We start from the raw sequence: 115,343 nt of genomic DNA, 5'->3' as shown, positions 1-115,343 counted from the left end.
AGCTGATCGGCAAGGGCGACGGGCTGTTCCTGCCGATGGGCGCGAGCAAGCCGACCCGTATGCAGGGCGCGTTCGTGACCGAGGCCGAGGTCGCCGCCGTCGTCCAGCACTGCAAGGACCAGATGGCGCCCGTCTTCCGGGACGACGTCACTGTGGGCACCAAGCAGAAGAAGGAGATCGACGAGGACATCGGCGACGACCTCGACCTGCTGTGCCAGGCGGCCGAGCTGGTGGTCTCCACCCAGTTCGGGTCGACGTCCATGCTCCAGCGCAAGCTGCGCGTCGGCTTCGCCAAGGCGGGCCGGCTGATGGACCTCATGGAGTCCCGCAACATCGTCGGACCCAGCGAGGGCTCGAAGGCGCGTGACGTCCTCGTGAAGCCTGACGAGCTGGACGGCGTGCTCGCGGTGATCCGCGGGGAGTCCGACGGCTAGCAGGCGGGGACTGGGCCGGTTGCCCGCCCGGCGTGCGGAACCCGGCGTGTCGGGTTACGCCGGCTGGCGGCACGACCGTGATCCACCCGTTAGAGAGCGGCGGGCAACCGTTTCCCTTTGCCGTACGTCAAGTTGAGCGAAAGGACAGCTACCGACCCCGATACGGGGTAGGTGTCTGTCCCCGCCGTCGGAATGACCGGCCTTTCCGATTGGCGTACAAGTAGCACCGCCCGGTTGCCCCACCCTTTCGCTCCCGCCCTAGACTGATCCTCCAGCACAGGTGGCTCACACGCTCGAAAGGCGCCCCCGTGTCCATCGGCAACTCCCCTGAAGACGAGCGTCCGTTCCCAGACATGTCCGAGGAAACCCATACCTCCGTCGGGCGCGCCCTGCAGCAGGCGCGCATCGCGGCCGGGCTCACCGTCGACGCTGTCAGCAGCGCCACCCGTGTCCGTATCGCCATCGTGCACGCCATCGAGGCGGACGACTTCGCCCCCTGCGGCGGTGACGTCTACGCGCGCGGGCACATCCGCACGCTGGCCAGGGCCGTGCACCTCGACCCCGCACCACTGATCGCGCGGTTCGACGCCGAGCACGGCGGACGGCCCGCGCCGACCCCGGCGGCCCCCCTCTTCGAGGCGGAACGTATCCGCCCCGAGCGCAGGGGCCCGAACTGGACCGCGGCCATGGTCGCCGCGATCGTCGCCGTCGTCGGTTTCGTCGGGTTCACCGCCTTCAAGGGCGGCGGCGACGGGAACGACGCCAAGTCCCAGGTCGCCGAGGGCGCCACCACCACGCCCGGCAAGACCGCCTCGCCCACCCCCAAGAAGGGCAAGCCCGCCGACCCGACCCCGGAGGCGTCCGACAGCGCCATCGCGGCGGCCCCGCAGGACAAGGTCACCGTCCAGGTCAGCGCGCCGGGCGGGCGCAGCTGGATCTCCGCCAAGGACCACAACGGCCGGATGCTCTTCGACGGGCTGCTGAAGAAGGGCGAGTCCAAGACCTTCCAGGACAACTCCAAGATCAACCTGATCCTCGGCGACGCCGGCGCGATCCAGCTGTACGTCAACGGCAAGAAGATCGAGGACAACTTCCGGCCCGGCGCCGTGGAGCGCCTCACGTACACCAAGGGCGACCCCGAGGCCGGATGAGGGCCCGCGGGCGGAGCGGATGTGACGGGGTTGGCCGGGATCGGCCAACCCCGTCGACGTGGGTCGTCAGTGAGACAAAGTAGTCTTGAGCCCATGCCTGAACGCCGTACCGTCGCACTAGTCACTCTCGGCTGCGCCCGTAACGAGGTGGACTCGGAGGAGCTCGCAGGCCGTTTGGAGGCGGACGGCTGGCAGCTCGTCGAGGACGCCGCGGACGCCGATGTCGCCGTGGTCAACACCTGTGGCTTCGTCGAAGCCGCCAAGAAGGACTCCGTCGACGCCCTGCTGGAGGCCAACGACCTCAAGGACCATGGCAGAACCCAGGCCGTCGTGGCGGTGGGCTGCATGGCCGAGCGGTACGGCAAGGAACTGGCCGAGGCGCTGCCCGAGGCCGACGGCGTGCTCGGCTTCGACGACTACGCCGACATCTCCGACCGCCTGCAGACCATCCTGTCGGGCGGCATCCACGCCGCCCACACCCCGCGCGACCGCCGCAAGCTGCTGCCGATCAGCCCGGCCGAGCGCCAGGAGTCGGCCGCCGCCGTCGCGCTGCCCGGCCACGGCCCCACCGACCTCCCGGAGGGTCTCGCGCCCGCCTCCGGCCCGCGCGCGCCCCTGCGCCGCCGGCTGGACGGCTCCCCGGTCGCCTCGGTCAAGCTCGCCTCCGGCTGCGACCGGCGCTGCTCCTTCTGCGCCATCCCGTCCTTCCGCGGCTCCTTCATCTCCCGCCGCCCCAGCGACGTGCTGAACGAGACGCGCTGGCTGGCCGAGCAGGGGGTGAAGGAGATCATGCTGGTCTCCGAGAACAACACCTCCTACGGCAAGGACCTCGGCGACATCCGCCTGCTGGAGTCCCTGCTGCCCGAGCTGGCCGAGGTCGACGGCATCGAGCGGGTGCGGGTGAGCTACCTGCAGCCGGCCGAGATGCGCCCCGGCCTGATCGACGTGCTGACCTCCACCCCGAAGGTCGCCCCCTACTTCGACCTGTCCTTCCAGCACTCCGCGCCCGACGTGCTGCGCGCGATGCGCCGCTTCGGCGACACCGACCGCTTCCTGGAGCTGCTCGACACCATCCGGAGCAAGGCCCCGGAGGCCGGCGTGCGCTCCAACTTCATCGTCGGCTTCCCCGGCGAGAGCGAGTCGGACCTGGCCGAGCTCGAGCGCTTCCTGACCGGCGCCCGCCTCGACGCCATCGGTGTCTTCGGGTACTCCGACGAGGAGGGCACGGAGGCGGCGACGTACGAGAACAAGCTCGACGAGGACGTCGTCGCCGAGCGCCTCGCCCACATCTCCCGGCTCGCCGAGGAGCTCGTCTCCCAGCGGTCCGAGGAGCGCGTCGGGCAGACCGTGAGCGTCCTCGTGGAGTCCGTGGACGACGAGGAGGGCGTGTACGGCCGTGCGGCGCACCAGGCGCCGGAGACGGACGGCCAGGTGCTGCTCACGAGCGGCGCGGGCCTGAGCGTCGGACGTATGGTCGAGGCGAAGGTGGTCGGCACGGAAGGCGTCGACCTGGTCGCCGAGCCGCTGGCGGGCTCGTTCGGGTGTAGCGAGGAGGCGGGCAGATGACCGGAGTCCCGGCATCCGCCGCGGGCGGCTCCTCCGGCGCGCAGGGCGCCCGGGGTTCCGCCGCCGCTGCCGACGGCGCCGCCTCCGGAGTCTCCGGCCCGGTTTCCGGCCCCGCGGGTCGGGCCGCGGAGTCGGAGGACACGCGGCCCGTGCGCGGCGGCAAGCTGACGGCCGCGGCCGTCAACCAGGCGAGCGTCTGGAACGTCGCCAATCTGCTGACGATGCTGCGGCTGCTGCTCGTGCCCGGATTCGTGGCGCTGATGCTGGCCGACGGCGGCTACGACCCGGCCTGGCGCTCGCTCGCGTGGGCGGCCTTCGCCATCGCCATGATCACCGACCTGTTCGACGGGCATCTGGCGCGCACCTACAACCTGGTCACCGACTTCGGGAAGATCGCCGACCCCATCGCCGACAAGGCGATCATGGGTGCGGCGCTCGTCTGCCTCTCGGCCCTGGGCGATCTGCCGTGGTGGGTCACGGCCGTCATCCTCGGCCGGGAACTCGGGATCACCCTGCTGCGTTTCCTGGTCATCCGCTACGGCGTGATCCCCGCGAGCCGGGGCGGCAAGCTCAAGACGCTCACCCAGGGCGTGGCCGTCGGGATGTACGTCCTGGCGCTGACCGGGTGGCTGGCCACCCTGAGGTTCTGGGTGATGGCCGCGGCGGTCGTCCTCACCGTCGTCACCGGCCTCGACTACGTGAGACAAGCCATTGTGCTGCGCCGGCAGGGAATCGCCGAGCGCGCGGCGGCGTTGGAGGAGAAGCAGCGTTGAGTTCACCGGCCACCGAAGTGGTGCGACTACTGACCGTGAGGGGCGAGAGCCTCGCCGTGGCGGAGTCGCTCACCGGTGGACTGGTGGCGGCGGAGATCACCACGGTCCCCGGGGCCTCCAAGATCTTCCGCGGTTCGGTCACCGCGTACGCCACCGCGCTCAAGCACGAGCTGCTGGCGGTGGACGCCACTCTCTTGGAGCAGCGGGGAGCGGTGGATCCGCAGGTCGCGGCCCAGATGGCGGCCGGGGTGCGCAAGGCCCTGGGAGCCGACTGGGGGATCGCGACGACCGGTGTCGCGGGCCCCGATCCACAGGACGGGCAGCCCGTCGGGACGGTGTTCGTGGCCGTGGACGGCCCCCCCGCGCCGGGCTCTGGTTCTGCCGGTGGCGGAAAAGTGGAGGCCCTGCGGTTGAACGGCGACCGTGCGGAAATTCGTATGGAGAGTGTACGGAGCGTACTCGCACTGCTTCTGAAGGAGCTTGCGGGCGAACAGACCGGGAATGAGCGGGCACAGGATACGGAACGGAACGGGGGGTTTTGATGTTTACAGCCCTGAGTGAACACGACATCGCTCCCCGCACGGCCGCGGCGCGAGGCGGTACGGTGGGGCGAGAAGGATGCGGCTACGCGGTCCGAGGAGGGAGCCACCGATGATTCTGCTCCGTCGCCTGCTTGGTGACGTGCTGCGTCGGCAGCGCCAACGCCAGGGCCGTACTCTGCGCGAAGTCTCCTCGTCCGCCCGAGTCTCACTCGGCTATCTCTCCGAGGTGGAGCGGGGGCAGAAGGAGGCTTCCTCCGAGCTGCTCTCCGCCATCTGCGACGCGTTGGACGTACGGATGTCGGAACTGATGCGCGAGGTGAGCGACGAACTGGCGCTCGCCGAGCTGGCCCAGTCCGCCACGGCCACCGAGTCCGTGCCCACGCCGGTCCGTCCGATGCTGGGTTCCGTGTCGGTGACCGGAGTGCCACCGGAACGGGTGACCATCAAGGCGCCCGCCGAGGCGGTGGACGTGGTCGCGGCGTGACGTCCGCCTGCGCGGCCTGACGACCCCGATACGTGCGAAGCCCCGGCCGGGCTTCCCAGGGAGACCTGGGAGGGCCCGGCCGGGGCTTTCGTGTGGTGCTCACGTGTGATCCGTGCCTCTTTTTCGTCCATTTGCCGGTATTCGGCGCGGCCGTCATGGTGGAGGGACGTGCCGGCCCCGAGCCCCCGGAGGAAACGGATGTACGTCGTGAAGAGCCCGTTGCCCGACGACGATCTGAAGACCGTGGCCGAGGCGCTGCAGGGCGCCCTGGTCGACCTCGTGGACCTCGCCCTGGTCGCCAAGCAGGTCCACTGGAACGTCGTCGGACCTCGCTTCCGCTCCATCCACCTCCAGCTCGACGAGGTCGTCGACTCCGCGCGCACCCACTCCGACACGGTGGCCGAGCGTGCCTCCGCACTCGGCGTCCCGCCCGACGGGCGTGCGGCCACGGTGTCCTCCGCCAGCGGCATCGGGAGCACCCCGGCCGGCTGGATCAAGGACACGGACGCGGTACGGGCCCTGGTGGACGCCCTCGGCGCCGTGATCGTCCGGATGCGGGCGCGGGTGAACGGGACCGGCGACGCGGACCCGGTGTCCCAGGACATATTCATCGGGATCACCGCGGACCTCGAGAAGCACCACTGGATGTTCCAGGCGGAGAACGCCTGACGGGCGGGGTCCTGCACCTGTGAGCCCTCGGTGCGCCTCCCGCACGGGTCTCGTGGCGTTCTAGCGTCCGGCTGGAGGTGACGGCCATGGTGAGGCGGGTGGCGCGCTGGGGGGCCGCACTCGGGCTGGGAGCCCTGTGGTGGTGGGCGGTGCTGCGCATCGCCCTCGGCACCGGCTCCGGTGTGATCGAGGGAGCCGTGGTGGTCGGCGGCTGGGGGCTGAGCGTGCTGCCCGTGCACTGTGTGCCCAAGCGGCAGGCGGCCGGTGCCGTCGAGAAGGGGCGCTGGGCGGCCGCCTGGCGGACGGCGGACGCTACCAGGGCATCGCCACGCCCCCGTTCGGGCGCAGGATCTGGCCCGTCATGAACGCCGACGCGTCCGACGCCAGGTACAGCACGGTGTGCGCGACGTCGTCGGGCTCGCCGACCCGGCCCAGCGGGGACATCCGCGCCATCAGGCCCTCGGTGTGGGCCTGGACCTGCCGGTCGTGGCGGGCGGTCATGGGCGTGCGGACCCAGCCCGGGGCCACCGCGTTGACCCGGATGCCGTGCCGGCCCACCTCGGTGGCCAGCGTCTTCGTCAGCTGCACCACGGCCGCCTTGGCCGCGCCGTAGCAGAGCAGCCCGGGCCCGCCGGTGTCGACGGCGCCGGATGCCATGGTGACGATGCTGCCCGGCGTGTCGTGGGCGAGCATCGAGCGGGCCGCCTCCTGGCAGGCGTACAGCACGCCCTTGAAGTTGACGTCCAGCACCCGGTCCAGGTCCTCGTCGCGGGTGTCCAGGACGGGGCTGCTGTGCATGATCCCGGCGATCGCCGCCATCACGTCCAGGCGCCCGGCGGCGCGGACCGCCGAGGCGAGCGCGGTCCGGTCGGTGACGTCCAGCACGTGGGTACGGGCCGTGCCGCCGCCCTTCCCGATCAGCTCGGCCGTGCCGTGCAGGCCGTCCGCGTCCCGGTCGGCGCAGTGCACCGCGGCGCCCGCCTCGGCGAGCAGAACGGCGCAGGCTCGGCCGATGCCGCCGGCGGCTCCGGTGACGAACGCGGTGTGTCCGGTGAGGTCGTACGCCTTGACGGGCATACCACGACCGTACGAGCGTTTCTGACGACCCGTCAATTAGTGGTCCCGCAATTGGCGGGCCGGTGAACAGGAGGGGGCGGCGGTCAGTCGGGCGGTGATCAGGGGGGCGGCGGTCAGTCGGGCGGTGATCAGGGGGGCGGCGGTCAGTGGCCGTCAGTCAGCCGGACACGGACGGGCGGCGGGGATAGCGCTCGCGGAACTTCTGCGCCTGCCCCGGTGCCGGCGCGGGGCCCGCCTGGCAGTTCGGGCACCAGTAGGTGGGGCGCTCCTGGGAGCCGTCGCCCTGGTCGGCGACCCGGACCCGCGTCCCGCAGCGCAGACAGGGACGGCCCGCCCGGCCGTAGACGAACAGGTCCTGCCGGGGCAGGCCCGTGGTCCTGCGGACCGGGCGCTCGCGGTTCGCCTCCAGCAGCTTCTTGGAGAGCGCGGTCAGCATGGTGGCGCGGTCCGTGGGCAGGGCCCCGATCGGCAGCCAGGGGGTCACGCCGAGCAGGAAGCACAGCTCGCTCTTGTACACATTGCCGATCCCGGCGAGATTGCGCTGGTCGAGCAGGGCCTCGCCGAGGGCGCGGCCCGGATCGGCGAGCAGGTTGCCGAGGGCACGCTCGGGGTCCCAGTCCGGGCCGAGCAGATCCGGGCCCAGATGACCGACCGCCCGCTCCTCCTCGCCGGTGCGCAGGAACTCCAGCACCGGGAGGCGGTAGCCGACCGCCGTGCGGTCGTCGGCGCCGAGGATCGCCCGGATCTGGTGGCCCGGGCCCCCGCGCCAGCGCTCGTCCGGGGCGTACACCTTCCAGGCGCCCTCCATGCGCAGGTGCGTGTGGAGGGTCAGGTCTCCCTCGAAGCGGGTGAGCAGGTGCTTGCCGCGCGCGATCGTGTTCAGGACCGTGCGGCCGGTGAGGTCGACCGTCGCGTACTTCGGCACCCGGAAGTCGCTGCGGTTCACCACCCGGCCCGCGAGGGCCTCGTGCAGCCGCCGCGCGGCCTGCCAGACCGTGTCACCTTCGGGCATGCGTCAAGGGTGCCACGACGGAGTGAGGCGTGACGGTCCGCCGCTGGACCGGCGGGGTCATGCCCGCAGGCGCAGACCGCGCGGGGTCGCGACGAAGCCCGCCGCCTCCAGGAGGGTGCCCATCGGGGAGGTCAGCGACTGGGCGCCGTTGACCCGCTCCACCGTGACCGTGCCGAGAGAACCCGCGCGGGCGGACGCGGCCAGGGCTTCCGCCGCGATCCGCAGACGCGGGTCGTCGGCAGCGGCGGCGTCCGGGGCGGAGGGCCAGGCCAGCAGGGTCTTGCCGCCACGCTCCATGTACAGCGCGAGCTCGCCCTCCACCAGCACCACCAGCGAGCCCGCCTTGCGGCCCGGCTTGTGCCCGGCCCCGGTCGGCGGCTCGGGCCACCCAAGGGCGGCGCCGTAGGCGTTGGCCGGGTCGGCCGCCGCGAGGACCACGGCCCGGGGATCGGGTGACGACGAGCGCGCGCCGCGGGCGCCGAAGCCGCGGCCCGCGGACGAGCCGTAGGGCGCGCCCGTGCCACCGCCCCGCGGGCCGCCGTAGCCGGGGGAGGCGAACGGGTCGGCGGCCGGCTCCTGGTCACGGGGCGAGACGTAGTCACCGGGGTGTCGCTTCTGGGCGCGGCCGAAGTCGCCCGGGGGCGCGGGGTGGTCCTCAGGGGGCAAGATGAAGTCGCCGTCGAACCCCGGGTGGGCCAGGCCGCCGTCGGCCTGCTCGAAGACGTCCGGTGCCGTGTGGCCGCCGTCCGGGAAGGGCGCCGGGGTGCCGTCGCCGCCGAAGCCGTTCGGATACGCGGGGGCGGGCGCCTGCTCGCCCCGCTCACGGGCGGTGGACACCGCGCGGAGACGGTCGACCGCGCCGTCCATCGCGAACTGGGCGGCGCCCAGGCCCTCGACCACGTAACCGCGTCTCGCCTGGCCGCTGTCCTCGAAGACGGACAGCACGCGGTACACCGCCGAGAAGCCGCCCTCGACGCCCTCCGCGCCGACGGCACCCCGGGTGACCACCCCGTGCCGGTCGAGCAGGGTGCGGGCCAGCGCGTGGGCGCGCACCGTGGCGTCCGGTTCGGCGGCGGGCAGCAGCGACCAGCGGCCTGCCACCGTGGGCGGTCCGGTGCGGGAGGCGGCCCGGGCGGCGGACGTCAGGGAGCCGTAACGGCCGCGCGGGACGGAGCGCTTGGCCCGGTGGGCCGTCGATCCCGCCGTGCGGCCCGAACCCAGCAGGGAGCGCATCGGGGCGAGGGTGTCGTTGGTCAGCCGCCCCGACCACGCCAGGTCCCACAGGGCGTCGGCGAGCTGCGGGTCGGTGGCCTCGGGGTGGGTGGTGGCCCGCACCTGGTCGGCGATCTGACGGAAGAACAGGCCGTAACCGCCCGACAGCGCGTCCAGGACCGACTGGTGCAGTGCCGTGAGCTCCAGCGGGTGCGGCGGCGGCAGCAGCAGGGGAGCGGCGTCCGCCAGGTACAGCGAGACCCAGCCGTCCTTGCCGGGCAGCGCGCCCGCCCCGGCCCACACCACCTCGCCCGCGGCCGTGAGTTCGTCCAGCATGGAGGGCGTGTAGTTCGCCACCCGGGACGGCAGGACCAGCTTCTCCAGCGCCGAGGCGGGCACCGAGGCGCCCTGCAACTGCTCGAGGGCGCGCACCAGTCCGTCGACTCCCCGCAGCCCGTGCCCCTTGCCGATGTGCTGCCACTGCGGCAGGAACTGTGCGAGCGCGGCCGGCGGCACCGGCTCCAGCTCGTGCCGCAGCGCGGCCAGGGAACGGCGGCGCAGCCGGCGCAGTACGGTCGCGTCGCACCACTCCTGGCCGATGCCCGCCGGATGGAACTCGCCCTGCACCACCCGGCCGCTCGCGGCCAGCCGCTGCAGAGTGCCCTCGGTGACCGCCACGCCCAGGCCGAAGCGGGCGGCAGCGGTGGCCGACGTGAACGGGCCGTGCGTACGCGCGTGCCGCGCGAGAAGGTCGCCCAGCGGATCCTTCACCGGCTCGGTGAAGGCCTCGGGGACACCGACCGGCAGCGCCGTGCCGAGCGCGTCGCGCAGCCGGCCCGCGTCCTCGACGGCCGCCCAGTGGTCGGCGCCGGCGATACGGACCCTGATGGCCCGGCGGGCCGCGGCCAGCTCCCGCGCCCACTGCGGGTCGGCGCCCCGCTCGGCCAGCTCCGCGTCGGTCAGCGGCCCGAGCAGCCGCAGCACGTCCGCCACCCCCTCCACGTCCTTGACCCGGCGGTCCTCGGTCAGCCACTGCAGCTCGCGCTCCAGCTCGGCCAGCACCTCCGCGTCGAGCAGCTCGCGCAGCTCCGCCTGGCCCAGCAGCTCGGCCAGCAGCCGGGAGTCCAGCGACAGCGCGGCGGCACGGCGCTCGGCGAGCGGGGAGTCACCCTCGTACAGGAACTGGGCCACGTACCCGAACAGGAGCGAGCGGGCGAACGGCGACGGCTCGGGCGTGGTCACCTCGACCAGGCGGACCTTGCGGGACTCGATGTCGCCCATCAGCTCCACGAGCCCGGGGACGTCGAAGACGTCCTGGAGACACTCGCGGACCGCCTCCAGGACGATCGGGAACGAGCCGAACTCACTGGCCACCTGGAGCAGTTGCGCCGCCCGCTGGCGCTGTTGCCACAGCGGCGTGCGCTTGCCGGGATTGCGGCGCGGCAGCAGCAGCGCGCGGGCGGCGCACTCACGGAACCGGGAGGCGAACAGGGCGGAGCTGCCCACCTGCTCGGTGACCACCTGGTCGACCTCGCCCTTGTCGAAGGCGATGTCCGCCGCGCCCACCGGGGCCTGCTCGCTGTCGTACTCGGCGCCGGACCGCACAGGCTCCTGGTCGAGCAGGTCCAGGCCCATCAGATCGGCGTCGGGCAGGCGCAGCACGATGCCGTCGTCGGCGTGCATCACCTGCGCGTCCATGCCGTACCGCTCGGACAGCCGGGCGGCGAGCGCCAGCGCCCAGGGGGCGTGGACCTGCGCGCCGAACGGGGAGTGGACGACCACCCGCCAGTCGCCCAGCTCGTCCCGGAAGCGCTCGACCACGATCGTCCGGTCGTCCGGGACATGGCCACAGGCCTCGCGCTGCTCGTCCAGATACGACAGCACGTTGTCCACCGCCCAGGCGTCCAGGCCGGCGGCGAGCAGGCGCAGCCGGGCGTCGTCCTTGGACAGCGAGCCCACCTCGCGCAGGAACGCGCCCACCGCGCGGCCCAGTTCCAGCGGACGGCCGAGCTGGTCGCCCTTCCAGAACGGCAGCCGGCCCGGGACACCCGGCGCCGGGGAGACCAGCACCCGGTCCCGGGTGATGTCCTCGATGCGCCACGAACTCGTCCCCAGGGTGAAGACGTCCCCCACCCGGGACTCGTACACCATCTCCTCGTCCAGCTCACCGACCCGGCCGCCGCCCTTCTTGGGGTCGGAACCGGCGAGGAAGACCCCGAAGAGGCCGCGGTCGGGGATGGTGCCGCCGGAGGTGACGGCGAGGCGCTGGGCGCCCGGGCGGCCGGTGATCTCGCCGGTCACCCGGTCCCACACCACGCGCGGGCGCAGTTCCGCGAACGCGTCGGACGGGTAGCGGCCCGCGAGCATGTCGAGGGTGGCCGTGAACGCCGACTCGGGCAGCGAGGCGAAGGGGGCCGCGCGGCGGACCGCGGCGAGCAGGTCGTCGAACTGCCAGGTGTCCAGCGCCGTCATGGCCACGAGCTGCTGGGCCAGCACGTCCAGCGGATTCGCGGGGATCCTCAGGGACTCGATGGCGCCCGTGCGCATCCGCTCGGTCACCACCGCCGACTGGACCAGGTCACCCCGGTACTTGGGGAAGACCACGCCGGTGGAGACGGCGCCCACCTGGTGCCCCGCGCGGCCCACGCGCTGCAGCCCGGACGCCACCGAGGGCGGCGACTCGACCTGCACGACCAGGTCCACGGCGCCCATGTCGATGCCCAGCTCCAGGCTGGACGTGGCGACCACCGCGGGCAGCCGGCCCGCCTTGAGATCCTCCTCCACCAGGGCGCGCTGCTCCTTGGAGACCGAGCCGTGGTGCGCGCGGGCGATCACCTGCGGCGCGCCCTGGGACGCGCCCGAGCCGCCCATCAGCTCGGCCGGGGAGTGGTGCTCGTCCAGCGGCTCCCCGGTCGCCCGCTCGTAGGCGATCTCGTTGAGCCGGTTGCACAGCCGCTCGGCCAGTCGCCGGGAGTTGGCGAACACGATCGTGGAGCGGTGGGACTGCACCAGGTCCGCGATGCGCTCCTCCACGTGCGGCCAGATCGACGGCCGCTCCGCGCCCTCGGCGCCGTCGGCCGCGGGGGAACCGCCCAGCTCACCCATGTCCTCGACCGGGACGACCACGGAGAGGTCGAACTCCTTGCCGGACTCCGGCTGGACGATCTCCACCTTGCGGCGCGGCGAGAGGTACCGGGCCACCTCGTCCACCGGGCGCACGGTCGCCGACAGACCGATCCGGCGGGCCGGCTTCGGCAGCAGCGCGTCCAGCCGCTCCAGGGAGAGCGCGAGGTGCGCGCCGCGCTTGGTGCCCGCGACCGCGTGCACCTCGTCGAGGATCACCGTCTCGATGCCCGTCAGCGCGTCGCGGGTGGCCGACGTCAGCATCAGGAACAGCGACTCGGGGGTGGTGATCAGGATGTCCGGCGGACGCGTGGACAGCGCGCGCCGCTCGGCGGGCGGGGTGTCACCGGAACGGATGCCCACCTTCACCTCGGGCTCGGGCAGGCCAAGGCGCACGGACTCATGGCGGATGCCCGTCAGCGGGCTGCGCAGGTTCCGCTCCACGTCGACCGCGAGGGCCTTCAGCGGGGACACGTACAGCACCCGGCAGCGCTTCTTCGGGTCGGCCGGGGGAGGCGTCGAGGCGAGCTGGTCCAGGGCGGCGAGGAACGCGGCCAGCGTCTTGCCCGAGCCGGTGGGGGCCACCACCAGCACGTCCGAGCCCGCCCCGATGGCCTGCCAGGCGCCCGCCTGGGCCGCGGTGGGCGCGGAGAACGCCCCCGTGAACCAGCCGCGGGTCGCGGGCGAGAAGCCGTCGAGGGCTCGGTGTGCGGAGCTGACCATGCCCTCCATCCTGCACCCGGGCACTGACAATCGCGCTGAGCTGGGCGAACGATCGGGCAGGCGGCTCGGCGGCCCGCCGTCGTCCCGCCGGCGTGGCGGAGAATGGACGCATGGCGGGATCAGCGGAGCGGGCACGGCACTGGCGGTACGAGCAGCTCCCGGGCGTCGACCTGCTGCGGGCCCGGTACATCCGGAAGACCTTCGTCCGGCACACCCACGAGAACTTCGTGATCGCGGCCATAGCCGACGGCGTCGAGGTCTTCCACCACCGCGGCTCCGACGTGTCGGCGGGCGCCGGGGCCCTCGCCCTGGTCAACCCGGACACACCCCACACCGGCCGGGCCGGCGTGCCCGAGGGCTGGCGGTACGGCGCGGTCTACCCGCCGCCCGAGGTGGTGGCCGAGATCGCGGCCGAGACCACCACCGTCCGCGGCACCCCCGGCTTCGTCAGCCCCGTCCTCGACGACCCCTACACCGTCCGCCTCGTCCACCAGGTGCTCCGCGCCGCCGACGAGGGCAACGCCCTGGCCGCCGACACCCTGCTACGGGTGGCCGTGACCCGGCTGCTGCGGCTCAACGGCGGACCGTTGCCGCAGCGGCGGACGCGGACGGCCGGAGAACGGATCGCCGCACGCGCGCGTGAGGTGCTGGAGGAGCGGATCGCCGAGCCACCGACCCTGGAACGCCTCGCCGCCGACCTGGGAACCAGCCCGTTCGCCCTGCTGCGGGCGTTCCGCGACACCTACGGCATGCCGCCCCACACCTGGCTGACCGACGTCCGGGTACGACGGGCACGGCTCCTGCTGGACGCGGGCACGGCACCCGCCGAGGCGGCCGTCGCCGTCGGCTTCACCGACCAGCCGCACCTCAACCGGCACTTCACCAGGATCGTCGGCGTGCCCCCGGGCGCCTACCAGCGCGAGCGCAAGAACGTACAAGACCAGGACTGACGTCCGCACGTACGGTGCGAGGCGTGGCACAACAGACAGCACCCCCGGACACGTCCGCCGAGGACATCCACAAGCCCGACTCCGCCGTCGTGCGGGACGCCCTGGGCGTCGGCGTCGCCGTCGGGCTCTCCGGGTTCGCCTTCGGGGTGACCTCGGCCGGCAGCGGACTGAGCCTCCTCCAGAGCTGTGCGCTCAGTCTGCTGGTGTTCACCGGCGCCTCTCAGTTCGCCCTGGTAGGCGCGCTCGCCGCCGGCGGCAACCCGTTCACCGCCGCCGCCGGGGCCTTCTTCCTGGGGGTGCGCAACGCGTTCTACGGACTGCGTCTGTCGCAGTTGCTGGCCCTCCCGCGCGCGGTTCGGCCGCTGGCCGCGCAGTGGGTGATCGACGAGACTACGGCGGTGACCCTGGCCCAGCCGACCCGGCGGGCCAGGCGGCTCGGCTTCACCGTCACCGGGCTCACGCTGTACCTGCTGTGGAACCTCACCACCCTGCTCGGCGCGCTGGGCGCGAAGGCCATCGGCGACACCGACGCCTGGGGTCTGGACGCGGCCGGCCCCGCCGTCTTCCTGGCCCTGCTCGCCCCGATGCTCAAGACCACCACCGAACGCGCGGTCGCGGGCCTCGCGGTGCTCCTCGGCCTCGGCCTGCTGCCCGTGCTGCCCGCCGGCGTACCGGTCCTGGTGGCGGCCCTGGCGGCTCCGCTCGCGCTGGTCGCCGAGGGGCGGCGGCGCCGTCGTGGAGCTGATGGGGCAGGCCGTTCGGACGAGCCGGACGGAACCGATGGCGCGGATGGACCGAGTGGATCGGCCGGATCGGAGGAGGGGCGTTGAACACCTGGATCGCGATCGGCGTGACCGCGCTCGGCTGCTACGTCGTCAAGCTGGCCGGCCTTCTCGTACCGGCGCAGGCGGTCGAGCGGCCGCTGGTCCGGCGGCTCGCCGCCCTGCTGCCCGTCGCCCTCCTCGCCGCGCTCACCGCCCAGCAGACGTTCGCCCACGGGCACGCGCTGGTGCTGGACGCCAGGGCCGCCGGGCTCGGGGCGGCCGCCGTGGCTCTGGTGCTGCGCGCACCGTTCCTGCTGGTCGTCGCGGCGGCCGTGGTGGTGACGGCGGGAGTACGGGCGATCGGCGGCTGACCTCGGCAGGACCGGGGCGGCCGCGCACCGGATCGGGCCCCGGTTCGGGCTCCGGCGGGCTCAGCCCACGAAGCGGCCGTGGGCCCTGAGGGTGCGCAGGGCCTCGATCGTCACCATGGGGCGTGCCTCGAAGGCCGGGACCGCTGCCCACCGGCGCCAGCGGATCGGCCAGCCGCCGTCCTCCTGCTGCTCGGCGGCGAGGAAGTCCAGCGAGCGGGCCATCTCCTCGTCCGTGAACCACCCGCGCGCGAGCGAGCGCGGGGTCCTGGCGAAGTCGTGCGGGAAGTGGTGCTCGCCGGGGGCGTAGCCGGACGCGACCGGGTAGGCGTCCAGGCGGTCCGGGTCCAGTGCCGCCAGCCGCTGCTCGCGCACCAGGCGGCCGAGCCGGTCGGCCGCCGCCTCCGCGCGCGGGCGGTCCGGGGCGGAGTCCAGGAAGGCCACGGCGGCCTCCACCTCGTAAGGGTGGGACTTGTCCAGGGACTCCACGGCCTGCCAGCAGAAGTCGGTGGCCCGGAAGAGCCAGGCGTGCCACACCTCGTTGCGGTGCAGCACGCCCACCACGGGCCCGGTGGCGAGCAGATCGCTGGGCGGGTCCTCCAGGACCGGGACGAACGGCGCCGCGGGATAGCCGCGCTGGCTGGGATGGATGGCCGGCAGGGCGCCGTCCGCCGTGGAGACGGAGGTCAGATAGCGGCACACGCGTTCCACCCGCTGCCCGCCGCACCGCCCGGTGGCGTCCAGGACGCGCAGCGCGTGCGCCGTGTGCAGAGGCTGGCTCACGGGGCCGCGCAGATCGGGTTCCAGCGCGTGGCCGTACCCGCCGTCCTCATTGCGGTAGGCGTTCAGCGCGGCCTCCACGGGATCGGCGGCGCCGTTCAGGAAGTGGTACGCGAAGAGCCGCTGCTCCAGCACGCGCGCGGTGAGCCAGACGAACTGTTCGGCGCGGAAGAGCGGGGAGCGCGCCGGGGGCGTAGGGGGGAGTGGGGAAGCTCCTGTTTCGGCCATGCGACAGACCGTAGGACGGAAAGCGGTCTCGGCAGGCGGTCACCGGCAGGGCCCACCCCCAGGGGCGGGATACTGGAGTCATGCGGTTGACGGTCTTCTGGCAGCGGATGGCGGAACACTTCGGTCCGGGGTACGCCGACACCTTCGCGCGCGATCACGTGATGACGGAGCTCGGCGGACGCACGGTGAACGAGGCGCTCGACGCGGGCTGGGAGGCCAAAGAGGTGTGGCGCGTGGTCTGCTCGGTGATGGACGTGCCCGGTGAGCGGCGCTGAACGGCCGCGAGGGTCCCGGTCCGGGGCGTGCTGTCGGTGGCGTAAGCGACACTAGGCCCGTGGCACCCACTGACGACAACGAGCCGGCGGACCGGCACGCAGCAGCCCCGACCGTGACGACGCCGCCGCCCGCCCGGCAGCCGGCCGACGACGCCGTCGCGCAGGCGGGCCGCCGCATGCCGCGCTGGCTGCCGCGCGCCATGGTGCTCGCGCTCGCGCTCATCGCCGCGTTCCAACTGGGCAGCTGGGCGTTCCACCAGCTCACCGGGCTGCTGATCAACATACTGATCGCGTTCTTCCTCGCCCTCGCCATCGAGCCCGCGGTGAGCTGGATGGCGTCCCGCGGCATGCGCCGGGGGCTCGCCACCTTCCTCGTCTTCCTCGGGCTGACGATCGTCACCGCCGGCTTCATCACGTTGCTCGGCTCGATGCTGGCCGGCCAGATCATCAAGATGGTCGAGGGCTTCCCGGACTACCTGGACTCGGTGATCCACTGGGTCAACCAGACCTTCCACACGGACCTCAGACGCGTCGACGTCCAGGAGGGCCTGCTCCACTCCGACTGGCTGCGCAAGTACGCGCAGAACAGCGCGGCCGGGGTGCTCGACGTGTCCGCCCAGGTACTCGGCGGCCTCTTCCAGCTGCTCACCGTCGCGCTGTTCTCGTTCTACTTCGCCGCCGACGGCCCCCGGCTGCGCCGCGCCCTCTGCTCCGTCCTGCCGCCCGCGCGCCAGGCGGAGGTGCTCCGTGCCTGGGAGATCGCCGTCGACAAGACGGGCGGCTACCTCTACTCGCGGGGCCTGATGGCGCTCATCTCCGGGATAGCGCACTACATCCTGCTCCAGGCCCTGGGCGTGCCCTACGCGCCCGTGCTCGGCGTCTGGGTGGGGCTCGTCTCACAGTTCATCCCGACCATCGGCACCTATCTCGCGGGTGCGCTGCCCATGCTGATCGCGTTCACCGTGAACCCCTGGTACGCGGTGTGGGTGCTGGTCTTCGTCGTGGTCTACCAGCAGTTCGAGAACTACATGCTGCAGCCGAAGCTGACCTCGAAGACCGTCGACATCCACCCGGCGGTCGCCTTCGGCTCGGTGATCGCGGGCACCGCGCTGCTGGGCGCGGTCGGCGCGCTGATCGCCATCCCGGCGACGGCCACGCTCCAGGCCTTCCTGGGGGCGTACGTGAAGCGCTACGCCGTCACGGACGACCCACGGGTGCAGGGACACCGTCCGCGGGGGACCGGCGGTACCGGGGCGGGCACGCGCATGCGGCGGCTGTGGGCGCGGCAGCCGCGCACGGAGGAGTCCGCCTAGGGCCTCCTCGTAGGGGCTCCTCCGTGGGGGTGCCCGTGCGGAGTACGGCCGGGGCGGGCCGGAAGCGCGGGACGAGCGGACGGGATGGTGCGCCTTCAGTACGTGAGGACCGCCCACACTCCCGTACCCGCGACGGCCGCCGCGTAGCAGCCCGTCGCGGCGGCCACGATCCGCCACCGCGTCCGCTCGCTCCAGGAGGTGCGGGACAGCGCCCAGGCCAGCAGCGGCAGGACCAGGACGGCGTGCAGGCTCACTCCGTGCAGCGGCTTGAGCGGAGCCGTCGAGTGGTAGGCGGCCTCCTGGTGGCCGGTCCGCGTCAGGACGACCCCGCGCGCGATCATCGCCGCGCCCGAGGCCAGTGCCAGCAGCAGGATCGCGAACCCCGAGCGCACCGCGAGCGGCATGCCGGCGGGCCCCGTCGGCCGGTGCCGGAAGGAGGCGACGGCGAAGACGGTGAGCAGCACCACCAGGACCCCGCCGCCCACCGCGAGCGTCATGGACACCGCCGTGTCGAAGGGGGTCTCCATGTTCAGGTGCGAGGGCACCCGGCGCCACGCCTGGAGCGTGATCCCCCCGACCTCCACCACACAGTCCACGGCGAGGACGAGGAGCAGGGCGGCGCGCGTCCGCGGTGGTGTCCGCAGGTACGACGTGACCCAGGTGAGCGCGATCAGCGTCAGCCCGAAGGAGAGCCCGAAGGTCACAGGCTTGCGCCAGGAGACGGGGCCGTACCAGGGGCCCCCGTCCACCGCGAACACCAGCAGATGGACGAGACCGGAGAGCACGAGGAGCGCTCCGGTGGCGTGGCACAGGCGCTCGACGAGGCGCGGATTCTTCATGGCCCAAGGTTCCGGGCACCACCCCCGCGCGGTCGTCGTCCCGTCGGAGGCACCCGGTCTACGACCCCGGGAGCAGCCGCGGGCGCGGCCCCGGACAGCGGTCGGGAACCGCGGCCGGGAGGGGCATCGGGCCGGGCGTTGGGTCGGGCGTGGCACGCTTGACACGAAAATCGAACATCCATTCTTATGGAGGCTCAGGCGCGACACCCGGCAGGGAGTTTCGACAGGGTTTGGCCCGAGATATCCCCCTGTTATCCACAGGCCGGGCCGACGTCGGGGCGCATTGTCAGTGGCAGGCGTTAGCGTCTTTGACGTGAAGCGATCGACTCAAGCAAACCGGGTGGAACCCATGGCAGGAACCGACCGCGAGAAGGCGCTCGACGCCGCGCTCGCACAGATTGAACGGCAATTCGGCAAGGGCGCGGTCATGCGCATGGGCGAGCGGTCGAGGGAGCCCATCGAGGTCATCCCGACCGGGTCGACCGCGCTCGACGTCGCCCTCGGTGTCGGTGGTCTGCCGCGTGGCCGTGTCGTGGAGATCTACGGCCCGGAGTCCTCCGGTAAGACGACCCTGACCCTGCACGCCGTGGCCAACGCCCAGAAGGCCGGCGGCCAGGTCGCCTTCGTGGACGCCGAGCACGCCCTCGACCCCGAGTACGCGCGCAAGCTGGGCGTCGACATCGACAACCTGATCCTCTCCCAGCCGGACAACGGCGAGCAGGCGCTCGAGATCGTGGACATGCTGGTCCGCTCCGGCGCCCTCGACCTGATCGTCATCGACTCCGTCGCCGCGCTCGTCCCGCGTGCGGAGATCGAGGGCGAGATGGGTGACAGCCACGTCGGCCTCCAGGCGCGGCTGATGAGCCAGGCCCTGCGGAAGATCACCAGCGCGCTCAACCAGTCCAAGACCACCGCGATCTTCATCAACCAGCTCCGCGAGAAGATCGGCGTGATGTTCGGCTCGCCGGAGACCACGACCGGTGGCCGCGCGCTGAAGTTCTACGCCTCGGTGCGCATCGACATCCGCCGCATCGAGACCCTGAAGGACGGCACGGAGGCGGTGGGCAACCGCACCCGCTGCAAGGTCGTCAAGAACAAGGTCGCCCCGCCCTTCAAGCAGGCCGAGTTCGACATCCTCTACGGCCAGGGCATCAGCCGCGAGGGCGGCCTGATCGACATGGGCGTGGAGCACGGCTTCGTCCGCAAGGCCGGCGCCTGGTACACGTACGAGGGCGACCAGCTCGGCCAGGGCAAGGAGAACGCGCGCAACTTCCTCAAGGACAACCCGGACCTGGCCAACGAGATCGAGAAGAAGATCAAGGAGAAGCTGGGCGTCGGTGTCCGGCCGGAGGAGCCCGCCGCCGAGCCTGGCGCGGACGCGGCGGTGACCACCACGGCCGACGACGCCAAGACGGCACCCGCCCCGGCGGCCGCCAAGGCCACCAAGCCCAAGGCCGCAGCCGCCAAGAGCTGACCCGTGACGCGACGAACCGACTGGGCCGAGTACGAGTACGCCTCACCCGGTGCCCCCCGGGGGAGGGGCGCCGGGAGCGACACGGGCTCCGCCGCGGCCGGTGACGACGGATACGGGGGCGAAGGGCACGACCCGCACGACGGACACGGTGACGGCGGCACGGAGCCGGGCGGCGAGCCCTACGGGGGAGACTCGCCGCGCCGCGGCCCCCGGGGGGCCGCCGGACCACGCGGCGGCCGGGGACGCGGACGCCGCAGGGGCGGCTTCGGGGAGCCGTCCGGAGAGGACGAAGGCACCCCTTCCTCGTCGAGGGCCGAGCGGGGGGAGTCTTCAGGGGACCCGGCTGAGCGGGCGCGGGCGATCTGTCTGCGCCTGCTCACCGGGACCCCGCGCACGCGCAAGCAGCTCGCGGACGCCCTGCGCAAGCGGGACATCCCCGAGGATGTGGCCGACGAGGTGCTGTCCCGCTTCGAGGAGGTCGGGCTCATCGACGACGGCGCGTTCGCGGACGCCTGGGTGGAATCCCGGCACCACGGCAGGGGGCTTGCCCGGCGCGCGCTCGCCCGGGAACTGCGTACCAAAGGGGTCGACTCCGCGCTGATCGACGAGGCCGTCGGGCAGCTCGACTCCGAGCAGGAGGAGGCCACGGCCCGCGAACTGGTCGCGCGCAAGCTGCGGTCCACCCGTGGCCTCGACCGCGACAAGCGGCTCCGGCGGCTCGCCGGGATGCTCGCCCGCAAGGGCTACTCCGAGGGCCTGGCCCTCCGCATCGTCCGGCAGGCCCTGGAGGAAGAGGGCGAGGACACGGAGTTCCTCCAGGACGAGGGCTACTGACGGCCGGACGCCCGGCCGAGGGCGAGGCGTCGGGCTGAGCGCGAGGCGTCCGGCCGACGCCCCTGCGGCGCGGCCCGGGACCCACCACCGGCCGGTATCCGCATGGCCGACACGTACGGGGGTGGGGCTAGCCCCCGCTCAAGACGCCAGGCCACCGCAGTGATTTTGGACCCGGGCACGAGCGAGTCTGTAAGCACGCCCCGGAACACGGCCACGCCGTGACCGGCAGGCGCACGGACTCCGCGACGCACAACAGAAGAGGCCCGCCCCCATGATGCTGCGATACGCCCTTCAGACCGTCCGCGCCCGCATGGCCGGCTTCCTCGGCGCCTTCCTCGCCCTGATGTGCGCGGCAGCCCTGATCACCGCCTGCGGCACCCTCCTCGAGACCGGGCTGCGCGGCGCGATCCGCACCGAGCGCTACGCCGCCGCTCCCGTCGTGGTCTCCGCCGACCAGTACGTCCACCACACCAAGGTCAAGCACAAGAAGGGCAAGACCAAGGTCAAGCACAAGGCGAAACCCATCGCCGAACGCGCATGGCTCTCCGCGGACCTCGGTACGACACTCGCCCACACCCCCGGCGTCGCCCGCGTCGTCCCCGAACTCACCTTCCTCGCTCAGCCGCTGACCCCGTCCGGCACCGGCGACCGCACTGCCTACGGACACGCCTGGGACTCCGCCGCGCTGACGCCCTACCGGCTGACCGCCGGCCGCGCCCCCCAGGCGGCCGGGGACCTCGTCATCGACGACGCCCTCGCCGCACGCGCCCACCTCCGGCCCGGCGACCGCCTCACCGTGCAGTCGACACAGTCCCCGCGCAGCTACCGCGTCACCGGTGTCGCCACACCGGCCACGCCCGTACGCCACCAGACCTCCCTGTTCTTCTCCACCGCCGAGGCCCGACGGCTCGCCGCCCACCCGGGACAGGTCACCGCCTTCGGCGTCCTCCCGGCCGAGGGCACCGACCCGGCCACCGTGCGGCAGGCCGTGACCCGGGCGCTGCACGGCACCACCGCCCAGGTCAGCACCGGAGACGCCCGCGGACCGGTGGAGTTCCTCGACGCGGCAGCCGCCCGCACCCGGCTGGTCAGCATGGGCGGCGCGATGGGCGGCACCTCACTGCTGGTCGCGGTGCTCGTGGTGGTGGGCACCTTCGCGCTCACCGTCCAGCAGCGCCACCGCGAACTCGCCCTGCTCCGCGCCATCGCCGCCACACCTGGACAGATCCGCAAACTGCTCGGCCGGGAGGCGCTGATCGTCGGCGCCGCGGCGGGCACCACCGGCGCGCTGCTCGGGCTGCCGCTGGGCGGCTGGCTGCACTCCCGGTTCGTCGCCCTCGGCGCCGTACCCGTCACGCTCCAGCCCAGTGTCAGTGCCTTCCCGCCGCTGGCCGCTCTCGCCGCCACCCTGCTGGGCGCCTGGGCGGCGGCCCGGATCGCCTCCCGCAGGATCGCCGGTATCAGGCCGGCCGAAGCCCTGGCGGAGGCCAGGACCGAACGCACCCGCCCGGCCTGGGGCCGGATCGCCGCCGGACTGCTGCTCCTCGCCGGCGGGATCGTCCTCGTCGCCGTCCTCACCTCCCTGCGCACCGAGCCCGCCTCGACTCCCGTGACCTTCCTCGCCGTTGTCGTCCTGTGCACCGCGGTCGCCCTGCTCGGCCCGCTGCTCGTCAAGGCCGCCGCGCTGCTGCTCGCCGGCCCGCTGCGGCTCACCGGCCAGGGCGGCCGCCTCGCCACCGCCAACCTGCGCGGCAACGCCACCCGGATGGCCTCCGTCGTCACCCCCCTCACCCTGCTCATCGGCATGACCTGCACCGTGCTGTTCGTCCAGTCGACCCTCGGCGGCGCCGCCCGCGCCCAGGCACGCGAGGGCGTCACCGCGAACTGGGTGGTCGCCGCCCAGGGACCCGGCGTCCCCGGCGAGGCCGCGCAGCGGCTGCGCGCCCAGCACGACACCGTCACCGAAGTCGTCCGCACCACCATCCGGGTCGGCCTCGACAAGTACTCCGCCCAGGGCGTCACTCCGGCCGGTCTGGCCCGCACCTGGGACCCGGAGGTCACCGCCGGCTCCCTCGGCGATCTCGCCCCCGGCACCGTCGCCGTCAGTGAACTGGCCGCCGACCAGCACCACCTGAGGCCCGGAAGCACCCTGAAACTCACGCTCGGCGACGGCACGCCCGCCACGCTCACCGTCGCCGCCGTCTACGCCCGGGGTCTCGGCTTCGGCGATCTCACCTTCGCCCACGACCTCGTGGCCCGCCACGTCGACAACCCGCTCGCCTCCTCCGTCCTCGTCAGCACGCCCCGTACACAGAAAGAACTCGCGATTACCCTCCGTGAGTTCCCGGGACTCCGGATTCTTTCCCCGGCTGCCGCGGACTCCCTCCAGGCCGACCGGCAGCAGGCGAACGCCGAGGTCAACTATCTGGCCATGGGGCTTGTCCTGGCGTTCACCGCCATCGCGGTCGTCAACACCCTCGCGATGTCGGTCGCGGAACGTGTCCGGGAGTTCGCCCTCCTCCGCCTCGCCGGCGCAACTCGCCGCCAGGTGCTGCGGGTCCTGCGCACCGAGGTGCTGACCGTGTCGCTCCTCGCCACGGCACTCGGCAGCGGCATCGCCCTCGCCGTGCTCTCCGCGTTCAGTGTGGGCATGACCGGCCGGGCCGCTCCCACCGTCACGCCGCTGCTCTACGTCACGGTGGTCGCGGTCGCCGCCCTCCTCGCCCTCGTCTCCAGCGCCGTACCCGGACGCGCGGCACTGCGGGTACCGGCGGTGACGGTGGCCACGGCGAAGGAGTAGGACCACCGGAAGGAGCCGGTGGCCCGACCTGCTGAGCCCCCGTCAGGCCTCGGGCGGCTCCACCGGCAGCCCCGCCGCGCGCCACGCCTGGAAACCACCCACCAGGTCGGTCGCGCGGCGCAGGCCCAGCTGGTGGAGGGAGGTGGCGGCCAGGCTGGAGGCGTAGCCCTCGTTGCAGATCACGACGACGCGCAGGTCGTGGCCGGTGGCCTCGGGGACCCGGTGGCTGCCCTGGGGGTCGAGGCGCCACTCCAGTTCGTTGCGCTCGATGACGAGGGCGCCGGGGATCAGCCCGTCCCGCTCGCGCAGGGCCGCGTACCGGATGTCGACCAGCAGGGCCTCACCCGTGCGCGCCGCCTCGTGAGCCTGCTCCGCCTCGATGCGCCGATAGCCCGCGCGGACCCGCTCCAGCAGATCGTCGATGCCGACCGGCCGTTCGTCCGCGGCGCTCACTGCCAGTCCTCCGGGCGCTCGACCTGCTCGAGGCGCAGCACCGGGCCCGTGCGGCTGTAGCGGCGGATCCGCGGCAGCGGCGGGTAGTAGGCGTGGACCGAGATCGCGTGCCGCTCGGTGGACTCGTTGAGCACCTCGTGCACGTGGTGACGGCCGAAGGCGCGGCCCTCACCGGCGGGCAGCCGGCGCTTGCGGTCCACGTCCTCGGCGAGTTCCAGGGTCTTCCAGCCGTCGGTGGGCAGCCGGGCCGCCAGCGAGTACTCCGTGAGCTCGCCCGACGCGGTGAGGAACGCGCCGACCGAGTCGGCGTGGTCGTGCCAGCCGGTGCCGGAGCCCGGCGGCCAGCCGATCAGCCAGGCCTCGCTGCCGCCGGGGCCGTCCAGCCGCACCCAGGTGCGGCCCTCAGGGTCGAGCGGGAGCGAGGCGACCAGCTCGGCGTCGGCGGCCGTGCGCCGCACGAAGTCGAGGAGGTCCGCCTGGGTCGGCGCGGAGCCGGCGGCACGGGCCGCGGCGGGGGAGGAGAGAGCGGGGGAGACAGACACGTGCACCGTCCTGAACGGGTTCGCCGAACGGGCGCGCGAGGGCGCCCGGAAGAAAGGGGGAAGCGAATTCAGCGGGACGGGCGACACACGCAGCCCGCGTAGCGGACGAGGTCCATATGGACCCTCCGCCACAGGCGCACACAGGTGTCGGTCACGATCCGGAGTACAGCACGCCACCGCAGGACGGTCAACTCACCGTCACCATCTGGACCGAGGGTGACGGGCCTCACGGTCAGCGCACGCCGGAACCGGCCTCCGCCTCCTCCTTCACGGCGCCGCCCACGGTCGCCTCGGCGGCCGCGTAGAGATCGGCCGGACGCACCCCGCTCAGCGCGGTGACCAGGTGGCCGTCGGGGCGCACGAGCAGCACGCTGTGCGCCGGCGCGCCCGGGTACTCCTCGGCGACCAGCAGCTCCGCCGGGTGCGGCAGCGCCGTCACCGCCGCCGCGAGCCGGGGCATCACCCCCGCGGACATCCAGTGCTTGCGGTCCCACACGCCCGTGCCCGGCGCGATCAGCACGACCAGGAGGGCCCCGCGCCCCAGCCGGTCGCGCAGCTGTACGAAGGAACCGTCCTCCGCCGTGACCCGCACGTCGGTGACGGCCGCACCGGGCGGGGTGTCGACGGCGATCTTGCCCTCCAGATGGCGTGGGGTGAGCGGCGAATCGGCGTACGCCCCCGGCGCACCCAGCACGCCGCGCCCCAAGTGGCCGTCCACGAGCAGCAGCTCGTGCCCGCGGGCCGTGCCGGGCACGATGCTGCGCAGCCCGCCCGAGCCGCGGAGTACCGGCAGCGCCTGGTCGGCGGCGCGCAGCCGGGCGGAGACCACCGCGCGCCGCTCGGCCTGGTAGCTGTCGAGCAGCGCCTCATGGTGCCCGTGGTGCCAGGCCGGAGCCAGTTTCCAGGCCAGGTTGTCGGCGTCCCGCAGGCCCTCGTCGAGACCCTGGGTGCCGAGCGCGCCGAGCAGGTGTGCCGCGTCGCCCGCGAGGAAGACCCGGCCGGCACGCCAGCGCCGGGCCAGCCGGTGGTGCACGGTGTGGACGCCGGTGTCGAGGAGGTCGTAGGCCGGCGCGGACTCGCCCGTCCAGCCCGTGAGCGTCTCGCGGATGCCGGCCACCAGGATCTCGGGCGTGACGAGGTCCTTGCCCGGCGGCAGCAGCCAGTCCAGACGCCACACGCCGTCCGGGAGGGGGCGGGCCGTCACCTCTCCGGCCGAGGGTCCGGACGACCGCCACGGCGGCGTCCGGTGGAGCAACGCGCGACCCTCCCAGGGAAGTTCCGTACGCAGCGTGGCCACAGCGTGCCGCTCCACCGCCGTACGGCCGGGGAAGCGGATGTCCTGGAGCTTGCGCACGGTCGAACGGGGGCCGTCGCAGCCGACCAGATAACTGCCACGCCACCAGGTGCCACCGGGGCCCCGGGTGTGCGCGGTGACGGCGGAACGCTCCTGCTCGATCGCGTCGAGCCGGCTGTCCACGGCGATCCGCACCAGCGGCTCGTCCGCGGCGGCCGCGCGCAGGGCGCCCGTGAGGACGTGCTGGGCGATGTGCAGGGGGGCGGGCTCGTCCTCCTCGAAGGTGATCTCGCTCGTCACCTGCTTGCGCCGCAGTGACCGCCATCCGGTCCATCGCGCGCCGTGGTCACCGAGCGCGACTCCGGTCAGCCGCGACATCAGGCCGGCCGTGTCCTCGCGCAGCACGGCGGTGCGGGCCGGGCGAGGCTCGTCCTTGCCCGGCCCCTCGTCCAGGACGACGGACGGCACCTCCTGACGGGCCAGCGCCAGGGCGAGCGTGAGCCCGACGGGCCCCGCTCCGACGACGATCACCGGGTCCACGACGCGGCGCCTCCTGCCCGCAGCGGTGTCCTGACGGTCGCAGGGGGACAGGAAGGTGAAGCGGGGTGCACGATCACAGAACGTATGCAACCCATTGGCGGAGTTTGCGTCAAGCGACCGGAGGCAGTGGCGATCATGCCACTGCCTCCGGGTGAAGCATTCGGGTTTGATCCGGCGTCAGGCCGCGATGCCCGTCCCCGCCGCGCCGGCGATGTCCGCCGTGTCGTCGACGCCGAGCACCGCTCCGGTCGACTTCTTGCGCTGCCGCAGCCGTCGCTCCAGCCAGCTCGCGAACGAGGTCAGCGAGAAGTTGATGGCCACGTAGATGATCGCGATGATCGTGAAGGAGGCGATGGTGTTGGCGCCGTAGTAGCCGCTCATGGTGTTGGCGGAGGCGAGGAGTTCGGGGAAGGTCAGGACCGCGCCGCCGAGCGCCGTGTCCTTCACGATGACGACCAGCTGGCTGACGATCGCCGGGAGCATGGCGGTGACCGACTGCGGCAGCAGGACGAGCCGCATGACCTGGTTCTTGCGCAGGCCGATCGCCATGGCCGCCTCGGACTGGCCCTTCGGCAGCGCGAGGATGCCCGCGCGGACGATCTCCGCGAGCACGGACGCGTTGTACAGCACCAGACCGGTGACGACCGCGTACAGGGGACGATCGTCCGAACTGACGTCGGTGTACGCGGCGAACAGGGCGAGCCCGAAGATCATCAGGACCAGCACCGGGATCGCCCGGAAGAACTCCACGACCGTCGCGACCGGGACCCGAATCCACGCGTGGTCCGAGAGCCGGGCGATGCCGAGCACGGCGCCCAGCGGGAGCGCGATGACCATCGCCAGGGCCGCGGCCTTCAGGGTGTTCTGCAGACCCGGCCAGATGTACGTCGAGTACGCCTCGGTGCCGCTGAAGAACGGCTTCCAGAGGATCCACTCCAGCTGGTTCTTGTCGTCGAGACCCTTGTACAGCCACCACAGGACGGCCGCGAGGACGACGAGGAAGCCCGCCGTGTACAGGATGTTGCGCCGCTTGGCCCGCGGGCCCTGGGCGTCGTACAGGACCGAACTCATCGCTTCACCGCCACCTTCTTGCCCACCCAGCCGAGGATCAGACCGGTCGGCAGCGTCAGGCAGCAGAACCCGAAGGCGATGAGCGCGGAGATCAGCAGCAGCTGTGCCTCGTTCTCCACCATCTCCTTCATCAGGAGTGCCGCTTCCGCCACGCCGATCGCGGCCGCCACGGTCGTGTTCTTCGTCAACGCGATCAGCACGTTGGTCAGCGGGCCGACGGCCGCGCGGAACGCCTGCGGCAGTACGACCAGACCCAGGACCTGCGTGAAGCTCAGGCCGATGGCGCGGGCCGCCTCGGCCTGCCCGACCGGCACCGTGTTGACGCCGGAGCGGATCGCCTCGCAGACGAAGGCCGACGTGTAGACGACCAGACCGAGCACGGCGAGCCGGAAGTTGGACGTGTCGACCTGGTCCGAGCCCAGGGTGATGCGCAGGGTGTCCTTCAGGCCGAGCGAGGCGAACAGGATGATCACCGTGAGCGGGATGTTCCGCACGATGTTCACGTAGGCGGTGCCGAAACCGCGCATCAGCGGCACCGGGCCCACCCGCATGGCGGCCAGCAGAGTGCCCCAGACCAGGGAGCCCGCGGCCGACAGCAGCGTCAGCTGCACTGTCGTCCAGAAGGCTCCCAGCACGTCGTACTTGTCAAGAAAGTCGAACACGATCTCCCGTGCTTCCGCGTGTAGGGACGCCCGGGTGCGCCGCCCTCACGGACGGCGCACCCGCCGGGCCTCAGCTCTTGATGTCGCCGATCTTCGGGGCGGGCTCGTTCTTGTAGCCGGCCGGGCCGAAGTTCTTGTCCACAGCCTTCTGCCACGAACCGTCGGAGACCATCGACTCGAGGGCCTTGTTGATCTTGGCCTTGAGGTCGCTGCCCTTCTTGACGCCGATGCCGTAGTTCTCGTTGGTCATCTTGAAGCCGCCGAGCTTGAACTTGCCCTTGAACTGGGCCTGGGCGGCGTAACCGGCGAGGATCGAGTCGTCCGTGGTCAGCGCGTCGATCGCCTCGCTCTGCAGACCGGTCAGACACGCCGAGTACGTCGGGTACTGCTGGAGCTGCGCCTTGGGGGCCAGCTTGTCCTTGACGTTCTGCGCCGACGTCGAGCCGGTCACCGAGCACAGCTTCTTCTTGTTCAGGTCCGCCGGCGACTTGATGCCCTTGTCGTTCGCGCGGATGAGCACGTCCTGGTGGGCCAGCAGGTACGGGCCGGCGAAGTCGACCTTCTGCTGACGCTCCGGGGTGATCGAGTAGGACGCGGCGATGAAGTCGACGTCACCGCGCTGCAGCATGGTCTCGCGGTCGGCGCTCTTCGACTCCTTCCACTCGATCTGGTCGGCGCTGTAACCGAGCTTCTTGGCGACGTAGGTGGCCACGTCGACGTCGAAGCCGGAGTAGCCCTGCGGGGTCTTCTGGCCGATGCCGGGCTGGTCGAACTTGATGCCGATGGCGATCTTCTTGCCGCCGCCGGAGGAGCCGCCGTCGTCCTTCTTGTCGCCGCCGCACGCGGTCGCGGACACGGCAAGGGCGAGCACGACGGCCGAGGCGGCGGTGACCTTGCGGAGCTTCATGGTGAACATCCTTTACGTGGTGAAGGAACGAGGGCCGTGAGGGACGGGTGGCCCCGGGGCCGCCGGGGCGCCGGGCTCGGTGCCGTCAGTGGTGCAGGATCTTCGACAGGAAGTCCTTGGCCCGGTCGCTGCGCGGATTGCTGAAGAACTGGTCGGGCGCGGACTGCTCGACGATGCGGCCGTCGGCCATGAAGACGACCCGGTTCGCGGCCGAACGCGCGAAGCCCATCTCGTGGGTGACGACGATCATGGTCATGCCCTCGCGGGCGAGCTGCTGCATGACCTCCAGGACCTCGTTGATCATCTCGGGGTCCAGGGCCGAGGTCGGCTCGTCGAAGAGCATGACCTTCGGGCCCATCGCCAGCGCACGGGCGATGGCCACACGCTGCTGCTGGCCACCGGACAGCTGCGCCGGGTACTTGTCGGCCTGGGTGCCCACGCCGACCCGGTCGAGCAGGGCCCGCGCCTTCTCCTCGGCCTGCTTCTTGTCCGTCCTGCGGACCTTGATCTGGCCCAGCATCACGTTCTCGAGCACGGTCTTGTGCGCGAAGAGGTTGAAGGACTGGAAGACCATTCCGACGTCGGCGCGCAGCCTGGCCAGCTCCTTGCCCTCATGGGGCAGCGCCTTGCCGTCGATCGTGATGGCGCCCGAGTCGATGGTCTCCAGGCGGTTGATGGTGCGGCACAGGGTCGACTTGCCGGACCCGGAGGGCCCGATGACCACGACGACCTCACCGCGGGAGATCGTCAGGTCGATGTCCTGGAGCACGTGCAACGCGCCGAAGTGCTTGTTGACGCTCTTCAGGACGACCAGTTCGCCGGACGCGGCCACGTCCTCCTTGGCCACCGATACTTCGGTCATCGCTTACTGGCTCCGTCCTCCTCGGTTTCGGTGGACAGTAGTAAGGGCCGGTGACCAGCGTCATCACATCTGAGGGGAATCTGAGCATCACGATCCGATAGCAATCGGACACGTGTCGTAGCAGCAGGCGCCCGCGCGCGTATCGGCCGGATAACGGAACCCGCAGGCAACCGGAACCCTCTTGACGCCGTCCTTATCCATCGGCGTGACTGCCATGGTGCACGCGCGCGTGCCCCGGTGTACATGCCGGACGAGAACCACGACCGAACGACCGCTGAACCGGAGGGGGCCGGGATGAGACTGCTGCTCGTCGAGGACGACAACCACGTCGCGGCCGCCCTGTCCGCGGTCCTGGCGCGGCACGGATTCGACGTCACCCACGCGCGGAGCGGCGAGGAAGCCCTCCAGGCGCTCGTCCCGGAAGGCGCCGGCTTCGGGGTGGTCCTGCTCGACCTCGGCCTGCCCGACCAGGACGGCTACGAGGTCTGCGGCAAGATCCGCAAGCGCACCAGCATCCCCGTCATCATGGTCACCGCCCGCTCCGACGTCCGCTCCCGGATCCACGGGCTGAACCTGGGCGCCGACGACTACGTGGTCAAGCCGTACGACACCGGGGAACTGCTCGCCCGCATTCACGCCGTCAGCCGGCGCACCGTCCACGAGGACGCCGCGGCGGGCGCCGAGACCGCGCTGCGGCTCGGGGCCGTGCACATCGAACTGCCGACCCGCCAGGTCAGCGTGGACGGTTCGGTCGTCCAGCTGACCCGCAAGGAGTTCGATCTCCTCGCGCTGCTCGCCCAGCGCCCCGGGGTCGTCTTCCGGCGGGAGCAGATCATCAGTGAGGTGTGGCGGACCAGCTGGCAGGGCACCGGCCGCACCCTGGAGGTGCACGTCGCCTCTCTGCGCTCCAAACTGCGCATGCCCGCGCTGATCGAGACCGTACGCGGCGTCGGCTACCGGCTCGTCGCCCCGGCCGCGTAGCGGGGCCGGGTGCGCACACGGCTCCTGCCGCTGCTCATCGTCCTGATGGCGGCCGTGCTCCTCGCCCTCGGCGTCCCGCTGGCCGTCAGTGTCGCCGCCGGCGAGCAGCAGCGGGTCGTCGTCGACCGGATCGACGACACCGCACGCTTCGCCGCGCTCGCCCAGTACGTCACCGACGCGCCCAGCGGCTCCCGGCGCACCGCCCCGGACGAGCGCCAGGAGACCCTCCGCCGCGAACTGGACAGCTACTACGGCGTCTACGGCATTCGCGCGGGCGTCTTCTACCGCAACGGCTCCGCCATGGCCAACGCCCCCGGCGACTGGCTGGTCCCGCAGACGGGGGAGGTCCGGGAGGCGTTCGGCGAGGCACTGCTGAGCCGCCGCAGCCACGACCCCCGGCAGGTGTGGCCCTGGCAGCGCAGCCGGCTGATCGTCGCCTCGCCGGTGATCCGGGACGGCGACGTCGTCGCGGTCGTGGTCACCGACTCGCCCACCGGGCAGATGCGGTCACGGATCCTGCGCGGCTGGCTGCTCATCGGGGCGGGGGAGATCGCCGCGATGCTGCTCGCCGTCGGCGCCGCGCTGCGGCTGACCGGCTGGGTGCTCAGACCGGTGCGGATCCTGGACGCGACCACTCACGACATCGCCACCGGTCGCCTGAAGTCCCGCGTCGCGGTCGGCGGCGGACCGCCGGAACTCAGACGGCTGGCCCGGTCGTTCAACGAGATGGCGGACAACGTAGAGGACGTGCTGGAGCAGCAGCGGGCCTTCGTCGCGGACGCCTCGCACCAGCTGCGCAACCCGCTCTCGGCGCTGCTGCTGCGCATCGAACTGCTCGCCCTCGAACTCCCCGAGGGCAATGAGGAGATCGCCTCGGTCCGCACCGAGGGCAAACGGCTCGCGCAGGTCCTGGACGACCTGCTCGACCTGGCGCTGGCCGAGCACACGGAGGCCGACCTCGCCGTGACCGACATCGGTGCCCTCACCGAGGAGCGGGTGGCCGCCTGGTCACCGGCCGCCGCCGCCAAGGACGTCCGGCTCGCCGGCGACTGCCCGCCCACCACCGGCTGGGCCGACCCGATCACCCTGTCCAGCGCGCTGGACGCGGTGATCGACAACGCCGTGAAGTTCACCCCCGAGGGCGGCACGGTGGACGTCGCCGTGTCCTCCGACGGCGCGGCCACGACGGTCGTGGTCACCGACACCGGGCCGGGCCTCACCGACGACGAACTCGCGCGCGTGGGCGACCGTTTCTGGCGCAGCGGCCGCCATCAGAACGTCAAGGGCTCGGGTCTCGGCCTGTCCATCACCCGGACCCTGCTCGCGGCCGGCGGCGGCTCGATCACCTACGCGCACCACGAACCGAGCGGACTGCGGGTCACGGTCTCCGTGCCACGGCACCCGGAGACCCACTAGGCGCGACCACGACCGTCAGGGCTTGACCGACTGGTAGTAGCGCCGCGCGCCCTCCTGCAGGGGCAGCGGATCGGTGTAGATCGCGGTGCGCAGGTCGACGAGCTGGGCGGAATGGACATGGGCGCCGATGCCGTCCCGGCTCTTGATCACCGTGCGGGTCAGCCACTCGGTCAGCCGGGGATCCATGTCCTTGCGGGTGATCAGCACATTGGACACCGCGATCGTCGGCACCGCCGACCCCCGCTGCACGGAGTGGTACGCCGACTCGGGGATGCTGGTGGCCCGGTAGTAGCGGGCCACCTCACCGCCGGCGTGCAGCCTGGTGACGAGGTCGCCGTCGATCGGCAAGAACTTGAAGGCGGACTTCTCGGCCAGCCCCATCAGCCCTTTGGTGGGCAGCCCGCCCGACCAGAAGAAGGCGTCGATCTTCCCCTGCCGCAGCCGTTCGGGGCCGGTGTCTATGCCGTCCGACACCGGTGTGACGTCCCTGCGCGGGTCGATCCCCGCGGCCCGCAGGACCCGGTTCGCGATGAGCCGCACCCCGGAGTCGGGCAGCCCGATCGCCACCCGCTTGTGCCGCAGGTCCGCGACGCTGTCGACCGTCGAGTCGCGCGGCACGATGAGCTGCACATAGTCGTCGTAGAGCCGTGCCACCCCGCGCAACCGGGCGGCCGCAGCCGGATGCTGCAGCGTGTACGTCTCCACCGCGTCGGCCGCCGCGATGGTGAAGTCGGCCGTGCCGTTCGCCACTCGCTGGACGTTCTCCTGCGAGCCGGCGCTGTTCAGCAGCTTCACCTTCAGCCCCGGCATGTCCCTGCGCAGCTCGGTACGCAACCGCTCGCCGTACTCCTGGTAGACCCCGGGCGGTGTGCCCGTGCTGAAGACGATCGTCCCGCTCGGCGGCTTCTCGCCCAGCGGCAGCAGCCACCACAGCAGCAGCCCGAGGGCGACGACGCCGGCGGCCGCGCTCTGCAGCGCCCGGCGCCTGCTGACACGGGGGAACACCATGGACATGCGGGCGATCCTGCCAGGCCGTGCGCGCCACTGGCCAGGGCGGGGGCCGTGCCGTCGGGTCCCGGCGGGCCGCGGGCGCTGTCGGTGGCGGCCGTTAGGGTCGCCGCATGAGCACTTCGCCCGCCCGCCTCGTCCGTGACTTCCACACCGCTTTCGGCCTGGACGCCCGCACCACGCCGACGGAGGTGACGCCGGCCCTGGCCGCGCACCGCGGTGAACTGCTCGCCGAGGAGGCGGCCGAGGTCGCGGAGGTGTCGGTCGAGGGGCCACTGGACCGGCTCGCGCACGAACTGGCGGACGTGGTGTACGTGGCGTACGGCACCGCCCTGGTCCACGGGATCGACCTGGACGAGGTGATCGCCGAGATCCACCGCGCCAACATGAGCAAGCTGGGGCCCGGCGGCGAGGTCGCCCGCCGCGCCGACGGCAAGGTCCTCAAGGGCGAGCACTACCGGGCACCGGACGTGGCGGCGGTCCTGCGCCGCCAGGGCTGGACCCCTGGCGGCGCCTGAGCGCACCCCACAGCCCTCGACGAGGCCTACGAGTGCAGGGAACCGCCCGCCAGCTTCCACTCGCGGTGAAGGGCACCCAGCGGGACGTTCCGCTGCACCACCGGCGTGCCGAAGACGGAGAGCTGCAGGCGCAGGGTGCCGGACAGGTCGACGCCGCCGTACACCGCCCAGGTGCCCTCGGCCTCGGCGCCGGGACCGTCGGAGGAGGCCGTGACCGTACCGGACGCGTCACCGCGCACGTACGGGGCCAGATCTGCGGTGACACCGACGGCGCCGTAGAGGCCGACGGACGCCTCGGCGCCGAGGGCCGTCTTGACGGTGCCCGCGGCGGCCAAGGAGGCCCGCACGGGGGTGCTCTTCATGTCGGCGGAGCTGACCGGCGTCCACCCCTTGGCCGGGCCGAAACTGCCGCCCGCCCTGAAGTCGCCCTTGAGGCTCTGCTCGACGTCCACGGTGACGTGTCCGTCGCCGCTGATCTGGACGTAGCAGGTCAGGTCGAGGTTGACGACGACGGGCACCGGGCCGACCTGGAGGACGGGATCGGCGTGCAGCTTGGCGAACGGGATCCGCAGCGGTGTGCCGGTGGCCGCGGCGGCCCGCCCCTTCACGGCCCACCCGGAGGTCCAGTCGCCCGACACCCCGAGATAGGCGGAGCCGGGCGCCGCGTCGGTCCCGGTGCCGCCGTAGCTGAAGTCGACCTGGGGGGCCACCTGGACGAACCCGGACACCGAGGCGCCGGCCGAGGCGGGAGCGCCCTGCGCCGTCGGGACCTCGGCGCCGACGTCGAGCCGGAGGCTGCCCAGCGGCACGGTCCCGCCCTTGGGGCCGACGTGCACGTCTCCCGCCTTGGACCAGGAGACCTTCACGTCGGGCAGCAGCTTGTCGACGGTGAAGGCCGACGGGTCGACCGGCACCGTGCCCTTCGCCGTGTCGTCGCCCAGCAGCGCGTTGAGCGCCGCCGGTTCGGTCTGCACCCGGGTCCCCCGGTCGGTCTCGCCGAGCACCTTGGTCACCCGGGCCAGCAGGCCGTGCGGGGCGCCGGGCGCCGGGGCGCTGGCGATGACGTCACCGACGGCGGCTTCGTGCGGGGCCGCCGAAGCGGTCGGAGCGGCGGTGGGGGAGGGGGCCGCCGGGGTCCGGGAGGGGCCGCGGCCCGCAGGTGTGCGGGAGATGACGGCGCGTCGGGTCCGGCTGTCGTAGGAGCTGACGGCCAGCGTGCTGGTGCGGGGCCGCCGGCCGGAACCGGACGGGGTGGCCGTGGCGGTCGCGGCTGCGGCTGGTGCGGCGGCGACGGTGAGCCGGTGGTCCGGGTCGCCGGTGGAGGCGTCGGCGGCGATCCGGCCGCCCCGTCCGTGGTCCGCGGTAGGTCCCGCGGCCTGCGGCGGAGCCGAGGAGCAGCCGGCGGCGAACAGGAGGGCGGTCACGGCGAAGGCGGGCAGGAGGGCATGTCTGTGCCTCGTGCGTCTGCGCAAGGTCGGTCCTGGGGTGTAGTGGGGGGTGGTGAGAAGGACGCACCGCCAGCCGGACTACCCGTGGGTAGAACCGGCCGGTAACTCGGTGGTGAGCCATGAGCATGCCATGGTCGCGGCCGCAGGTCCCCCACAAACCGGCTACGTCCCAACGTGACGTGGCTAACGGCGAGTTGGGGTCAGAGCGGCCGAATCACGGCCGCCGCGACCGCATCCGGACGTGCCGCGGCCATGCGACCAGCCGTGCACCCACGTCAGGCGGTCGCGACCTCGCCCGAACTCACCGCGGTGCCCCGGTCGGTGCGTCGCGACTCACCTCAGGGCGCCAGTCGGGGCGTTGCGCCGCCTTCACCCAGGAGTCCCGTGCCGCCCAGCCGGGTCAGCAGGGCGGACAGCAGCCCGATCTCGTCCGCCCTCCAGCCGGGAGCGGCGAAGACCTCGGCGGCCGTCTCCTCGGCCGTGGCCAGCATCTCCTTCAGGAGCTGCCGCCCGGTCCCGGTGAGCGAGGCGTACGCCACGCGCGCGTCACGGGCGTCCGGCTCGCGGGTCACCAGTCCGATCCGCTCCAGCGGGGCCAGCCCCCGGGTCACCCCGGAGGCGGTCAGCCCCAGCGCCTCGGCGAGGTCCACCCGGCGCATCCGGCCGCCGGGCGCCTGCCCCAGACGCAGCAGCATCGTGAAGTCGGCCAGGCTCACCCCGTGCAGCCCGCCCAGCCGGGCGTCGAAACGCCGTACGAGCGCGGTCTGGGCCCGCACCAGCCGCAGTGACGCGTCCAGGGCGTCGCTCATCCCTCACCACCGTTCCCGCTCAGGCTCATCATTGCGATCTCCTTGACCACTCAAGTTTATGCGCCGTTCGAACGCATCGCGCGCCGCTGCCGCTTGCCCAGGGGTGCCTGGGAGAGGTCCTCCGCGCTGGACCTGAGCTTCTTGAAGCCGTAACCGCGCTCGGTCAGCCACGCCTTCGCCGCCTCCTCGGCCCGTTCGGTGGCCTCCAGGACGTCCTCCTCTTCCTCGCCGGTGTCCGAGAAGCGGAAGACGAAGGCGGGCCGGGCGGCGATGTCGTAACTGAGGTGCCCCTCGGGCGTGAAGGCTGCGCGCAGCATGTCGTGCTGGGCGGCGTCCGCGAGCAGTTCGGCCCGCTGGGCCTCGCTGAGCCCGTCGAAGACGCCGCGGACGGTGATGCGGAAGGTCCGGGTACTCATGGCCGGACCATAGGCGCAGCGGGCGGCGCGTCTCCACCGGGTTTCCGGCGGGAAGGGCGGCGCCCCGGCTCCTCCTCAGGTGGCAGGGCCCCGCAGGGGGTTCTCGCGCAGCCAGGTCAGGACCTGCTCGGCGTGCTGGTCCGGTGGGAAGACCGGATGGAAGACGTGCTCGATCACGCCGTCCCGGACGATCATCGTGAGCCGCTTGTACAGCCGCATCCCGCCGGCCTCGAACGTCGGCAGCCCCAGCGCCTCGGCCAGGTCGAAGGCCGGGTCGGACAGCATGCCGAACGGCAGCCCGAGCCGCTCCACGACCTCGCCCTGGTAGCCGGTGTCCTGGCTGGACAGCCCGAACACCCGCCCGGCCCCGGTTTCGAGGAGTTCCCGGAAGTGGTCGCGGAACCCGCACGCCTCGGCGGTGCAGCCGCGGGCGCCCGGGATCGAGTTCCAGCCCTCGGGCAGGTCGGTGCCGGGGCGGCCGGTGAGGGGATAGACGTAGATCACCGCCCGGCGGGGCCCGAGCCGGTCGAGCCGGACGGCCCGGCCCGCCGTGTCGGGCAGCGCGAGCCCGGGCATCCGCGTCCCGGGCAGGTGGTCCGCCGCGTCGTCGGCCACGGGCGCGGGCAGGTCCGCGGGCAGCGTGAGGTAGTCCTCGGCCCGCGCCCCGCTTCTCCAGGCCGGCCCGGCGCCGCTGCCCCGGTGGGCGGCCGCGTTCAACTGGGTGATCAGCGTCGCGCGGCGGGCCGTCAGCGTCTCGATGCGTTCGCTGAGCTGGTCGATGGCGTCCCGGTAGCTCGCCAGCGACGCCGGACAGTCGTCGGCGTGCGCGCTGCCGGCCGCCAGGCACTCCAGGAACGGCCGGGTGCGCTCCACGGGGATGCCCAGCCCGTGCAGCGAGCGGATCTCCCGCACCAGCCGTACGTCGTCCCCGGTGTAGTCCCGGTATCCGTTGGCCAGCCGCGCGGGCGCGATCAGCCCCAGCGACTCGTAGTACCGCACCGCCTTGGCCGTCGTACCGGCCTGGCGGGCGAGCTCACCGATCCTCATCTTTCGATCACCTCACCGGAACGCTAAACCCGGCCCCTGGGGGCAAGGTCAAGCGCGGGGGCCGGCCGTCGCCTGCCACGCGGGGTGCCCGCACCGGTGAGCAGGTGTACAACGGGAGCGGAGGGCGGTGGCATTCCATGGAGTACGTCGCGGTGACCGCGCTGAGCCATCCAGGGCTGCTCCGCCAACGGAACGAGGACAGCCTCGTCGTCGGCCCCTGGACCCTGTGCGCCACGGTCACCGAGAACGCGCAGACGCTGGTCTTCCCGCTCGGCACCCCGCTCGTCGTCGCGGTCGCCGACGGGCTCGGCGGACACCCCGGCGGCGACGTGGCCAGCGCGCTCGTCGTCCGCCGCCTCGCCGGCCTCGGCACCGCACTGGCCACGGAGGACGACGTCCACGACGCCCTCACCGCCTGCAACCGCGCCGTGTACCAGACGGCCGGCGAGGACCCGGGAAGCGAACTCGCCGCCATGGGCACGACGGTCGCCGGAGCCGTCGTACGGGGCGACTCCGTGATGGTGTTCAACGTCGGCGACAGCCGGGTCTTCGCGGCGCCGCGGGAGGGGCTGCGCCAGGTCAGCCTCGACGACAGCCCGCCGCTCGAACCCGGGCGGCGCACCACGTCGATCGTCACCCAGTGCCTGGGCGGCACCCGCGCCTACCGTGCCGTTCGCCCCCATGTGACGACGCTGCCCCTGTCGCCGGGCGACCGCTGGCTCATCTGTACCGACGGCCTCACCGACCCGGTGCCCGAGGACGTGCTCGCCGACGTGCTGCGCACGCACGACGACGGCCGGGCCGCCTTCGAGCTGTGGAAGGCCGCGATGGCCGCGGGCGGCCCGGACAACGTCACGCTGGCCATCGTGCGCGTCGCCGGCGATTAGCAGCGCAACAGCGCGGCAGGGGCTCACCCCGGGACCGCCTACCCTGGACGCATGACCAGCAGCAGCGACCGGAGCCCGGCAGTGGACGTTCACAGCACTTTGACGTACGAGATCCGAACCTACGGGTGCCAGATGAACGTCCATGACTCCGAGCGGTTGTCCGGGCTGCTCGAAGAGGCCGGGTACGTGCGTGCCCCCGAGGGGTCGGACGGGGACGCGGACGTCGTCGTCTTCAACACCTGCGCCGTGCGCGAGAACGCCGACAACCGGCTGTACGGCAACCTCGGCCGGCTCGCGCCGCGCAAGGCGTCCCGGCCCGGGATGCAGATCGCGGTCGGCGGCTGCCTGGCGCAGAAGGACCGCGACACCATCGTGAAGAAGGCGCCCTGGGTGGACGTCGTCTTCGGTACGCACAACATCGGCAAGCTGCCCGTCCTGCTGGAGCGCGCCCGCGTCCAGGAGGAGGCGCAGGTCGAGATCGCCGAGTCGCTGGAGGCGTTCCCCTCCACGCTGCCCACCCGGCGCGAGAGCGCCTACGCGGCCTGGGTGTCGATCTCCGTCGGCTGCAACAACACCTGCACCTTCTGCATCGTCCCGGCGCTGCGCGGCAAGGAGAAGGACCGCCGCACCGGCGACATCCTCGCCGAGATCGAGGCCCTGGTCGCCGAGGGCGTCTCCGAGATCACGCTGCTCGGCCAGAACGTCAACGCCTACGGCTCCGACATCGGCGACCGCGAGGCGTTCAGCAAGCTGCTGCGCGCCTGCGGCGACGTCGAGGGCCTGGAACGCGTCCGCTTCACCTCCCCGCACCCCCGTGACTTCACGGACGACGTCATCGCCGCCATGGCCGAGACGCCGAACGTGATGCCGCAGCTGCACATGCCGCTCCAGTCCGGCTCGGACACCGTGCTGAAGGCGATGCGCCGCTCCTACCGGCAGGACCGTTACCTCGGCATCATCGAGAAGGTCCGGGCCGCCATCCCGCACGCCGCGATCACGACCGACATCATCGTGGGCTTCCCCGGCGAGACCGAGGAGGACTTCGAGCAGACCCTGCACGTCGTCCGCGAGGCGCGCTTCGCCCAGGCGTTCACCTTCCAGTACTCCAAGCGGCCCGGCACCCCGGCCGCGACGATGGAGGACCAGATCCCCAAGGAGGTCGTCCAGGCGCGCTACGAGCGTCTGGTCGCGCTCCAGGAGGAGATCTCCTGGGAGGAGAACAAGAAGCAGGTCGGCCGCACCCTGGAGCTCATGGTCGCCGAGGGCGAGGGCCGCAAGGACGGCGCCACCCACCGCCTCTCCGGGCGTGCCCCCGACAACCGCCTGGTCCACTTCACCAAGCCGGACCAGGAGGTCCGCCCCGGCGACGTGGTCACCGTCGAGATCACCTATGCCGCCCCGCACCACCTCCTCGCCGAGGGCGCCGTCCTCGACGTGCGCCGCACGCGCGCGGGCGACGCCTGGGAGAAGCGCAACGCCGCCGAGGCCGCCAAGCCGGCGGGCGTGATGCTCGGCCTGCCCAAGATCGGCGTCCCGGCCCCCCTGCCGGCCGCGGCGAGCGCCTGCGGCTGCGACTAGGCGGCACACCTTCGCCGGTGAGGTGGTCCGGGGCCGCGCACCCCTGACGGTGAGGCGGCCCGGATCGCGGTGCGGGCGCGCGAACCGCTCCGCGCGGTAACGCCGGCCTGCGGTCCGGCGTTACCCTGCCGATCATGCTTGTCGCCGCAGCCGTCTGCCCCTGTCCGCCGCTGCTCGTGCCCGAGGTCGCCGCGGGTGCCGCCGCCGAACTGGACGCCGCGCGCGCGGCGTGCACCGACGCGCTCGGTGTGCTCGCCGCCGCCCGTCCCGACCTGCTGGTGGTCGTCGGACCCGCCGAGCGGAGCGGGCGCGGCCCGCACCCGCAGGGCACCCCGGGCTCGTTCCGGGGCTTCGGCGTCGACCTGGACGTACGACTCGGTGCCGCCACGGACACCGACCCCGAGCGTGAGCTGCCGCCGTCGCTGGCCGTCGGCGCCTGGCTGCTGGAGCGGACCGGCTGGGCGGACGCCCCGATCGAGGGACTCGGTGTCGGGGAGCCGCTCGAGCCCGAACGGTGCGCCGAGGCGGGCCGGGGGATCGGCGCCCGCGCCGACCGGGTGGCGATGCTGGTGATGGGCGACGCCAGCGCCTGCCGGACGCTCAAGGCGCCGGGCTACCTCGACGAGCGGGCGGCGGGCTTCGACGCCGGGGTCGCGCGGGCGCTGGGCGCGGCGGACCTGGCGGCCGTCATGGCGCTGGACGCCGGACTGGCGCAGGAACTGAAGGCGTCCGGCCGCGCGCCCTGGCAACTCCTCGCCGGGGCGGCCGAGGGCGCCGGCCTGAGCGGTGCGCTCCTGTACGACGACGCCCCGTACGGCGTCGGATACCTGGTCGCCACCTGGTCCTAGGCGACCTGGGCGCCCCGCAGGCCAGGGAGGCCTGGACCCGGACGTCTGAGCGCCCCGGCCCGGCGGATCATCCCGTCCCGCACGCGGCGGACGGCCGGGACCTCGCGCCCGCGGCCGTCCACCGGTCCGCGTGCCGTTCAGGAAGCCGGCGGCGGGCCCTCGGGACGCGTGGCGGTCGTGGTGCCACCGGCCTGCGGACCCTCCATGTGCGCGAGGCGGTCCATCGCGTGCTTCGTCTTGGTCGTACCCGCGTGGATCTTGTCGCTGTACTTGTGCTTGGTGCGGTCGTCCACGGCCTTCGCGGCCTTCTCGATCCCGTGCTGGACCTTGTCCTCGTGCCGGCGCGCGAAGTCCGACATCTTGTCCTTGGCCGGCGCGAGCTTGGCCTTCACGTTCTCCAAAAGACGCATGGTCCACCTTCCCTCACGGGCACAGTCATGTGCGGGCGTTCTCACCGGCCTCGCTGTCGACGGCCTCGTCGGCGGACTGCTGCCGTGGGATCTCGGCCCCCTCGGCCGACCGGGCCCCGGCGGCCTCCGGCTGCGCGGCCGCGCTCTCGGGCGCGTCCGCATCCGGTACCTCCGCCTCCGGTCCCGTCACCTCCGCCGTCCCGACCGCCTCCGCCGCCTCTCCCAGCTCGGCCTTTTCCGCCTCGGCCGCTCCCGTCCCGGTGCCGGCCGGCGCCTGGGCGGCCGACGCCATCCGCGCCGCCTTCGACCTGCCGAGAATTCGTGCAAAAACGCCCATATCCACTCCATACGTTACTCGTGCGGGCGAAATCCCGCGTCACGCGGTGCGTCCGTTTGCGCCACCCCGGTCACCGGGATCCCGAAGATCGACTGGACGGCACGTCCGTGCAACGACCCGGGACACGGGCCGTCACGTAACCCGTTCGAGGCGTGGTGGTGAGGTTTGCGAGACTGGTGCGGTGAGCAGCGCACCCCTAGCACCCCGCGTCATCGCCGTCGTCGGACCCACAGCGGCCGGAAAGTCCGATCTGGGCGTGTACCTGGCCCAGCGGCTCGGGGGTGAGGTCGTCAACGCCGACTCCATGCAGCTCTACCGGGGGATGGACATCGGCACCGCCAAGCTGACGCCCGAGGAGCGCGGCGGCATCCCGCACCACCTGCTCGACATCTGGGACGTGACGGTCGCGGCCTCCGTCGCCGAGTACCAGAAACTCGCCCGCGCGCGGATCGACGCGCTGCTCGCCGAGGGCCGCTGGCCGATCCTGGTGGGCGGCTCCGGACTGTACGTCCGCGGAGCCGTCGACAACCTGGAGTTCCCCGGCACCGACCCCGAGGTCAGGGCCCGCCTGGAGGAGGAGCTGGCGCTGCGCGGCTCCGGCGCGCTGCACGCGCGCCTGGCCGCCGCCGACCCCGAGGCCGGCCGCGCGATCCTGCCCAGCAACGGCCGCCGTATCGTCCGGGCCCTGGAAGTGATCGAGATCACCGGGCAGCCGTTCACCGCCAACCTGCCCGGCCACGACTCGGTCTACGACACCGTCCAGATCGGCGTCGACGTCGCCCGCCCCGAGCTCGACGAGCGCATCGCGCGCCGCGTCGACGTGATGTGGGAGCAGGGGCTCGTGGACGAGGTGCGGACCCTGGAGGCGCGGGGGCTGCGCGAGGGCCGTACCGCGTCCCGCGCGCTGGGGTACCAGCAGGTGCTCTCGGCGCTCGCCGGGGAGTGCACGGAAGCGGAAGCGCGGGCCGAGACCGTCCGCGCCACCAAGCGCTTCGCGCGCCGCCAGGATTCCTGGTTCAGGCGCGACCCCCGGGTGCACTGGCTGAGTGGGGCCGCGGCCGACCGCGGGGAACTTCCCGGGCGGGCTCTGGCGTTCGTCGAACGACCGGTCACAGCCTGATCACGTCATGGCATCGGGATGCGCCGCCGGTCAACGCGGCCTCTGACGCCGTGCCATCATCGAGCTTCGATCCACCAGTGAAGTCCTAGTTGGGAGGGCGCGTGGCGATGGAGGCCGGCCCTCGCGACACCGCACACAGTGCCGAGCACGTCACCATCGACGGTGGCGAACCGGAACAGGGCGAGGACCGTCTGGGCGACCTGGCCGACGACGGGCCCGAGGAGACCTCCGGGGGTGTGACGGCCGACGGGCCGACGCCCGAGGAGATGTACGCGGGCGTTCCCGAGGTCGAGGTCGAGCTGCGCCCGCAGCGGCGGCTGCGCATCTGGCAGCTCGCGCCCATCGTGGCCCTGGCCGCGGGCGGCTCCCTGATGTTCGCGTTCCCGCTCGCCTTCGACTTCGGCGACAGCGGCGCGGTCATCGCCATGCTGGGCCTGCTGATCTGCTCCTGCGCCGCCGGCTGGGGCATGATGGCCGCCCGCCGGGTGGGCTACACCTGGCCCGGCCTGCCCCCGCGCGGCTCCGGACACAGACCGGACTGGCGGGTCGTGCTCGGGTACGTCCTGCTGGTCGCCGTGGTGGCGGTCCTCGCCGTCTGGCGCGTGGCGCGACTGCGCTGAGCCGTCCCGGCGGGGGAGCGCCCCGGCCCCCTGCGGCGGGCGGCGCGTACCCTCGAGGAATGAGCACGCGGATCGCCTTCCTCAAGGGTCACGGCACCGAGAACGACTTCGTGATCGTCCCGGACCCCGAGAACACCATCGACCTCACCCCGGCCGCCGTGGCCGCCCTGTGCGACCGCCGCGCCGGGATCGGCGGCGACGGGGTCCTGCACGTCGTGCGGTCCGCGGCGCACCCCGAGGCCCGGTCGATGGCCGCCGAGGCGGAGTGGTTCATGGACTACCGCAACGGCGACGGCTCGATCGCCGAGATGTGCGGCAACGGCACCCGCGTGTTCGCGCGCTACCTCCAGCACGCCGGGCTGGTGGACGAGGGCGACCTCGCGATCGCCACGCGCGCGGGGGTGAAGTCCGTGCACATCGACAAGGACGGCGACATCACCGTCGGCATGGGCACCGCCCGGCTCCCCGAGGGGGACGTCACGGTGAGCGTCGGCGAGCGCAGCTGGCCCGCGCGCAACGTGAACATGGGCAACCCGCACGCCGTGGCCTTCGTCGACGACCTCGCGCACGCGGGCAACCTGTTCGGCCCGCCGCCGTTCAGCCCGGCCGCCGCCTACCCCGAAGGGGTCAACGTCGAGTTCGTCGTCGACCGCGGTCCCCGCCACGTGGCGATGCGCGTGCACGAGCGCGGCTCCGGCGAGACCCGCTCCTGCGGCACCGGCGCGTGCGCGGTCGCCGTGGCCACCGCCCGGCGCGACGGCGCCGACCCGGCCGTCACCGGCACCCCGGTGACGTACACGGTGGACCTGCCCGGCGGGCGCCTGGTCATCACCGAACGCCCCGACGGCGAGATCGAGATGACCGGTCCGGCCGTGATCGTCGCCGAAGGCGAGATCGACGCCGACTGGCTGGAAAACGCCCTGAGCTGACCTGCTGAAACCTCGGCCGTCACGGCCCCGGACAGCGGTTCCAGGGGTTTGGGTGGGCCGGGGCCGTTCGAAACCACGGCCGAGTGCAGGGCAGGTGGCGCAAACTCTAAACCTCATTCGCATCGCTCGATTGGGTGATCCGTTTCACGCTCGGCGAGAGGCGGTCAGTCACACGTGATGGGCTCGGTAGCATCAAGCACCGGCACGGACGGGGGAACGTCGCCAACCCATGGGCCACGTACACCCTGGGGCTCCGTCCGCCGGTCCACGAGCCGGAGGTGCCCATGAGTGCGGAGGCCACGAACCCTGCGACCCCTGGCCCGGTAGCGCCCACAGCGCCCGCGACGGCCCGCAGGAAGTCCCGGGCCCGGATCGACCTGCGCAGGCTCGGCCGGGCCGCGCTGCTCGGCCCCGCCGCCCGCGGCAGGCTGCCCGACGCCATCGGCCACGTCGTCGAGGCGCACCGCGCCCACCACCCCGACGCCGACCTCGAACCCCTGCGCCGCGCCTACGTCCTGGCCGAGTCCTCGCACCGCGGCCAGATGCGCAAGAGCGGCGAGCCGTACATCACGCACCCGCTGGCCGTGACCCTGATCCTCGCCGAACTCGGCGCGGAAACCACCACCCTGACGGCCTCCCTGCTCCACGACACCGTCGAGGACACCGACGTGACGCTGGACCAGGTGCGTGAACAGTTCGGCGAGGAGGTGCGCTACCTCGTCGACGGCGTCACCAAGCTGGAGAAGGTCGACTACGGCGCGGCCGCCGAACCCGAGACCTTCCGCAAGATGCTCGTGGCCACCGGCAGCGACGTGCGCGTGATGTCGATCAAACTCGCCGACCGCCTGCACAACATGCGCACCCTCGGCGTGATGCGCCCCGAGAAACAGGCGCGGATCGCCAAGGTCACCCGGGACGTCCTCATCCCGCTCGCCGAACGCCTGGGCGTGCAGGCCCTGAAGACCGAACTCGAAGACCTGGTCTTCGCCATCCTCCACCCCGAGGAGTACGAGCACACCCGGGAACTGATCGCCCGGAACGCGGCCCGCCCCGACGACACCCTCGCGGAGATCGCCGACCAGGTGCGCGTGGTGCTGCGCGAGGCCGACATCCAGGCCGAAGTCCTCATCCGCCCGCGCCACTTCGTCTCCGTGCACCGCGTGTCCCGCAAGCGCGGCGAACTGCGCGGCGCCGACTTCGGCCGGCTGCTGGTGCTCGTGGGCGAGGACGCGGACTGTTACGGCGTCCTGGGTGAATTGCACACCTGTATGACCCCCGTGGTCTCGGAGTTCAAGGACTTCATCGCCGTACCAAAGTTCAACCTCTACCAGTCGCTGCACACCGCGGTCGCCCGCGGGGACGGCCAGGTCGCCGAAGTCCTCATCCGCACCCACCAGATGCACAAGGTCGCCGAGGCCGGGGTCATCGCCCTCGGCAACCCGTACGCCCCGGGCTCGGACGACCCCGCCGACGGCGAGCGCGCCGACCCCACCCGGCCCGGCTGGCTCTCCCGGCTCCTCGACTGGCAGCGGGCCGCGCCCGACCCCGACACCTTCTGGTCCACCCTGCGCGAGGACCTCGCCCAGGACCGGGAGATCACCGTCTTCCGGCCCGACGGCGGCACCCTGGGCCTGCCCGAGGGCGCCACCTGCGTGGACGCCGCCTACGCGCAGTACGGCGAGGACGCCCACGCCTGCATCGGCGCCCGCGTCAACGGGCGCCTGGCGACGCTCAGCACGGTCCTGCGGGACGGCGACACGGTCCAGCTCCTCATGGGCCAGGACCCGGCCTCCGAGCCCTCCCGCGAGTGGCTGGAGCACGCCCACACCCCCGCCGCCCGCATCGCCATCCAGCGGTGGCTCGCGACGCACCCGGCCGAGACCGGCGAGAGCGAGGACGACGACCCGGGCGCGGCGAGCGGCCCGCCCGTCCGGCCCGTCGCCGCCGAGGACGCCCTCGACACCCGTTCGCGCGGCGCCGAGGTCCTGGTGGACCGGCCGGGCGCCTCCGTGCGCCTCGCCGGGTGCTGCACCCCGGTGCCGCCCGACGAGATCACGGGCTTCCTGGTGCGCGGGGGAGTGGTGACCGTGCACCGCGTGCAGTGCGCGGCGGTCGCGGACATGAAGAGCCGGGGGCGCGCGGAGATCGGCGTGCGCTGGGGGGAGACCACCGAATGCCGGGTCACGCTGGTCGCTGAATCGTTCGGCCGCCCGCATCTGCTCGCCGACCTCACCGAGGCCATCGCCACGGAGGGCGTCGAGATCGTCTCCGCGACCGTCGAACCGCCCAGCCAGGGGAGGGTCCGCCACACCTACAGCCTGCAACTGCCCGACGCGGCGCACCTCCCGGCCCTGATGCGCGCCATGCGCGACGTACCCGGCGTGTACGACGTGGACCGGGCCCAGCACCAGTAGCGGGCCCAGCACCAGGAGCCGAACCGGGCACCGGCCCCGGCGGTGCAGAAGGCGTCGCCGTACCAACTCGTTCGGGTGGGCCGGGCGCGCGTCGCCACCGCGACGCACGCACGCGCTGGTAGCGGTGTGGCATGTCGCTCAAGCCCCGCCCGCGCCCGTCGCGCCGACCGCTCGGCCGCCGCAAGGCCGCCCTGCTCGCCTCCGCCGTCAGCGTCTGCCTCCTCGCCGCCGCCGCGCCCGCCGAGCCCCTGGGCGTCGGCGACCGCCTCTATCCGAACCTCGGCAACCCGGGGTATGACGTGGCGGCGTACGACCTGTCCTTCACCTACTCCGGCGCCAACGACAAACCGTTGCAGGCCGTCACCACCATCGACGCCCACACCACCACCGCCCTCGACCGCGTCAACCTGGACTTCGCGCACGGCAAGGTCGAGTCCGTCGAGGTCAACGGCCGGCCCGCCGGCTTCACGGGTGCCGGCGAGGACCTGGTCGTCACCCCGGACCGCCGCCTGCCCAAGGGCCGCTGGATGCGGATCACCGTGAAGCACACCAGTGACCCGGTCGCCGCCAAGGACCAGGACGGCGGCTGGGTGCGCACCTCCGACGGCCTCGCGATGGCCAACCAGGCCGACGCCGCCCACCTGGTCTTCCCGTGCAACGACCACCCCTCGGACAAGGCGCGGTTCACCATCCGGATCACCGCCCCGAACGGCTACACCGCCGTCGCCAACGGGGTGCCCGTCGGATCGGAGCGGGTCGGCTCCTCCACCACCTGGACCTACCGCACCCTGCACCCCATGGCCACCGAACTCGCCCAGGTGTCCATCGGGCGCTCCGCCGTCCTGCACCGCCAGGGCCCGCACGGGCTGCCGGTCCGGGACGTCGTGCCCAGCGCCGACCGCAAGGCGCTCGAACCCTGGCTGGCCAAGACGCCCGACCAGATCGCCTGGATGGAGAGCAAGGTCGGCGACTTCCCCTTCGAGACCTACGGCGTGCTCATGGCGCAGGCCGACACCGGGTTCGAACTGGAGACGCAGACTCTCTCGCTCTTCGAGAAAAACCTGTTCAGCGACCCCGCCTACCCCTCCTGGTACCTGGACTCGATCATGGTGCACGAGCTGTCGCACCAGTGGTTCGGGGACAGCGTCAGCCCCCGCACCTGGTCCGACGTCTGGCTGAACGAGGGGCATGCCACCTGGTACGAGAGCCTCTACTCGGAGGAGAAGGCGCACCGGCCCATGGTGGACCGGATGAAGGCCGCCTACGGCGCCTCCGACCGCTGGCGGGCCGCCGGCGGCCCGCCCGGCCTCCCGAAGCCGCCCCAGCCGGGCGAGAAGATCAGCATCTTCCGCCCGAACATCTACGACGGAGCCGCGCTGGTGCTCTACGCCCTGCGCCAGGAGATCGGCCGGGACGCCTTCGAGCGCCTGGAGCGGCTGTGGGTGCGCGAGCACCGGGACTCCACCGCCACCACCGCCGACTTCGTCCGCCTCGCCTCCGCCGTCGCCGGCCGCGACCTGAACGGCTTCTTCCACGACTGGCTCTACGGCGAGAAGACCCCGCCGATGCCCGGTCACCCGGACTGGAAGAGCGTGGCGCAGGGCAAGCTGCCCAAGCTGCGGAACCCGAAGTGAGACAGCTGCGGAACCCGAAATAAGGCGGTGACGAGACGGGCCGTGCCGTGCGACCATTTTCAGGTCGGCGCGGCACGGGACACGGGAATCTCCCGGGGTACCCGAGCGTTGAACCTCGTGACCGCCGGTATCGCCACCGGCGGATCGCTCATCCCATCGACGTAAGGATCCAATGACCTCCTCTTCTTCCCCTTCCCAGGACACCAAGCGCGTAGCGCACACCTATCCCGAAGGTCTTCGGGCCGATGCCCTGATGGAAGAGGACGTCGCCTGGAGCCACGAGATCGACGGCGAGCGGGACGGTGACCAGTTCGACCGCTCCGAGCGTGCGGCCCTGCGCCGCGTGGTGGGCCTGTCCACCGAGCTGGAGGACGTCACCGAGGTCGAGTACCGCCAGCTCCGCCTGGAGCGGGTCGTGCTCGTCGGCGTGTGGACCACGGGCACCGCCCGGGACGCGGACAACTCCCTCGCGGAGCTGGCCGCCCTCGCGGAGACCGCGGGCGCGCTCGTGCTCGACGGCGTGATCCAGCGCCGCGACAAGCCCGACGCGGCCACCTTCATCGGTTCCGGCAAGGCCCTGGAGCTGCGCGACATCGTCGTGGAGTCCGGCGCCGACACCGTCATCTGCGACGGTGAGCTCAGCCCCGGCCAGCTCATCGCCCTCGAAGACGTCGTCAAGGTCAAGGTCATCGACCGTACGGCCCTGATCCTCGACATCTTCGCCCAGCACGCCAAGTCCCGAGAGGGCAAGGCGCAGGTCGCGCTCGCGCAGATGCAGTACATGCTGCCGCGACTGCGAGGCTGGGGTCAGTCGCTGTCCCGTCAGATGGGCGGCGGCAAGGGCGGCGGCCTCGCCACCCGTGGTCCCGGTGAGACCAAGATCGAGACGGACCGGCGGCGGATCCGCGAGAAGATGGCGAAGATGCGCCGGGAGATCGCGGAGATGAAGACCGGCCGCGAGATCAAGCGCCAGGAGCGCCGGCGCAACAAGGTGCCGTCGGTCGCCATCGCGGGCTACACCAACGCCGGCAAGTCCTCCCTGCTCAACCGCCTCACCGGAGCGGGCGTCCTGGTCGAGAACGCCCTGTTCGCGACCCTGGACCCGACCGTCCGCCGCGCGGAGACCCCGAGCGGCAGGCTGTACACGCTCGCCGACACCGTCGGCTTCGTCCGGCACCTGCCGCACCACCTGGTCGAGGCGTTCCGCTCCACCATGGAGGAGGTCGGCGACGCCGACCTGATCCTGCACGTGGTGGACGGCTCGCACCCCGACCCGGAGGAGCAGCTCGCCGCGGTGCGCGAGGTGATCCGGGACGTCGGCGCCACCGACGTGCCCGAGATCGTCGTGATCAACAAGGCGGACGCGGCCGACCCGCTGGTGCTCCAGCGGCTGCTGCGGGTGGAGAAGCGCTCGATCGCCGTGTCGGCCCGTACCGGCCGGGGCATCGAGGAGCTGCTCACGCTGATCGACGACGAGCTGCCCCGCCCCTCGGTCGAGGTCGAGGCACTCGTGCCCTACACGCACGGCAGGCTCGTCGCCCGCGCCCACACCGAGGGCGAGGTGATCTCCGAGGAGCACACCGCGGAGGGCACTCTGATCAAGGTCCGGGTGCACGAGGAGCTGGCGGCGGACCTGGCGCCGTACACGCCGGCCCCCGCGGCCTGACCTTCCGGCACGACGAAGGCCCGCCACCCCCTGACGAGTGGCGGGCCTTCGTCCTGCCCCGGTGAAGCCGGCCGCCGGGGCGGCCGCGAGACCGGCCGTGGTGCCCTCTCGCCGCCGCCCTGGCGCGGTTACCGCCCGGCGAACTTCTTGCTGACCGAGTCGTACACGCCCTTGGCGACCTCGCCCAGCCGCGGACCCGCCAGCCAGCCCGACGACACCGGGCCGATGGAGGTGTTGGAGACCAGCGCCGGCTTGCCGTCGGAGCCCGTCTCCACCCAGCCGCCGCCGGAGGAACCGCCGGTCATCGTGCAGCCGATGCGGTACATCGTCGGGTCCGTCCTCTGGATCGACAGGCGGCCCGGCTTGTCCTGGCACTGGTAGAGCAGCTGACCGTCGTAGGGAGCCGCCGCCGGGTAGCCGGAGGCCGTGATGCTCCGCACCTGCGGCACGGCGGGGGCGTTGAAGTTCACGGGAAGGGCACCGCCGACGGTCTCCTCCAGCGACTTGCCGGCGTTGCCCTGCTCCGGCGTCACATGGATGACCGCGAAGTCGTACGACGCCCCGTTGCCGCCGGTCTCGCCGCCCTGGTCGATCCACTGCTGCGAGGTCTTCGCCGCGTCGGCCCACCACACCCCGTACGGCGCGACCTCGGCCCTGGACGCGTCCTGCAGCTCGGCGTTCGACTTGCCCGCGTTGTTGTACGACGGCACGAACGCGATGTTGCGGTACCAGCCGCCCTTCTTGCCGGCGTGCACACAGTGGCCCGCCGTCCAGATGAGGTTGGACTTGCCCGGGTGCGCGGGGTCCTCCACGACCGTCGCCGAGCAGACCATGGTGCCCTCGGGGGAGTCGAACAACACCTTGCCCGACGTGGCGGCGCTGGCGTGGTACGGCGCCCGGACCGGCTGGGCCCGCACCGGCGCCGGCGTCGGGTCCGTCACTCCCTGGTCACCGGAGATGTCGTTGTCGTCGACCCCCTTGTCGGGGTCGTTGGCGTCCCGCATCCGGTCCGGGTCCCACAGGCCCTTGATGATCGGGTTGACGAAGTCGTTGGCCTCGCGCAGCCAGTCGTCCCGGTTCCAGTTCTTCCAGGCGCCGTGCTTCCACTTGTCGATGTCGATCCCGTGCTCGCGGAGCCGCTTCCGGATGTCGTCCGGGATCTTGATCTTCCCGTCGCCGACCGGGCCCGCCGTCGCGCTGAGGGACGGCTTGGCGTCGGCGTGGTCGTCGCCGTTGCAGGCGGTGGCGGTCAACGCCAGCACCGAGACGAGGGCGACCGTCGCCGGCACGGGGGAGGTTCTGCGGGACGCGCCCCTCCCTCGGCGAACGGTGAACGACGGTCGTATGGATCGCATGGTCTTGACTCCCCCTGCTGTGAAGGAACTAGGCGCTCGGCCCGTACACCGGCCGGGAACTCGCGGAGAGTTCACGCCGGCCGCGCGGACCGCTGGGAACGGGACCACACACTATGCGGTCGCTGTGGGGGACTTCCGACGGACCGGCAACAGTTCCGTCACGGCAAGGATCTTGAAGCAACCCGTAACCCGCGGGCCGGTCAGCGGTTGGTAGCGGTGAGGGGGCTGCTGCCTGTGCCCGGCCCCCGTCGGACAACTCGCCTCTGGACAGCGGGAGGACAGCGAGCAGTGGCCGTGACCGAGTCGGTGGCTGAGGACGCGCGCGAGGAAGCGCGCGCCGTGCACGAGGGCATCCTGCGGCGCCAGTCGGCGCGCGAATCAGCGGCGCGCACCTACGCCCGGGCCCTGCCCATCGTGCCCGTGCGCGCACGCGGGCTGACCATCGAGGGCGCCGACGGCCGCCGCTACCTGGACTGCCTCTCCGGCGCCGGGACGCTCGCCCTCGGACACAACCACCCGGTCGTCCTGGAGGCCATCCGCCGCGTCCTCGACTCCGGTGCCCCGCTCTCCGTCCTCGATCTGGCGACCCCTGTCAAGGACGCCTTCATCACCGAGCTGTTCCGGACCCTGCCACCGGGCCTCGCCGACCGCGCCCGCGTCCAGTTCTGCGGACCGGCCGGCACCGACGCGGTCGAGGCCGCCTTCAAACTCGTCCGGGCGGCGACCGGGCGCACCGGCATGCTCGCCTTCACCGGCGCCTACCACGGCATGACGGCCGCCGCCCTGGCCGCGTCCGGCGGCGCCGGTGACGTCCGGGTCGCCCGCCTGCCGTACCCGCGGGACTACCGCTGCCCCTTCGGCGTCGGCGGCCCGCGCGGCGCCGAACTCTCCGCCCGCTACACCGAATCGCTCCTCGACGACCCCAAGTCCGGCGTGCCGCTGCCCGCCGGGATGATCGTCGAACCCGTCCAGGGCGAGGGCGGGGTGATCCCGGCGCCGGACGACTGGCTGCTCCGCATGCGGCGGATCACGGCCGACCGGTCCGTTCCGCTGATCGCCGACGAGATCCAGACCGGCGTCGGCCGCACCGGCGCCTTCTGGGGCGTCGACCACAGCGGCGTCACGCCCGACGTCATGGTGCTGTCCAAGGCCATCGGCGGCAGCCTCCCGCTCGCCGTGGTCGTCTACCGCGACGACCTCGACGTCTGGCGACCCGGAGCCCACGCCGGAACCTTCCGCGGCAACCAGCTCGCCATGGCCGCGGGCACCGCCACCCTGGCCTACGTCCGCGAGAACGGCCTGGCCGAACGCGCTGCCGCACTCGGCTCCCGGATGCTGACCCGACTGCGCGCCCTGCGGGACGAGTTCCCGTGCGTCGGGGACGTCCGGGGGCGCGGTCTGATGATCGGCCTCGAACTGGTCGACCCGGAGGGCGAGAGAACCGGGCCCGGGGAGGGCCTCGTCCTCGGGGAGCCTGGTGAGCCCGACGCCCTGGTGAAGGGGGCGGACGCGGTTCGCTCGCCGCGCCCCGCCGACCCCGAACTCGCCGCGGCCGTGCAGCGGGAGTGCCTGCACCGCGGCCTCATCGTGGAACTCGGCGGCCGTCACGCCGGTGTCGTACGGCTCCTTCCCCCGCTCACCATCAGCGACGAACAGGCGGCGGCCGTACTGGACCGCCTGTCCGACGCGGTCGCGGCGGCGGCCCGCCACAGCCGGGACCACGGCCAGGGCCGACGCCGTGGCGACGGGCCCGCTCCCCGCACCGGCTGACCATCGTTGCCCGCGGCCGACTTCGCCCCTCCGGCCGCGCCGCCCCGCCTTGATTCGTGGTCGGTGTGCCCGGCCGGACTCGCGCCCCGTCGCAAAGGGCGTCGACGACGACTGGCACTCGGCGAGGGCGCACCACGAGCACCACCCCGCACCACCGCACCACCACTGCCCAGCCCCGAGGAGCCGTCTTGAACGCCACCCCCACCCCCGACGGCCGCTCCGGAAGCCCCGAGGAACCAGGCGACTCCGGGCACCAGCCCGCCTCCGTGCCGCTCGCCGAGGCGGTTCCCCAGCAGAAGCGCCGGACCCCGAGCCCCGCACAGCCCGGCCGGCCCGGCGCCCCCGGCACACCCGGCGTCGACCCGTTGGACGATCCCGACCCTCGCACCGCCGCCCAGGCGGCCGCCGTCGACAACCTTTTGCGCTGCTGGGTCAGGGAGACGAACCTGACCGCCCCCGCCAACGGCACCCTCGGCGTCCCGCTCCCCGGCAGCGGGGCCGCGCTGCTCGCACCGGTGCACCACTGGTCCCCGACCGGCTGGCACCGCTTCGGACCGCCCCGCCTCGCCGGAGCGCCCGAAGCCGCCCCGCCCGTCGACGCCGTCACCCTCGCGGCGCTGCTCGCCAGGGAGACGCCGGGCACCACCGACGACACTGACGGCACCGGGCAGGTCGCGGGCGGCCCCAGGCCCGTCCCCGGCCCCGCCGTCCCGGCCCAAGGCGTCCCCGTCCAGGCCGGGGACGCCCACACCACCTCAGCCGCCGACGTCCGCGCCCATGACGCCTCCATGGACGATGTCGGCGCCGATGACGGCCCGGCCGCCGACGCCCCCGTCCACGACGGCGCGGACCTCGTCGCCAGGGTGGCCGACTCCCTGCGCCGCACCGCGACCTTCATCCGCGACCGGCGCGCACACCCGGCCGACGGGCCCGACCTCTTCCTCGCCGCGGAACAGGCCCTCCTCCTCGGCCACCCCCTGCACCCGACGCCGAAGAGCAGGGAAGGTCTGACCGACGCCGAGGCCCGGCTGTACTCACCCGAGCTGCGCGGCTCCTTCCCGCTGCACTGGATGGCCGTCGCTCCCTCGCTGCTCAGGACCGACTCGGCCTGGACCGAACGCGGCCGGCCGCTGCCCGCAACGGAGCTCACCCGGCGCCTCGCCGGAACCGAGCCGACCCTGCCCGACGGTCACGCCGTCCTCCCCCTGCACCCCTGGCAGGCGCGCGAGGTCCGGCACCGCCCCACGGTCGCCGCCCTGCTCGACTCCGGCGCCCTTCGCGATCTCGGCCCGCTCGGCGCGCCCTGGCACCCCACCTCCTCCGTACGCACGGTTCACCGGACCGGCGCGCCCGCGATGCTCAAGCTGTCGCTGGGCCTGCGCATCACCAACTCCCGGCGCGAGAACCTGCGCAAGGAACTCCACCGCGGGGTCGAGGTGCACCGGCTGCTGCGCGGCGGCCTGGCGAAGCAGTGGCAGGCCGCGCACCCCGGCTTCGACATCGTCCGCGACCCGGCCTGGCTCGCCGTCGACGGCCCCGACGGCCGTCCCCTGTCCGGCCTCGACGTCGTGATCAGGCACAATCCGTTCACCCCGGCCGACGACGTCAGCTGCGTCGCCGGACTCGTCTCGCCCCGGCCCCTCGCCGAACCCGGCCCCCACGCCTCGCCGTCAGCACCGACAGCGCCGGACGCCGTTCGCCGCCACGGGTCCCGGCTGGCGCAGCTCGTCGCACGGCTCGCCGCCCGTACCGGCCGGCCGGTGGGAGCCGTCGCCGCGGAGTGGTTCCTGCGCTACCTCGAACAGGTCGTACGGCCCGTGCTCTGGCTGGACAGCGAGGCCGGCATCGCCCTCGAAGCCCACCAGCAGAACACGTTGCTCCTGCTCGACCCGGACGGCTGGCCCGCCGGCGGCCGCTACCGCGACAACCAGGGCTACTACTTCCGCGAGTCCCGGCGGGCCGAACTCGACGCGCGACTGCCCGGCATCGGCGCGCACAGCGACACGTTCGTCTCCGACGAGGTCACCGACGAACGCTTCGCCTACTACCTGGCCGTCAACAACGTGTTCGGTCTGATCGGTGCGTTCGGCTCCCAGGGCCTCGCCGACGAACGGCTGCTCCTCGCCGCGTTCCGCGGCTTCCTCACCGACGTCGCCTCGGGACCCGCCGCGCTGCGCAGCCCGCTGCCCGCGCTCCTGCTCGACTCGCCGGTCCTGCGGTGCAAGGCCAACCTGCTGACCCGGCTGCACGGCCTCGACGAACTCGTCGGTCCCGTCGACACCCAGTCCGTCTACGTCACCATCGCCAACCCCCTGCACTGCTGAGCACATCCGCACGGCAGCGCACCGCCCCGTCCTCCACCGTCGCCGAGGACCCTGACCCCCTTCGTTCCCGAGAGGAGCGCACCGTGCCTTCCACCGACGCGAGCGCCGGCACCGGCCCCTTCTCCGTCCCCCTCGACGAGGCGCGAGCTCCCGGCGCCATCGGCAACGGGGACACCGACAGCGGTGGAGCCTCCGTGACCGCGGGGGACACCGCGTCCTTCGGCGACGGCGAGGACACCCTGGACCTGAGACTGCCGGCCGAGTTCATCGCGCTTTTCGGTTCCACTCCGGCCGACGGGAGCGCGGACCGCCTCGCCGGGAGCCGGGACGACCTGCTCGACGACGTCGCCGCCTGGGGACCGATCGCGACCTCCGTGGGCCGGTTCCAGCTGGTTCCGGTACGCGTCGACCACGACCTGTCACTCGTCCACCGCTGGATGAACGACCCCGCCGTGGCCTCGTTCTGGGAGCTGGCCGGCTCCCAGGACCGGACGGAGCGCCACCTGCGCGCCCAGCTCGACGGCGACGGGCGCAGCGTGCCCTGCCTGGGCGTGCTGGACGGCACGCCCATGAGCTACTGGGAGATCTACCGGGCGGACCTGGACCCGCTCGCGCGGCACTATCCGGCGCGGCCGCACGACACCGGGATCCACCTGCTCATCGGTGACGCCGCCGACCGGGCGCGGGGGCTCGGCTCAGCGCTGCTCGCAGCCGTGGCCGAGCTGATCCTCGACCGCCGCCCCACCTGCGCCCGGGTCCTCGCGGAGCCCGATCTCCGTAACGCTCCCTCGGTGGCCGCCTTCCTGAGCGCCGGATTCCGGTACGCGGCCGAGGTCGACCTGCCCGCCAAGCGGGCGGCCCTCCTGATCCGCGACCGGGTGCGGCGCGGCCCGATGTAACGCCCGGCACGGAGAGAAGAAGGAGAGGAAGATCGTGATCGCCCGTTTGTCAGTGCCGGGCCGTAGGGTGGTCGGGCTATGACGAAGCCCTCACTCCCCGAACTCCTCCATGCCGCCGTCGCAGCCGTCGGCGGCACGGAGCGCCCTGGCCAGGTGACCATGGCCGAAGCGGTCGCCGAAGCGATCGACGACGGATCCCACCTGCTGGTCCAGGCCGGCACCGGCACCGGAAAGTCGCTGGGCTACCTCGTGCCCGCGCTCGCCCACGGGGAGCGGGTGATCGTCGCCACGGCCACGCTCGCGCTGCAGCGGCAGCTGGTGGAGCGCGACCTGCCCCGCACCGTCGACGCCCTGCACCCGCTGCTGCGCCGGCGCCCGGATTTCGCCATGCTCAAGGGCAGGTCGAACTACCTGTGCCTGCACCGCCTGCACGAGGGCATGCCGCAGGACGAGGAGGACGGCCTCTTCGACCAGTTCGAGGCCGCCGCGCCCACCAGCAAGCTGGGCCAGGACCTGCTGCGCCTGCGGGACTGGGCCGACGAGACCGAGACCGGTGACCGCGACGGCCTCACGCCAGGTGTCTCCGACCGCGCCTGGGCCCAGGTGTCGGTGTCCTCGCGGGAGTGCCTGGGCGCGTCGAAGTGCGCCTACGGCGCCGAGTGCTTCGCGGAGATGGCCCGCGAGCGCGCCAAGCTCGCCGAGGTCGTCGTCACCAACCACGCGCTCCTCGCCATCGACGCCATCGAGGGCGCCCCCGTGCTGCCACAGCACGAGGTCCTGATCGTGGACGAGGCCCACGAACTGGTCTCCCGTGTCACCGGCGTCGCCACCGGCGAGCTCACGCCCGGCCAGGTCAACCGCGCCGTCCGTCGGGCGGCCAAGCTCGTCAACGAGAAGGCCGCCGACCAGCTCCAGACCGCCGCCGAGGGCTTCGAGCGGGTGATGGAGCTGGCACTGCCGGGCCGCCTGGAGGAGATCCCCGAGGACCTCGGCTACGCCCTGATGGCGCTGCGGGACGCCGCCCGGACGGTGATCACCGCGATCGGCTCCACCCGCGACAAGTCCGTCCAGGACGAGGACGCGGTGCGCAAGCAGGCACTGGCCTCGGTGGAGACGGTGCACGACGTGGCCGAGCGGGTGGTGAACGGCTCCGAGTGGGACGTCGTCTGGTACGAGCGCCACGACCGTTTCGGTGCCTCCCTGTGTGTCGCCCCCATGTCGGTCTCCGGGCTGCTGAGGGAGAAGCTGTTCGCGGACCGCAGCGTGGTCCTCACCTCGGCGACGCTCAAGCTGGGCGGCGACTTCAACGGCGTCGGCGCCTCGCTGGGCCTGGCGCCCGAGGGCGCCGAGGGCGACGACCTGCCCCAGTGGAAGGGCGTGGACGTCGGCTCCCCCTTCGACTATCGCAAGCAGGGCATCCTCTACGTCGCCAAGCACCTCGCGCGCCCCGCGAGGGACGGCGAGCGCACCGACATGCTCGACGAGCTGACCGAGCTGATCCAGGCCGCCGGCGGCCGCACCCTCGGACTGTTCTCCTCCATGCGGGCGGCCCAGCTCGCCGCCGAGGAGCTGCGCTCACGGATCCCCGAGTTCCCGATCCTGCTCCAGGGCGAGGAGACCCTCGGTGAGCTGATCAAGAACTTCGCGGCCGACCCCAAGACGTGCCTGTTCGGCACGCTGTCGCTGTGGCAGGGCGTCGACGTCCCGGGGCCGAGCTGCCAGCTCGTCGTCATGGACAAGATCCCGTTCCCGCGTCCGGACGACCCGCTGATGAGCGCCCGCCAGAAGGCGGTGGAGGAGGCGGGCGGCAACGGCTTCATGGCGGTGGCCGCGACCCACGCGGCCCTGCTCATGGCCCAGGGCGCCGGCCGTCTGGTGCGCGCCTCCGGGGACCGCGGCGTGGTCGCCATCCTGGACCAGCGGCTGGCGACCGCCCGGTACGGCGGCTACCTCAAGGCCTCGCTGCCCGACTTCTGGTACACGACCGACCGCAACCAGGTGCGCAGGTCGCTCGCGGCGATCGACGCGGCGGCCAAGCAGACGGAAGCCGGCTAGCCGGCGGAGACGCCCGCCCGCCCTGCCGCCGGCCGAGCGACCCAGCGGACCGACGCGCGGAGGGTCGGCGGCCGGGTTCGGTAGCCGTGGCCTCGACAAGCGCGCGGCCGTACGCACGCAGAACGCACAGGGCCCCGGAACCGGCGCAGGGGTTCCGGGGCCCGGTCAGGGGGAGGGGCCTCGGGCCCGTCCGCCGCAGCCGTCAGACGCGCCGCAGCACGGCGACGACCTTGCCCAGGATGGTCGCGTCGTCGCCGGGGATCGGCTCGTAGGCCGCGTTGTGGGGGAGGAGCCAGACGTGGCCGTCCTCGCGCTTGAAGCGCTTGACGGTGGCCTCACCGTCGAGCATGGCGGCGACGATGTCGCCGTTCTCGGCGACCGGCTGGCGGCGGACGGTGACCCAGTCGCCGTCGCAGATGGCGGCCTCGATCATGGAGTCACCGACGACCTTGAGGACGAACAGCTCACCGTCGCCGACGAGCTGCCGCGGCAGCGGGAACACGTCCTCGACCGACTCCTCGGCGAGGATGGGGCCACCGGCGGCGATACGGCCGACGAGGGGGACGTAGGACGCGGCGGGCTTGCCGGCGGTGTCCGTGGGCTGCACGGTCACGGCCTGGTCGGAACCGCGGACCTCGTAAGCGCGCGGGCGGTGCGGGTCACGGCGCAGGAAGCCCTTGCGCTCCAGGGCCATGAGCTGGTGCGCGACCGAAGAGGTGCTGGAGAGGCCGACGGCCTGGCCGATCTCGCGCATCGACGGCGGGTACCCGCGCCGCTGCACGGAGTCCCTGATGACCTCGATCACCCGGCGCTGCCGGTCGGTGAGCCCCGAGCTGTCCGCCCGGATGCCTGGAGGTCGGCCCGGCAGGGAGCGCTTGTGCCCCTCGGGATTCGTGGCTTCGTTCATCGCATGTACCGGCTCGACTCGGCCCTGGGAGCGGTCCTGGGCAGTGATGGTGGCACTGTCTGCGGTGGTGGTCACGTCGGCCCCTCTCGATGGTCTCCCTGCTGCACAACGGTAGTTGCTTTCGAAAGGTTGCGCCAAACACACGTTCGAGTGAAAAAGTGCGATTCAGCTGTCGCGATCATGTGTCCGGGTGTATGGCTAACGCGACCCCTGGCGGGCAAAAGCACCCATTGTTGTACTCTTCACCGCCGGGGTGGATCACCTCGTGGGTTGCTGCCCCAGTCTGCCATCCGGAATCCCGTCGACCGGGCTGCCGGACCCTTCTGTGCCGGAGTCCTACGCGTCCTCCGTGCCGCGCCCACGGTATCTCCGTACATGCCCGGGCGATACGGCCGTACGCCCGCGTGTTGTCCGAAGTGTGCGCGGACGGATGCGGGGCAAGGGGTGCGCGGGCGCCCGGCGCGGTTCCAGGGCCCGGATACCCCGTCGCTCGGCGGCGACACGCGACTCTGCCTCGGTGTATGCGCTGATCCCCACATCTAGTGGTTGGATGGCTACACCGACCCACAAGTTGTGGTTTTCGGGGGGACCTGGGTCTTCGAGCCCGCCGCGATCGCCTATGCTTAGGGCTGCTTCGAGGGGCCTGTGTGGCCCGGCGAGGCTGTTGAGTCTGCTGTGAGGAGGGTTGGAGAACATGCACTGCCCCTTCTGCAGGCACCCCGACAGCCGTGTGGTCGACAGCCGTACGACCGACGACGGCACGTCGATCCGCAGGCGCCGCCAGTGCCCCGACTGCTCCCGTCGTTTCACGACCGTGGAGACGTGCTCGCTCATGGTGGTGAAGCGGTCCGGAGTGACCGAGCCCTTCAGTCGTACCAAGGTCATCAACGGCGTGCGCAAGGCATGCCAGGGACGGCCGGTCACCGAGGACGCCCTCGCCCAGCTCGGCCAGCGGGTCGAGGAGGCGGTGCGGGCCACCGGAAGCGCCGAGCTGACCACCCACGACGTGGGTCTGGCCATACTCGGCCCGTTGCAGGAGCTCGACCTCGTCGCCTTTCTGCGGTTCGCCTCCGTCTACCGTGCGTTCGACTCGCTCGAGGACTTCGAGGCGGCCATCGCGGAGCTGAGGGAAGGCGGGCGGTGTCCCGCCGCGAACGACGACGAGGACGCGGGAACGGGGAGCCAGGAAGACGACCGCGGGCGCGGAGGGACCACTCAGGTTCCCGTGCCCGCCCACGCCGCCGACTGACCGGCGGGCCGGAAACCGGACGGAGACCCGGGTTCCGGCCGGGAGGCGGCGACCCAGGACCTGTTGCGGGCGGCAGCGTGAGGGAGCCCGCAACACCAGACAGAACACCGTGTCACGGGAACATCGTGGCACTTCAGGGCGTTTTCGCCCGTACAGGGAGGCGGCATGACAGAGACGGCGAGCGGTCCGGCACGAGGTTCCCGAGCCAAGGGCACCAAGGCCACCAGGGGACTGCGTAGCGAGCGCATCCACACCACCCCCGGCGTGCACCCGTACGACGAGGTGGCGTGGGAGCGTCGTGACGTCGTCATGACCAACTGGCGCGACGGCTCGGTCAACTTCGAGCAGCGTGGCGTCGAGTTCCCCGACTTCTGGTCGGTGAACGCGGTCAACATCGTCACCAGCAAGTACTTCCGCGGTGCCGTCGGCACCCCGCAGCGTGAGGTCAGCCTCAAGCAGCTGATCGACCGCATCGTGAAGACGTACCGGAAGGCCGGCGAGGACCACAAGTACTTCGCGTCCCCCGCCGACGCCGAGATCTTCGAGCACGAGCTGGCGTACGCCCTCCTGCACCAGATCTTCAGCTTCAACAGCCCCGTCTGGTTCAACGTCGGCACCCCGCAGCCCCAGCAGGTCTCGGCGTGCTTCATCCTGTCCGTCGACGACTCCATGGAGTCGATCCTCGACTGGTACAAGGAAGAGGGGATGATCTTCAAGGGCGGCTCCGGCGCCGGCCTGAACCTCTCCCGCATCCGGTCCTCCAAGGAGCTCCTGTCCTCCGGCGGCAACGCCTCCGGCCCGGTCTCCTTCATGCGTGGCGCCGACGCCTCCGCCGGCACCATCAAGTCCGGTGGCGCCACCCGCCGTGCCGCCAAGATGGTCGTGCTCGACGTCGACCACCCGGACATCGAGGACTTCATCCAGACGAAGGTCAGCGAGGAGGAGAAGATCCGCGTCCTGCGCGACGCGGGCTTCGACATGGACCTGGGCGGCGACGACATCACGTCCGTCCAGTACCAGAACGCCAACAACTCGGTCCGCGTGAACGACGAGTTCATGTCCGCGGTCGAGAAGGGCGGCAACTTCGGCCTGCGTGCCCGTATGACCGGTGAGGTCATCGAGGAGGTCGACGCCAAGGCGCTCTTCCGCAAGATCGCCGAGGCCGCCTGGGCCTGCGCCGACCCGGGCATCCAGTACGACGACACCATCAACAACTGGCACACCTGCCCCGAGTCCGGCCGGATCACCGCGTCGAACCCGTGCAGCGAGTACATGCACCTGGACAACACGTCCTGCAACCTGGCCTCGCTGAACCTGATGAAGTTCCTCAAGGACGACGGCAAGGGCACCCAGTCCTTCGAGACCGAGCGTTTCCAGAAGGTCGTCGAGCTGGTCATCACCGCGATGGACATCTCGATCTGCTTCGCGGACTTCCCGACCCAGAAGATCGGCGAGAACACCCGCGCGTTCCGCCAGCTCGGCATCGGCTACGCCAACCTCGGCGCCCTGCTGATGGCCACCGGCCACGCGTACGACTCGGACGGCGGCCGCGCCCTGGCCGGCGCCATCACCTCCCTGATGACGGGTACGGCCTACCGCCGCTCCGCCGAGCTGGCCGCGGTCGTCGGCCCCTACGACGGCTACGCCCGCAACGCCGACGCCCACAAGCGCGTCATGAAGCAGCACTCCGACGCCAACGGCACGGCCGTCCGCATGGACGACCTGGACAGCCCGGTGTGGGCCGCGGCCACCGAGGCCTGGCAGGACGTCCTGCGCGTCGGGGAGCAGAACGGTTTCCGTAACTCCCAGGCGTCCGTCCTCGCCCCGACCGGCACCATCGGTCTGGCGATGTCCTGCGACACCACCGGTGTCGAGCCCGACCTCGCCCTGGTGAAGTTCAAGAAGCTCGTCGGTGGCGGCTCGATGCAGATCGTCAACGGCACCGTCCCGCAGGCCCTGCGCCGTCTGGGCTACCAGGAGGAGCAGATCGAGGCGATCGTCGCCCACATCGCCGACCACGGCAATGTGATCGACGCCCCGGGCCTCAAGCCCGAGCACTACGAGGTGTTCGACTGCGCCATGGGCGAGCGCGCCATCTCCCCGATGGGCCACGTCCGCATGATGGCCGCGATCCAGCCCTGGATCTCCGGTGCCATCTCCAAGACGGTCAACATGCCGGAGACGGCGACCGTCGAGGAGGTCGAGGAGATCTACTACGAGGCCTGGAAGCTCGGCGTCAAGGCGCTCGCGATCTACCGCGACAACTGCAAGGTCGGCCAGCCGCTCTCCGCCAAGAAGAAGGAGGACGAGAAGGCCGAGATCACCGAGAAGACCGAGGACACGATCCGTGCCGCGGTCGAGAAGGTGGTCGAGTACCGCCCGGTCCGCAAGCGTCTCCCGAAGGGCCGTCCCGGCATCACCACGTCCTTCACCGTCGGCGGCGCCGAGGGCTACATGACCGCCAACTCCTACCCGGACGACGGTCTCGGCGAGGTCTTCCTGAAGATGTCCAAGCAGGGCTCGACCCTCGCGGGCATGATGGACGCCTTCTCCATCGCGGTCTCCGTCGGCCTCCAGTACGGCGTGCCCCTGGAGACGTACGTCTCGAAGTTCACCAACATGCGCTTCGAGCCGGCCGGCATGACGGACGACCCGGACGTGCGGATGGCGCAGTCCATCGTCGACTACATCTTCCGCCGCCTGGCGCTGGACTTCCTGCCCTTCGAGACCCGCTCCGCCCTCGGCATCCACTCCGCCGAGGAGCGCCAGCGCCACCTGGAGACGGGTTCCTACGAGCAGTCCATGGACGAAGACGACGTCGACGTCGAGGGCCTGGCCCAGTCGGCGCCCCGCGCCCAGGAGTTGAAGGCCGTCGCCACGCCGAAGGCGGAGGCCGAGGTGGCCAAGCCGGCACCGAAGCAGGCTCACACCAGCGCCGAGCTGGTGGAGATGCAGCTGGGCATCCAGGCCGACGCCCCGCTGTGCTTCTCCTGCGGCACGAAGATGCAGCGGGCCGGTTCCTGCTACATCTGCGAGGGCTGCGGCTCGACCAGCGGCTGCAGCTGATGAACTGCGGTAACTGAGGTAAGGGGCGTCGGCAACTGCCGGCGCCCCTTACTCATGGGAGAGGCAGGGGCACTCGACGGGCGGCGTGGCCGAACGGCCTCTTCGTGCCCGCGCGCGCCGTAACCTGCGGTCATGACCATGACGCACAGGTACGACGTCGACATCCGCGACCTCCCCGCGGCGGACCGGGCGGCGGCCCTCGACGCCCTGTGCGAGGATCTCCGCTCGCCCGACCCCGCGGTACGCGACGACGGCGCCTACCTCGCGACCGTCCGCTGGACACCCGCGCTCACGCCAGGGGAGCGGGGCCGGCTCGGGGACCGGATGGCCCTGCACCTGGCGGACGAGGCCGTGCAGGCCCGCAGCTTCGCGCCGCTCGTCCTCGCCCGGCTCGTCGAGAGCGGCGACTGGCGACCGGGGTGGTGGACCGCCTTCGCGCGCTGGTACCCCGCCGAGACCGACCTGCGCGGCCACGACCCCGTCCTCGGCTGGGTGCACGCCGCGGCCCACGGGGCTGACCTCCTGGCGGTGCTCGCCCGGCACCCCGGTCAGCCGCCGCGACCGCTGGCCGAGCTGGCCACGGCCCGGTTGCTGGCGCCCACCGGCCACCTCTTCGACGCCCAGGAGGACGACCGCATCGCCTACGCGCTCGCCCAGATCCTCGGCCACCCGGACCTCACCGAGGCCGACTCGGTCGGCTGGCTGGCCCCGGTCGCCGCGGCCTTCAGGACCGGCGAGCCCGGCCCGGTGCCCGCCTGGGCGTCCAACACCATGCGCACCCTGCGGATGCTCTACGTCCTGGCCGACCGCGGGGTGAGCAGGCGGAACAAGGACGAGCCGCCCCGCCCGCTCACCCACCGCGCGGCCGTGCTGGAGGAACTGGCGCGGACACTGGCGATCGTCGCTCCCTACACCGCCTGACGGTCAGGACCGGCGCGCCCTGCCCATGACCCGCGCGAAGCCGGCCGGGTCCTCGTCGAAGCCGTGGACACCGGGCAGGAAGGCCCATCCGCCGGACTCGTCCCGCGCGAACTCCCCGATCGTGGCCGCCGTGGCGTCGCCGACCGAGCCGAACTCGTCCTCCGCGAGCACGGTGTACCCCTCGCGTATGCGCATGGCCGGATTCAGTACGCCGTCGAAGGTCCTCTCCCCGGACCGCTGCTGGATGACGACACCCACGACCACGCGCGCGTACCGGTCGTCGAGCCGGTCGAGCTCCAGCTTCATGACCTCGTCCCAGCCGAATCCCCGGCCGTCCGTACTGTCCCGGTCGAGGAAGATCGTGCCGTCCGGGGAGCGGCTGTCGAAGTGCACCAGATAGGCCGGTGACCCGTACGGGTCCGCCGACACGAAGGTCGCCGCGACGATGTCGAGATCGGTGGGCGGCCGACCCGCCGGACTGGGGTCCCACTTCAGGGCGACCTCGACCTTGCGGATTCCCTTGCTGAAGCCAGGCACCGGGCGTTCCCTTCCCCCTGTGGGTCTGTCCCCCAACTCCCCTGGAGTCAAGGCTGCTTGCTCATCGTGCCACGTGCGCCGGGGCGCATGTGCGGGCGATCTCCGCCGGAGCGTGACCGACGCCACGCCCGGTGGCCGTACGATGGCGCGGTGCTGGTCAAGTGGATTCGCTGCACCGTGGTGGACCGCCGCGGCTTCGAGCGGGGGCAGCGGAAATGGGCGGGGCTTCCGGGGGAGCCGGGTTTTCGGGGACAGGGCGGAGGCTGGAGCCGGCACCGGCCCGGAGTGGCGCACGTGTTCGCCTTCTGGGAGAGCCGCGCCTTCTACGACTCCTTCATGGCCCGTTCGCACGACCGTCTGGCGGCCGCCCAGTCCGGCACGTTCAAAGACGCCCAGGTCAAGCTGTTCGAATACCGCTTCGACGTGAAGACCGGCTTCGAGCCGCGGTTCACCGACGCCGACCTGATCCGCGTGGCCCTGTGCAGGGTGCACGAGGAGCGCGTCGAGCACTTCACCCTGATGCAGGAGAAGGTCTGGAATCCCGCGATGGCCGGCTCGCCGGGCATGATCCGGGGCATGTTCGGCGAGGCACCCGCGCACGAGTTCATGGTGCTCTCCATGTGGCGGTCGGCCGCCGAGCACGGAAAGTACCGCACCGAGCGGGTGGAGCGGCTGGCCCTGCGCGCCCAGACGGAGGCGGACATCGCGGCCCTGACCGGTGACATCGTCGAGATGGAGCCGTCCTGGACGGTCTGAGGGGCCAGGACGGTTACGAAAGATTCCGTGTGACCTACGCCGTATGAGCCCGTCCGAGTGCTCGATCGTCCCCCGGCCGAACTAGGGTTTTGGCATGGCACGACCACGGCGCATCGTCCTTGTCCGGCACGGCGAGTCAACGGGCAATGTTGATGACTCCGTCTACGAGCGGGAACCCGATCACGCTCTCGCCCTGACCGAACGCGGCTGGCGACAGGCCGAGGAGACCGGAAAGACGATCCGGGAGGTGTTCGGCCGGGAGCGCGTGAGCGTGTACGTCTCCCCGTACCGCCGCACCCACGAGACCCTGCGGGCCTTCCACCTCGACTCCGACCTCATACGCGTACGCGAGGAACCCCGGCTCCGCGAGCAGGACTGGGGCAACTGGCAGGACCGCGACGACGTGCGCCTGCAGAAGGCGTACCGGGACGCCTACGGCCACTTCTTCTTCCGGTTCCCGCAGGGTGAGTCCGGCGCCGACGTCTACGACCGGGTCGGCGGTTTCCTGGAAAGTCTCTTCCGCAGCTTCGAGGCCCCCGACCATCCGCCGAACGTGCTCCTGGTGACGCACGGACTCGCGATGCGGCTGTTCTGCATGCGCTGGTTCCACTGGACGGTCGCGGAATTCGAGTCGCTGTCGAACCCCGGGAACGCCGAGATGCGGATGCTCGTTCTCGGAGAGGACGGCCGGTACGCCCTCGACCGGCCCTTCGAGCGCTGGCGGGACCCGGTGCCGTACTGGGTCAACGGATAGAGTGGCAGTGCGATGACCGCTGACACCTCTTCTCTCGGGCGCCTGGAGCGCGCGCTGGCCAGCCTGCGCGGACTGGCGGTGGCGGACGCGCTGGGCTCGCAGTTCTTCGTCCCGGCGAACTACCCCCTGCTCAAGCGCCGCGAGCTCCCCGAGGGCGCCTGGCAGTGGACGGACGACACGGAGATGGCCTGTTCCGTGGTGGCAGTCCTGGCCACCCACCAGCGCCTGGACCAGGACGCGCTGGCCCGCTCCTTCGCCGACCACCACGACTTCGACCGGGGCTACGGCCCCGCGGTCAACCGGCTGCTCCGCCTCGTCCGGGAAGGCCAGGACTGGCGCGAGCTGGCCGCGGGCCTCTTCAACGGACAGGGCTCCTGGGGCAACGGCGCGGCGATGCGCATCGCCCCCCTGGGCGCCTGGTACGCGGACGATCCGGAGCAGGCGACCCACCAGGCGGAGATCTCCGCCTACCCCACGCACCAGCACCGCGAGGCCGTGGTCGGCGCGATGGCCGTAGCGGCCGCGGCCGCACTGGCCGCCGCCCCGGACGGGCCGCCCAGCCCGGAAGCGCTGCTCGACGGCGTGATCGCCCTCGTGCCCAAGAGCGCGGTCGGCGCGGGCCTGCGCCGCGCCCGGGACATGCTCGACTACGGCGACGCCGGGACGGTCGCTGCCGTCCTCGGCTGCGGCCGCCGCACGAGCGCCCACGACACCGTCCCCTTCGCCCTCTGGTCGGCCGCGCGCTCGCTCGGCGACTACGAGAAGGCGTTCTGGACGACCGCCCAGGTGGGCGGGGACGTGGACACGAACTGCGCCATCGTCGGTGGTGTGCTCGCGTCCGGCAAGGCGGGACCACCCCCCGCGCCGTGGCTGGAGCGGACCGAGGCCCTGCCGGACTGGGTGCCTTCCGGCCCCTGAGGTACCTCCCCCTCGTCCCGGTGGCCACTCTTCGTGTCCGCCGGGAACTCTCCGTGGTCGCCGCCCGTTGCTCCGGTAGCCGTCACCGGTCCGCCGGTCCGAGCCGAAACAGCCTCGCTCCGGGCGGATGGCGGCCGGGATGACCTGAGGTTCGGGGAGTGTCAGGGGGTGTGGACGGGGTGCGGGTCGTTGTCGTTCTCGGTTATCTCGCGGCCTTCGCCGTCCTCGCCGCCCTCATGGCGGTGCGGCCGACCGGACCGTGGTGTGTGCCGCCTGCTGTGGCGCAGTGGTCCGGTCGGCCGCGACGTACCGCCGCCCCGGTCGGGTCAGCCGATCCCCGGACCCGCCGTGCCCGCGAGGGCGTCGAGGTCGCTCTTGCGGACCTTGATCACCAGCCAGGCGGTGAGGAAGGCGAGCACGGCCATCACGGCGGCCGGCACGAAGGCGACCGAGATGCCGTGGGCGAGCACGTCGTGCCCCCAGGGCGCGGGCAGCTGGTGCGTCTTGGCGAACTGCGCCTTCTGTTCCGGCGTCCCCTGCGCGAGGAACTTCGGCAGCTGTTTCTTCGCCTCGTCCGTGCTCGCGGTGCCGAAGACGGTGGTCAGGATGGACAGGCCCAGCGAACCGCCTACTTGCTGCGTGGCGTTGAGCAGCCCGGAGGCCGCGCCCGCCTCGTGCTGGGCGACCCCGGATACGGCCGTGACGGTGGCTGTCACGAAGTTCAGGCCCATGCCGAAGCCGAACACCAGCATCGGGCCGAGTACCCCGCCGACGTACGAGCTGTCCGGGCTGATGAAGCTCTGCCAGACCAACCCGATCGTCACGAGGGTCGCGCCGGCCATCATGAACGGCTTGGGGCCGAGCCTGGGCAGGAACCGCTGCGACAGGCCCGCGCCGAGCGCGATCACGACCGTGACGGGCAGGAAGGCCAGACCGGCCTTGATCGGGCTGTAGCCGAGCACGTTCTGGACGAACAGCACGATGTAGAAGAACATCCCGAACATCGCCGCGGCCAGGCTGAGCATGATCACATAGGTGCCCGAGCGGTTGCGGTCGGCGAACATCCTGAGCGGGGTGATGGGTTCCTTCGCCCGCAGTTCGGTGAGGACGAAGGCCACCAGGAGCACCACCGCGGCGCCGAACGAGCCGATGGTGAGCCCGTCACGCCAGCCGTCCTCCGACGCCCGGATGAACCCGTACACCAGCGTGGCCATGCCGGCTGTCGACGTGAGCGCCCCGGCGATGTCGAACCGGCCCGGGTGCCGCTCGGACTCGTTGATGTACAGCGGTGCGAGCGAGGCGATCAGCAGCCCGATGGGTACGTTGACGAAGAGCACCCACCGCCAGTCGAGCCAGTCGGTCAGCATGCCTCCCGCGAGCAGGCCGATGGCGCCGCCACCCGCGGACACCGCGGCGAACACACCGAAGGCCCGGTTGCGTTCCGGGCCCTCCGGGAAGGTGGTGGTGATCAGGGCCAGTGAGGTGGGCGAGGCGATCGCACCGCCCACGCCCTGCAGGGCCCGGGCGGCCAGCAGTTGCCAGGGTTCCTGGGCGAGGCCACCCAGCAGCGAGGCGAAGGTGAACAGCAGGATGCCGGTCATGAACACCCGGCGCCGGCCGAGGATGTCACCGGCCCGCGCGCCGAGGAGCAACAGTCCGCCGAACGTGAGCGTGTAGGCGCTCACCACCCAAGTGAGGTCGGTCGTACTGAACTTGAGCGCGTCTTGAATGTGCGGGAGCGCGATGTTCACAATCGTCGCGTCGAGCACCACCATGAGTTGGCAGGCGGCGATGACGGTCAGGGCGATGCCGGGGTGCCCGTCCCGGCGGGCCGCGCCCGGTTCTGGTTTCTGGAGTAACTGAGAGGTTGTCACCATGAGTCCCCCACAAAGGCGTTAGTGAACGCTCGCGTTCACTTTCGCGTCAACGGTAGTGAGTCCCCAACAGTGAACGCAAGCGTTCACTTAATTCCGTGCCATGTACCGCGTCCCCCTCTGCTGCGACGTGGCGCGATCCCACCCCGGAACACCCGCTTCCCCTTCATGCTGGAGAAACACGGATGGATACCACGCGCTGGACGGCCGAACCTGCCCGGACGGCTTCCCCTCGTCGGCGCGGTGCGGTGCTGGAGCGCGCGATCCTGGACGCCGCTCTCGAGCAGCTCAGCACGGTCGGCTGGAAGGGCCTGACCATGGAGGGTGTCGCGACCGGCGCCCAGACCGGCAAGGCCGCCGTCTACCGCCGCTGGCCCTCCAAGGAGGACCTGGTCGCCGACGCCCTCGAAGCCGCTCTGCCTCCCGTCGGCGGAGTGCCGGACCTCGGAAGCGTTCGCGAGGATCTGCTGGTGCTGTGTCGTCGCGCACGCGACGCCATGTTCTCGCGACCCGGTTTCGCACTGCGCGCTGTGATTCACGAATGCGATCCTGCGCAGGCCGAACGCTTCCACGGCGTGATCTTCGACGGTGTGGTGGAGCCGACCATCCGGCAGCTGCGGGACGTGGTGACCCGTGGGATAGAGAGGGGAGAGGTACGCCGGGACGCGGCCAACGGGTACGTCTTCGACGCCATCCCGGCGATGATGATGTACCGATCCAAGATGTGCACCAGTGAATGGAACGACCGGGATCTGGAGGAGATGATCGACCACCTCATGATCCCGTTGCTGCGTGCGCACGGCGTCTGAACCTGCCCGCCGGCCCTCGTCGCCCCGACCGGGGAACCGGGGTGTCGCTCGGTGATCCGGGCGGCGTACCCTAAGGGCGCCATGCCGTACGAACCACCCACTCACACTGTCGAGCGCTCCCTGCGCGCCACGACCGGAGCGAAGATCATCGCTGGTGTCGACGAGGTGGGGCGGGGTGCCTGGGCCGGACCCGTCACCGTCTGCGCGGCGGTCACCGGACTCCGTCGGCCGCCCGAGGGTCTGACCGACTCCAAGCTGCTGACCATCAAGCGCCGTACGGAACTGGCCGGGATACTCCGGACGTGGGTGACCTCCTACGCCCTGGGACATGCTTCACCCGAGGAGATCGACCAACGGGGGATGACCGCCGCGCTGCGGCTCGCCGCCGTCCGGGCCCTGGACGCCCTGCCGGTGCGCCCCGACGCCGTGATCCTCGACGGGAAGCACGACTATCTCGGCGCCCCGTGGAAGGTCCGCACGGTGATCAAGGGAGATCGTTCCTGCGTCGCCGTTGCGGCGGCGTCGGTGATCGCCAAGGTTCAGCGCGACAAAATGATGGCCGAACTGGGCATCGACCATGCAGACTTCGGGTTTGCGGACAACGCCGGGTATCCGTCACCCGTGCACAAGGCCGCACTGGAGGAGCGGGGGCCCACCCCGTACCACCGCCTGTCATGGGCGTATCTTGATGCGCTGCCCCAGTGGCGGCACCTCAAGAAGGCCCGCAGCTGGGCGGACGGAAGCGTTCCGGAAATCGAGGGTCAGCTCGGCTTCGATTTCTGACGGTTCCGCTCGCACTGATGTGCCACCCGGTCGTTCCTGCCGCACCAACGTTTGATAAAAAACAGCTCATGCCTCTCATTCCCGAGGAGCCTCAGATTCACGAGAGTGCCCAGGGTCCCCGCGTCACTCCGGCCAGTGGCCGTACCGCGCCGACCCCTCGCCCCGTACCCGGCCCCCGTTCCGCGGCTCCGTCCCGCCCCGGTCGTCCCGGCCCTCCGCGGCCCACGCCGCCGGTGCAGCGCACGCAGCGTGACGTGGTTCCGGCCAAGCCAGGCCCGTCGGGCCCGGCCGTACCCGCCGTCTCGGCGGCCACCCCGCAGATCCAGCTGATCCCCGCCTCGGCCGAGGGCGCCCTCGACGCCGCCGACGAAGCGGTGGACCTGCTGCTCGACTCGGGCCGCGCCCCCGGAGAGGTGTTGGTGATCACCACCGGCGCCCAGCACCCGTGGGCCGAGCACGAGCTCTCCTTCGGTGAGGCCGCCTACTGGGCGCAGCACGACTCCGGTGACGACGTCTTCTACACGGACGCCGCCATCGTCTCCCGTGCCGCGTCCCGCCCCGTGGTCGTCGTGGCCGTCAACGGAGGCCCCGCCGCCGCTGCCGCCACCGTCCTCCCGCTCGCCCATTCCAGGGCCGGCGCTCTGCTGATCGTCTGCGGTGACCCGCAGCAGATCAACTCGGTGCTGGGCGCGGGCGTGGGCGCGGGCGTCTGAGTCACGTTCCGCCTCCCGCGCCGAGACGGCGCGGGAGGGTGACGGGGCTATCCGCACGGTGCGGCCTCCGGCATGCCCGCATGCCCGAAGGTGGCCGTTCCTCCTAGGGGACGGCCGTCCGGCGCGCGCCGGGCAGTCGGGCGTACGGCGTCGCCGACCGCATCCCGGACGCCGACCGCATCCCGGACGTAGGCCGCGCCTTGGACGCCGACCGAGCCTGGGGCAGGAGAAGTGCCCCAGGGGCCTGGGGCGTTCCTGTGACCGTCCGCACGGACGGCGCACCTTCCGCGCCGAGTACGAGCGGTGACGCCGCCCGGCTCGGACGCGGTTCCGGAGCGGCCGGTGATTCCCCTGTGAGCGGCCCACTCGGTGGCACCGGCGCACGCCCGGGCCCTGCCGCTGCGCGGCTGTGCCGGGGCGGGGTCCGCGCCCTCGAACGGGTTTCAGCGAGCGGCGGCGCGCCGTAGAACCTCGGAGACCGGGCCCCCGGTGCGAGGCGCCAGCGGTGGCGCCTCCGAGAGGGCGAAGGGCTCCGGCTCCGAATGGGAGCTCGGCCGGCGGCCGCCGCGGTTCTCGCCGAGCACCTGCCAGCCGTCCCCGGTCAGCGTGATGTACGCCCCGCAGCGCAGGCCGTGCAGGGTGCAGGCGTCGCGCAGCCCCCACATCCAGGCGCCGTCCTCCTCCGTCCAACGCGCTTCGCCGTCACGGCAGTAGAGCAGGACGGCGGTGCGTACCGGCGTGCGTCTGCGCAGGTCGTGCGGAATGACCCGGCGCAGCTGGGCGAGCAGCGCGTTGCGGAACATCCAGCCGTCGGCCGGTGCCGGCCGCCGTACGAACGAGGCGCTGGCGCACAGGCGTTCCTCCGGATCCAGGACGGCCACGACCGCCATGGACGGCTTGGGGCGATGCCGGGCGTGGAGCCCGCTGACGACCTCACGGGGGTTGCGCAGCAGGGGGATTCCGGCGGCTGCCCACTCCGCGGGCTCGAGCAGGCGACTGGCGGAAGCGGCGGACGCGGACGTCGACAACGAGGCCGCCGAGGACGAGGCGAATCCGAAGGTCACGTTCCTCCCTTCGGCTACGCGCCCACACTGCGGGCGAGGTCTGATTCGGGGGAGCGCGCACCGCAACGGAGCCCAACCGGGACACGGAGGAGTCGTGCGGGGAGCGGACCTCAATTCTTCCTGTCGAACTGGGATGCGGCAACGAGCAATTGGGGCCACCGGCTGTTATCTGGCGGTGCGTGGCTTATATCCCTACCCACGGGGGCCGCTGATGACGCCTGGGGTGCCCGGCCGGGGCCCGTTCGCATGCCACGGGGGCACACGGACGGGCGCGGCGGCCGGTCAGCCCTGGACGGCCAGCACCAGGGGCAACACCGCGCTCGCGCCGCCCCGTCTGAGCAGGCGCGAGGCGACCGCGAGGGTCCAGCCCGTCTCCGTGAAGTCGTCCACGAGGAGGACCGCGCCGCGGGCCTCGGCGAGCGCCGCGGCGAGGTCGGGCGGCACCGTCAGTGCCCCGTCGAGGGCCTTGAGGCGCTGCGCGCTGTTGCTGCGCGGCACCCGTGACGCGTCACCGGCGTACGCGACGGAGCCGAGCAGCGGCAGCCGGCCGATCTCGGCGATGCGGGCGCCGAGGGACTGGATCAGCGCCGGCCGGGTGCGCGAGTCGACGGTGACCACTCCCACGGGCCTGGGCTGTGCGTCGGGCGCGCCCGAGGCCCAGCCGCCCGGGCCCTTGGCCCAGTCGGCGAGCACATCCACCACGGCGCGCGCGACGTCGTCCGGTACCGGCCCGTCGGCGGCCTGGGGCGCGAACAGGGGACGCAGCCGGTTGCCCCAGCCGATGTCCGAAAGGCGGCCCAGCGCCCGCCCGGGCGAGGCCAGTTCACCGGCCGGGATCCGGCCCTTGAGCTCGATGCCGATGGCGGGCAGTCCGGTCGGCCACATACGGCGGGGCTCCACCTCGACCCCGGCGCGACCGAGGTCGACCCGGGCGGCGTCCAGTGCCGCCGTGGTCGTGTCGGCGGTGAAGCGCGGACTCGCGCAGTTGTCACAGCGGCCGCAGGGCTTGGCGCCCTCGTCGTCCAACTGGCGCTGGAGGAACTCCATCCGGCAGTCCGTGGTGGACGCGTACTCGCGCATCGCCTGCTGCTCCGCCTTGCGCTGACGGGCCACCCACGCGTACCGCTCGGCGTCGTACGACCACGGCTGCCCGGTGGCGATCCAGCCGCCCTTGACGCGCTTGACCGCCCCGTCCACGTCCAGGACCTTCAGCATCGTCTCCAGCCGGGAGCGGCGCAGCTCCACCAGCGGCTCCAGGGCAGGAAGGGACAGTGGGCGGTCGGCCCGGCCGAGGACGTCCAGGGTGCGGCGCACCAGGTCCTCCGAGGGAAAGGCGAGGGAGGCGAAGTACTCCCAGATCGCCTCGTCCTCCTTGCCCGGCAGCAGCAGTACCTCGGCGTGTTCGACGCCACGTCCCGCGCGGCCGACCTGCTGGTAGTAGGCGATGGGCGAGGACGGCGAGCCGAGATGCACGACGAAACCCAGGTCCGGCTTGTCGAAGCCCATCCCGAGCGCCGAGGTGGCGATCAGCGCCTTGACCCGGTTGGCGAGCAGATCGTCCTCGGCCTGCTGCCGGTCGGCGTTCTCCGTCTTGCCCGTGTACGAGGCGACGGTGTGCCCGCGCTGCCGGAGGAAGGTGGTGACCTCCTCGGCGGCGGCCACGGTGAGGGTGTAGACGATGCCGGAGCCCGGGAGGTCGTCGAGGTGGTCGGCGAGCCAGGCCATCCGGTGCGCGGCGTCGGGCAGCCGCAGCACGCCGAGGCTCAGGCTGTCCCGGTCCAGGGGGCCGCGCAGCACCAGCGCGTCCGAGGCGCCGCCCGTGCCGAGCTGCTCGGCGACGTCCGCGGTGACGCGCGCGTTGGCCGTGGCGGTGGTCGCCAGTACCGGCACCCCCGGCGGGAGGTCGCCGAGCATGGTGCGCAGCCGGCGGTAGTCCGGGCGGAAGTCGTGGCCCCAGTCGGAGATGCAGTGGGCCTCGTCCACGACGAGGAGTCCGGTCGCCGCCGAGAGCTTGGGCAGCACCTGGTCGCGGAAGTCGGGGTTGTTCAGGCGTTCCGGGCTGACGAGCAGTACGTCGACCTCTCCGGCCGCGATCTCGTCCTGGACGGTGTCCCACTCCTCCGTGTTGGCGGAGTTGATGGTGCGGGCGTGGATTCCGGCGCGGGCCGCCGCCTCCACCTGGTTGCGCATGAGGGCGAGGAGCGGCGAGACGATCACCGTGGGCCCGCTGCCCCTGGCCCGCAGCAGCGAGGTCGCCACGAAGTACACCGCGGACTTGCCCCATCCCGTGCGCTGCACGACCAGGGCCCGGCGCCGGTCGGCGACCAGTGCCTCGATGGCCCGCCACTGGTCCTCGCGCAGCCGGGCCGTCCCCGTGTCGTCCCCGACGAGCCGGGCGAGGACGGTGTCGGCCCGCGCCCGGAGGTCCGCGTTGCTCGTGTGCTCCATGCGTCCCATACAACAGGACGGGACTGACAACCGGGCGGTCCGAGGGGTGTGGAACGCGGTGACGTCGGCTTTGTCGTGTCCCTGTTCTGAGTTATCCACAGGCTCAAGCGGAATGCCGGGATCCGCGAGATCGTCTGCGCATGACGAATCACGGCGAAACCACCGGACCCTTCGAAAACGGCGACATCCTGGGACGAGAGTCACTGAACGAACGGTCCGCGCACGACCCCCAGGTCACCCTGCGCACCCCGGCCGAGCTGGCCGACGCCCTGCCCTACCTGCTCGGGTACCGGCCCGAGGACAGCATCGTGCTGGTCGCTCTGCACGACAGGGAAGGCCGCGGCCGGTTCGGCGGGCGGGCCCGGCTCGGCATCCCCGCGGCCACGGAGGACTGGGAGGCGGCCGTACGGCAGCTGGCCCAGGGACTGGTGACCGGCAGCGAGCGGCGCGGCGCGAAACCGGAACAGATGGTCGCCTACGTCTGCCAGGAGCCGGGCGACGGCGAGACGGGCCGGGACGTGATGATCCGGCTCAGGCCGCTCATCGCTCTGCTGCGCACGCAGTGCGGCACCCTCGACGCGCCGGTGATCGAGGCCCTGTGCATCTCGGACGGCCGCTTCTGGTCCTACTGCTGCCCGACCGAGCGCTGCTGCCCCGACGACGGGACGCCGATGGGCCTGCCGGGCACCTCGGTGCTGGCCGCCGCGGCCACCTACGCAGGGATCCAGGTGCGCGGCACGCTCCGCGAGCTACGGGCAAGGCTTCTGCCCTGGGAGACGGGCGCGGCCCTGGAGCAGGAGATCGCCCTGGACGCGGCCGGCATGGACCTGGTGCCCCGCATCCTCGACGAGGCCACCCGGCCCGGCGTGGCCGAGGAGACCCTCGAACTGGCCGATCGGATCATCCGCAGGTTCACCGCCGCACCGCCGGTGCCCGGTGCGCACCGGGCCGACATCCGCGACGACGAACTGCTCGGCCACGACGAGGCGGCCACCCTGATCCTCGGGCTCCAGGACCGCACGACCCGTGACCGGGCGGCCGCCTGGATGGAGGGCGACGAGGCCGGCCCGGCCCTGCGGCTCTGGCGCGCCCTGGCCCGTCGCTGCGTCGGGCCGTACGGCGAGCACGCCGCCGCCCCGCTGACCCTGGCGGGCTGGGTCGCCTGGTCCGGCGGGGACGAACTGGAAGCCCGGGAAGCGCTCGCGATGGCGCTGGGCGCGGACCCCGACTACCTCTTCGCCCGCCTCCTGCACCAGGCCTGCAACGAAGGCCTCGACCCCGAGTCCATCCGCCGGTGCCTGCGCGCGGAACGCGCGGAACGGACAGCGGCCCCGGGCCCCGCGCCGACGGCCGGACCCGCGCAGCCGGAAGGGTCGGAGCAGGTGCAGTCGGACGGGGCGGACCAGGTGCAGTCGGAGGGGGCGGAGCAGGCGCAGTCGGCGGGGATGGAGCCGGGGCAGCCGGACGGGACGGAGCAGACAGGGCCGGCAGCGGAAGGCACCCCGTGTCCGCCCTCGGGTGAGAGCGTCCCGGACTCGGGATCACCCACCAAGGCGGAAGCTCGCCCCTCGCAGCGGATCTCAGGGACCGGTGCCCCTCGGCGCCGTCGCCGCACGCGGACCGCCGAGGGCGGCGACGGCGCCTCCCGGCCACCGCGTGGGGAGGCCGCACGGCGCCGGCCGACCGGCTCCCACCCCCGGACGCCGGCCACCGGAACCACCCGCAGGGCAGGTGCACGGCCCGGCGGTACGCGCACGCGCACCGAAGGCGTCCCGGCCCGTGACGCGGCGACGACCGGCATCCGCCGCGATGCCGAGGGGGACGGGTGAGGACCGGCCGCTGGCCCGGCGCCCCGTTCGTCCGTCGGTGCGTCCGCCCGCTCCGGCTCGCGGTGCCGTCCGATCCGAAGGGTCCTGCGCGCCGGCAATCCCTGCCGGTCGCGTCCGAGCCTCCGACACGCCGCCGTTCGGTCGGCTTCACCGGTGCGGGGCGTGACCAGGACGAGTGCGCCGCCGTTCACCTGAGTGGCGGAACGCCTGGACGGGTCGTGCCGCCGCAGGGCCCTCGCACTTCCGGGGGCGTCGGCACGCGCCCGGCACGTCCGAGGCGCACCGAGAGCAGAAAAGGCCACCCCATGCATCAGCAGCCGACTCGGCCCTCCTTCGCCGACGACAGCCGACCACCGTGGGCCGGACACGAGCCCCTTCCCCAGGCCCGCGTCGGCAGCTCTGTTCCAGCGGCGGCAGGCGCCCGCAAGCCCCCGACGCCTCCGCGTACGCCGATCGAACTGCTGTCCGCGGAGGACACGCTCCGGAACGCGGACCGATCCGCCGGCCGAACGGGCCGCCCCACCACCGCGCCCCCTACCGCCACCACACCGCGCGCCCAGCATTCAACGGCCCGGCCCGCATCCGACCTTCCGCCCACGCACACCGCCCTGATCTGCGTCGCCCTGCCGGGCCTCACCATCTCGGGGGAACACGGGCAACTGACCGGCCGGGGACTCGAAGGGTTCTACCGGGGCGGCCGACGCCTGCTCGCGCGATGCCAGGTCCGCGTCGCCGGACGCGAACCGCTCCTGGTCCAGGCGAGGATGACCGGCGCCGACCGCGCCCGCTTCGTCGGCACCCTGCGGGCCACGCCGGGCTCGGGCCCGGACCCCGACGTCATCGTCGAGCGGATCCGCAACGCCGACGGAACCGAGCGCATCACGCTGCACAACGCCGGCCTGCGCCCCCTGCGCCTCCCCGTCGAGGTCGCCCTCGGCACCGACCTGGCGGACCTCGGCGCCATCGCCTCGGGCAAGGCCGGTCCCGAACTGCCCGCCAGCGTCCACGACTCGGGCCTGCGCTGGACGTCGGCCGACGGCGGAGCCTGTGTCACCGCTCACCCACCACCCGCCGACGCCCTGGCCTCCGCCGGCCTGCTGCGCTGGGAACTGGACCTGCCGCCGGGCGCGACGACGGCCGTGGAGCTCCGCGTGCGCCCGGACGGCGCGGGACCGCTTCGCGCCGTGGGGCAGACCGCGACGAGCCCCCTCGCACCTGCCCGGGCGACCGGCGACGACCCGCGGGTGGCCGCCCTGCTCCGGGCGGCCGTCGACGACTTGCACGCCCTGCTGCTGCGCGACCCCGGACACCCCTCCGACACCTACCTGGCGGCGGGCGCCCCCTGGCGCTGCGGCATGGCACCCGCCGAGGCGCTCGCCGCGGCCCGGCTGACGCTGCCCCTCGGCACCCGGCTCGCCGCGGGCACACTGCGCGCCCTCGCCCGCACCCAGCTCACCGGTCCGGGCACGCAGGCGGGGCTGATCCCCGGACCACGGCGGGACGCGGGTGCTTTCCTCCCGCCTGCCTGCACCGGTACGGAGGCCACACTCCTGTTCCCCGTCCTGCTTGCCGAGGCCCGGCGCTGGGGACTCCCCGAGCGGGAGACCTTGGAGCTGCTTCCCGCGGCGGAGCGCTGCCTGACGTGGCTGCGGACCACCGTGGGCGACGGCACCTACCTGCCCGACCCGCCGCGATGCGGACCGATCCGCTGCGAGACCCAGGCCCATGCCCACCGCGCGGCCGTGCTCGGCGCCGACCTGCTCGACGCCCACGGCAGACCGGGCAGCACGGAACTGCGGCAGTGGGCCGAGACCGCGCGGAAGGCGTTCCGCACGGACTTCTGGATCGAGGACCGGAGCGGCGGACGCCCGACCGCGGCCCTCGCACCGGGTGGCCGCCCCCTGCCGCACCTCGGCTCCACCGCCGTGCACCTCCTCGACACCGGCCTCCTGGGTGGCGGCCTGCACGCCCCCGGGCTGCTCGACAAGGCGCAGACCCACCAGCTCGCCCGGCTGCTCGGCAGCCCGGCGATGGACGCGGGCTGGGGGCTGCGAGGTCTGGGCGCCAAGGAGGCGGGACACAACCCGTTCGGCCACCGCACCGGAGCCGTGCGCGTCCACGAGACCGCGCTCGCGGTCGCCGGACTGGCCGCCGCCGGGTACGAGAAGGAGGCGGCGAACCTGCTCGGAGGCCTGGTGGACGCCGCCGAGCACTTCGGGCACCGGCTGCCGGAGATGTTCGCGGGGGAGCAGCGCTCCGCCGGCAGCGCTCCGCTGCCGCACCCGGCGGCCTGCCGGCCGGCCGCCACCGCCGCCGCGTCGGCGATCCTCCTCCTCACCACGCTCGCGGGCATCCGGCCCGACGCACCCGCCCGCACCGTCACCCTCCGCCCGGTGCGCAGTGCTCCCCTCGGCGAGATCGGCCTCACCGGCCTGCGGGTCGCGGGCGCACCCTTCGCCGTGCGGGTCAGCAGACTCGGACTCGCGATGGTCGAGGAGGCGGCGGACGACCTGCAACTGGGCATGTGACCTGCCACGACGCCACTGATCGTAAGGACGGGGGAGCACCGCGCGCCCATACCGGAACGAAGCGGATCCGCTGCCTGCGCGGCCGACGAAGGGAGTGTTTATCGTCAGGCAGACGACTATGATCGCGGCATGCCCTACGACCCGTCAGCCTTTCCGCCCTTCGCCGTCACCGTGGACCTGGTCGTGCTGACCGTGCGACGCCATTCCCTGTGCGCGTTGGCGGTCCGCAGGGGCGAGCCGCCGTTCCAGGGGCGCTGGGCGCTGCCCGGCGGCTTCGTGCGGGACGACGAGGACCTTTCCCAGGCGGCGGCGCGTGAGCTGGCCGAGGAGACCGGACTGCGCGCGCACGACCCCTCGGCCCCGGCCCAGGACAACGGCGCGCACCTGGAACAACTCGCCACCTACGGCGACCCGAAGCGCGACCCCCGCATGCGGGTCGTCAGCGTCGCGCACCTCGCCCTCGCCCCGGACCTGCCGGCGCCCCGGGCAGGCGGCGACGCGAGCAACGCACGCTGGGCGCCGGTCGAGGAACTGCTCCAGCAGGGCGGCTACGGCCGTGACGGCGAAACCATGGCCCCGCTCGCCTTCGACCACGCCCAGATCCTCGCCGACGGCGTCGAGCGGGCCCGCTCGAAGATCGAGTACTCGTCGCTGGCCACGGCGTTCTGCCCGCCCGAGTTCACCGTCGGGGAGCTGCGCAGGGTGTACGAGGCGGTGTGGGCCGTGGCCCTCGACCCGCGCAACTTCCACCGCAAGGTCACGGGAACACCGGGATTCCTGGTCCCCACGGGCGGTACGACCACCCGGCAGGGCGGCCGGCCCGCCCAGCTCTTCCGGGCCGGGGGAGCCACCCTGCTCAACCCTCCGATGCTCCGCCCCGAGGTCTGACACCCGGCCCACACGGCAGGGCGGAAGGGGCGTAGGCGCAGTCGCGCCGGGAGGTGATCCCCCGAACGGCGCAGGAAACTGCTCTCCAAGTTGCGCGCCACCCGATAGCAGATCAGGTGATACCCGAAAAACCGGACACTGCGCGCTATCTTGCTGCAGGTGATCCAGGCCGTCGGACTGACCAGCATTCCCCGCAAGGCGCACCCGCCCGCCGTCGACGACGTCTCCTTCGAGGCGTGCGCCGGACGGGTCACCGCGCTCCTCGGACCCGCGGGCGCCGGCAAGACGACGGCGCTCAGGCTGATGCTCGAACTGCAACAAGGGCGCGGCATCACCTACTTCAGAGGCCGGCCCCTGCACCGGATCCCTCACCCCGCGCGAGAAGTCGGCGTGCTCCTAGGTGACGTACCCGGTCATCCGGCGCGCTCCGTGCGCGGACACCTGCGGATGCTGTGCGCGGCGGCGGGAGTTCCGGTCGGCCGTGCCGACGAGGTGCTGGAGGTGGTCGGCCTCGTCAGCCTCCGGGAGGAACGTCTCGGCACCCTGTCCCGCGGCATGGACCGCAGGCTCGGACTGGCCTGCGCTCTCCTGCCCGACCCCCACACGCTCGTGCTGGACGACCCCACCGACGGCCTCTCCACCCGCGAGGCGCGCTGGATGCACGGCATGCTGCGCGCCCACGCGGCCCAGGGCGGCACGGTGCTGTACACGACGGCCGACTCCAAGGAGGCTGCGCGCGCGGCCGACCGGGTCGTCACCCTCGACGGCGGCAGGCTCGTCGCCGACCAGGAGGCGGGTGAGTTCGCGCGCAATCGGCTGCGCCCGCGCGTAGCCGTCCGCAGCCCTCACGCCGCCCGACTCGCCGCCCTGCTGAGCAAGGAGGCCCGTGCCGCCCAGCGCTCCGTGGAGGTCGTACGCGAGGACGGCAACCGCCTCTCCGTGTACGGCAGCACGACAGCGGACATCGGTGAGACGGCCTTCCGGCACAACATCCTCATCCATCAACTCGCCGACGAGATCGGGGACATGGGAGCCGGAGCGGGAGCGGAGTCCCGGGACGCCGCGAACGCGGCCGGTGAACCGGCCACGGCCGTGCGGGAACGGCCCGTTCCCGAGCGCACGCCGGAGGAGCGTACGCGAGCCGTGCTCGGTTCGTCGGTGGAGGGCCGGGCCGCTGGGCGCGCACAGGCGGTGTCCGGTCTGCTGTCCGGGGACCAGAAGCCGATGGTGTCCAGCCTCGTCGAGGCTGAGCCTGAGGCGCAGGCCGACTCGGCGTCGGCCTCTACCTCGGCGTCGGCCTCAACCTCGAGCTCCGCCTTGGCCTCGGCCTCGGCCTCGACCACGACCTCGGCATCGGATGAGGCCGGTGCCGAGCCGGCGTCGACTGCCGTCCCGGACGGAGCCGTAGGTGACGCCGCTGTCGGTGCGGCCGGTGCGTCGCCGACCGGCGACTCCCGCCCCGCAGGCACGATTCCGCAGACCGACCCCGCGGATGTCTCCGGAAGCCCTGCGGCGCCCGGCGGCACGGCCGCGACCGGTACGAACGTCTCCGGCGCGACCGTCCCGGGCGCGCGTAATCCCAGCACCCGCACCCCTGGCAGCGGTCGCACCCGGACCGGTCGGCCGGTGCCCGCGCGCGCCGGCGCGGCCGACTCTCCCGCCCATCTGTCGACCCTTCCGCCCCCCATCTCCCCCCGCCCCGCCCCCAGCCCCCTCCGCCCCCTGCGCTACGAGCTCCGGCGTGCGGCCGGGATCGGCACCGGATTCCTCACCTGTGGTGCCGTGCTGGTGGTGTCCGCGCTCACCGCCGTGGTCCTGGCGCGGCTCGGTCACACCCCGCAGGAGCGGCTCTTCGCCGCCTGGCCGCGGGAGCTGCCGCTGCCGCCCACGGCGCTCGCCGCCGGCCTGCTCGGCGCGCTGGCCTTCGGGGACGAGTTCCGTCACCCCGCGCTGGCGGCGGACCGCGGCACCGTGCCCCGCCGGTTGGGGCTGCTCACCGCGAAACTCCTCGTCTCCGGAGCCACCGCCCTGATGCTGGCCTTCCTCACCCTCGGCTGTGACGCCGAGGTGCTCTACCTCGTCTACGGGCGGGAGCTGACACAAGTTCCCGCGGACTGGCTCTCACTGACCGCGAGTTGGTTCGGTCTCGTGACCGGCTGCGCCTGGGCCGGAGTCCTGGCGGCCGGGGTCTTCCGGTCCGCCACGGCAGGGCTCGCCGCCGTGCTCGCCGTGCCCGTCCTCGTCGTTCCGGCCGTCCATCTGACGCTGGGAGGCTCCACGGTGCGGATGGCGGCGGGCCTGCCGGCGCGGATGCGGGAACTCCTGCTGCTCCAGTGGCCCTTCGGGGGGGACAGATACCTGCTCGCCATGGCCCGGGTCGTCGCCCAACCCGTCGGCGGGGCGCTGACGTTGTCGCTGACGGCACTGCTCTGCGTGTACCTCGCCGGCACGCTGCGCGCCAGGGCCCGATGACGGCCTTCCGCACGCTTCAGGTCAGGCTGTGCGCACAACTCCCCGGAGAAAGGCCGTTTCCTTCCGATAAGGCGTCAATTGCGATGCGGTGAGCGATCACCCTTTCGTGTGCTTTTCACCAAAGACCTCAAGGGAGTTGGAACCGACGCCGACAAAGGATGCGTGAGTACCCTTGCGCACACCATGATGACCGCCGCCCGCTCCTCAGACTCAGGTCTGGTCGGCCCGGGCGAACTCGACCGCTACCCCTACGCAGAGGCTCCGGTGCCCGACCGCGTGGGAGCACCCGCCTGGGACGGAGTGGAACCCGAGCTGGGCCGCGTGGGCCGGCGTGCCACGGGCAGCCGCGGCCGCGGCCTGCACGGCCAACTCGTACAGCAGCTCGGTCAGATGATCGTCTCGGGGGACCTGGGTGCGGACCGCCCGCTGGTGCCGGAGGAGATCGGCCAGCGCTTCGAGGTCTCCCGCACCGTCGTCCGTGAGTCCCTCCGCGTGCTGGAGGCGAAGGGCCTCGTCAGCGCCCGTCCGAACGTCGGCACGCGCGTGCGTCCCGTCAGCGACTGGAACCTGCTGGACCCGGACATCATCGAATGGCGGGCCTTCGGGCCGCAGCGCGACGACCAGCGCCGCGAGCTCAGCGAGCTGCGCTGGACGATCGAGCCGCTCGCCGCTCGCCTCGCCGCCGGCCACGGGCGTGAGGAGGTGCAGCAGCGCCTGTCCGACATGGTGGAGATCATGAGCCACGCCATGGCCCAGGGGGACGCGCTGACCTTCTCGCGCGCCGACACGGAGTTCCACGCGCTGCTCATCCAGATCGCGGGCAACCGCATGCTGGAGCACCTCTCGGGGATCGTCTCGTCAGCGCTCCAGGTCTCCGGCGGCCCCGTCACGGGCTGTGACCGGCCGAACGAGACCTCGCTCGCGCTGCACGCGCGGATCGTCGACGCCCTGGGCACCGCCGACGGCACGGCGGCGGAGACGGCCATGCGGCAGCTGCTGACCATCCACCCCGAGGTGGAGCGTGTGGTGCCCGCCCCGCGCGAGCACTGAGTCTCGCCGCGGGCGGTGCGGTCGCCGGTGTGCCGCGTTCTCGTGGTCCTCATGGCGTCGCCGGTTCCGGGAACCGGCCGTCGCCGGACCTCGTCGGATCATTGGGTGTCCGGCGGGGCCCGGCGGCGTGGCGGGCCGCCGGGCGGTGAAGCGGCCACGGCCGACTCGACAGGGGTGATCTCCTCTGTCCATGTCTGACCGTTTTTGACCGCTTACGGGGTGTGACTCGGGCCACGCAGATTGGGCGTAACGCTCGTGGGAGCAGCGCGATGACCTAAGAGGTGACAGTCGCGGAGGGAATACGGACGCCACACCAGGCGCTGTCCATCTCCCCGGCCCCCGCCCACTCCGTCGGCCCATCCGCAGGCCGGTGGTCGGCTCTCGTCCGCAGTGGACGGTGCCGGAAGCCGTTTTCCAACGTTCCGAGAGGTTGTTCGTGTCGGCCAGCACATCCCGTACGCTCCCGCCGGAGATCGCCGAGTCCGTCTCTGTCATGGCGCTCATTGAGCGGGGAAAGGCTGAGGGGCAGATCGCCGGCGACGATGTGCGTCGGGCCTTCGAAGCTGACCAGATTCCGGCCACTCAGTGGAAGAACGTACTGCGCAGCCTCAACCAGATCCTTGAGGAAGAGGGTGTGACGCTGATGGTCAGTGCAGCAGAGCCCAAGCGCACCCGAAAGAGCGTCGCAGCGAAGAGCCCGGCGAAGCGCACCGCCACCAAGACGGTCGCGGCGAAGACGGTGACCACCAGGAAGGCCACCGCGACCACGGCGGCCCCGGCCGCGCCCGTCGCCCCGTCCGACGACGATCCCGCCGACGAAGCCGCACCGGCCAAGAAGGCGGCCGCAGCCAAGAAGACGACCGCCAAGAAGGCGGTCGCCAAGAAGACCGTCGCCAAGAAGACGGCGGCCAAGAAGACCACCGCCAAGAAGGACGACGCCGAGGTTCTCGAGGACGAGGTCCTCGAGGACGCCAAGCCCGGCGACGAGCCCGAGGGCACCGAGAGTGCCGGTTTCGTGCTCTCCGACGAGGACGAGGACGACGCGCCCGCGCAGCAGGTCGCGGCCGCCGGTGCCACGGCCGACCCGGTCAAGGACTACCTGAAGCAGATCGGCAAGGTCCCCCTGCTCAACGCCGAGCAGGAGGTCGAGCTCGCCAAGCGCATCGAGGCGGGTCTCTTCGCCGAGGACAAGCTGGCCAACGCGGACAAGCTCGCGCCCAAGCTCAAGCGTGAGCTGGAGATCATCGCCGAGGACGGCCGCCGCGCCAAGAACCACCTCCTGGAGGCCAACCTCCGTCTGGTGGTCTCCCTGGCCAAGCGCTACACCGGCCGCGGCATGCTCTTCCTGGACCTCATCCAGGAGGGCAACCTCGGTCTGATCCGCGCGGTCGAGAAGTTCGACTACACCAAGGGCTACAAGTTCTCCACGTACGCCACCTGGTGGATCCGTCAGGCGATCACCCGCGCCATGGCCGACCAGGCCCGCACCATTCGTATCCCGGTGCACATGGTCGAGGTCATCAACAAGCTCGCGCGTGTGCAGCGCCAGATGCTCCAGGACCTGGGCCGCGAGCCCACCCCGGAGGAGCTGGCCAAGGAACTCGACATGACCCCCGAGAAGGTCATCGAGGTCCAGAAGTACGGCCGCGAGCCCATCTCCCTGCACACCCCCCTGGGTGAGGACGGCGACAGCGAGTTCGGTGACCTCATCGAGGACTCCGAGGCCGTCGTCCCCGCCGACGCCGTCAGCTTCACGCTTCTGCAGGAGCAGCTGCACTCCGTCCTGGACACGCTGTCCGAGCGCGAGGCCGGCGTCGTCTCGATGCGCTTCGGTCTCACCGACGGTCAGCCCAAGACCCTCGACGAGATCGGCAAGGTCTACGGCGTGACGCGTGAACGCATCCGCCAGATCGAGTCCAAGACCATGTCGAAGCTGCGTCACCCCTCGCGTTCGCAGGTGCTGCGCGACTACCTCGACTAGGTCCCGGCCGTACGACGGCGAAGGCCCGGTTCCCCTCGCGGGGGCCGGGCCTTCGTGCTGCGCGCGACGGTGAGGTGGCTGACTCTGGGTGTCCCAGTAGGACCTCGGAGTGAGGAGCTTGCATGCGCCGTACCGTTGCCCGTGCGCTGATCCGGCCGCTCGTGCTGGCGGCCGCTTTGACCGCCATACCTTTGACCGGAGCGGCACCGGTGGCCGCCGACAGCGTGGTCGTCGGGGGCTTCCCGATCGACGTCTCCCAGGCCCCCTGGACCGTGGCCCTCTCCAGCCGTGACCGGTTCGGGGGTACGCGCGCGGGGCAGTTCTGCGGCGGTGTGGCGATCACCCGGACCACCGTGCTGACCGCGGCCCACTGCCTCACCGACGACGTCCTCGGCGCGCCCCCCAACCGGGTGCGCGACCTCAAGGTCATCGCGGGCCGCACCAGTCTGCTGGCCGACGAGGGGCAGGAGATCGACGTCCAGGAGGTCCGGGTCAATCCGCACTACGACCCCGAAGCCAACACGGGCGACTTCGGCGTGCTCAAGCTCGCCGAACCGCTGCCGCGCAGCTCCCTCGTGAAAATGGCGCCGGAGGGTGACCCCGCGTACACGCCAGGGACCAAGGCCCTGGTCACCGGCTGGGGCGACACCTCGGGCGGAGGTTCCTACGCACGCCATCTGCATGCGGCGCGCGTCCACGTGCTGGCAGACAACCGCTGCGCCCGCGCCTACCCGGGCGGCCCTGAAGGCACCTACCGGCCCGGATCCATGCTCTGCGCCGGAGAGGTCGAGGGTGGTCCGGACGCCTGCCAGGGCGACAGCGGAGGCCCCCTGGTCGCCTCGGGGCGGCTGATCGGACTCGTGTCCTGGGGGAGCGGCTGCGGGCGCCCGGGGAACCCCGGCGTCTACACCCGCGTGTCAGACGTCCTGCACACCCTGGAGACGGCGGCCGCAGGGTCGCAGAAGGCCCCTGGAAGGGCCTGAGAGCGCCTGGGGGCATGAGCACGGGCGGCCACTCCCACAGGGGAAGGGCCGCCCGTTCACCGGCCTGTGCCGGGGCTGGCTCGTCGTGTGTGCGAGATTCAGCGCTCTTCTTCCGAGGCGGTGCCGGGAGCGGCCGTGAGCCGCTCAGTCTCGTCCTGTATCTCAGCGGCGATCTTCTTGAGTTCCGGCTCGAACTTGCGACCGTGGTGGGCGCAGAAGAGCAGTTCTCCGCCGCTGAGCAGAACCACGCGCAGGTATGCCTGGGCGCCGCAGCGGTCGCAGCGATCGGCGGCCGTCAGCGGGCTCGCGGGGGTCAGAACAGTAGTCACGTCGCCTCTTCTCTAGCTCGACGAGCTGTCGTACCAGGGTCAACATCCAACCAGCCCGAAAACGTTCCCGCTCGTGGCTTTTCCTGGAAAAAATCTTCCGGGGCGGCTGTCTGCTGCCGGTTTGGCGGCGAATGTGCCGTATTGCGTGTCTTAAAGATGCTTACGGGTTCGCGCGGTCTTCGATGTCGGTCCTCCCGGCTGGGTTGCCGGTTGTTCATGAGGACGTGCCCGGAGCCTAAATGGTTCATGCCTCCAAGGGAACGTGATGTGTGCTTCACTCCATCGAGGGATCGAACGTACATACGAGTCTGGACTAGGCTGAGATTCCGACGAGGGTGGCGCTACACCGCCTCTACCAGGGCTCGGTACCCTCTGTGCGGCGACCGAAGCCGCCCCCTTACCCAAAAGGGGGTCACCTGAAATTCAGCGAGGAGCGAACCGCGTGACCGCCGATACGTCCGTGCCGTCCACAGCGCTGCTGGCAGGAGCAGACCGCGACGGTTCCAACTACACCGCGCGGCACCTGCTCGTCCTCGAGGGCCTGGAGGCCGTGCGCAAACGCCCTGGCATGTACATCGGCTCGACCGACAGCCGCGGCCTGATGCACTGTCTGTGGGAGATCATCGACAACTCCGTGGACGAGGCCCTCGGCGGCTACTGCGACCACATCGACGTGATCCTCCACGACGACGGTTCCGTGGAGGTGCGGGACAACGGCCGCGGCATCCCCGTGGACGTGGAACCCAAGACCGGCCTGTCCGGTGTCGAGGTCGTCATGACCAAGCTGCACGCCGGCGGCAAGTTCGGCGGCGGCTCCTACGCCGCCTCGGGCGGACTGCACGGCGTCGGCGCCTCCGTGGTCAACGCGCTCTCGGCCCGACTCGACGTCGAGGTGGACCGCAGCGGCCACACCCACGCCATCAGCTTCCGGCGCGGTGTGCCGGGCGCCTTCCGCGGCGTGGGCGCGGAAGCGAAGTTCGAGGCCGGGAGCGGCCTGGCCAAGACGAAGAAGATCCCCAAGACGCGTACCGGCACCCGTGTGAGGTACTGGGCCGACCGGCAGATCTTCCTCAAGGACGCCAAGCTCTCCCTGGAGACGCTGCACCAGCGCGCCCGGCAGACCGCCTTCCTGGTGCCGGGCCTGACGATCGTCGTCCGTGACGAGTTCGGTCTCGGTGAGGGCGGCAGCAAGGGCGAGGAGTCCTTCCGCTTCGACGGCGGCATCAGCGAGTTCTGCGAGTACCTGGCGACCGACAAGCCGGTGTGCGACGTCCTCCGCTTCTCCGGGCAGGGCAGCTTCAAGGAGACCGTCCCGGTCCTGGACGAGCACGGCCAGATGACCCCCACCGAGGTCACCCGTGAACTGGGCGTGGACGTGGCGCTGCGCTGGGGCACCGGCTACGACACCACCCTGCGCTCGTTCGTCAACATCATCGCCACCCCCAAGGGCGGCACCCACGTGGCCGGCTTCGAGCAGGCCGTCACCAAGACGATGAACGAGATGCTGCGCGCCAAGAAGCTGCTGCGCGTGGCCGAGGACGACGTCGTCAAGGACGACGCCCTCGAGGGCCTGACCGCGGTCGTCACGGTGCGGCTCGCCGAGCCGCAGTTCGAGGGGCAGACCAAGGAGGTGCTCGGCACCTCGGCGGCCCGCCGCATCGTCTTCAACGTGATCTCCAAGGAACTCAAGGCGTTCCTGACCAGCACCAAGCGTGACGCGGCCGCCCAGGCCCGGGTCGTCATGGAGAAGGTGGTCGCCGCCGCCCGCACCCGGGTCGCGGCCCGCCAGCACAAGGACGCCCAGCGCCGCAAGACCGCTCTGGAGTCCTCGTCCCTGCCGGCCAAGCTCGCCGACTGCCGCAGCGACGACGTCGACCGCAGCGAGCTGTTCATCGTCGAGGGCGACTCCGCGCTCGGCACGGCGAAGCTGGCCCGGAACTCCGAGTTCCAGGCCCTGCTGCCGATCCGGGGCAAGATCCTCAACGTGCAGCGCTCGTCGGTCACCGACATGCTCAAGAACGCCGAGTGCGGCGCGATCATCCAGGTCATAGGAGCGGGCTCGGGCCGTACCTTCGACATCGACGCGGCCCGCTACGGCAAGATCATCATGATGACCGACGCCGATGTGGACGGCTCCCACATCCGCTGCCTGCTGCTCACGCTGTTCCAGCGCTACATGCGGCCCATGGTCGAGGCGGGGCGGGTCTTCGCCGCGGTGCCGCCGCTGCACCGCATCGAGCTCGTCCAGCCGAAGAAGGGCCAGGACAAGTACGTCTACACGTACTCCGACCGCGACCTGCGCGACAAGCTCATGGAGTTCCAGAGCAAGGGCATCCGGTACAAGGACTCCATCCAGCGCTACAAGGGTCTGGGCGAGATGGACGCCGACCAGCTGGCCGAGACCACCATGGACCCGCGCCACCGCACCCTGCGCCGGATCAACCTGTCCGACCTGGAGGCCGCCGAACAGGTCTTCGACCTGCTCATGGGCAACGACGTGGCGCCTCGCAAGGAGTTCATCTCCAGCTCGGCGGCGACCCTGGACCGGTCGCGCATCGACGCCTAGTCGTCGCCCGGTTCCCCGTACGGCCGTCCGGCCGGTCCGCTCGTCACGAGCGGACCGGCCGGACGACGCCGTTCCGGACCCTTCCCGGGTCCCGCTCCGGTGCCTCCACCCGTGGGTGGAGAAGGCCGGCGCGCGGGTTCCACCCGTGATCCACCCTCGCTCCGATCCCGCGACCTGCGGGTTTCCGTACCTTCGAAGGCGTCGGCAGTATTCGCTCCCGGCACCACCTTCTCGCTCACGGAGGCAGCGATGTCCGGGCTCGTCAACGCGTTGGTGATCGTGGCGGTCGCGGCCGTGGTCATCGTCCACCAGTTCCGCGCCCGCGCCCTCGACACCGACCGGCGTTGGTGGGTGCTCCCCGTGATCCTCGCCGTGGTGGCCCTGCGCGAGCCCGGCGTACTCGACGCCCACCACCACGCCGGATCCGCCGCGCTGCTCGCCGCTGAGGTGCTCATCGGCCTCGCCACGGGTGCCGGCTGGGCCTGGACCACCCGGCTCTGGACCGCACCGGACGGCGTCGTGTGGACGAAGAGCACCAGGGCCAGCATCGGCGTGTGGCTCCTCGGGATAGGCATGCGGGCCGGCCTCTTCGCCCTGGGCGCCGCCGCCGGCGTGCGCCAGCACAGCTCGGCACTGATGCTCAGCCTCGCCGGCACCCTGCTGGTCCGCGCCGGGATCCTGACCTGGCGGGCCCGGTCCTTCGCCACCGCGAGCGCTTCCGCGGGCCGCCCGGCCCCGGCGTACGGTGACGACATGCGGGCGGCGTGGAAGGAGGGCGTGTGACCGAGAACGCGTGGACACGCTGGCCGTCGCGGGAAGCGCTCGGCCGCGCCGGGACCCCGCGGCCACGGCGTCTGCTCGCCTGGGCCATCAGACTCGTGGTGCTCGCCCTGCTCCTGTGGGCCGCGTTCACCCACAAGCACGTCGGCGTCTGGGGCGCGCTGGCCGCCGCGGCGGCGGTCGTGCTGGCCGCCCTGGTCTCCTGGGCCTTCTTCCGCACCACCTACGCACACCGGCTGGTGTCATCGCTGGCGCTCATGGCCGTCCTGCTGGGCATCGCGGTGGCCGCTCAGGCCACCGGGTTCGAGGGGCCGGCCCTGGTGATCTGGTGCGGCTGCGGGATCTCCGCCCTGGAACGGCTGCCGCTCGGCGCCGCGCTGCCCGTGACGTCGGTGGCACTGGCCTCGTACTCCGCGTTCAACAACGACGTCTGGCTGACCACGGCCGCCACGGTGGCGGGCATGGCTCTCGCCGGGTACGTGCTGCGGCTGGACGCCGAGGCCCGGGGCAGCGCCCAGCGGCTGCTCGCCCAGGAGCGGGCCGCGAGAGCCGCCGAGGCGGAGTCCGCGGCGCTGGCCGAGCGGACCAGGATCGCCCGGGAGATCCACGACGTGCTGGCGCACAGCCTCTCGGCACAGCTGGTGCACCTCGAGGCGGCCCGGCTGCTGATCGAGCGCGGCGCCGACCGGGAACAGATCCTGGAACGCGTCGTCGCCGCCCGGGGCATGGCCCGTGACGGCCTGGCCGAGACCCGGCAGGCCCTGTCCGCGCTGCGGGGCGACCTCACTCCGCTGGAGGACTTCCTGGGTGAGCTCGTCAGCGCCGCGGACGGCGCCGACGTCACCGTCACGGGTGAGCGCAAGCCCCTGTCGGCCGAGGCGTCCCAGGCCGTGCGCCGCGTGGCGCAGGAGGCGCTGACGAACGTCCGCAAGCACGCCGACGGCGCCCGGGTGCACCTGCGGCTCGACTACGGCGAGCACCAAGTGACGCTGGACGTGCGGGACTCGGGCGGCCGGCCGGGCGACCTCACCGCGGCCGGCGGCGGGTACGGTCTGCTCGGGATGCGGGAGCGTGCCGAACTGTTGGGCGGCTCCCTGGACGCCGGGCCGTACGAGGAGGGGTTCGTGGTGACGCTGAAGGTGCCCGTATGACCCGGACGGAGGAGGAGAAGAAGCCCGCACGGGTCGTGGTCGCCGACGACCAGACCGTGGTCAGGGAGGGCATCGTGATGCTGCTCGGGCTGCTGCCCGGGGTCGAGGTCGTGGGCGCCGCCGACGACGGCGAGGAGGCCGTACGGCTGGTCGGGGAACTCGCCCCGGACGTGGTCCTGATGGACCTGCGGATGCCCCGCTGCGACGGTGTGGAGGCCACACGGCGGATCCGGTCGCAGTACCCCGGCACCCAGGTGGTGGTGCTGACCACCTTCGCGGACGACGAGTCGCTGTTCCCCGCGCTGCGCGCGGGAGCCCGGGGGTATCTCACCAAGGACGCCGGCGGGGACGAGATCGTGCGGGCCGTGGAGAGCGTCCTGTCGGGCGACGCGGGACTGTCCCCGAGCGTGCAACGCCGGTTGCTGGAACGGCTGTCGCAGCCCGAACACGAGCCCGTGCCGGCCACGGCGGAGTCCCCCGACGGCCTGACCGCCCGCGAGACCGAGGTCCTGGTGCTGATCGCCGAGGGGCTGAGCAACCAGGAGATCGCCCGCAAGCTGCACGTCTCCACCGCCACGGTGAAGACGCACATCAACAACCTCTTCGCCAAGACGGGCCTCAAGGACCGGGCGCAGGCGGTGCGTTACGCCTATGCGAAGGGACTGGCGTGGCCACCCGGGAAATGAGTCACCTTTTGGGGTGAAGAGTCGGAGAAGAAGAGTCACGGATGTTCCCGGTCTGTCCATCCTTGGGCATGCAGTCAAGCAATGGTCGTGCCCATGGAGCCGGTGACGGTTCCGGGAGTCCGGCCGAGCGTCAGGAAGAGCTCGGCGAGGCTTCCCGCGACGTGAGGTACGAGGACCCCTGGTACGACGCGCTGGCCTCCGGCTGGGGCGAATCGGACGGCGCCGGCACGCCCGCGCGGGCGGCCGTACCGGCCGCGCGCACGGAGGCGGACGGGGCGGGCGACCGCGCCCGCGACGTCTACGTCGAGGTGCAGCGCAGCGAGGCATTCCAGGAAGTGCGCGGCAGGTACCGGCGGTTCGTCGTCCCCGGCGTCACCGCCTTCCTCCTCTGGTACTTCGGGTACGTGGTCACCGCGACGACCGCGCCCGGCTTCATGGCCCGCCCCGTGGCCGGCGCGGTCAACGTGGCGATGGTGGCGGGGCTCGGGCAGTTCCTCACCACGTTCCTGCTCACCTGGGCCTACGCACGGCACGCGCGGCTACGCCGGGACCGGGCCGCGCTGGAGCTGCGCTGGGACACGCAGGAACTGACGCGCGGAGCGCGGGGAGGCGCCTCGTGACCGGCACGCATCAGACCCTCGCGCTGCTGCTGTTCAGCCTGTTCGTGGCCGTCACGCTGGGGATCACGACCTGGGTGAGCCGCAGGCGGCACGGCTCGGCCGAGGAGTTCTACGCGGGGGGCCGGCTCTTCTCCCCGATGGAAAATGGTTTTGCCATCGCGGGCGACTACATGTCCGCCGCCTCCTTCCTCGGGGTCACCGGGCTCATCGCGCTGTACGGCTACGACGGGATGCTCTACGTGGTGGGCTTCCTCGTGGCCTGGCTGGTCGTGCTGTTCCTGGTGGCGGAACTGGTCCGCAACTGCGGGCGGTTCACCCTGGCCGACGTGATCGCCGCGCGGATGAGCGAGCGGCCGGTGCGGATCGCGGCGGGAACTTCCTCCGTCACCGTGTCCGTTCTGTACCTGGTGGCGCAAATGGTGGGCGCGGGCAGCCTGGTGGCGCTGCTGCTGGGGCGGACCAGCGGCGCGGCGCAGGCGTGGGCCGTCATCGGGGTGGGCGCCCTGATGGTGATCTACGTGTCGCTCGGGGGCATGCGGGCCACCACCTGGATCCAGATCGTGAAGGCGGTGCTGCTGCTGAGCGGGACGGTGGCGCTGACCGTGCTGGTGCTGGTGCGCTTCCACGGCGACTTCGACCGGCTCCTGCTCACGGCCGCGGAACGCAGCGGCCACGGGAACGCGTTCCTGGCGCCGGGGCTGAAGTACGGCGGGAACTGGACCGCGCGCCTCGACTTCATCAGCCTGGGGCTCGCGCTGGTGCTGGGCACGGCGGGGCTGCCGCACATCCTGTCCCGCTTCTACACCGTGCCGACCGCGCGGGCGGCACGCCGTTCGACGGTGTGGTCCATCGGGCTCATCGGCGGCTTCTACCTGATGACGATCGTCCTCGGCTTCGGGGCCGCGGCCGTCGTCGGACCGGATGCGCTGATCCCGTCGAACGGGAACACGGCGATGCCCCTCCTCGCCCTCGACCTGGGCGGCGGTGCCGGTTCCACCGGGGGGACGGTGCTGTTCGCGGTCGTCGCCGCCGTCGCGTTCGCCACGATCCTCGCGGTCGTCGCCGGGATCACCCTCGCCTCCTCGGCCTCGGTGGCGCACGACCTCTACGCTTCGCTGCGCCGGTCGGGCGGCAAGGCGCGCAGCGAGGTGACCGTGGCGCGCTTCGCGGCCGTCGGTATCGGTGTCGTGGCGATCGCGCTCGGTCTGCTGGCTCGCGATCTCAACGTCGCCTTCCTGGTGGGCCTCGCCTTCGCCGTGGCCGCGTCGGCGAACCTGCCGGTGCTGCTGTACTCGTTGTTCTGGCGCTCCTTCACGACGCGCGGCGCGGTGTGGGCCGTGTACGGGGGACTGGTCCCGGCGCTCGTTCTCGTGCTGCTGTCCCCGGTGGTCTCGGGCAGCCCGGGCTCGCTCTTCCCCGGGGTCGACTTCCAGTACTTCCCGCTGCAGAACCCGGGCATCGTCTCCATCCCGCTCGGCTTCGTCGCGGGCTGGCTGGGCACGGTCACCTCGGACGAGGTCGGGGACGAGGCCAAGTACGCCGAGACCGAGGTGCGGTCGCTGACAGGCGCGGGAGCCGTCTGAGCCGTCGGCCGCCCCGTGAGCCGTCCGGCCGTCCGGCCGTCCGGCCGTCCTCCGAGCCTTCCGGCCGCCCTCGCGGACCGCAGGCCGCGGACGCGCGGACCGAGGGACGGCCGGCTCCCACGGCCTCGTGGGGCGCTGCGGCCGCGTTACGGCGCCACCCACGCGTAGCGGTGCTCAGGGCGGCCGGTGTCGCCGTACTTCAGGGAGAGGCGGAGGCGGCCCGCCTGCTCCAGGTGCCGGAGGTAGCGCTGGGCGGTGGAGCGGCTGAGGCCGGTCCTGGTGGCCACCTCATGGGCCGACAGCGGGTGTTCCGCATGGTGGAGCACCCCGCAGATGAGGTCCGAGGTGGGCTCCGTGTGGCCACTGGGCAGACCCGGCGCCGACGGCGCGGGGGAGGTGCGCAGGGCACCGAAGATCCGGTCGACCTGCTCCTGCCCGGTCAGACCCCGGCCGCCCACCCGGTCCACGGTGCGGCGCAGCGCCGCGTAGGAGTCCAGGCGAGTGCGCAGGGCGGCGAAGGTGAAGGGTTTGACCAGGTAGTGCAGGGCGCCCAGGCGCATCGCCCGCTGCACGGTCGTCACGTCGCTGGCCGCGGTGATCATGATGACGTCGGTGCCGTGGCCCTGTTCGCGCATGCGGTGGACGAGTTCCAGGCCGGTCTCGTCCGGCAGGTAGTGGTCGAGCAGAACGAGGTCGACGGCGCCGCGTTCGACGGTGGCCAGCGCCTGGGCGGCGCTGTGCGCGCGGGCGGTCACCCGGAAGCCGGGAACCTTGCCCACATATTTTGCGTTTATCTCTGCGACGCGGAAGTCGTCGTCCACGACCAGGACGTCAATCATCAGGCCTCTCCTTCAAGGCCGGCGAGCGTTAAGCCCGTGTTACGTGCTCCGCAGTTGTAGCGCGAGCAAAATGAGCACAACAGGTGGTTGCGAGCAAAAGAACGGCTTGTGCTCACAAGACTGCTGCTGTGGCCGGGGCCACACCTACCGTCCCGGGCCATGAGCGCAGACACCAGCCCCGCCATCGAGCTACGGGGCGCGAGCAAGACCTTCAGGACCCCGTCGGGGGGTCTGCACACGGCTGTCCGGAATCTCGACCTCACCGTGCGGCGTGGTGAGTTCGTGGCCGTCGTCGGACCGACCGGATGTGGAAAGTCCACCACGCTGACCCTGGTCAGCGGCCTGGAGGAGCCCACCGAGGGCGAGGTGCTGGTGGCCGGCGAGCCGGTCGACGGCGTCGGCGGCAAGGTCGGGTTCGTCTTCCAGCAGGACGCCACCTTCCCCTGGCGGACGGTCCTGTCCAACGTGATGGCCGGTCCGCGTTTCCGGGGCGTGCCCAAGGCAGAGGCCAAGGAGAAGGCCCGCGAGTGGCTGGCCCGGGTCGGCCTCGCGGCGTTCGAGGACCGCTACCCGCACCAGCTCTCCGGTGGTCAGCGCAAGCGCGTCGCCCTCGCCGCCACTTTCGTCAACGATCCCGAGATCCTGCTGATGGACGAGCCGTTCTCGGCGCTCGACGTGCAGACCCGGGCGCTGATGTCGGACGAGCTGCTGGAGCTGTGGGAGGGCACCGGCGCCTCCGTCGTCTTCGTCACCCACGACCTGGAGGAGTCCATCGCGCTGGCCGACAAGGTCGTCGTGATGACCGCAGGCCCCGCGACGGTCAAGCAGGTCTTCGACATCGACCTGCCCCGGCCGCGCAAGGTCGAGGCGGTACGCCTGGAACCGCGGTTCATCGAGATCTACCGCGAGATCTGGGAGTCCCTGGGCGAAGAGGTCCGCATCACCCGTGAGAGGGGCGCCGCCAATGTCGCCTGAGGTCATCAGCACGCCGGTCGTCGACACGGTGAAGGCTCCGGACCGCGCGCAGTCGCGAGCCCAGGCCGCCCGCAGGCGCAAGGTGGTGGTCAACGCCGCGCGCGTGGTGCTCCTGGTGGCCGTTCTCGGCCTGTGGGAGGCGCTGTCGCGAGCGGAGATCATCGATCCGTTCAACTTCTCGATGCCCTCGAAGATCTGGGACCAGATCAGCACCTGGGTGATGCACGGGACGGCGCAGGGCTCGCTGGGCGAGCAGATCTGGGCCACGCTGCAGGAGGCCCTGCTCGGCTGGGGCTTCGGTGTCGTAGCGGGTGTGATCTGCGGTATCGCGCTGGGCCGGATCGCCTTCCTCGCCGACGTCCTCGGTCCCTACATCAAGGTGCTCAACTCCATCCCCCGGATCGTCCTGGCCCCGATCTTCGTGATCTGGTTCGGGCTCGGCCCCGCCTCCAAGATCGCGTCGGCCGTGGTGCTGGTGTTCTTCCCGGTGTTCTTCAACGCCTTCCAGGGCGCCCGTGAAGTCGACCGCAACTTGGTCTCCAACGCCCGGATCCTCGGTGCGAGCGATCGCCGTGTGACCCTTCAGGTGGTCATCCCGTCGGCGACCTCCTGGATCTTCACCAGCCTCCACGTCAGCTTCGGCTTCGCCCTCATCGGCGCCATCGTCGGCGAGTACATCGGCGCCACCAAGGGCATCGGCCTGCTCGTCGCCCAGTCCCAGGGCACCTTCAACGCCGCCGGCGTCTACGCCGCGATGGTCATCCTCGCGGCCGTCGCCCTGGTCGCCGAGGGCCTGCTGACCTTCGCCGAGCACCGCATCTTCCGCTGGAAGCCGGCCAACTCCGGCAACTGAGCCCGGCCGACTCCGGCAGTTGAGCCCGGCCCGCCCGGCCTGCCCGGCCCGCCCGGAAGCCGGGCGCCGCCCGGAAGCCGGGCGCTGCCCGCCGTCCCGTCACCCGCATCACCCCCGCCCCCACCCGCACCGCCATCTCACAAGGACGTGAACCGTCATGCGCAAGACCGCCAGATACGCCTCGCTCGCCGTCTCCGGCCTGCTCGCCCTCACCTCGCTCACCGCCTGCGCCAACGACGCGTCGAGCAGCACCGCCGCCGGCTCCGGCAGCAGGGGCGGCGGCAAGGGGACGAAGGTCAAGATCATGGTCGGTGGCCTGGACAAGGTCATCTACATGCCGGCGATGCTGACCCAGCGGCTCGGGTTCTTCGACGCCGAGGGCCTCGACGTGGAACTCCTCAGCGAGCCCGCCGGTGTCCAGGCCGAGACCGCGCTCGTCTCCGGCCAGGTCCAGGGCGCCGTCGGCTTCTACGACCACACCCTCGACCTGCAGACGAAGGGCAAGTCGGTCGAGTCCGTCGTGCAGTTCTCGCACGCCCCCGGCGAGGTGGAGGTCGTCTCCACCAAGAAGGCGGGCGACATCGGCTCGCCGAAGGACTTCAAGGGCAAGAAGCTCGGCATCACCGGCCTCGGCTCCTCGACCGACTTCCTCACCAAGTACCTCGCCGTCAAGAACGGCGTGCAGGTCAGCGAGTTCAGCCCGGTCGCCGTCGGCGCGGGGCCGACGTTCATCTCGGCGCTGCAGCAGGGCTCGATCGACGCCGGTATGACGACCGACCCGACCGTCGCGACCATCCTGGACAAGAAGGCCGGCAAGATCCTCCTCGACATGCGCACCCCCGAGGGTTCGCAGGAGGCGCTGGGCGGCCCGTACCCGTCGTCGAGCCTGTACATGCAGACGGACTGGGTCAACGGGCACAAGGACACCGTCCAGAAGCTGACCAACGCGTTCGTCAAGACGCTCAAGTGGATGTCCACCCACAGCGCCGACGAGATCGCGGCCAAGATGCCCGCCGACTACTCCCAGGGCAACAAGAAGCTCTACGCCGAGGCGATCAAGGCCACGCTGCCGATGTTCACCAAGGACGGCGTGATGCCCGCGAACGGTCCCGAGACCGTCGAGAAGGTCCTCAAGGCGTTCAACCCGAACATCAAGAACGCCAAGGTGGACCTGAGCAAGACCTACACGACGGAGTTCGTCGACGCCGCCAAGTAGGTCGGGCGAGGAGGGCCGGACGCGGGTCCGGCAGGCGGCACACGGTGCCGCTCAGACGCGGGTCGCCCACACGTAACGGTGTTCCGGGCGGCCCGCGTCGCCGTACCTGAGGCTCAGCCGGGCCCGTCCGGTGCGCTCCAGGAGCTTCAGGTAACGCTGGGCCGTCTGCCGGCTCAACCCGGTCCGCTCGGCGATCTCCTGGGCGGACAGCGGCCCCTCCGCGCCCGTCAGGGACCGGCGCACCAGTTCGGCGGTGGTGGGGGAGTGCCCCTTGGGCAGGCCCGGTGCCGACGGCGCGGACAGCGCGCCGAAGATGCGGTCCACCTCCGCCTGTTCGGCCTCACCGCCGCCGTCCAGGGTGCGGCGCAGCTCGGCGTACGCCTCCAGCTTGCCCCGCAGCCCGCCGAAGGCGAACGGCTTGACCAGGTACTGCAGGGCGCCGTGCCGCATGGCCGCCTGGACGGTCGACACGTCCCGGGCGGCCGTCACCATGATCACGTCGGTCTGGTGGCCGCGCCGGCGCATCTCCCGCACGACGCCGATCCCGGTGTCGTCGGGCAGGTAGTGGTCCAGAAGGACCAGGTCGAGCCGCGGCAGCGTCTCCAGCAGGCACAGCGCCTCGGCCGCGGTGTGCGCCTGGCCGGCCACCCGGAAGCCGGGGACCTTCTCGACGTAGGCGGCGTTGACCCGGGCCACCCGCACGTCGTCGTCCACGACCAGGACCTCGATCATCGTGCCTCCTCCTCGGCGGCGGGGACGTCCCCGGGAGCCTCGTCCACCGCCCCGTCCACCGGCTGGGTCAGCGCCTCCGGCAGGACGACGGTGAACTCCGCGCCCCCGCCGGCCGCGGCGCCCACCGTGGCGCCGCCGCCCTGCCGTTCGGCGAGCCGGCGCACCAGGGAGAGTCCCAGGCCGCGCTTGCCGTGCGCGGGCGGCTTCTTGGTCGACCACCCCTCCGTGAAAACGAGTTCCCGCTGGTCCTCGGGTATCCCGGGCCCGGTGTCGCGCACGCGCAGGACGACCGTACGGCCCTCGGTGCGCAACTCGACCTCCACGCGCGCGTGGAGGGTGCCCGCGACCGCGTCGAGCGCGTTGTCCACAAGGTTGCCGACGACCGTGACCAGCCCCCGGGGGTCGATCAGCCGGTCCGGGAGCCAGGTGTCCTCCGACACCCACAGGGCGACCGCGCGTTCGGCCGCGACCGTCGCCTTGCCGACCAACAGGGCGGCGAGCAGCGGGTCCTGGATCTTCTCGGTGACCTGTTCGGCGGTGGCACGGTGGTCCCCGACGACCTCGCCGACGAACTCCACGGCGTCGTCGTACATCTCCAACTCCAGCAGGCCGAGCAGGGTGTGCATGCGGTTGGCGTGCTCGTGGTCCTGCGCCCGCAGGGCGTCGATCAGGCCCCGCGTGGAGTCGAGTTCGCGGCCCAGCCGCTCCAGCTCGGTGCGGTCGCGCAGGGTGGCCACGGCACCGCCGTCGTCCGTGGGCATGCGGTTGGCGACCAGGACGCGCTGGCCGCGCACGGTCAGCAGGTCGGTACCGGTCACCCGGCCGGCCAGGACGTCCGTCGTACGGCCCGCGCCCAGGGCCTCGTCGGGGGACTTGCCGATGGCCTCGTCGCCGATCCCCAGCAGCCGCCGCGCCTCGTCGTTGAGCAGACGGACACGGCCGCCCCGGTCGAGCGCGACCACGCCCTCCCGGATGCCGTGCAGCATCGCCTCGCGCTCCGAGAGCAACGCCGAGATGTCGGAGAAGGCCAGGTCCCGGGTCTGCCGCTGCACCCGGCGGGAGATCAGCCAGGCGGCCAGCGCACCCACCGCGAGGGCGCCGCCGGCGTAGGCGAACAGTCCCGGGATCGCGTGCAGCAGCCGGGCCCGGACGCTGTCGTAGGCGATGCCGACCGAGACCGCGCCGACGATCCGGTGGTGGGAGTCGTACAGGGGCACCTTGCCGCGCGCCGAGCGGCCCAGGGTGCCCTTGTCGATCTCCATGACCTCCTTGCCGGCCAGCGCCTCGCGGGGGCTGGTGGAGACGGGGTGGCCGATCTGGCTCGGGGTGGGGTGCGACCAGCGGATCTTCCGCCGGTCGAGGATCACGATGTACTCGGCGTCCGTGGCGTGCCGGATCCGCTCCGCCTCCCGCTGCACGGGGCCGTCGCGCGTCGGCGGGGTGGTCAGGACGCCCTCGGCGATCTGCGGGTCCTGCGCGGTGGTCCGGGCGATGGCCAGGGCCCGGCGCATCGCCTCCTGGTCGAGCTGTTTGCTCAGCGGGGCGAGGAAGAGCCCGGTCGCGAGCACCGCGACGCCCGCGGCGATCACCACCTGCATCAGCAGCACCTGCGAGAACACCCGCCGGGGCAGCCCCAGGCGCAGGCGGCGGGCGGGGGGCGTGGGGCGCATGCCCCCGACGTTACGCGGGCGGACGGCGGCCACCGTAGGGGGTGTGGCACGGATCTCCCGAACTCGGACGGGCCCGATGGAAACGGGTGGGCCGGCGCGAGGAACCGCGTCGGCTCGCCATCGGCGAACCGTGTCGGCTTGCCATCGGGGGCCGCGTCAGCTCGCCATCGCCGTCGTGCGCAGCTCGCGCACCGCGACCACGTCCATCCGGGCCGGCGTCCCGAGCACCGCCGCTCCGCAGCTCTCCTGCCGCGGCGGCAGGGACGCCCCCTGCGCCACGGTCACGCGCCAGCGGCGGCCGTCGGTGTGCGCGACGGTGACCTCCCAGCGGTGCGCCCTGTCCTCGGTCCGTACGACGCGCAGCGCGCCCGCCCGGTCCTCGGCCGCCACCGAGCGCACGGCCAGCTCGGCCGCCTGGCCGGGGCGGCCCCAGGCGGAGCAGCCGCGGCACGCCTCCGTCACCACCCGGCCCTCCCGGACGCCGCGCAGGGCCTCCCGCACGGTGTCCGCCTCGACGCGGCCGTACGCGTAGCCGTACGGCAGGACGAGCACGGTGGGCGAGAAGCGGTGACCACCCAGATGGGTGACTTCCCAGACGCCCGGCTCGCCGGCCGCGCTCAGCTCGGTGGCCAGGGGGCGGCCCAGCAGGGCGCAGCAGCGGTCCCGCTTGCCGTTGGTGCACACGAGTGCGAGCGGGTCGCCCGTGTGCGGCCGGCCGCCGAGGGCCGCGCCGAAGGAACGGTGGTCACCGGCGCCGAGCGCCGCGAGGTCCAGGTCCAGCAGCCGGTGCGGGTCGTGCACGGTGGCGCTGTGCAGCCACACGTTTCCGGGAACGGTGTGGGCCGCGTACACCTGCCGGGGCCCGGGGGTGCCGGGGTCCGCGTGCCGGCCGGGGCGCCGGACGAGCGCGACCCGGACGCCGGTTCCCTCGGCGGCCGCCTCCAGGGCGCGGCCCAGCACGGGGTCGAGGTGGCTCGCAGTGAGCGCCTTGGCACCCCACGGGCCCGGCTGTTCCAGCAGCAGCCACGTCGTCGCCGTGACCGCCGTGCCGGAAACGGGCTCGTCGAGGCTCCGGGAGACGGTCGCACACCTACTCACAGAGGTGAGCCTAACCTGACTCCGCGCAGGGTGACTTCCGGCGGCCCCCGTGTCCTAGCCCGGGAGGGGCTGAGGCGGCCGCGGGCCGACGTAGTGGCCGCGCGGGCGCATGCGCAGCGGGCGCTCGCCGTACTCCTCCAGGGCGTGGGCGATCCAGCCCGCGGTCCGGGCGACGGCGAAGATGGTCTCGCCGGCCGTGGCGGGCATGCCGCTGGAGGCGGTGAACACGGCAAGGGCCAGGTCCACGTTGGCGTGCAGCGGGGCGTGCCGCGCGGTCGTGGCCACGACGTCGCGGGCCGCGAGCAGCGCGGGCTCCGCGCGCGGGACCTGCTCCAGGAGGGCGAACAGCACCCGCGCGCGCGGGTCTTCGCCGGTGTAGAGCCGGTGGCCGAGCCCGGGGACGCGGCGTCCCGCGCGCAGTTCGTCCGCGATCACCGGGACGGCGGTGCCCTGGTCGAGCACGTCCAGCAGCATCCGGTGGGCCAGTCCGCTGGCGGCACCGTGCAGTGGGCCCTCCAGCACCCCGAGCCCGGCCGAGACGGCCGCGTAGGCGTGGGCGCGCGCCGACGCGGCGACCCGGACGGCGAGCGTGGAGGCGGCGAGGTCGTGGTCGATGAGCAGCGCCAGGGCGGTGTCCAGGACGCGCAGCGACTCCTCGTCGGCGGGGCGGCCGGTCAGCCGGGTCCACAGGCGGTGGGCCAGCGGGCCGTCGTCCTGGGGGGCGTACTGCACCGGCGGCAGTGCGGCGACCAGTGTCGGGATGAGGACGCGCGCCGTGCCGAGCACGGCCTTCTCGGAGAGGTCGAAGCGCAGCGGGTCCTGGGCGGCCGCCGCGATGGCGGCCACGCGCAGCCGGTCGGTGGGTGAGGTGTGCTCGGGCAGCGCGTTCACGGCGTGGCGGGCGACCGCGACGGTGTCCTCGGGCGCGGTGAACGTGAGGCCGGGAGTGAGCCGGTCCGTCCACAGCCACTCCGCGACCTCCTCGTAGGAGTGGCGGGTGGCCAGCTCCGTGGCGTCCACCCCGCGGAAGTAGTACCGGTCGTCGTCGATCAGGGTGATGCGGGTGCGCACCGACAGGTCGGCGCCGGCGCCCGGACTCGCCGCGGCCTCCCGCCGGTTGCGCCGGGCAAGGGCCTCGACCTCCGTGGCGTCGAAGGTGCTGGCGCGGCTGCCGGGTTCACGCCGGCTGCCGAGCAGGCCGCGGCTCACGTAGGCGTACACCGTCTCCGGCTTCACGCCGAGCGCCTCGGCGGTCTCCTTGGTGGTCAGCCGTCGTCCGGGGCGCCCGGCGGCGGGTTCGTGATCGCGCATGGGGGTCACCGTAGCGGCCTCCGAACATGTTGATGGGCATGAGTTGATTCAATCAATATTGACAGCAATATCATCAAGCATGGACAGTCAAATCAAGTCCAAGGAGGAGAACCATGACCATCAACAGGACCGCGACCCCGCTCGTCGAGGTGCCGCGAGGACTCGCCGGCGTCGTCGTCACCGAGACCGAGGTCGGTGACGTCCGAGGGCGCGAGGGCTTCTACCACTACCGCCAGTACTCGGCGGTCGAACTCGCCCGGACCCGCCGCTTCGAGGACGTGTGGCACCTCCTCGTCCACGGCACGCTGCCGGACCCCGAGCGCGGCGCCGCCTTCGCCGCCGAGACCGCCGCGCTGCGCCGGCTGCCCGCGGGTGTCCGCGCGGCCCTGCCGGGCATAGCCGCCGCCGGGGGTGCCTCCGGCCCGCTGGCCGGCCTGCGCACGGCCCTGTCCCTGCTGGGCGCCGAACGCGGGTTCCGGCCGGTGTACGACCTCGACGCCGACCGGCGCCGGGCCGACACGGTGGCCGCCTGCGCGGCCGTCCCCACCCTGCTCACCGCGCTCCACCGGCTCGGCCGGGGGCTCGACCCGATCGAGCCGCGCGAGGACCTGTCGTACGCGGCCGACTACCTGCACATGCTGACCGGTACGGAACCCGACCCGCGCCATGTCCGTGCCATCGAGCAGTATCTGATCTCCACCATCGACCACGGATTCAACGCGTCAACCTTCACCGCCCGCGTCATCGCGTCCACCGGCGCCGACGTGGCGGCGTGCCTGACCGGCGCCGTGGGCGCGCTCTCGGGCCCCTTGCACGGCGGAGCCCCGAGCCGGGCCCTGGACACCCTGGACGCGATCGGCACGCCGGACCGGATCGACGCGTGGATCCGGGAGCGGGTGCTCGCCGGCGACCGGATCATGGGCTTCGGTCACGCGATCTACCGCACGGAGGACCCCCGTTCGCGGATGCTCCGGGAGACGGCCCTCGGCTTCGGCGGCCCCCGCGTCCGGTTCGCCGTGGAGGTGGAGCGCCGGGTGGAGGCCATCCTCGCCGAGCTGAAGCCGGGCCGGGAACTGCACACCAACGTCGAGTTCTACGCCGGAGTCGTCATGGAACTGTGCGGCCTGCCCCGGGAGATGTTCACCCCCACCTTCGCGGCGGCCCGGGCCGTGGGATGGAGCGCCAACATCCTGGAACAGGCGGCCGACTCGAAGATCATCCGCCCGGTGGCGCGCTACGTGGGGCCCGAGCCGCGGATGACGGTCCCGGCCGCGCTCTGACCCGCGCGGCCCGACGGCGCGGCCCTCCTATCCTGGTCAGGCAGCCGGTCCACAGGAGTTCACCGGAGCCCGCCGGAGTTCACAGGAGAGAGGTCACCCGTTGGGGAACAGCAGCGGTCCGCAGATCCCGGTCGTCGTACTGGCCGGATTCCTGGGCTCGGGGAAGACCACGCTCCTCAACCACCTGCTGCACCGCAGCGGAGGCAGCCGCATCGGGGCGATCGTCAACGACTTCGGCGCCATCGAGATCGACGCGATGGCCGTCGCGGGAGCCCTCGGCGACTCGACCGTCTCGCTCGGCAACGGCTGCCTGTGCTGTGCCGTCGACGCGAGCGAACTCGACGTGTACCTGGACCGGCTCGCCGCGCCCGGCGCCGGCATCGACGTCATCGTCATCGAGGCCAGCGGGCTCGCCGAGCCGCAGGAACTGGTCCGCATGGTGCTCGCCAGCGAGCACCCCGGCATCGTCTACGGCGGTCTCGTCGAGGTCGTCGACGCGGCGGAGTTCCACGCCACCCGGGCCGAACACCCCGAGGTCGACCGGCACCTCGCCCTCGCCGACCTCGTGGTCGTCAACAAGACCGACCGGGTGCCCGACCCCGACCGCGTCCTCGGCCTCGTCCGGTCGCTCACCGACCGCGCCGCCGTCGTCCCCGCGGCCTACGGCCGCATCGACCCCGAGTTCCTCTTCGACCGCAGGCCGAGCGAGGAGCGCGTCGGGCAGCTGTCCTTCGACGACCTGCACCTGCACGGCGACGACCACGGCACCCACGCGCACACGGCGTACGAGAGCCTGTCCTTCGTCTCCGACGTGCCGATGGAGCCACGCCGGCTCATGCGGTTCCTGGACAGCCGCCCCGAGGGGCTGTACCGCGTCAAGGGATACGTCGACTTCGGGCCGTACGACACCGCCAACCGGTACGCCGTGCACGTCGTCGGCCGCTTCCTGCGCTTCTACCCCGAGCCCTGGAGCCCCGCCGACGACCGCCGCACCCAGCTCGTGCTGATCGGCCGCGGCATCGACACCGGCACCCTCGGCAAGGAACTCCGGGCGTGCCGCGACGACACCCCGCACGCCGACGAGCACGGCATGTGGGGCGTCCTGCGCTACGTGCAGGGCTCCCAGGAGGAGCCCGACGCCGGCACCGCGAACCGCGAGGCCTAGAACACCGGCCCCGCGACCACTCCCACCGTCTTCGGCAGCGAGGTGCCCGAGCCGTCACGGCGCGGGTCCACCTCCGGCAGCTCCGCCGGGGTGCCGTTCTTCTGCGCCGCCCGGGCCGGGACGGGACCCGCCCAGGCCAGCGCCAGACAGTCCTCGCCCTTCAGGAACCGCTGGCAGCGCACACCGCCGGTGGCCCGGCCCTTGCGCGGGTACTGGTCGAACGGCGTCAGCTTGGCCGTCGTCTGCACGGAGTCGTCCAGCGTGCCGCGCGAGCCCGCCACCGTGAACACCACCGCGTCCGCCGCCGGGTCGACCGCCGTGAACGTGATGACCTTGGCGCCCTCGGTGAGCTTGATGCCCGCCATACCACCGGCCGGACGGCCCTGCGGACGCACGATGGAGGCCTGGAAACGCAGCAGTTGCGCGTCGTCCGTGACGAACACCAGGTCCTCCTCGCCGGTGCGCAGTTCCACCGCGCCGACGATCCGGTCGCCGTCCTTCAGCGTGATGACCTCCAGCTCGTCCTTGTTGGACGGGTAGTCGGGCACCACACGCTTGACGACACCCTGCTCGGTGCCCAGCGCCAGACCCGGGGACGACTCGTCCAGGGTGGTCAGGCAGACCACCGTCTCGTCGTCCTCCAGGGACACGAACTCCGCGAGCGGCGCCCCTCCGGAGAGGTTCGGCGGGCCCGCCGGGGCGGCCAGCTGCGGCAGGTCGACCACGTTGATCCGCAGCAGCCGGCCGGACGAGGTCACCGCGCCGATCTCGCCCCGCGCGGTCGCCGGCACCGCCGAGACGATCACGTCGTGCTTCACCCGCTTGGCGCGGGCGTCCTTCGGGAACGGCTCGTTGTCCGCCGTACGGGCCAGCAGGCCGGTGGAGGAGAGCAGCACCCGGCAGGGGTCGTCGGCGACCTGGAGCGGCACCGCCGCCACCGGGGTGCCCGCGGACTCCAGCAGGACCGTACGCCGGTCGGTGCCGAAATTCTTCGCCACCGAGGCCAGTTCGGCCGAGACCAGCTTGCGCAGCTCCGCGTCCGACTCCAGGATCCGGGTCAGCTCCTCGATCTCCGCGGTGAGCCTCTCCTTCTCCGCCTCCAGCTCGATGCGGTCGAACTTGGTGAGCCGGCGCAGCGGCGTGTCGAGGATGTACTGCGTCTGGACCTCGCTCAGCGAGAACCGCTCCATCAGGCGCTGCTTGGCCTGCGCGGAGTTCTCGCTGGAGCGGATCAGCCGGATGACCTCGTCGATGTCGACCAGCGCGGTCAGCAGACCCTCGACCAGGTGCAGCCGGTCGCGGCGCTTGCCGCGGCGGTACTCGCTGCGGCGGCGCACGACCTCGAAGCGGTGGTCGAGGTAGACCTCCAGCAGCTCCTTCAGGCCCAGGGTGAGCGGCTGGCCGTCCACCAGGGCCACGTTGTTGATGCCGAAGGACTCCTCCATCGGGGTCAGCTTGTACAGCTGCTCCAGGACGGCCTCCGGCACGAATCCGTTCTTGATCTCGATGACCAGGCGCAGGCCGTGCTCGCGGTCGGTGAGGTCCTTGACGTCCGCGATGCCCTGGATCTTCTTGGCGTTGACCAGGTCCTTGATCTTTGCGATCACCTTCTCCGGGCCGACCGTGAACGGCAGCTCGGTGACGACCAGGCCCTTGCGGCGGGCGGTCACCGTGTCGATCGCGACCGTCGCGCGCATCTTGAAGGTGCCGCGGCCCGTCGCGTACGCGTCCCGGACGCCGTCCAGGCCGACGATCCGGCCGCCCGTGGGCAGGTCGGGGCCCGGGACGTGCTTCATCAGCGCGTCCAGGTCCGCGTTCGGGAACCTGATCAGGTGGCGGGCGGCCGCGATGACCTCGCGCAGGTTGTGCGGCGGCATGTTCGTCGCCATGCCGACCGCGATGCCGGAGGAGCCGTTGACCAGCAGGTTCGGAAAGGCGGCGGGCAGGGCCACCGGCTCCTGCTCCTGGCCGTCGTAGTTGGGCGCGAAGTCGACCGTGTCCTCTTCGATGGACTCGGTCATCAGGCTCGTCGCCTCGGCCATCCGGCACTCGGTGTACCGCATGGCGGCGGGCGGGTCGTCGTTGCCCAGCGAGCCGAAGTTGCCGTGGCCGTCGACCAGCGGGACGCGCATCGAGAACGGCTGGGCCATGCGGACCAGAGCGTCGTAGATCGACGCGTCGCCGTGCGGGTGCAGCTTGCCCATGACCTCGCCGACGACACGGGCGCACTTCACGTAGCCGCGCTCGGGGCGCAGGCCCATCTCGTTCATCTGGTAGACGATCCGGCGGTGCACCGGCTTCAGGCCGTCACGGGCGTCCGGCAGGGCGCGCGAGTAGATGACCGAGTACGCGTACTCGAGGTAGGAGCCACGCATCTCGTCCACGACGTCGATGTCGAGGATCCGCTCCTCGTACGCATCGTCGGGCGGCGGGGTCTTCGTGCTGCGGCGGGCCATCGCTGCCTGGCTCCTTCTGATCTTGTCGCTCGCCTACGGGGGCGACGCGCCCCTCCGACTCGCTCTTGCTGAAGCTCGCTGTTGCTGGAGCGTCTGACGGATCTGACGCCGACCATTGTGGACCGACGCACTGACAAGCCGTGCCACGACCCGGTGCACGCGCACCGGCCCGGCTCCGCCGGGCGTCCCGGTCCGGTGCCGGCGGGTCCCCGGGCGACGGTCCGACGCAGGCTACGCGATCCGCTGTGGGCGTACGTCCCACGGGAACTTCACCGAGGCCCCGCACGCTTTGCATACAGTGGCAGGAACGGCAGGAAGACCGCGGTTTCGACGACCGCCTCCGCTCGCGAAGGGACGTACATGCCCATGGGTCACACGACCACGGCCGAGGCAGGCTCCGGGGGCCTGACAGCGACCGAGCACCGGCTGGCCAACGGTCTGCGCGTGGTGCTCTCCGAGGACCACCTGACCCCGGTGGCGGCGGTCTGCCTCTGGTACGACGTCGGCTCCCGCCACGAAGTCAAGGGGCGTACCGGTCTGGCTCACCTCTTCGAGCACCTGATGTTCCAGGGGTCGGCGCAGGTGCACGGCAACGGCCACTTCGAGCTGGTGCAGGGCGCGGGCGGCTCGCTGAACGGCACCACCAGTTTCGAGCGCACCAACTACTTCGAGACGATGCCCGCCCACCAGCTGGAGCTCGCCCTCTGGCTGGAGGCCGACCGCATGGGCTCCCTGCTCGCCGCCCTGGACGACGAGTCCATGGAGAACCAGCGGGACGTCGTCAAGAACGAGCGCCGCCAGCGCTACGACAACGTGCCCTACGGCACCGCATTCGAGAAGCTGACCGCCCTCGCCTACCCGGAGGGCCACCCGTACCACCACACGCCGATCGGCTCGATGGCGGACCTGGACGCGGCCACCCTGGAGGACGCGCGCCGGTTCTTCCGCACCTACTACGCGCCCAACAACGCGGTGCTCTCCGTGGTCGGCGACATCGACCCGCAGCAGACCCTGGCCTGGGTGGAGAAGTACTTCGGGTCCATCGCCTCCCACGACGGCAAGCCCGAGCCCCGCGACGGCTCCCTGCCGCAGGTCATCGGCGAGCAGCTGCGCGAGGTCGTCGTGGAGGAGGTCCCGGCGCGCGCCCTGATGGCCGCCTACCGGCTCCCGCACGACGGCACCCGCGACGCGGACGCGGCCGACGTGGCGCTGACGATCCTGGGCGGTGGTGAGTCCTCCCGCCTGTACAACCGGCTCGTGCGCCGCGACCGTACGGCCGTCGCGGCCGGCTTCGGCCTGCTGCGCCTGGCCGGCGCGCCCTCGCTCGGCTGGCTGGACGTGAAGACCTCCGGCGACGTCGAGGTGCCGGTCATCGAGACCGCGATCGACGAGGAGCTGGCCCGCTTCGCCGAGGAGGGCCCCACGCCCGAGGAGATGGAGCGCGCCCAGGCCCAGCTGGAGCGCGAGTGGCTTGACCGGCTGGGCACCGTGGCCGGCCGCGCCGACGAACTGTGCCGCTACGCGGTCCTGTTCGGTGACCCGCAGCTCGCCCTCACCGCCGTCAAGCGCGTCCTTGAGGTGACTCCGGAGGAGGTCCAGGAGGTCGCCAAGGCCCGCCTGCGGCCCGACAACCGCGCGGTGCTCGTCTACGAGCCGAAGTCGCCCGAGACCGTCGAGGACGCCGACGTCCCCGAGGACCCGGAATCGGAGGCCACCGTAGAGGCCGGCAACGACAACGAGGAGACGGCCAAGTGACCGAGCTCGCCACCATGGACTTCCACCCCCAGCCGCAGCCGGGCGAGGCCAGGCCGTGGGCGTTCCCGGCCCCCGAGCGCGCCACGCTGGACAACGGCCTGACGGTGCTGCGCTGCCACCGCCCCGGCCAGCAGGTCATCGCCGTCGAGGTCATGCTCGACGCGCCCCTGGACGCCGAGCCGAGCGGCCTGGACGGCGTCGCCACGATCATGGCGCGGGCCTTCACCGAGGGCACCGACCAGCACTCGGCCGAGGAGTACGCCGCCGAGCTGGAGCGGGCAGGCGCCACGCTGGACGCGCACGCCGACCACCCCGGCGTCCGCATCAGCCTGGAGGTCCCGGCCTCCCGCCTGGCCAAGGGCCTCGGCCTGCTCGCCGACGCGCTGCGCGCGCCCGCCTTCGCCGAGAGCGAGGTCGAGCGGTTGGTCCGCAACCGCCTGGACGAGATCCCGCACGAGCTGGCCAACCCCTCCCGGCGGGCCGCGAAGGAGCTTTCCCGGCAGCTGTTCCCGGCGGCCTCGCGCATGTCGCGCCCGCGCCAGGGCACGGAGGACACGGTCGAGAAGATCGACGCGGCGGCCGTGCGCGCCTTCTACGACCGGCACGTCCGCCCCGCCACGACGACCGTGGTGGTGGTCGGTGACCTCACCGGCACCGACCTGGACGAGCTGCTCGGCGACACCCTCGGCGCCTGGACCGGTACCCCCGGGCAGCCGCGGCCCGTGCCGCCGGTGACCGCGGACGACACCGGGCGCGTCGTCATCGTCGACCGGCCCGGCGCCGTCCAGACGCAGCTCCTGATCGGCCGGATCGGCCCCGACCGGCACGACCGCGTGTGGGCCGCCCAGGTGCTCGGCACGTACTGCCTCGGCGGCACCCTCACCTCCCGCCTGGACCGCGTCCTGCGCGAGGAGAAGGGCTACACGTACGGCGTGCGGTCCTTCGGGCAGGTTCTTCGGTCCACGCCGGAGGGCACCGGTGCCGCCATGCTCGCCATCAGCGGCTCCGTGGACACGCCGAACACCGGTCCCGCGCTGGACGACCTGTGGAAGGTGCTGCGCACGCTCGCGGCGGAGGGACTGACGGACGCCGAGCGCGACGTCGCCGTGCAGAACCTCGTCGGGGTGGCACCGCTCAAGTACGAGACGGCGGCGGCCGTCGCGAGCACGCTCGCGGACCAGGTCGAGCAGCACCTGCCGGACGACTTCCAGGCGACGCTCTATCAGCAGCTCGCCGCCACCGGCACCGTTGAGGCCACGGCCGCGGTCATCAACGCCTTCCCGGTGGACCGCCTGGTGACCGTGCTCGTCGGTGACGCGGCCGAGATCAAGGCGCCCGTCGAGGCGCTCGGCATCGGCGAAGTCACCGTCGTCACCGCCGAGTAGCGGCGAGCGGCGGCGAAGCCGCGCCACGCGCGCGTGGGGCCCTGACGACCGACGGGTCGTCAGGGCCCTTGCCGCACCGGCTCCTGCCGAACCGCGGACCAGATGTCCGGATTGGGGCGGAGGGGGCCCGTCTGACCTGTGGGATGCGCTACAAAAACCCCGATCCGTTTGGGAATCGAAAGTCGCCCGCCGTAGCGTCTTCGGGGCTGTCCGTCAGGCACTGCGCCGCGTCCGCGGCACCGGGCAGTCATCGCCGAGTCCCCCCACGGCGCGAGCCAGGGGAGCCGGGGACCCAACGCAGTCCCTGGGGTGAATCGGACGCCCGCGCGTGAGCGAGGGGGTCCGTAGGAGACCTTCCTGCTCCGAACCCGTCAGCTAACCCGGTAGGCGAGAAGGAAGGAAAGGACCAGCCACTTCATGGCGTTCATGTGCGCCACCGGGAAGCACCGCAGGCCCGGCAGGGTCAAGCGCACCACGGCTCAGGCGGCCGGCATCGCCGCCCTCACCACCACCGGTGTCATCGGTACCCTCGCGGCCGGCCCGGCGTCGGCGGCGGAGAGCCCCGTCGAGCAGACCGGTCTCACCCCGGTGATCACCGTGAGCGACGACGTCGCCGCGCAGATCGACGAGCAGGCCGCCGCGCAGAAGCAGGCGGCCGACCAGAAGGCGGCCGAGGAGGCCGCGGCCAAGGCGGCCGCCGAGCGGGCCGCCAAGGAGCGCGCGGCCAAGGCACGCGCCGCCCGCGAGGCCGAGCGCAAGCGCCTGAACGCGTTCGTCGTCCCGATCGCCGGTTCGTACGTCTCCACGGGCTACCAGGCCAGCAGCTCGCTGTGGTCCTCCGGCTCCCACACCGGCATCGACTTCCACGCGGCCAGCGGCACGTCCGTCCACGCGGTCGGCTCCGGCACGGTCGTCTCCACCGGCTGGGGCGGCGCGTACGGCAACCAGATCGTGATCCGGATGGCCGACGGCATGTACACCCAGTACGGCCACCTGTCGTCCATCGGTGTCAGCGCGGGCCAGAAGGTCGTCCCGGGCCAGCAGATCGGCCTGTCCGGCGCCACCGGCAACGTCACCGGGCCGCACCTGCACTTCGAGGCCCGCACGACCCCCGACTACGGCTCGGACGTCGACCCGGTCGCCTACCTGCGCAAGCACGGCGTGAACGTCTGACGCCTCCCGCGCGCGGCGCCCCGTCGCACGGCATTCCGAAAGCCCCGGCTCACCCGCCGGGGCTTTCGCCGTTTTCCCGCCGCCCACCGCATCCGCTGTCCAAAAAATATCCATGGATTCCGGCCTGCCGTCGGAAATTCCGGCTCATTGCAATAGAGTCACGGAAAGGCGCGTCCCTCGTCGGCGTGTCACGGGGATCGAGGCGGAGGTCGGTCATGCGTATTCCGGCGCACTCGGTGTGCACGGCGATCCGGGACGACATCGTGGCCGGTGTCCACGAACGCGGCAGCCGCCTCACCGAAGAAGTCCTCGCCCGTCGCTACGGCGTCTCGCGCGTCCCCGTCCGCGAGGCCCTGCGCACCCTGGAGGCGGAGGGGTTCGTGGTGACCCGCAGGCATGCCGGTGCCTGCGTGGCCGAGCCGACCGAGCAGGAGGCCGCCGACCTGCTGGAGATGCGCCTGCTGCTGGAGCCGCTCGGCGCGGCCCGGGCCGCCCAGCGGCGCACCGAGGCCCATCTGAAGGTGCTGCGTGGCCTGGTCCGGCTCGGCCAGGAGCGGGCCAGGCGGGGAACCAGCGAGGACCTGCGCTCGCTCGGCGGCTGGTTCCACGAGACGCTGGCGCAGGCCGCGGGCAGCCACGCGCTGACCGCGACGCTGACCCAGCTCCGGCACAAGATCGCCTGGATGTACGTGGTCGAGGCGTCGCCCCACCCGGAGGAGACCTGGGCCGAGCACGGCGCCATCGTGGACGCCGTCGCCCGCGGTGACGGCGAGCGCGCGCGGGCGGTCACGGCCCTGCACACCGAGCGCGCGACGCCCGCCCACCGGCTGCGGCTCGCCCCGGGCGCCCCCCGCGCGGAGCGTGTGAGGAACTCGCAACATGCCGTAAACACACCGAGCCTGCGGTATTAACACGGGCGCCGTATACAAAGAAGGGGATATTCCGTGAGCGGTATCGGCGTCGCCCTTTCGATGGCACGCCGTGAATTCACCGCCGCTCTCCATACCGCTGCACTCTTCATGTCGCGCGGCAATTCGACAAACGCGAAAGCCGCGTCGCCCGCACGGGACGACGCGGCTTTCGCCGGATACGGCTCAGACGGTCTCGGGAAGTTCCTCGAGGCCCTCGGCGACCAGCTTCGCCAGCCGGTCGAGGGCGACGTCCGCGCCCTCGGCGTCGGAGGCGAGGACGATCTCCTCGCCGCCCTGGGCGCCCAGACCCAGGACAGCCAGCATGGAGGCCGCGTTGACGGGGTTGCCCCCGGCCTTGGCGATCGTCACCGGGACGCCTGTGGCCGTGGCGGCTCGGACGAAGATGGAAGCGGGGCGGGCGTGGAGGCCCTCGGCCCAGCCGACGTTGACGCGGCGCTCAGCCATGTGTTGCTGCCCTTCACTGTCTCAGGGTTGTCTAGACCAGTTTCCCATATCGCGAAGCGTGCCCGGAGCGGTCCTGCGTCCCGCTCCGGTGTGTCGCCGGACCGCGGCCTCGGTCCGGCCGGCCGTCCTCCACAGACTGCCTCGCGCCGCTGTCGGACGCGAGCCGTACTCTGGGGCCCATGCAGAGCCCGGCGGACCGGCAGGACCGGCACGAGTACCCCGCCCACTGGGAGGCGGACGTAGTGCTGCGCGACGGGGGCACCGCGCGCATCCGGCCCATCACCATCGACGACGCCGACCGCCTGGTCAGCTTCTACGAGCAGGTCTCGGACGAGTCGAAGTACTACCGCTTCTTCGCGCCCTACCCGCGGCTGTCCGCCAAGGACGTCCACCGCTTCACCCACCACGACTTCGTGGACCGGGTGGGACTCGCGGCCACCATCGGCGGCGAGTTCATCGCCACCGTACGCTACGACCGCATCAACGCGAACGGCATGCCCGCCTCCTCGCCCGCCGACGAGGCCGAGGTCGCCTTCCTGGTCCAGGACGCCCACCAGGGCCGCGGCGTCGCCTCCGCCCTCCTGGAGCACATCGCGGCCGTCGCGCGCGAGCGCGGCATCCGCCGCTTCGCCGCCGAGGTGCTGCCCGCCAACACCAAGATGATCAAGGTGTTCACGGACGCCGGCTACACCCAGAAGCGCAGCTTCGAGGACGGCGTCGTACGCCTGGAGTTCGACCTCGAACCCACCGACCGCTCGGTCGCCGTGCAGCGCGCGCGGGAGCAGCGCGCCGAGGCACGCTCGGTACGGCGGCTGCTGGCCCCCGGCTCGGTGGCGGTCGTCGGCGTCGGCCGCGCGCCCGGGGGAGTGGGCCGCAGCGTCCTCGGCAACATCCGGGACGCCGGGCACCCCGGCCGTCTCTACGCCGTGAACAAGGCGTTCCCCGAGGACCTGGAGGAGGTCGACGGCGTACCCGCCCGCCGCTCGGTGCGGGACATCGACGGCCCGGTGGACCTCGCCGTCGTCGCCGTCCCCGCCGACCAGGTGCCCACCGTGGTCGCCGAGTGCGGCGAACACGGCGTCCAGGGGCTGGTGGTGCTCTCCGCCGGGTACGCGGAGAGCGGGCCCGAGGGGCGGGAGCGCCAGCGGGCCCTGGTCCGGCTCGCCCGCGCGTACGGCATGCGGATCATCGGCCCCAACGCCTTCGGCGTCATCAACACCGCGCCCGCGGTGCGGCTGAACGCCTCGCTCGCCCCCGAGATGCCGCGGCCGGGCCGTATCGGCATGTTCGCGCAGTCCGGGGCCATCGGCATCGCCCTGCTGTCCCGGCTGCACAGGCGCGGCGGCGGGGTCACCGGGGTCACCGGCGTCTCCACGTTCGTGTCGGCGGGCAACCGCGCCGACGTCTCCGGCAACGACGTCCTCCAGTACTGGTACGACGACCCCGACACCGACGTCGCCCTCATGTACCTGGAGTCCATCGGCAACCCGCGCAAGTTCACCCGCCTCGCCCGGCGGACCGCGGCGGCGAAGCCGCTGGTCGTGGTGCAGGGCACCGGCACCGCGCCGCTGGGCCACGCGGTCCGGGCCACCCGGCTGCCGCA

98 protein-coding genes and 1 riboswitch (2 of these 99 running past the window's edge) are annotated in these 115,343 nt (G+C 72.2%); of the genes, 64 read left to right on the top strand and 34 right to left on the bottom strand.

Annotated features, from left to right (window positions below; translation table 11 throughout):
• The 8 genes from PV343_RS06380 to PV343_RS06345 all read left to right on the top strand — a co-directional run.
• On the top strand, positions 1 to 434 hold the end of the coding sequence (locus PV343_RS06380; protein WP_319145785.1) for a DNA translocase FtsK. It extends 2,320 nt beyond the left edge of the window; 434 of the gene's 2,754 nt are visible here — the last part of the coding sequence; its start codon lies beyond the left edge, outside the window; it ends in the stop codon at positions 432 to 434.
• 308 nt (positions 435 to 742) lie between these two features.
• Complete coding sequence (locus PV343_RS06375; RefSeq protein ID WP_319145784.1) at positions 743 to 1,585, top strand: helix-turn-helix domain-containing protein; 843 nt, start codon at positions 743 to 745, stop codon at positions 1,583 to 1,585.
• A gap of 93 nt (positions 1,586 to 1,678) precedes the next feature.
• Positions 1,679 to 3,151, top strand: a complete 1,473-nt coding sequence (rimO, locus tag PV343_RS06370; RefSeq protein WP_319145782.1) for a 30S ribosomal protein S12 methylthiotransferase RimO — start codon at positions 1,679 to 1,681, stop codon at positions 3,149 to 3,151.
• Positions 3,148 to 3,924 (top strand): CDP-diacylglycerol--glycerol-3-phosphate 3-phosphatidyltransferase, encoded by a 777-nt coding sequence (gene pgsA, locus PV343_RS06365; RefSeq protein WP_319145781.1) that lies wholly within the window; start codon positions 3,148 to 3,150, stop codon positions 3,922 to 3,924. The genes rimO and pgsA overlap by 4 nt, the downstream gene beginning before the upstream one ends.
• A complete protein-coding gene (locus PV343_RS06360) occupies positions 3,921 to 4,466 on the top strand; it encodes a CinA family protein (protein WP_319145780.1) in 546 nt (181 codons plus the stop codon). The genes pgsA and PV343_RS06360 overlap by 4 nt, the downstream gene beginning before the upstream one ends.
• 109 nt (positions 4,467 to 4,575) lie before the next feature.
• A complete protein-coding gene (locus PV343_RS06355; RefSeq protein ID WP_319145779.1) occupies positions 4,576 to 4,950 on the top strand; it encodes a helix-turn-helix domain-containing protein in 375 nt (124 codons plus the stop codon).
• 198 nt (positions 4,951 to 5,148) lie between these two features.
• Complete coding sequence (locus PV343_RS06350) at positions 5,149 to 5,619, top strand: Dps family protein (RefSeq protein ID WP_319145778.1); 471 nt, start codon at positions 5,149 to 5,151, stop codon at positions 5,617 to 5,619.
• Between the two features lie 86 nt (positions 5,620 to 5,705).
• The gene (locus PV343_RS06345) at positions 5,706 to 5,984 is read left to right on the top strand and encodes a hypothetical protein (protein ID WP_319145777.1); all 279 of its coding nucleotides are present in this window, start codon (positions 5,706 to 5,708) and stop codon (positions 5,982 to 5,984) included.
• Here PV343_RS06345 and PV343_RS06340 read toward each other — a convergent pair.
• From PV343_RS06340 to PV343_RS06330, 3 genes are all read right to left on the bottom strand, one after another.
• Entirely contained in the window at positions 5,932 to 6,696 is a 765-nt protein-coding gene (locus PV343_RS06340) for an SDR family NAD(P)-dependent oxidoreductase (protein WP_319145775.1), read from the bottom strand. The genes PV343_RS06345 and PV343_RS06340 overlap by 53 nt on opposite strands.
• A 157-nt stretch (positions 6,697 to 6,853) precedes the next feature.
• Complete coding sequence (locus PV343_RS06335; RefSeq protein WP_319145774.1) at positions 6,854 to 7,708, bottom strand: Fpg/Nei family DNA glycosylase; 855 nt, start codon at positions 7,706 to 7,708, stop codon at positions 6,854 to 6,856.
• Positions 7,709 to 7,765: 57 nt separating this feature from the next.
• A complete protein-coding gene (locus PV343_RS06330; RefSeq protein WP_319145773.1) occupies positions 7,766 to 12,766 on the bottom strand; it encodes an ATP-dependent helicase in 5,001 nt (1,666 codons plus the stop codon).
• Positions 12,767 to 12,876: 110 nt separating this feature from the next.
• Between PV343_RS06330 and PV343_RS06325 the strand changes: the two genes are divergently transcribed.
• The 3 genes from PV343_RS06325 to PV343_RS06315 are packed head-to-tail and all read left to right on the top strand — an operon-like array spanning position 12,877 to position 14,851.
• Complete coding sequence (locus tag PV343_RS06325; protein ID WP_319145772.1) at positions 12,877 to 13,716, top strand: AraC family transcriptional regulator; 840 nt, start codon at positions 12,877 to 12,879, stop codon at positions 13,714 to 13,716.
• 23 nt (positions 13,717 to 13,739) lie between these two features.
• Positions 13,740 to 14,546, top strand: coding sequence for an AzlC family ABC transporter permease (locus PV343_RS06320; RefSeq protein WP_319145771.1), 807 nt, complete (start codon positions 13,740 to 13,742; stop codon positions 14,544 to 14,546).
• Positions 14,543 to 14,851, top strand: a complete 309-nt coding sequence (locus PV343_RS06315) for an AzlD domain-containing protein (RefSeq protein WP_319145770.1) — start codon at positions 14,543 to 14,545, stop codon at positions 14,849 to 14,851. Before PV343_RS06320 ends, PV343_RS06315 begins: the two co-directional genes overlap by 4 nt.
• A 60-nt stretch (positions 14,852 to 14,911) precedes the next feature.
• On the opposite strand, the gene PV343_RS06310 is transcribed toward PV343_RS06315, so the two are convergent.
• Positions 14,912 to 15,856: a hypothetical protein gene (locus PV343_RS06310; RefSeq protein ID WP_319145769.1), complete on the bottom strand. Its 945-nt coding sequence runs from the start codon at positions 15,854 to 15,856 to the stop codon at positions 14,912 to 14,914.
• Positions 15,857 to 15,936: 80 nt separating this feature from the next.
• On the opposite strand from PV343_RS06310, the gene PV343_RS06305 reads away from it, so the two are divergent.
• Entirely contained in the window at positions 15,937 to 16,131 is a 195-nt protein-coding gene (locus PV343_RS06305; protein WP_020942615.1) for a DUF3046 domain-containing protein, read from the top strand.
• A 59-nt stretch (positions 16,132 to 16,190) separates the two neighbouring features.
• Positions 16,191 to 17,444, top strand: coding sequence for an AI-2E family transporter (locus tag PV343_RS06300; RefSeq protein ID WP_319145768.1), 1,254 nt, complete (start codon positions 16,191 to 16,193; stop codon positions 17,442 to 17,444).
• A 95-nt stretch (positions 17,445 to 17,539) separates the two neighbouring features.
• On the opposite strand, the gene PV343_RS06295 is transcribed toward PV343_RS06300, so the two are convergent.
• Entirely contained in the window at positions 17,540 to 18,283 is a 744-nt protein-coding gene (locus PV343_RS06295; RefSeq protein WP_319145767.1) for a hypothetical protein, read from the bottom strand.
• A 349-nt stretch (positions 18,284 to 18,632) separates the two neighbouring features.
• On the opposite strand from PV343_RS06295, the gene recA reads away from it, so the two are divergent.
• The 3 genes from recA to PV343_RS06280 all read left to right on the top strand — a co-directional run bounded on the left by recA (position 18,633) and on the right by PV343_RS06280 (position 23,391).
• Complete coding sequence (gene recA / locus PV343_RS06290) at positions 18,633 to 19,757, top strand: recombinase RecA (RefSeq protein ID WP_319145766.1); 1,125 nt, start codon at positions 18,633 to 18,635, stop codon at positions 19,755 to 19,757.
• A 3-nt stretch (positions 19,758 to 19,760) separates the two neighbouring features.
• A complete protein-coding gene (gene recX, locus PV343_RS06285; protein WP_319145765.1) occupies positions 19,761 to 20,591 on the top strand; it encodes a recombination regulator RecX in 831 nt (276 codons plus the stop codon).
• Between the two features lie 271 nt (positions 20,592 to 20,862).
• The gene (locus PV343_RS06280; protein WP_319145764.1) at positions 20,863 to 23,391 is read left to right on the top strand and encodes an ABC transporter permease; all 2,529 of its coding nucleotides are present in this window, start codon (positions 20,863 to 20,865) and stop codon (positions 23,389 to 23,391) included.
• A 42-nt stretch (positions 23,392 to 23,433) separates the two neighbouring features.
• On the opposite strand, the gene PV343_RS06275 is transcribed toward PV343_RS06280, so the two are convergent.
• From PV343_RS06275 to PV343_RS06240, 8 genes are all read right to left on the bottom strand, one after another.
• A complete protein-coding gene (locus PV343_RS06275; protein WP_319145763.1) occupies positions 23,434 to 23,844 on the bottom strand; it encodes a rhodanese-like domain-containing protein in 411 nt (136 codons plus the stop codon).
• Complete coding sequence (locus PV343_RS06270) at positions 23,841 to 24,386, bottom strand: cysteine dioxygenase (RefSeq protein WP_319145762.1); 546 nt, start codon at positions 24,384 to 24,386, stop codon at positions 23,841 to 23,843. The genes PV343_RS06275 and PV343_RS06270 overlap by 4 nt, the downstream gene beginning before the upstream one ends.
• Before the next feature lie 68 nt (positions 24,387 to 24,454).
• Entirely contained in the window at positions 24,455 to 24,502 is a 48-nt protein-coding gene (locus PV343_RS06265; protein ID WP_328285355.1) for a hypothetical protein, read from the bottom strand.
• A gap of 116 nt (positions 24,503 to 24,618) precedes the next feature.
• Positions 24,619 to 26,220: an FAD-dependent monooxygenase gene (locus PV343_RS06260; RefSeq protein ID WP_319145761.1), complete on the bottom strand. Its 1,602-nt coding sequence runs from the start codon at positions 26,218 to 26,220 to the stop codon at positions 24,619 to 24,621.
• A 177-nt stretch (positions 26,221 to 26,397) separates the two neighbouring features.
• The gene (locus tag PV343_RS06255) at positions 26,398 to 27,291 is read right to left on the bottom strand and encodes an amino acid ABC transporter permease (RefSeq protein ID WP_319145760.1); all 894 of its coding nucleotides are present in this window, start codon (positions 27,289 to 27,291) and stop codon (positions 26,398 to 26,400) included.
• Positions 27,288 to 27,953, bottom strand: coding sequence for an amino acid ABC transporter permease (locus PV343_RS06250; protein ID WP_319145759.1), 666 nt, complete (start codon positions 27,951 to 27,953; stop codon positions 27,288 to 27,290). The genes PV343_RS06255 and PV343_RS06250 overlap by 4 nt, the downstream gene beginning before the upstream one ends.
• Positions 27,954 to 28,023: 70 nt before the next feature.
• A complete protein-coding gene (locus PV343_RS06245; protein WP_319145758.1) occupies positions 28,024 to 28,860 on the bottom strand; it encodes a glutamate ABC transporter substrate-binding protein in 837 nt (278 codons plus the stop codon).
• Positions 28,861 to 28,945: 85 nt separating this feature from the next.
• On the bottom strand, positions 28,946 to 29,722 hold the full coding sequence (locus tag PV343_RS06240; protein ID WP_319145757.1) for an amino acid ABC transporter ATP-binding protein: 777 nt from the start codon (positions 29,720 to 29,722) through the stop codon (positions 28,946 to 28,948).
• A gap of 294 nt (positions 29,723 to 30,016) precedes the next feature.
• On the opposite strand from PV343_RS06240, the gene PV343_RS06235 reads away from it, so the two are divergent.
• Together PV343_RS06235 and PV343_RS06230 are read left to right on the top strand one after the other, a co-directional pair.
• A complete protein-coding gene (locus PV343_RS06235; RefSeq protein WP_319145756.1) occupies positions 30,017 to 30,703 on the top strand; it encodes a response regulator transcription factor in 687 nt (228 codons plus the stop codon).
• A 9-nt stretch (positions 30,704 to 30,712) separates the two neighbouring features.
• Positions 30,713 to 32,119: a HAMP domain-containing sensor histidine kinase gene (locus PV343_RS06230; RefSeq protein ID WP_319145755.1), complete on the top strand. Its 1,407-nt coding sequence runs from the start codon at positions 30,713 to 30,715 to the stop codon at positions 32,117 to 32,119.
• Positions 32,120 to 32,134: 15 nt separating this feature from the next.
• On the opposite strand, the gene PV343_RS06225 is transcribed toward PV343_RS06230, so the two are convergent.
• A complete protein-coding gene (locus PV343_RS06225) occupies positions 32,135 to 33,133 on the bottom strand; it encodes a TAXI family TRAP transporter solute-binding subunit (RefSeq protein WP_319145754.1) in 999 nt (332 codons plus the stop codon).
• Positions 33,134 to 33,240: 107 nt separating this feature from the next.
• Between PV343_RS06225 and PV343_RS06220 the strand changes: the two genes are divergently transcribed.
• The gene (locus PV343_RS06220; protein ID WP_319145753.1) at positions 33,241 to 33,645 is read left to right on the top strand and encodes a MazG nucleotide pyrophosphohydrolase domain-containing protein; all 405 of its coding nucleotides are present in this window, start codon (positions 33,241 to 33,243) and stop codon (positions 33,643 to 33,645) included.
• 26 nt (positions 33,646 to 33,671) lie between these two features.
• Here the strand turns inward: PV343_RS06220 and PV343_RS06215 are convergent, their stop codons facing one another.
• From PV343_RS06215 to PV343_RS06200, 4 genes are all read right to left on the bottom strand, one after another.
• A complete protein-coding gene (locus PV343_RS06215) occupies positions 33,672 to 35,117 on the bottom strand; it encodes a hypothetical protein (protein WP_319145752.1) in 1,446 nt (481 codons plus the stop codon).
• A gap of 314 nt (positions 35,118 to 35,431) precedes the next feature.
• Positions 35,432 to 35,902: a MarR family winged helix-turn-helix transcriptional regulator gene (locus PV343_RS06210; protein WP_319145751.1), complete on the bottom strand. Its 471-nt coding sequence runs from the start codon at positions 35,900 to 35,902 to the stop codon at positions 35,432 to 35,434.
• A gap of 56 nt (positions 35,903 to 35,958) precedes the next feature.
• Positions 35,959 to 36,318 (bottom strand): DUF6204 family protein, encoded by a 360-nt coding sequence (locus PV343_RS06205; protein ID WP_319145750.1) that lies wholly within the window; start codon positions 36,316 to 36,318, stop codon positions 35,959 to 35,961.
• Between the two features lie 75 nt (positions 36,319 to 36,393).
• On the bottom strand, positions 36,394 to 37,365 hold the full coding sequence (locus PV343_RS06200) for a MerR family transcriptional regulator (RefSeq protein WP_319145749.1): 972 nt from the start codon (positions 37,363 to 37,365) through the stop codon (positions 36,394 to 36,396).
• 137 nt (positions 37,366 to 37,502) lie between these two features.
• Between PV343_RS06200 and PV343_RS06195 the strand changes: the two genes are divergently transcribed.
• From PV343_RS06195 to PV343_RS06185, 3 genes are all read left to right on the top strand, one after another.
• Positions 37,503 to 38,252, top strand: coding sequence for a PP2C family protein-serine/threonine phosphatase (locus PV343_RS06195; protein ID WP_319145748.1), 750 nt, complete (start codon positions 37,503 to 37,505; stop codon positions 38,250 to 38,252).
• A 51-nt stretch (positions 38,253 to 38,303) separates the two neighbouring features.
• Positions 38,304 to 39,830: a tRNA (N6-isopentenyl adenosine(37)-C2)-methylthiotransferase MiaB gene (gene miaB / locus PV343_RS06190; RefSeq protein WP_319145747.1), complete on the top strand. Its 1,527-nt coding sequence runs from the start codon at positions 38,304 to 38,306 to the stop codon at positions 39,828 to 39,830.
• 134 nt (positions 39,831 to 39,964) lie between these two features.
• Entirely contained in the window at positions 39,965 to 40,678 is a 714-nt protein-coding gene (locus PV343_RS06185; RefSeq protein ID WP_319145746.1) for a class III extradiol dioxygenase subunit B-like domain-containing protein, read from the top strand.
• A gap of 137 nt (positions 40,679 to 40,815) precedes the next feature.
• On the opposite strand, the gene PV343_RS06180 is transcribed toward PV343_RS06185, so the two are convergent.
• Positions 40,816 to 41,088, bottom strand: coding sequence for an antitoxin (locus PV343_RS06180; protein WP_319145745.1), 273 nt, complete (start codon positions 41,086 to 41,088; stop codon positions 40,816 to 40,818).
• 25 nt (positions 41,089 to 41,113) lie between these two features.
• Positions 41,114 to 41,425 carry a hypothetical protein gene (locus PV343_RS06175; RefSeq protein WP_319145744.1) on the bottom strand — a complete coding sequence of 104 codons (312 nt, stop codon included), beginning with the start codon at positions 41,423 to 41,425 and terminating at the stop codon, positions 41,114 to 41,116.
• A 181-nt stretch (positions 41,426 to 41,606) separates the two neighbouring features.
• On the opposite strand from PV343_RS06175, the gene miaA reads away from it, so the two are divergent.
• The 6 genes from miaA to hflX all read left to right on the top strand — a co-directional run bounded on the left by miaA (position 41,607) and on the right by hflX (position 49,808).
• Entirely contained in the window at positions 41,607 to 42,545 is a 939-nt protein-coding gene (gene miaA / locus PV343_RS06170; RefSeq protein ID WP_319145743.1) for a tRNA (adenosine(37)-N6)-dimethylallyltransferase MiaA, read from the top strand.
• Between the two features lie 107 nt (positions 42,546 to 42,652).
• The gene (locus PV343_RS06165; protein ID WP_319145801.1) at positions 42,653 to 43,165 is read left to right on the top strand and encodes a hypothetical protein; all 513 of its coding nucleotides are present in this window, start codon (positions 42,653 to 42,655) and stop codon (positions 43,163 to 43,165) included.
• A gap of 59 nt (positions 43,166 to 43,224) precedes the next feature.
• Positions 43,225 to 44,094: a diaminopimelate epimerase gene (gene dapF / locus PV343_RS06160; protein WP_319145742.1), complete on the top strand. Its 870-nt coding sequence runs from the start codon at positions 43,225 to 43,227 to the stop codon at positions 44,092 to 44,094.
• Positions 44,095 to 44,378: 284 nt separating this feature from the next.
• Positions 44,379 to 46,508: a RelA/SpoT family protein gene (locus PV343_RS06155; RefSeq protein WP_319145741.1), complete on the top strand. Its 2,130-nt coding sequence runs from the start codon at positions 44,379 to 44,381 to the stop codon at positions 46,506 to 46,508.
• 131 nt (positions 46,509 to 46,639) lie between these two features.
• A complete protein-coding gene (locus PV343_RS06150; RefSeq protein WP_319145740.1) occupies positions 46,640 to 48,142 on the top strand; it encodes a M1 family metallopeptidase in 1,503 nt (500 codons plus the stop codon).
• 172 nt (positions 48,143 to 48,314) lie between these two features.
• Positions 48,315 to 49,808: a GTPase HflX gene (gene hflX / locus PV343_RS06145; RefSeq protein ID WP_319145739.1), complete on the top strand. Its 1,494-nt coding sequence runs from the start codon at positions 48,315 to 48,317 to the stop codon at positions 49,806 to 49,808.
• 128 nt (positions 49,809 to 49,936) lie between these two features.
• Here hflX and PV343_RS06140 read toward each other — a convergent pair whose 3' ends face one another.
• A complete protein-coding gene (locus tag PV343_RS06140) occupies positions 49,937 to 51,163 on the bottom strand; it encodes a trypsin-like serine peptidase (RefSeq protein ID WP_319145738.1) in 1,227 nt (408 codons plus the stop codon).
• A 288-nt stretch (positions 51,164 to 51,451) separates the two neighbouring features.
• Between PV343_RS06140 and PV343_RS06135 the strand changes: the two genes are divergently transcribed.
• The 4 genes from PV343_RS06135 (at position 51,452) to PV343_RS06120 (ending at position 58,211) form a co-directional block, all read left to right on the top strand.
• Positions 51,452 to 52,933 carry a diaminobutyrate--2-oxoglutarate transaminase family protein gene (locus PV343_RS06135; RefSeq protein ID WP_319145737.1) on the top strand — a complete coding sequence of 494 codons (1,482 nt, stop codon included), beginning with the start codon at positions 51,452 to 51,454 and terminating at the stop codon, positions 52,931 to 52,933.
• Between the two features lie 365 nt (positions 52,934 to 53,298).
• Positions 53,299 to 55,257 carry an IucA/IucC family protein gene (locus PV343_RS06130; protein ID WP_415923458.1) on the top strand — a complete coding sequence of 653 codons (1,959 nt, stop codon included), beginning with the start codon at positions 53,299 to 53,301 and terminating at the stop codon, positions 55,255 to 55,257.
• Positions 55,258 to 55,340: 83 nt separating this feature from the next.
• Positions 55,341 to 56,156, top strand: coding sequence for a GNAT family N-acetyltransferase (locus tag PV343_RS06125; RefSeq protein WP_387950679.1), 816 nt, complete (start codon positions 55,341 to 55,343; stop codon positions 56,154 to 56,156).
• Positions 56,157 to 56,234: 78 nt separating this feature from the next.
• Complete coding sequence (locus PV343_RS06120) at positions 56,235 to 58,211, top strand: ATP-dependent DNA helicase (RefSeq protein ID WP_319145735.1); 1,977 nt, start codon at positions 56,235 to 56,237, stop codon at positions 58,209 to 58,211.
• A gap of 202 nt (positions 58,212 to 58,413) precedes the next feature.
• Here PV343_RS06120 and lexA read toward each other — a convergent pair whose 3' ends face one another.
• A complete protein-coding gene (gene lexA, locus PV343_RS06115) occupies positions 58,414 to 59,193 on the bottom strand; it encodes a transcriptional repressor LexA (protein WP_030750750.1) in 780 nt (259 codons plus the stop codon).
• A 619-nt stretch (positions 59,194 to 59,812) separates the two neighbouring features.
• On the opposite strand from lexA, the gene nrdR reads away from it, so the two are divergent.
• From nrdR to PV343_RS06100, 3 genes are all read left to right on the top strand, one after another.
• Positions 59,813 to 60,367, top strand: coding sequence for a transcriptional regulator NrdR (gene nrdR / locus PV343_RS06110; protein ID WP_133919516.1), 555 nt, complete (start codon positions 59,813 to 59,815; stop codon positions 60,365 to 60,367).
• Positions 60,368 to 60,532: 165 nt separating this feature from the next.
• A complete protein-coding gene (locus PV343_RS06105) occupies positions 60,533 to 63,433 on the top strand; it encodes a vitamin B12-dependent ribonucleotide reductase (RefSeq protein ID WP_319145734.1) in 2,901 nt (966 codons plus the stop codon).
• Positions 63,434 to 63,565: 132 nt separating this feature from the next.
• Positions 63,566 to 64,354, top strand: coding sequence for a DUF2785 domain-containing protein (locus PV343_RS06100; protein WP_319145733.1), 789 nt, complete (start codon positions 63,566 to 63,568; stop codon positions 64,352 to 64,354).
• 3 nt (positions 64,355 to 64,357) lie between these two features.
• On the opposite strand, the gene PV343_RS06095 is transcribed toward PV343_RS06100, so the two are convergent.
• The gene (locus tag PV343_RS06095) at positions 64,358 to 64,891 is read right to left on the bottom strand and encodes a TerD family protein (protein WP_319145732.1); all 534 of its coding nucleotides are present in this window, start codon (positions 64,889 to 64,891) and stop codon (positions 64,358 to 64,360) included.
• Between the two features lie 150 nt (positions 64,892 to 65,041).
• Here PV343_RS06095 and PV343_RS06090 point away from each other — a divergent pair, with 150 nt between their 5' ends.
• The 3 genes from PV343_RS06090 (at position 65,042) to PV343_RS06080 (ending at position 67,319) form a co-directional block, all read left to right on the top strand.
• Positions 65,042 to 65,647: a YdbC family protein gene (locus tag PV343_RS06090; RefSeq protein ID WP_319145731.1), complete on the top strand. Its 606-nt coding sequence runs from the start codon at positions 65,042 to 65,044 to the stop codon at positions 65,645 to 65,647.
• 94 nt (positions 65,648 to 65,741) lie between these two features.
• A complete protein-coding gene (locus PV343_RS06085) occupies positions 65,742 to 66,401 on the top strand; it encodes a histidine phosphatase family protein (RefSeq protein ID WP_319145730.1) in 660 nt (219 codons plus the stop codon).
• 12 nt (positions 66,402 to 66,413) lie between these two features.
• Positions 66,414 to 67,319: an ADP-ribosylglycohydrolase family protein gene (locus PV343_RS06080; RefSeq protein WP_319145729.1), complete on the top strand. Its 906-nt coding sequence runs from the start codon at positions 66,414 to 66,416 to the stop codon at positions 67,317 to 67,319.
• A 326-nt stretch (positions 67,320 to 67,645) separates the two neighbouring features.
• On the opposite strand, the gene PV343_RS06075 is transcribed toward PV343_RS06080, so the two are convergent.
• On the bottom strand, positions 67,646 to 69,196 hold the full coding sequence (locus tag PV343_RS06075; RefSeq protein ID WP_387950687.1) for an MFS transporter: 1,551 nt from the start codon (positions 69,194 to 69,196) through the stop codon (positions 67,646 to 67,648).
• A 182-nt stretch (positions 69,197 to 69,378) separates the two neighbouring features.
• Between PV343_RS06075 and PV343_RS06070 the strand changes: the two genes are divergently transcribed.
• The 3 genes from PV343_RS06070 (at position 69,379) to PV343_RS06060 (ending at position 71,498) form a co-directional block, all read left to right on the top strand.
• Positions 69,379 to 70,002 carry a TetR/AcrR family transcriptional regulator gene (locus PV343_RS06070; protein WP_319145728.1) on the top strand — a complete coding sequence of 208 codons (624 nt, stop codon included), beginning with the start codon at positions 69,379 to 69,381 and terminating at the stop codon, positions 70,000 to 70,002.
• A gap of 81 nt (positions 70,003 to 70,083) precedes the next feature.
• On the top strand, positions 70,084 to 70,785 hold the full coding sequence (locus PV343_RS06065) for a ribonuclease HII (protein ID WP_319145727.1): 702 nt from the start codon (positions 70,084 to 70,086) through the stop codon (positions 70,783 to 70,785).
• 68 nt (positions 70,786 to 70,853) lie between these two features.
• Positions 70,854 to 71,498, top strand: a complete 645-nt coding sequence (locus PV343_RS06060) for a hypothetical protein (RefSeq protein ID WP_319145726.1) — start codon at positions 70,854 to 70,856, stop codon at positions 71,496 to 71,498.
• 443 nt (positions 71,499 to 71,941) lie between these two features.
• On the opposite strand, the gene PV343_RS06055 is transcribed toward PV343_RS06060, so the two are convergent.
• Both PV343_RS06055 and PV343_RS06050 read right to left on the bottom strand, forming a co-directional pair.
• Entirely contained in the window at positions 71,942 to 72,562 is a 621-nt protein-coding gene (locus PV343_RS06055; protein ID WP_319145725.1) for a hypothetical protein, read from the bottom strand.
• A 282-nt stretch (positions 72,563 to 72,844) separates the two neighbouring features.
• Positions 72,845 to 75,010, bottom strand: a complete 2,166-nt coding sequence (locus PV343_RS06050; RefSeq protein WP_319145724.1) for a RecQ family ATP-dependent DNA helicase — start codon at positions 75,008 to 75,010, stop codon at positions 72,845 to 72,847.
• Between the two features lie 140 nt (positions 75,011 to 75,150).
• Between PV343_RS06050 and PV343_RS06045 the strand changes: the two genes are divergently transcribed.
• The 7 genes from PV343_RS06045 (at position 75,151) to PV343_RS06015 (ending at position 86,741) form a co-directional block, all read left to right on the top strand.
• Positions 75,151 to 76,839, top strand: a complete 1,689-nt coding sequence (locus tag PV343_RS06045; RefSeq protein ID WP_319145723.1) for a DUF4192 domain-containing protein — start codon at positions 75,151 to 75,153, stop codon at positions 76,837 to 76,839.
• Between the two features lie 305 nt (positions 76,840 to 77,144).
• Positions 77,145 to 79,367, top strand: coding sequence for a glycogen debranching N-terminal domain-containing protein (locus PV343_RS06040; protein ID WP_319145722.1), 2,223 nt, complete (start codon positions 77,145 to 77,147; stop codon positions 79,365 to 79,367).
• Positions 79,368 to 79,496: 129 nt separating this feature from the next.
• Positions 79,497 to 80,255 carry an NUDIX hydrolase gene (locus PV343_RS06035; RefSeq protein WP_020942665.1) on the top strand — a complete coding sequence of 253 codons (759 nt, stop codon included), beginning with the start codon at positions 79,497 to 79,499 and terminating at the stop codon, positions 80,253 to 80,255.
• A gap of 150 nt (positions 80,256 to 80,405) precedes the next feature.
• Positions 80,406 to 82,727 carry an ATP-binding cassette domain-containing protein gene (locus PV343_RS06030; protein ID WP_415923456.1) on the top strand — a complete coding sequence of 774 codons (2,322 nt, stop codon included), beginning with the start codon at positions 80,406 to 80,408 and terminating at the stop codon, positions 82,725 to 82,727.
• Positions 82,728 to 82,889: 162 nt separating this feature from the next.
• Positions 82,890 to 83,777 carry a FadR/GntR family transcriptional regulator gene (locus PV343_RS06025; RefSeq protein WP_319145720.1) on the top strand — a complete coding sequence of 296 codons (888 nt, stop codon included), beginning with the start codon at positions 82,890 to 82,892 and terminating at the stop codon, positions 83,775 to 83,777.
• Between the two features lie 436 nt (positions 83,778 to 84,213).
• Positions 84,214 to 85,758 (top strand): RNA polymerase sigma factor, encoded by a 1,545-nt coding sequence (locus tag PV343_RS06020; RefSeq protein WP_319145719.1) that lies wholly within the window; start codon positions 84,214 to 84,216, stop codon positions 85,756 to 85,758.
• 122 nt (positions 85,759 to 85,880) lie between these two features.
• The gene (locus PV343_RS06015; protein ID WP_319145718.1) at positions 85,881 to 86,741 is read left to right on the top strand and encodes a serine protease; all 861 of its coding nucleotides are present in this window, start codon (positions 85,881 to 85,883) and stop codon (positions 86,739 to 86,741) included.
• Positions 86,742 to 86,839: 98 nt separating this feature from the next.
• On the opposite strand, the gene PV343_RS06010 is transcribed toward PV343_RS06015, so the two are convergent.
• Positions 86,840 to 87,070 carry a hypothetical protein gene (locus PV343_RS06010; RefSeq protein WP_319145717.1) on the bottom strand — a complete coding sequence of 77 codons (231 nt, stop codon included), beginning with the start codon at positions 87,068 to 87,070 and terminating at the stop codon, positions 86,840 to 86,842.
• Positions 87,071 to 87,512: 442 nt separating this feature from the next.
• Here PV343_RS06010 and PV343_RS06005 point away from each other — a divergent pair, with 442 nt between their 5' ends.
• The 6 genes from PV343_RS06005 (at position 87,513) to PV343_RS05980 (ending at position 94,456) form a co-directional block, all read left to right on the top strand.
• Positions 87,513 to 89,636, top strand: a complete 2,124-nt coding sequence (locus PV343_RS06005) for a DNA gyrase/topoisomerase IV subunit B (protein WP_319145716.1) — start codon at positions 87,513 to 87,515, stop codon at positions 89,634 to 89,636.
• 249 nt (positions 89,637 to 89,885) lie between these two features.
• Positions 89,886 to 90,419, top strand: coding sequence for a DUF1453 domain-containing protein (locus tag PV343_RS06000; RefSeq protein ID WP_319145715.1), 534 nt, complete (start codon positions 89,886 to 89,888; stop codon positions 90,417 to 90,419).
• On the top strand, positions 90,416 to 91,567 hold the full coding sequence (locus tag PV343_RS05995) for a sensor histidine kinase (RefSeq protein ID WP_319145714.1): 1,152 nt from the start codon (positions 90,416 to 90,418) through the stop codon (positions 91,565 to 91,567). Before PV343_RS06000 ends, PV343_RS05995 begins: the two co-directional genes overlap by 4 nt.
• Entirely contained in the window at positions 91,564 to 92,253 is a 690-nt protein-coding gene (locus PV343_RS05990) for a response regulator transcription factor (protein ID WP_319145713.1), read from the top strand. The genes PV343_RS05995 and PV343_RS05990 overlap by 4 nt, the downstream gene beginning before the upstream one ends.
• A gap of 68 nt (positions 92,254 to 92,321) precedes the next feature.
• The gene (locus PV343_RS05985; RefSeq protein WP_319145712.1) at positions 92,322 to 92,873 is read left to right on the top strand and encodes a DUF485 domain-containing protein; all 552 of its coding nucleotides are present in this window, start codon (positions 92,322 to 92,324) and stop codon (positions 92,871 to 92,873) included.
• Positions 92,870 to 94,456: a cation acetate symporter gene (locus PV343_RS05980; protein ID WP_319145711.1), complete on the top strand. Its 1,587-nt coding sequence runs from the start codon at positions 92,870 to 92,872 to the stop codon at positions 94,454 to 94,456. The genes PV343_RS05985 and PV343_RS05980 overlap by 4 nt, the downstream gene beginning before the upstream one ends.
• Positions 94,457 to 94,602: 146 nt before the next feature.
• Here the strand turns inward: PV343_RS05980 and PV343_RS05975 are convergent, their stop codons facing one another.
• A complete protein-coding gene (locus PV343_RS05975; protein WP_319145710.1) occupies positions 94,603 to 95,295 on the bottom strand; it encodes a response regulator in 693 nt (230 codons plus the stop codon).
• Between the two features lie 159 nt (positions 95,296 to 95,454).
• Between PV343_RS05975 and PV343_RS05970 the strand changes: the two genes are divergently transcribed.
• The 3 genes from PV343_RS05970 to PV343_RS05960 all read left to right on the top strand — a co-directional run bounded on the left by PV343_RS05970 (position 95,455) and on the right by PV343_RS05960 (position 98,339).
• Positions 95,455 to 96,270, top strand: coding sequence for an ABC transporter ATP-binding protein (locus tag PV343_RS05970; RefSeq protein ID WP_319145709.1), 816 nt, complete (start codon positions 95,455 to 95,457; stop codon positions 96,268 to 96,270).
• Positions 96,260 to 97,123 (top strand): ABC transporter permease, encoded by an 864-nt coding sequence (locus PV343_RS05965; RefSeq protein ID WP_319145708.1) that lies wholly within the window; start codon positions 96,260 to 96,262, stop codon positions 97,121 to 97,123. Before PV343_RS05970 ends, PV343_RS05965 begins: the two co-directional genes overlap by 11 nt.
• A 157-nt stretch (positions 97,124 to 97,280) precedes the next feature.
• Complete coding sequence (locus PV343_RS05960; RefSeq protein WP_319145707.1) at positions 97,281 to 98,339, top strand: ABC transporter substrate-binding protein; 1,059 nt, start codon at positions 97,281 to 97,283, stop codon at positions 98,337 to 98,339.
• A 51-nt stretch (positions 98,340 to 98,390) separates the two neighbouring features.
• On the opposite strand, the gene PV343_RS05955 is transcribed toward PV343_RS05960, so the two are convergent.
• The 4 genes from PV343_RS05955 to PV343_RS05940 form a co-directional block, all read right to left on the bottom strand.
• Positions 98,391 to 99,071 (bottom strand): response regulator, encoded by a 681-nt coding sequence (locus PV343_RS05955; protein ID WP_319145706.1) that lies wholly within the window; start codon positions 99,069 to 99,071, stop codon positions 98,391 to 98,393.
• Positions 99,068 to 100,741, bottom strand: a complete 1,674-nt coding sequence (locus PV343_RS05950) for a sensor histidine kinase (RefSeq protein WP_319145705.1) — start codon at positions 100,739 to 100,741, stop codon at positions 99,068 to 99,070. Before PV343_RS05950 ends, PV343_RS05955 begins: the two co-directional genes overlap by 4 nt.
• Positions 100,742 to 100,897: 156 nt before the next feature.
• Positions 100,898 to 101,839, bottom strand: coding sequence for a sucrase ferredoxin (locus tag PV343_RS05945; protein WP_319145704.1), 942 nt, complete (start codon positions 101,837 to 101,839; stop codon positions 100,898 to 100,900).
• 54 nt (positions 101,840 to 101,893) lie between these two features.
• A complete protein-coding gene (locus tag PV343_RS05940; protein WP_319145703.1) occupies positions 101,894 to 103,150 on the bottom strand; it encodes a citrate synthase in 1,257 nt (418 codons plus the stop codon).
• 113 nt (positions 103,151 to 103,263) lie between these two features.
• On the opposite strand from PV343_RS05940, the gene PV343_RS05935 reads away from it, so the two are divergent.
• Both PV343_RS05935 and PV343_RS05930 read left to right on the top strand, forming a co-directional pair.
• Positions 103,264 to 104,430 carry a citrate synthase/methylcitrate synthase gene (locus PV343_RS05935; protein ID WP_319145702.1) on the top strand — a complete coding sequence of 389 codons (1,167 nt, stop codon included), beginning with the start codon at positions 103,264 to 103,266 and terminating at the stop codon, positions 104,428 to 104,430.
• 100 nt (positions 104,431 to 104,530) lie between these two features.
• A complete protein-coding gene (locus PV343_RS05930) occupies positions 104,531 to 105,595 on the top strand; it encodes a CobW family GTP-binding protein (protein ID WP_319145701.1) in 1,065 nt (354 codons plus the stop codon).
• Here the strand turns inward: PV343_RS05930 and PV343_RS05925 are convergent.
• The gene (locus tag PV343_RS05925; RefSeq protein ID WP_319145700.1) at positions 105,592 to 108,051 is read right to left on the bottom strand and encodes a DNA topoisomerase (ATP-hydrolyzing) subunit A; all 2,460 of its coding nucleotides are present in this window, start codon (positions 108,049 to 108,051) and stop codon (positions 105,592 to 105,594) included. The two genes, PV343_RS05930 and PV343_RS05925, sit on opposite strands and share 4 nt — an antisense overlap.
• Before the next feature lie 360 nt (positions 108,052 to 108,411).
• Here PV343_RS05925 and PV343_RS05920 point away from each other — a divergent pair, with 360 nt between their 5' ends.
• From PV343_RS05920 to PV343_RS05905, 4 genes are all read left to right on the top strand, one after another.
• The gene (locus PV343_RS05920; RefSeq protein ID WP_319145699.1) at positions 108,412 to 109,806 is read left to right on the top strand and encodes a M16 family metallopeptidase; all 1,395 of its coding nucleotides are present in this window, start codon (positions 108,412 to 108,414) and stop codon (positions 109,804 to 109,806) included.
• Complete coding sequence (locus PV343_RS05915; protein WP_319145698.1) at positions 109,803 to 111,191, top strand: M16 family metallopeptidase; 1,389 nt, start codon at positions 109,803 to 109,805, stop codon at positions 111,189 to 111,191. Before PV343_RS05920 ends, PV343_RS05915 begins: the two co-directional genes overlap by 4 nt.
• Before the next feature lie 241 nt (positions 111,192 to 111,432).
• Positions 111,433 to 111,595: riboswitch (cyclic di-AMP (ydaO/yuaA leader) on the top strand.
• Positions 111,596 to 111,608: 13 nt separating this feature from the next.
• The gene (locus PV343_RS05910; protein WP_319145697.1) at positions 111,609 to 112,364 is read left to right on the top strand and encodes a M23 family metallopeptidase; all 756 of its coding nucleotides are present in this window, start codon (positions 111,609 to 111,611) and stop codon (positions 112,362 to 112,364) included.
• Positions 112,365 to 112,579: 215 nt separating this feature from the next.
• Positions 112,580 to 113,275, top strand: a complete 696-nt coding sequence (locus tag PV343_RS05905) for a GntR family transcriptional regulator (protein ID WP_319145696.1) — start codon at positions 112,580 to 112,582, stop codon at positions 113,273 to 113,275.
• Between the two features lie 183 nt (positions 113,276 to 113,458).
• Here PV343_RS05905 and PV343_RS05900 read toward each other — a convergent pair whose 3' ends face one another.
• Positions 113,459 to 113,740, bottom strand: a complete 282-nt coding sequence (locus tag PV343_RS05900) for an HPr family phosphocarrier protein (protein ID WP_317445823.1) — start codon at positions 113,738 to 113,740, stop codon at positions 113,459 to 113,461.
• A 179-nt stretch (positions 113,741 to 113,919) separates the two neighbouring features.
• Here PV343_RS05900 and PV343_RS05895 point away from each other — a divergent pair, with 179 nt between their 5' ends.
• A protein-coding gene (locus PV343_RS05895; protein ID WP_319145695.1) for a GNAT family N-acetyltransferase crosses the window boundary here: on the top strand, positions 113,920 to 115,343 show its 5' portion. 1,396 nt of this gene lie beyond the right edge of the window; only the first 1,424 of its 2,820 coding nucleotides appear in the window; its start codon is at positions 113,920 to 113,922; its stop codon lies beyond the right edge, outside the window.

Source organism: Streptomyces sp. WI03-4A, assembly GCF_033792105.1.
Classification (GTDB): Bacteria; Actinomycetota; Actinomycetes; order Streptomycetales; family Streptomycetaceae; genus Streptomyces; species Streptomyces collinus_A.
The sequence above is the reverse complement of the archived record's forward strand: the minus strand, read 5'-3'. Positions and strand labels throughout refer to the sequence as shown.

Bases quoted from the DNA above. Each gene is read 5' to 3' on its own strand.
- rimO (WP_319145782.1), top strand. From the start codon at position 1,679: ATGCCTGAACGCCGTACCGTCGCACTAGTCACTCTCGGCTGCGCCCGT.
- pgsA (WP_319145781.1), top strand. From the start codon at position 3,148: ATGACCGGAGTCCCGGCATCCGCCGCGGGCGGCTCCTCCGGCGCGCAG.
- PV343_RS06355 (WP_319145779.1), top strand. From the start codon at position 4,576: ATGATTCTGCTCCGTCGCCTGCTTGGTGACGTGCTGCGTCGGCAGCGC.
- PV343_RS06350 (WP_319145778.1), top strand. From the start codon at position 5,149: ATGTACGTCGTGAAGAGCCCGTTGCCCGACGACGATCTGAAGACCGTG.
- PV343_RS06345 (WP_319145777.1), top strand. From the start codon at position 5,706: ATGGTGAGGCGGGTGGCGCGCTGGGGGGCCGCACTCGGGCTGGGAGCC.
- PV343_RS06340 (WP_319145775.1), bottom strand. From the start codon at position 6,696: ATGCCCGTCAAGGCGTACGACCTCACCGGACACACCGCGTTCGTCACC.
- PV343_RS06335 (WP_319145774.1), bottom strand. From the start codon at position 7,708: ATGCCCGAAGGTGACACGGTCTGGCAGGCCGCGCGGCGGCTGCACGAG.
- PV343_RS06330 (WP_319145773.1), bottom strand. From the start codon at position 12,766: ATGGTCAGCTCCGCACACCGAGCCCTCGACGGCTTCTCGCCCGCGACC.
- PV343_RS06325 (WP_319145772.1), top strand. From the start codon at position 12,877: ATGGCGGGATCAGCGGAGCGGGCACGGCACTGGCGGTACGAGCAGCTC.
- PV343_RS06310 (WP_319145769.1), bottom strand. From the start codon at position 15,856: ATGGCCGAAACAGGAGCTTCCCCACTCCCCCCTACGCCCCCGGCGCGC.
- PV343_RS06305 (WP_020942615.1), top strand. From the start codon at position 15,937: ATGCGGTTGACGGTCTTCTGGCAGCGGATGGCGGAACACTTCGGTCCG.
- PV343_RS06295 (WP_319145767.1), bottom strand. From the start codon at position 18,283: ATGAAGAATCCGCGCCTCGTCGAGCGCCTGTGCCACGCCACCGGAGCG.
- recA (WP_319145766.1), top strand. From the start codon at position 18,633: ATGGCAGGAACCGACCGCGAGAAGGCGCTCGACGCCGCGCTCGCACAG.
- PV343_RS06280 (WP_319145764.1), top strand. From the start codon at position 20,863: ATGATGCTGCGATACGCCCTTCAGACCGTCCGCGCCCGCATGGCCGGC.
- PV343_RS06255 (WP_319145760.1), bottom strand. From the start codon at position 27,291: ATGAGTTCGGTCCTGTACGACGCCCAGGGCCCGCGGGCCAAGCGGCGC.
- PV343_RS06245 (WP_319145758.1), bottom strand. From the start codon at position 28,860: ATGAAGCTCCGCAAGGTCACCGCCGCCTCGGCCGTCGTGCTCGCCCTT.
- PV343_RS06240 (WP_319145757.1), bottom strand. From the start codon at position 29,722: ATGACCGAAGTATCGGTGGCCAAGGAGGACGTGGCCGCGTCCGGCGAA.
- PV343_RS06235 (WP_319145756.1), top strand. From the start codon at position 30,017: ATGAGACTGCTGCTCGTCGAGGACGACAACCACGTCGCGGCCGCCCTG.
- PV343_RS06225 (WP_319145754.1), bottom strand. From the start codon at position 33,133: ATGTCCATGGTGTTCCCCCGTGTCAGCAGGCGCCGGGCGCTGCAGAGC.
- PV343_RS06220 (WP_319145753.1), top strand. From the start codon at position 33,241: ATGAGCACTTCGCCCGCCCGCCTCGTCCGTGACTTCCACACCGCTTTC.
- PV343_RS06210 (WP_319145751.1), bottom strand. From the start codon at position 35,902: ATGAGCGACGCCCTGGACGCGTCACTGCGGCTGGTGCGGGCCCAGACC.
- PV343_RS06205 (WP_319145750.1), bottom strand. From the start codon at position 36,318: ATGAGTACCCGGACCTTCCGCATCACCGTCCGCGGCGTCTTCGACGGG.
- PV343_RS06200 (WP_319145749.1), bottom strand. From the start codon at position 37,365: ATGAGGATCGGTGAGCTCGCCCGCCAGGCCGGTACGACGGCCAAGGCG.
- PV343_RS06195 (WP_319145748.1), top strand. From the start codon at position 37,503: ATGGAGTACGTCGCGGTGACCGCGCTGAGCCATCCAGGGCTGCTCCGC.
- miaB (WP_319145747.1), top strand. From the start codon at position 38,304: ATGACCAGCAGCAGCGACCGGAGCCCGGCAGTGGACGTTCACAGCACT.
- PV343_RS06185 (WP_319145746.1), top strand. From the start codon at position 39,965: ATGCTTGTCGCCGCAGCCGTCTGCCCCTGTCCGCCGCTGCTCGTGCCC.
- PV343_RS06180 (WP_319145745.1), bottom strand. From the start codon at position 41,088: ATGCGTCTTTTGGAGAACGTGAAGGCCAAGCTCGCGCCGGCCAAGGAC.
- PV343_RS06175 (WP_319145744.1), bottom strand. From the start codon at position 41,425: ATGGGCGTTTTTGCACGAATTCTCGGCAGGTCGAAGGCGGCGCGGATG.
- PV343_RS06165 (WP_319145801.1), top strand. From the start codon at position 42,653: ATGGAGGCCGGCCCTCGCGACACCGCACACAGTGCCGAGCACGTCACC.
- dapF (WP_319145742.1), top strand. From the start codon at position 43,225: ATGAGCACGCGGATCGCCTTCCTCAAGGGTCACGGCACCGAGAACGAC.
- PV343_RS06155 (WP_319145741.1), top strand. From the start codon at position 44,379: ATGAGTGCGGAGGCCACGAACCCTGCGACCCCTGGCCCGGTAGCGCCC.
- PV343_RS06150 (WP_319145740.1), top strand. From the start codon at position 46,640: ATGTCGCTCAAGCCCCGCCCGCGCCCGTCGCGCCGACCGCTCGGCCGC.
- hflX (WP_319145739.1), top strand. From the start codon at position 48,315: ATGACCTCCTCTTCTTCCCCTTCCCAGGACACCAAGCGCGTAGCGCAC.
- PV343_RS06140 (WP_319145738.1), bottom strand. From the start codon at position 51,163: ATGCGATCCATACGACCGTCGTTCACCGTTCGCCGAGGGAGGGGCGCG.
- PV343_RS06120 (WP_319145735.1), top strand. From the start codon at position 56,235: ATGACGAAGCCCTCACTCCCCGAACTCCTCCATGCCGCCGTCGCAGCC.
- nrdR (WP_133919516.1), top strand. From the start codon at position 59,813: ATGCACTGCCCCTTCTGCAGGCACCCCGACAGCCGTGTGGTCGACAGC.
- PV343_RS06105 (WP_319145734.1), top strand. From the start codon at position 60,533: ATGACAGAGACGGCGAGCGGTCCGGCACGAGGTTCCCGAGCCAAGGGC.
- PV343_RS06100 (WP_319145733.1), top strand. From the start codon at position 63,566: ATGACCATGACGCACAGGTACGACGTCGACATCCGCGACCTCCCCGCG.
- PV343_RS06085 (WP_319145730.1), top strand. From the start codon at position 65,742: ATGGCACGACCACGGCGCATCGTCCTTGTCCGGCACGGCGAGTCAACG.
- PV343_RS06080 (WP_319145729.1), top strand. From the start codon at position 66,414: ATGACCGCTGACACCTCTTCTCTCGGGCGCCTGGAGCGCGCGCTGGCC.
- PV343_RS06075 (WP_387950687.1), bottom strand. From the start codon at position 69,196: ATGGTGACAACCTCTCAGTTACTCCAGAAACCAGAACCGGGCGCGGCC.
- PV343_RS06070 (WP_319145728.1), top strand. From the start codon at position 69,379: ATGGATACCACGCGCTGGACGGCCGAACCTGCCCGGACGGCTTCCCCT.
- PV343_RS06065 (WP_319145727.1), top strand. From the start codon at position 70,084: ATGCCGTACGAACCACCCACTCACACTGTCGAGCGCTCCCTGCGCGCC.
- PV343_RS06060 (WP_319145726.1), top strand. From the start codon at position 70,854: ATGCCTCTCATTCCCGAGGAGCCTCAGATTCACGAGAGTGCCCAGGGT.
- PV343_RS06050 (WP_319145724.1), bottom strand. From the start codon at position 75,010: ATGGAGCACACGAGCAACGCGGACCTCCGGGCGCGGGCCGACACCGTC.
- PV343_RS06045 (WP_319145723.1), top strand. From the start codon at position 75,151: ATGACGAATCACGGCGAAACCACCGGACCCTTCGAAAACGGCGACATC.
- PV343_RS06040 (WP_319145722.1), top strand. From the start codon at position 77,145: ATGCATCAGCAGCCGACTCGGCCCTCCTTCGCCGACGACAGCCGACCA.
- PV343_RS06035 (WP_020942665.1), top strand. From the start codon at position 79,497: ATGCCCTACGACCCGTCAGCCTTTCCGCCCTTCGCCGTCACCGTGGAC.
- PV343_RS06015 (WP_319145718.1), top strand. From the start codon at position 85,881: ATGCGCCGTACCGTTGCCCGTGCGCTGATCCGGCCGCTCGTGCTGGCG.
- PV343_RS06000 (WP_319145715.1), top strand. From the start codon at position 89,886: ATGTCCGGGCTCGTCAACGCGTTGGTGATCGTGGCGGTCGCGGCCGTG.
- PV343_RS05990 (WP_319145713.1), top strand. From the start codon at position 91,564: ATGACCCGGACGGAGGAGGAGAAGAAGCCCGCACGGGTCGTGGTCGCC.
- PV343_RS05985 (WP_319145712.1), top strand. From the start codon at position 92,322: ATGCAGTCAAGCAATGGTCGTGCCCATGGAGCCGGTGACGGTTCCGGG.
- PV343_RS05975 (WP_319145710.1), bottom strand. From the start codon at position 95,295: ATGATTGACGTCCTGGTCGTGGACGACGACTTCCGCGTCGCAGAGATA.
- PV343_RS05970 (WP_319145709.1), top strand. From the start codon at position 95,455: ATGAGCGCAGACACCAGCCCCGCCATCGAGCTACGGGGCGCGAGCAAG.
- PV343_RS05965 (WP_319145708.1), top strand. From the start codon at position 96,260: ATGTCGCCTGAGGTCATCAGCACGCCGGTCGTCGACACGGTGAAGGCT.
- PV343_RS05960 (WP_319145707.1), top strand. From the start codon at position 97,281: ATGCGCAAGACCGCCAGATACGCCTCGCTCGCCGTCTCCGGCCTGCTC.
- PV343_RS05955 (WP_319145706.1), bottom strand. From the start codon at position 99,071: ATGATCGAGGTCCTGGTCGTGGACGACGACGTGCGGGTGGCCCGGGTC.
- PV343_RS05950 (WP_319145705.1), bottom strand. From the start codon at position 100,741: ATGCGCCCCACGCCCCCCGCCCGCCGCCTGCGCCTGGGGCTGCCCCGG.
- PV343_RS05940 (WP_319145703.1), bottom strand. From the start codon at position 103,150: ATGCGCGATCACGAACCCGCCGCCGGGCGCCCCGGACGACGGCTGACC.
- PV343_RS05935 (WP_319145702.1), top strand. From the start codon at position 103,264: ATGACCATCAACAGGACCGCGACCCCGCTCGTCGAGGTGCCGCGAGGA.
- PV343_RS05925 (WP_319145700.1), bottom strand. From the start codon at position 108,051: ATGGCCCGCCGCAGCACGAAGACCCCGCCGCCCGACGATGCGTACGAG.
- PV343_RS05920 (WP_319145699.1), top strand. From the start codon at position 108,412: ATGCCCATGGGTCACACGACCACGGCCGAGGCAGGCTCCGGGGGCCTG.
- PV343_RS05910 (WP_319145697.1), top strand. From the start codon at position 111,609: ATGGCGTTCATGTGCGCCACCGGGAAGCACCGCAGGCCCGGCAGGGTC.
- PV343_RS05905 (WP_319145696.1), top strand. From the start codon at position 112,580: ATGCGTATTCCGGCGCACTCGGTGTGCACGGCGATCCGGGACGACATC.
- PV343_RS05900 (WP_317445823.1), bottom strand. From the start codon at position 113,740: ATGGCTGAGCGCCGCGTCAACGTCGGCTGGGCCGAGGGCCTCCACGCC.